General features: G+C 35.2%; 115 protein-coding genes, 8 tRNA genes, 1 other RNA gene, 1 pseudogene and 1 riboswitch (1 of these 126 running past the window's edge). Of the genes and pseudogenes, 66 read left to right on the top strand and 59 right to left on the bottom strand.

The window, feature by feature from the left end:
* From NBX25_RS12610 to NBX25_RS12565, 11 genes are all read left to right on the top strand, one after another.
* On the top strand, positions 1-321 hold the final stretch of the coding sequence (locus NBX25_RS12610) for a DUF2490 domain-containing protein (protein ID WP_250253863.1). It extends 372 nt beyond the left edge of the window; 321 of the gene's 693 nt are visible here — the last part of the coding sequence; the start codon falls outside the window, past its left edge; its stop codon occupies positions 319-321.
* 19 nt (positions 322-340) lie between these two features.
* A complete protein-coding gene (locus tag NBX25_RS12605) occupies positions 341-1,627 on the top strand; it encodes a CitMHS family transporter (RefSeq protein WP_123857718.1) in 1,287 nt (428 codons plus the stop codon).
* An 88-nt stretch (positions 1,628-1,715) separates the two neighbouring features.
* Positions 1,716-2,936: a dicarboxylate/amino acid:cation symporter gene (locus NBX25_RS12600; protein ID WP_250253862.1), complete on the top strand. Its 1,221-nt coding sequence runs from the start codon at positions 1,716-1,718 to the stop codon at positions 2,934-2,936.
* 81 nt (positions 2,937-3,017) lie between these two features.
* The gene (locus NBX25_RS12595) at positions 3,018-3,740 is read left to right on the top strand and encodes a DUF3108 domain-containing protein (protein WP_250253861.1); all 723 of its coding nucleotides are present in this window, start codon (positions 3,018-3,020) and stop codon (positions 3,738-3,740) included.
* A gap of 394 nt (positions 3,741-4,134) precedes the next feature.
* Positions 4,135-4,275 (top strand): hypothetical protein, encoded by a 141-nt coding sequence (locus NBX25_RS12590; RefSeq protein WP_250253860.1) that lies wholly within the window; start codon positions 4,135-4,137, stop codon positions 4,273-4,275.
* Positions 4,276-4,564: 289 nt separating this feature from the next.
* The gene (locus NBX25_RS24710) at positions 4,565-4,699 is read left to right on the top strand and encodes a hypothetical protein (protein ID WP_262484685.1); all 135 of its coding nucleotides are present in this window, start codon (positions 4,565-4,567) and stop codon (positions 4,697-4,699) included.
* Positions 4,700-4,880: 181 nt separating this feature from the next.
* Positions 4,881-5,159, top strand: a complete 279-nt coding sequence (locus NBX25_RS12585; RefSeq protein WP_045500963.1) for a co-chaperone GroES — start codon at positions 4,881-4,883, stop codon at positions 5,157-5,159.
* A gap of 99 nt (positions 5,160-5,258) precedes the next feature.
* Complete coding sequence (gene groL / locus NBX25_RS12580) at positions 5,259-6,884, top strand: chaperonin GroEL (RefSeq protein WP_250253859.1); 1,626 nt, start codon at positions 5,259-5,261, stop codon at positions 6,882-6,884.
* Positions 6,885-7,307: 423 nt separating this feature from the next.
* On the top strand, positions 7,308-7,562 hold the full coding sequence (locus NBX25_RS12575; protein ID WP_250253858.1) for a hypothetical protein: 255 nt from the start codon (positions 7,308-7,310) through the stop codon (positions 7,560-7,562).
* 638 nt (positions 7,563-8,200) lie between these two features.
* Complete coding sequence (locus tag NBX25_RS12570) at positions 8,201-9,565, top strand: hypothetical protein (protein WP_250253857.1); 1,365 nt, start codon at positions 8,201-8,203, stop codon at positions 9,563-9,565.
* 202 nt (positions 9,566-9,767) lie between these two features.
* The gene (locus tag NBX25_RS12565) at positions 9,768-10,709 is read left to right on the top strand and encodes an FRG domain-containing protein (RefSeq protein WP_250253856.1); all 942 of its coding nucleotides are present in this window, start codon (positions 9,768-9,770) and stop codon (positions 10,707-10,709) included.
* A 163-nt stretch (positions 10,710-10,872) separates the two neighbouring features.
* Here NBX25_RS12565 and NBX25_RS12560 read toward each other — a convergent pair whose 3' ends face one another.
* Positions 10,873-11,097, bottom strand: a complete 225-nt coding sequence (locus NBX25_RS12560; RefSeq protein WP_068944690.1) for a helix-turn-helix domain-containing protein — start codon at positions 11,095-11,097, stop codon at positions 10,873-10,875.
* Positions 11,098-11,619: 522 nt separating this feature from the next.
* Between NBX25_RS12560 and NBX25_RS12555 the strand changes: the two genes are divergently transcribed.
* A complete protein-coding gene (locus NBX25_RS12555; protein ID WP_250253855.1) occupies positions 11,620-12,174 on the top strand; it encodes a hypothetical protein in 555 nt (184 codons plus the stop codon).
* Between the two features lie 25 nt (positions 12,175-12,199).
* On the opposite strand, the gene NBX25_RS12550 is transcribed toward NBX25_RS12555, so the two are convergent.
* Positions 12,200-12,547 (bottom strand): winged helix-turn-helix transcriptional regulator, encoded by a 348-nt coding sequence (locus tag NBX25_RS12550; protein WP_250253854.1) that lies wholly within the window; start codon positions 12,545-12,547, stop codon positions 12,200-12,202.
* An 82-nt stretch (positions 12,548-12,629) separates the two neighbouring features.
* Between NBX25_RS12550 and NBX25_RS12545 the strand changes: the two genes are divergently transcribed.
* From NBX25_RS12545 to NBX25_RS12380, 34 genes and pseudogenes are all read left to right on the top strand, one after another.
* Entirely contained in the window at positions 12,630-13,139 is a 510-nt protein-coding gene (locus tag NBX25_RS12545; RefSeq protein WP_250253853.1) for a dihydrofolate reductase family protein, read from the top strand.
* A gap of 214 nt (positions 13,140-13,353) precedes the next feature.
* Positions 13,354-14,325, top strand: coding sequence for a Kelch repeat-containing protein (locus tag NBX25_RS12540; RefSeq protein WP_250253852.1), 972 nt, complete (start codon positions 13,354-13,356; stop codon positions 14,323-14,325).
* A 100-nt stretch (positions 14,326-14,425) separates the two neighbouring features.
* On the top strand, positions 14,426-14,992 hold the full coding sequence (locus NBX25_RS12535) for a hypothetical protein (RefSeq protein ID WP_250253851.1): 567 nt from the start codon (positions 14,426-14,428) through the stop codon (positions 14,990-14,992).
* A gap of 71 nt (positions 14,993-15,063) precedes the next feature.
* Positions 15,064-15,573, top strand: a complete 510-nt coding sequence (locus NBX25_RS12530) for a DUF2314 domain-containing protein (protein ID WP_250253850.1) — start codon at positions 15,064-15,066, stop codon at positions 15,571-15,573.
* 94 nt (positions 15,574-15,667) lie between these two features.
* Positions 15,668-16,381 carry a hypothetical protein gene (locus NBX25_RS12525; protein ID WP_250253849.1) on the top strand — a complete coding sequence of 238 codons (714 nt, stop codon included), beginning with the start codon at positions 15,668-15,670 and terminating at the stop codon, positions 16,379-16,381.
* Positions 16,382-16,627: 246 nt separating this feature from the next.
* Positions 16,628-17,188, top strand: a complete 561-nt coding sequence (locus NBX25_RS12520; protein WP_164464441.1) for an SHOCT domain-containing protein — start codon at positions 16,628-16,630, stop codon at positions 17,186-17,188.
* A gap of 157 nt (positions 17,189-17,345) precedes the next feature.
* Complete coding sequence (locus NBX25_RS12515; RefSeq protein ID WP_250253848.1) at positions 17,346-17,921, top strand: hypothetical protein; 576 nt, start codon at positions 17,346-17,348, stop codon at positions 17,919-17,921.
* A 1,024-nt stretch (positions 17,922-18,945) separates the two neighbouring features.
* A complete protein-coding gene (locus tag NBX25_RS12510; protein WP_250253847.1) occupies positions 18,946-20,118 on the top strand; it encodes a T9SS C-terminal target domain-containing protein in 1,173 nt (390 codons plus the stop codon).
* A 96-nt stretch (positions 20,119-20,214) separates the two neighbouring features.
* Complete coding sequence (locus tag NBX25_RS12505) at positions 20,215-20,874, top strand: DUF2461 domain-containing protein (protein WP_250253846.1); 660 nt, start codon at positions 20,215-20,217, stop codon at positions 20,872-20,874.
* Positions 20,875-20,997: 123 nt separating this feature from the next.
* Positions 20,998-21,909 (top strand): serine hydrolase domain-containing protein, encoded by a 912-nt coding sequence (locus NBX25_RS12500; RefSeq protein WP_250253845.1) that lies wholly within the window; start codon positions 20,998-21,000, stop codon positions 21,907-21,909.
* Between the two features lie 26 nt (positions 21,910-21,935).
* Positions 21,936-22,340: pseudogene (locus NBX25_RS12495) on the top strand (NUDIX hydrolase).
* A gap of 56 nt (positions 22,341-22,396) precedes the next feature.
* A complete protein-coding gene (locus NBX25_RS12490) occupies positions 22,397-23,767 on the top strand; it encodes a hypothetical protein (RefSeq protein WP_250253844.1) in 1,371 nt (456 codons plus the stop codon).
* 8 nt (positions 23,768-23,775) lie between these two features.
* Positions 23,776-24,201 carry a DUF1801 domain-containing protein gene (locus NBX25_RS12485; RefSeq protein WP_250253843.1) on the top strand — a complete coding sequence of 142 codons (426 nt, stop codon included), beginning with the start codon at positions 23,776-23,778 and terminating at the stop codon, positions 24,199-24,201.
* A gap of 19 nt (positions 24,202-24,220) precedes the next feature.
* Entirely contained in the window at positions 24,221-24,988 is a 768-nt protein-coding gene (locus NBX25_RS12480) for a hypothetical protein (protein ID WP_123857739.1), read from the top strand.
* Positions 24,969-25,733: a phosphodiester glycosidase family protein gene (locus NBX25_RS12475; protein WP_250253842.1), complete on the top strand. Its 765-nt coding sequence runs from the start codon at positions 24,969-24,971 to the stop codon at positions 25,731-25,733. The genes NBX25_RS12480 and NBX25_RS12475 overlap by 20 nt, the downstream gene beginning before the upstream one ends.
* A gap of 94 nt (positions 25,734-25,827) precedes the next feature.
* Positions 25,828-26,367 carry a dihydrofolate reductase family protein gene (locus tag NBX25_RS12470; protein WP_250253841.1) on the top strand — a complete coding sequence of 180 codons (540 nt, stop codon included), beginning with the start codon at positions 25,828-25,830 and terminating at the stop codon, positions 26,365-26,367.
* A 13-nt stretch (positions 26,368-26,380) separates the two neighbouring features.
* Positions 26,381-26,830: a nuclear transport factor 2 family protein gene (locus tag NBX25_RS12465; protein WP_250253840.1), complete on the top strand. Its 450-nt coding sequence runs from the start codon at positions 26,381-26,383 to the stop codon at positions 26,828-26,830.
* Between the two features lie 45 nt (positions 26,831-26,875).
* Positions 26,876-27,250, top strand: coding sequence for a VOC family protein (locus NBX25_RS12460; protein WP_250253839.1), 375 nt, complete (start codon positions 26,876-26,878; stop codon positions 27,248-27,250).
* Between the two features lie 155 nt (positions 27,251-27,405).
* Positions 27,406-28,122, top strand: a complete 717-nt coding sequence (locus tag NBX25_RS12455) for a helix-turn-helix domain-containing protein (protein WP_250253838.1) — start codon at positions 27,406-27,408, stop codon at positions 28,120-28,122.
* Between the two features lie 41 nt (positions 28,123-28,163).
* Positions 28,164-28,682 carry a hypothetical protein gene (locus NBX25_RS12450; protein WP_123910016.1) on the top strand — a complete coding sequence of 173 codons (519 nt, stop codon included), beginning with the start codon at positions 28,164-28,166 and terminating at the stop codon, positions 28,680-28,682.
* A 97-nt stretch (positions 28,683-28,779) separates the two neighbouring features.
* Positions 28,780-29,163: a hypothetical protein gene (locus NBX25_RS12445; RefSeq protein ID WP_250253837.1), complete on the top strand. Its 384-nt coding sequence runs from the start codon at positions 28,780-28,782 to the stop codon at positions 29,161-29,163.
* A 130-nt stretch (positions 29,164-29,293) separates the two neighbouring features.
* Entirely contained in the window at positions 29,294-30,904 is a 1,611-nt protein-coding gene (locus NBX25_RS12440) for a serine hydrolase (RefSeq protein ID WP_250253836.1), read from the top strand.
* A gap of 110 nt (positions 30,905-31,014) precedes the next feature.
* On the top strand, positions 31,015-31,398 hold the full coding sequence (locus NBX25_RS12435) for a 5-carboxymethyl-2-hydroxymuconate Delta-isomerase (RefSeq protein ID WP_250253835.1): 384 nt from the start codon (positions 31,015-31,017) through the stop codon (positions 31,396-31,398).
* 32 nt (positions 31,399-31,430) lie between these two features.
* Positions 31,431-31,934, top strand: a complete 504-nt coding sequence (locus NBX25_RS12430; protein WP_250254008.1) for a DinB family protein — start codon at positions 31,431-31,433, stop codon at positions 31,932-31,934.
* Between the two features lie 179 nt (positions 31,935-32,113).
* Positions 32,114-33,172: an alkaline phosphatase family protein gene (locus NBX25_RS12425; RefSeq protein WP_250253834.1), complete on the top strand. Its 1,059-nt coding sequence runs from the start codon at positions 32,114-32,116 to the stop codon at positions 33,170-33,172.
* A gap of 15 nt (positions 33,173-33,187) precedes the next feature.
* Positions 33,188-34,204, top strand: a complete 1,017-nt coding sequence (locus NBX25_RS12420) for a gliding motility protein GldB-related protein (RefSeq protein ID WP_250253833.1) — start codon at positions 33,188-33,190, stop codon at positions 34,202-34,204.
* 428 nt (positions 34,205-34,632) lie between these two features.
* Entirely contained in the window at positions 34,633-35,388 is a 756-nt protein-coding gene (gene blaCHM / locus NBX25_RS12415; RefSeq protein WP_250253832.1) for a CHM family subclass B1 metallo-beta-lactamase, read from the top strand.
* A 108-nt stretch (positions 35,389-35,496) separates the two neighbouring features.
* The gene (locus tag NBX25_RS12410; protein ID WP_250253831.1) at positions 35,497-36,273 is read left to right on the top strand and encodes an alpha/beta fold hydrolase; all 777 of its coding nucleotides are present in this window, start codon (positions 35,497-35,499) and stop codon (positions 36,271-36,273) included.
* An 18-nt stretch (positions 36,274-36,291) separates the two neighbouring features.
* The gene (locus NBX25_RS12405) at positions 36,292-36,642 is read left to right on the top strand and encodes a DUF2200 domain-containing protein (RefSeq protein WP_250253830.1); all 351 of its coding nucleotides are present in this window, start codon (positions 36,292-36,294) and stop codon (positions 36,640-36,642) included.
* Positions 36,643-36,771: 129 nt separating this feature from the next.
* Complete coding sequence (locus NBX25_RS12400) at positions 36,772-37,725, top strand: DUF2157 domain-containing protein (RefSeq protein ID WP_250253829.1); 954 nt, start codon at positions 36,772-36,774, stop codon at positions 37,723-37,725.
* Positions 37,715-38,785 (top strand): DUF4401 domain-containing protein, encoded by a 1,071-nt coding sequence (locus NBX25_RS12395; RefSeq protein WP_250253828.1) that lies wholly within the window; start codon positions 37,715-37,717, stop codon positions 38,783-38,785. The genes NBX25_RS12400 and NBX25_RS12395 overlap by 11 nt, the downstream gene beginning before the upstream one ends.
* Positions 38,772-39,260: a GDYXXLXY domain-containing protein gene (locus tag NBX25_RS12390; protein ID WP_123857755.1), complete on the top strand. Its 489-nt coding sequence runs from the start codon at positions 38,772-38,774 to the stop codon at positions 39,258-39,260. The genes NBX25_RS12395 and NBX25_RS12390 overlap by 14 nt, the downstream gene beginning before the upstream one ends.
* Positions 39,261-39,467: 207 nt before the next feature.
* Positions 39,468-39,593, top strand: a riboswitch (FMN riboswitch).
* Between the two features lie 92 nt (positions 39,594-39,685).
* Complete coding sequence (gene ribB, locus NBX25_RS12385) at positions 39,686-40,333, top strand: 3,4-dihydroxy-2-butanone-4-phosphate synthase (RefSeq protein ID WP_123857756.1); 648 nt, start codon at positions 39,686-39,688, stop codon at positions 40,331-40,333.
* Between the two features lie 134 nt (positions 40,334-40,467).
* Entirely contained in the window at positions 40,468-41,466 is a 999-nt protein-coding gene (locus NBX25_RS12380; protein ID WP_250253827.1) for a T9SS type A sorting domain-containing protein, read from the top strand.
* Positions 41,467-41,588: 122 nt separating this feature from the next.
* Here the strand turns inward: NBX25_RS12380 and NBX25_RS12375 are convergent, their stop codons facing one another.
* Positions 41,589-43,673: a TonB-dependent receptor plug domain-containing protein gene (locus NBX25_RS12375; RefSeq protein WP_250253826.1), complete on the bottom strand. Its 2,085-nt coding sequence runs from the start codon at positions 43,671-43,673 to the stop codon at positions 41,589-41,591.
* A 183-nt stretch (positions 43,674-43,856) separates the two neighbouring features.
* Between NBX25_RS12375 and NBX25_RS12370 the strand changes: the two genes are divergently transcribed.
* The 5 genes from NBX25_RS12370 to NBX25_RS12350 all read left to right on the top strand — a co-directional run bounded on the left by NBX25_RS12370 (position 43,857) and on the right by NBX25_RS12350 (position 49,482).
* Positions 43,857-44,609, top strand: a complete 753-nt coding sequence (locus NBX25_RS12370) for a DUF3575 domain-containing protein (protein WP_228412741.1) — start codon at positions 43,857-43,859, stop codon at positions 44,607-44,609.
* A gap of 100 nt (positions 44,610-44,709) precedes the next feature.
* A complete protein-coding gene (locus NBX25_RS12365) occupies positions 44,710-45,387 on the top strand; it encodes a response regulator transcription factor (RefSeq protein WP_250253825.1) in 678 nt (225 codons plus the stop codon).
* Positions 45,384-46,664: a sensor histidine kinase gene (locus NBX25_RS12360; RefSeq protein ID WP_250253824.1), complete on the top strand. Its 1,281-nt coding sequence runs from the start codon at positions 45,384-45,386 to the stop codon at positions 46,662-46,664. Before NBX25_RS12365 ends, NBX25_RS12360 begins: the two co-directional genes overlap by 4 nt.
* 91 nt (positions 46,665-46,755) lie before the next feature.
* On the top strand, positions 46,756-48,168 hold the full coding sequence (locus NBX25_RS12355) for a porin (RefSeq protein WP_250253823.1): 1,413 nt from the start codon (positions 46,756-46,758) through the stop codon (positions 48,166-48,168).
* Positions 48,169-48,189: 21 nt separating this feature from the next.
* Positions 48,190-49,482, top strand: a complete 1,293-nt coding sequence (locus tag NBX25_RS12350; protein ID WP_123909999.1) for an MFS transporter — start codon at positions 48,190-48,192, stop codon at positions 49,480-49,482.
* Positions 49,483-49,592: 110 nt separating this feature from the next.
* Here the strand turns inward: NBX25_RS12350 and NBX25_RS12345 are convergent, their stop codons facing one another.
* Positions 49,593-49,808 (bottom strand): hypothetical protein, encoded by a 216-nt coding sequence (locus NBX25_RS12345; protein ID WP_123909998.1) that lies wholly within the window; start codon positions 49,806-49,808, stop codon positions 49,593-49,595.
* A 434-nt stretch (positions 49,809-50,242) separates the two neighbouring features.
* Between NBX25_RS12345 and NBX25_RS12340 the strand changes: the two genes are divergently transcribed.
* The 5 genes from NBX25_RS12340 to NBX25_RS12320 are packed head-to-tail and all read left to right on the top strand — an operon-like array spanning position 50,243 to position 54,601.
* Complete coding sequence (locus tag NBX25_RS12340) at positions 50,243-51,094, top strand: alpha/beta fold hydrolase (RefSeq protein ID WP_250253822.1); 852 nt, start codon at positions 50,243-50,245, stop codon at positions 51,092-51,094.
* Positions 51,094-51,564, top strand: a complete 471-nt coding sequence (locus NBX25_RS12335) for an RNA polymerase sigma factor (protein WP_250253821.1) — start codon at positions 51,094-51,096, stop codon at positions 51,562-51,564. Before NBX25_RS12340 ends, NBX25_RS12335 begins: the two co-directional genes overlap by 1 nt.
* On the top strand, positions 51,554-52,147 hold the full coding sequence (locus tag NBX25_RS12330) for a hypothetical protein (RefSeq protein WP_250253820.1): 594 nt from the start codon (positions 51,554-51,556) through the stop codon (positions 52,145-52,147). The genes NBX25_RS12335 and NBX25_RS12330 overlap by 11 nt, the downstream gene beginning before the upstream one ends.
* Complete coding sequence (locus tag NBX25_RS12325; RefSeq protein ID WP_250253819.1) at positions 52,144-52,758, top strand: class I SAM-dependent methyltransferase; 615 nt, start codon at positions 52,144-52,146, stop codon at positions 52,756-52,758. The genes NBX25_RS12330 and NBX25_RS12325 overlap by 4 nt, the downstream gene beginning before the upstream one ends.
* Before the next feature lie 58 nt (positions 52,759-52,816).
* A complete protein-coding gene (locus tag NBX25_RS12320; RefSeq protein ID WP_250253818.1) occupies positions 52,817-54,601 on the top strand; it encodes a M43 family zinc metalloprotease in 1,785 nt (594 codons plus the stop codon).
* A gap of 63 nt (positions 54,602-54,664) precedes the next feature.
* On the opposite strand, the gene NBX25_RS12315 is transcribed toward NBX25_RS12320, so the two are convergent.
* The 3 genes from NBX25_RS12315 to truA all read right to left on the bottom strand — a co-directional run bounded on the left by NBX25_RS12315 (position 54,665) and on the right by truA (position 57,728).
* On the bottom strand, positions 54,665-56,425 hold the full coding sequence (locus NBX25_RS12315) for an ABC transporter ATP-binding protein (protein WP_250253817.1): 1,761 nt from the start codon (positions 56,423-56,425) through the stop codon (positions 54,665-54,667).
* 173 nt (positions 56,426-56,598) lie between these two features.
* Positions 56,599-56,952 carry a hypothetical protein gene (locus NBX25_RS12310; protein WP_123909991.1) on the bottom strand — a complete coding sequence of 118 codons (354 nt, stop codon included), beginning with the start codon at positions 56,950-56,952 and terminating at the stop codon, positions 56,599-56,601.
* Positions 56,953-56,975: 23 nt separating this feature from the next.
* Positions 56,976-57,728, bottom strand: a complete 753-nt coding sequence (truA, locus tag NBX25_RS12305) for a tRNA pseudouridine(38-40) synthase TruA (RefSeq protein WP_250253816.1) — start codon at positions 57,726-57,728, stop codon at positions 56,976-56,978.
* 87 nt (positions 57,729-57,815) lie between these two features.
* On the opposite strand from truA, the gene lpxK reads away from it, so the two are divergent.
* The 6 genes from lpxK (at position 57,816) to NBX25_RS12275 (ending at position 63,704) form a co-directional block, all read left to right on the top strand.
* Positions 57,816-58,841 carry a tetraacyldisaccharide 4'-kinase gene (gene lpxK / locus NBX25_RS12300; RefSeq protein ID WP_123909990.1) on the top strand — a complete coding sequence of 342 codons (1,026 nt, stop codon included), beginning with the start codon at positions 57,816-57,818 and terminating at the stop codon, positions 58,839-58,841.
* Complete coding sequence (locus tag NBX25_RS12295) at positions 58,825-59,637, top strand: purine-nucleoside phosphorylase (RefSeq protein ID WP_250253815.1); 813 nt, start codon at positions 58,825-58,827, stop codon at positions 59,635-59,637. The genes lpxK and NBX25_RS12295 overlap by 17 nt, the downstream gene beginning before the upstream one ends.
* Positions 59,638-59,888: 251 nt before the next feature.
* Positions 59,889-60,404: a TlpA family protein disulfide reductase gene (locus tag NBX25_RS12290; protein WP_250253814.1), complete on the top strand. Its 516-nt coding sequence runs from the start codon at positions 59,889-59,891 to the stop codon at positions 60,402-60,404.
* Between the two features lie 77 nt (positions 60,405-60,481).
* Entirely contained in the window at positions 60,482-60,937 is a 456-nt protein-coding gene (locus NBX25_RS12285) for a GNAT family N-acetyltransferase (RefSeq protein ID WP_123909987.1), read from the top strand.
* A gap of 151 nt (positions 60,938-61,088) precedes the next feature.
* Positions 61,089-62,183 carry a DNA polymerase IV gene (gene dinB, locus NBX25_RS12280; RefSeq protein ID WP_123909986.1) on the top strand — a complete coding sequence of 365 codons (1,095 nt, stop codon included), beginning with the start codon at positions 61,089-61,091 and terminating at the stop codon, positions 62,181-62,183.
* 48 nt (positions 62,184-62,231) lie between these two features.
* Positions 62,232-63,704, top strand: a complete 1,473-nt coding sequence (locus tag NBX25_RS12275) for an alpha-amylase (RefSeq protein ID WP_250253813.1) — start codon at positions 62,232-62,234, stop codon at positions 63,702-63,704.
* A 51-nt stretch (positions 63,705-63,755) separates the two neighbouring features.
* Here NBX25_RS12275 and NBX25_RS12270 read toward each other — a convergent pair whose 3' ends face one another.
* The 3 genes from NBX25_RS12270 to NBX25_RS12260 all read right to left on the bottom strand — a co-directional run bounded on the left by NBX25_RS12270 (position 63,756) and on the right by NBX25_RS12260 (position 66,488).
* Positions 63,756-63,923, bottom strand: a complete 168-nt coding sequence (locus tag NBX25_RS12270) for a hypothetical protein (protein WP_250253812.1) — start codon at positions 63,921-63,923, stop codon at positions 63,756-63,758.
* 135 nt (positions 63,924-64,058) lie between these two features.
* Positions 64,059-65,420: a carboxylesterase family protein gene (locus NBX25_RS12265; RefSeq protein ID WP_250253811.1), complete on the bottom strand. Its 1,362-nt coding sequence runs from the start codon at positions 65,418-65,420 to the stop codon at positions 64,059-64,061.
* A 165-nt stretch (positions 65,421-65,585) separates the two neighbouring features.
* A complete protein-coding gene (locus tag NBX25_RS12260; protein WP_123909983.1) occupies positions 65,586-66,488 on the bottom strand; it encodes a helix-turn-helix domain-containing protein in 903 nt (300 codons plus the stop codon).
* 128 nt (positions 66,489-66,616) lie between these two features.
* On the opposite strand from NBX25_RS12260, the gene NBX25_RS12255 reads away from it, so the two are divergent.
* Entirely contained in the window at positions 66,617-67,021 is a 405-nt protein-coding gene (locus tag NBX25_RS12255; protein WP_250253810.1) for a cupin domain-containing protein, read from the top strand.
* 36 nt (positions 67,022-67,057) lie between these two features.
* Positions 67,058-68,110: an NAD(P)-dependent alcohol dehydrogenase gene (locus tag NBX25_RS12250; RefSeq protein WP_123909981.1), complete on the top strand. Its 1,053-nt coding sequence runs from the start codon at positions 67,058-67,060 to the stop codon at positions 68,108-68,110.
* Positions 68,111-68,159: 49 nt separating this feature from the next.
* Here NBX25_RS12250 and NBX25_RS12245 read toward each other — a convergent pair whose 3' ends face one another.
* Positions 68,160-68,588, bottom strand: coding sequence for a winged helix-turn-helix transcriptional regulator (locus NBX25_RS12245; protein ID WP_123909980.1), 429 nt, complete (start codon positions 68,586-68,588; stop codon positions 68,160-68,162).
* Between the two features lie 168 nt (positions 68,589-68,756).
* Here NBX25_RS12245 and NBX25_RS12240 point away from each other — a divergent pair, with 168 nt between their 5' ends.
* Positions 68,757-69,635 (top strand): NAD(P)H-binding protein, encoded by an 879-nt coding sequence (locus tag NBX25_RS12240; protein ID WP_250253809.1) that lies wholly within the window; start codon positions 68,757-68,759, stop codon positions 69,633-69,635.
* A 144-nt stretch (positions 69,636-69,779) separates the two neighbouring features.
* Here NBX25_RS12240 and NBX25_RS12235 read toward each other — a convergent pair whose 3' ends face one another.
* From NBX25_RS12235 to rpsU, 47 genes are all read right to left on the bottom strand, one after another.
* Positions 69,780-71,063 (bottom strand): alkaline phosphatase family protein, encoded by a 1,284-nt coding sequence (locus tag NBX25_RS12235; protein ID WP_250253808.1) that lies wholly within the window; start codon positions 71,061-71,063, stop codon positions 69,780-69,782.
* Positions 71,064-71,170: 107 nt separating this feature from the next.
* Positions 71,171-72,007 carry a GNAT family N-acetyltransferase gene (locus tag NBX25_RS12230; protein ID WP_250253807.1) on the bottom strand — a complete coding sequence of 279 codons (837 nt, stop codon included), beginning with the start codon at positions 72,005-72,007 and terminating at the stop codon, positions 71,171-71,173.
* A gap of 30 nt (positions 72,008-72,037) precedes the next feature.
* A complete protein-coding gene (locus NBX25_RS12225; protein ID WP_250253806.1) occupies positions 72,038-72,433 on the bottom strand; it encodes a cytidine deaminase family protein in 396 nt (131 codons plus the stop codon).
* A gap of 11 nt (positions 72,434-72,444) precedes the next feature.
* Positions 72,445-73,047, bottom strand: a complete 603-nt coding sequence (locus NBX25_RS12220; RefSeq protein ID WP_250253805.1) for a GrpB family protein — start codon at positions 73,045-73,047, stop codon at positions 72,445-72,447.
* A gap of 138 nt (positions 73,048-73,185) precedes the next feature.
* A complete protein-coding gene (locus NBX25_RS12215; protein WP_250253804.1) occupies positions 73,186-73,932 on the bottom strand; it encodes a T9SS type A sorting domain-containing protein in 747 nt (248 codons plus the stop codon).
* A gap of 3 nt (positions 73,933-73,935) precedes the next feature.
* A complete protein-coding gene (locus NBX25_RS12210) occupies positions 73,936-74,460 on the bottom strand; it encodes an ankyrin repeat domain-containing protein (RefSeq protein WP_250253803.1) in 525 nt (174 codons plus the stop codon).
* Positions 74,457-74,999: a YceI family protein gene (locus NBX25_RS12205; protein WP_250253802.1), complete on the bottom strand. Its 543-nt coding sequence runs from the start codon at positions 74,997-74,999 to the stop codon at positions 74,457-74,459. Before NBX25_RS12205 ends, NBX25_RS12210 begins: the two co-directional genes overlap by 4 nt.
* 11 nt (positions 75,000-75,010) lie before the next feature.
* Positions 75,011-75,358: a hypothetical protein gene (locus tag NBX25_RS12200; protein WP_250253801.1), complete on the bottom strand. Its 348-nt coding sequence runs from the start codon at positions 75,356-75,358 to the stop codon at positions 75,011-75,013.
* 1 nt (position 75,359) lies between these two features.
* Positions 75,360-76,202 carry a DUF5777 family beta-barrel protein gene (locus tag NBX25_RS12195; protein ID WP_250253800.1) on the bottom strand — a complete coding sequence of 281 codons (843 nt, stop codon included), beginning with the start codon at positions 76,200-76,202 and terminating at the stop codon, positions 75,360-75,362.
* Positions 76,203-76,328: 126 nt separating this feature from the next.
* Positions 76,329-76,976, bottom strand: a complete 648-nt coding sequence (locus NBX25_RS12190) for a Crp/Fnr family transcriptional regulator (protein ID WP_123909970.1) — start codon at positions 76,974-76,976, stop codon at positions 76,329-76,331.
* 215 nt (positions 76,977-77,191) lie between these two features.
* On the bottom strand, positions 77,192-77,497 hold the full coding sequence (locus NBX25_RS12185) for a DUF3467 domain-containing protein (protein WP_027375539.1): 306 nt from the start codon (positions 77,495-77,497) through the stop codon (positions 77,192-77,194).
* 87 nt (positions 77,498-77,584) lie between these two features.
* Positions 77,585-81,850 (bottom strand): DNA-directed RNA polymerase subunit beta', encoded by a 4,266-nt coding sequence (rpoC, locus tag NBX25_RS12180; RefSeq protein ID WP_123909969.1) that lies wholly within the window; start codon positions 81,848-81,850, stop codon positions 77,585-77,587.
* A 122-nt stretch (positions 81,851-81,972) separates the two neighbouring features.
* On the bottom strand, positions 81,973-85,794 hold the full coding sequence (rpoB, locus tag NBX25_RS12175) for a DNA-directed RNA polymerase subunit beta (protein ID WP_123909968.1): 3,822 nt from the start codon (positions 85,792-85,794) through the stop codon (positions 81,973-81,975).
* 426 nt (positions 85,795-86,220) lie between these two features.
* Positions 86,221-86,754: a phage tail-like protein gene (locus NBX25_RS12170; RefSeq protein WP_250253799.1), complete on the bottom strand. Its 534-nt coding sequence runs from the start codon at positions 86,752-86,754 to the stop codon at positions 86,221-86,223.
* A 13-nt stretch (positions 86,755-86,767) separates the two neighbouring features.
* Positions 86,768-88,006 (bottom strand): phage tail-like protein, encoded by a 1,239-nt coding sequence (locus NBX25_RS12165; protein ID WP_250253798.1) that lies wholly within the window; start codon positions 88,004-88,006, stop codon positions 86,768-86,770.
* 190 nt (positions 88,007-88,196) lie between these two features.
* Positions 88,197-90,797 carry a T9SS type A sorting domain-containing protein gene (locus NBX25_RS12160; protein ID WP_250253797.1) on the bottom strand — a complete coding sequence of 867 codons (2,601 nt, stop codon included), beginning with the start codon at positions 90,795-90,797 and terminating at the stop codon, positions 88,197-88,199.
* A gap of 35 nt (positions 90,798-90,832) precedes the next feature.
* Positions 90,833-91,987, bottom strand: a complete 1,155-nt coding sequence (locus NBX25_RS12155) for a phage tail-like protein (RefSeq protein WP_250253796.1) — start codon at positions 91,985-91,987, stop codon at positions 90,833-90,835.
* Positions 91,988-92,117: 130 nt separating this feature from the next.
* A complete protein-coding gene (locus NBX25_RS12150) occupies positions 92,118-92,606 on the bottom strand; it encodes a hypothetical protein (protein WP_250253795.1) in 489 nt (162 codons plus the stop codon).
* A 271-nt stretch (positions 92,607-92,877) separates the two neighbouring features.
* Positions 92,878-93,246, bottom strand: coding sequence for a 50S ribosomal protein L7/L12 (rplL, locus tag NBX25_RS12145; RefSeq protein WP_123909962.1), 369 nt, complete (start codon positions 93,244-93,246; stop codon positions 92,878-92,880).
* 46 nt (positions 93,247-93,292) lie between these two features.
* Positions 93,293-93,880, bottom strand: a complete 588-nt coding sequence (gene rplJ, locus NBX25_RS12140) for a 50S ribosomal protein L10 (RefSeq protein ID WP_250253794.1) — start codon at positions 93,878-93,880, stop codon at positions 93,293-93,295.
* Between the two features lie 17 nt (positions 93,881-93,897).
* The gene (gene rplA / locus NBX25_RS12135; protein WP_045501112.1) at positions 93,898-94,590 is read right to left on the bottom strand and encodes a 50S ribosomal protein L1; all 693 of its coding nucleotides are present in this window, start codon (positions 94,588-94,590) and stop codon (positions 93,898-93,900) included.
* Between the two features lie 11 nt (positions 94,591-94,601).
* Positions 94,602-95,048: a 50S ribosomal protein L11 gene (gene rplK / locus NBX25_RS12130; protein ID WP_027375531.1), complete on the bottom strand. Its 447-nt coding sequence runs from the start codon at positions 95,046-95,048 to the stop codon at positions 94,602-94,604.
* Positions 95,049-95,340: 292 nt separating this feature from the next.
* Positions 95,341-96,144, bottom strand: a complete 804-nt coding sequence (locus tag NBX25_RS12125; protein ID WP_250253793.1) for a T9SS type A sorting domain-containing protein — start codon at positions 96,142-96,144, stop codon at positions 95,341-95,343.
* A 21-nt stretch (positions 96,145-96,165) separates the two neighbouring features.
* The gene (locus tag NBX25_RS12120; protein WP_250253792.1) at positions 96,166-96,963 is read right to left on the bottom strand and encodes a hypothetical protein; all 798 of its coding nucleotides are present in this window, start codon (positions 96,961-96,963) and stop codon (positions 96,166-96,168) included.
* Between the two features lie 143 nt (positions 96,964-97,106).
* Positions 97,107-98,663, bottom strand: a complete 1,557-nt coding sequence (locus NBX25_RS12115; RefSeq protein WP_250253791.1) for a tetratricopeptide repeat protein — start codon at positions 98,661-98,663, stop codon at positions 97,107-97,109.
* 169 nt (positions 98,664-98,832) lie between these two features.
* Positions 98,833-99,501, bottom strand: a complete 669-nt coding sequence (locus NBX25_RS12110) for a hypothetical protein (RefSeq protein WP_123909959.1) — start codon at positions 99,499-99,501, stop codon at positions 98,833-98,835.
* 10 nt (positions 99,502-99,511) lie between these two features.
* Positions 99,512-100,159 carry a hypothetical protein gene (locus tag NBX25_RS12105; protein ID WP_123909958.1) on the bottom strand — a complete coding sequence of 216 codons (648 nt, stop codon included), beginning with the start codon at positions 100,157-100,159 and terminating at the stop codon, positions 99,512-99,514.
* A gap of 15 nt (positions 100,160-100,174) precedes the next feature.
* Entirely contained in the window at positions 100,175-100,786 is a 612-nt protein-coding gene (locus NBX25_RS12100) for a hypothetical protein (protein ID WP_228412738.1), read from the bottom strand.
* A gap of 679 nt (positions 100,787-101,465) precedes the next feature.
* Complete coding sequence (gene nusG, locus NBX25_RS12095; protein ID WP_065395256.1) at positions 101,466-102,008, bottom strand: transcription termination/antitermination protein NusG; 543 nt, start codon at positions 102,006-102,008, stop codon at positions 101,466-101,468.
* Positions 102,009-102,026: 18 nt separating this feature from the next.
* Positions 102,027-102,233 (bottom strand): preprotein translocase subunit SecE, encoded by a 207-nt coding sequence (gene secE / locus NBX25_RS12090; RefSeq protein ID WP_002976410.1) that lies wholly within the window; start codon positions 102,231-102,233, stop codon positions 102,027-102,029.
* Positions 102,234-102,245: 12 nt separating this feature from the next.
* Positions 102,246-102,316, bottom strand: a tRNA-Trp gene (locus NBX25_RS12085).
* A gap of 54 nt (positions 102,317-102,370) precedes the next feature.
* Complete coding sequence (gene tuf / locus NBX25_RS12080; RefSeq protein WP_045501120.1) at positions 102,371-103,576, bottom strand: elongation factor Tu; 1,206 nt, start codon at positions 103,574-103,576, stop codon at positions 102,371-102,373.
* 266 nt (positions 103,577-103,842) lie between these two features.
* Complete coding sequence (locus NBX25_RS12075) at positions 103,843-106,941, bottom strand: efflux RND transporter permease subunit (protein ID WP_123909956.1); 3,099 nt, start codon at positions 106,939-106,941, stop codon at positions 103,843-103,845.
* A 62-nt stretch (positions 106,942-107,003) separates the two neighbouring features.
* On the bottom strand, positions 107,004-108,089 hold the full coding sequence (locus NBX25_RS12070; protein WP_123909955.1) for an efflux RND transporter periplasmic adaptor subunit: 1,086 nt from the start codon (positions 108,087-108,089) through the stop codon (positions 107,004-107,006).
* Between the two features lie 2 nt (positions 108,090-108,091).
* Positions 108,092-109,333: a TolC family protein gene (locus NBX25_RS12065; RefSeq protein ID WP_123909954.1), complete on the bottom strand. Its 1,242-nt coding sequence runs from the start codon at positions 109,331-109,333 to the stop codon at positions 108,092-108,094.
* Between the two features lie 220 nt (positions 109,334-109,553).
* Entirely contained in the window at positions 109,554-110,918 is a 1,365-nt protein-coding gene (locus NBX25_RS12060) for a sensor histidine kinase (protein ID WP_123909953.1), read from the bottom strand.
* Positions 110,919-111,599, bottom strand: coding sequence for a response regulator transcription factor (locus NBX25_RS12055; protein ID WP_123909952.1), 681 nt, complete (start codon positions 111,597-111,599; stop codon positions 110,919-110,921).
* Positions 111,600-111,873: 274 nt separating this feature from the next.
* A tRNA-Thr gene (locus tag NBX25_RS12050) sits at positions 111,874-111,945 on the bottom strand.
* Positions 111,946-111,986: 41 nt separating this feature from the next.
* Positions 111,987-112,059 (bottom strand) — tRNA-Gly (locus NBX25_RS12045).
* 89 nt (positions 112,060-112,148) lie between these two features.
* Positions 112,149-112,229 (bottom strand) — tRNA-Tyr (locus NBX25_RS12040).
* Between the two features lie 20 nt (positions 112,230-112,249).
* Positions 112,250-112,323 (bottom strand) — tRNA-Thr (locus tag NBX25_RS12035).
* Positions 112,324-112,413: 90 nt separating this feature from the next.
* Positions 112,414-112,486: transfer RNA gene (locus NBX25_RS12030), tRNA-Gly, on the bottom strand.
* 88 nt (positions 112,487-112,574) lie between these two features.
* Positions 112,575-112,655, bottom strand: a tRNA-Tyr gene (locus NBX25_RS12025).
* 19 nt (positions 112,656-112,674) lie between these two features.
* Positions 112,675-112,748 (bottom strand) — tRNA-Thr (locus tag NBX25_RS12020).
* Between the two features lie 109 nt (positions 112,749-112,857).
* Positions 112,858-113,148, bottom strand: coding sequence for an HPF/RaiA family ribosome-associated protein (locus NBX25_RS12015; RefSeq protein ID WP_034693158.1), 291 nt, complete (start codon positions 113,146-113,148; stop codon positions 112,858-112,860).
* On the bottom strand, positions 113,145-114,032 hold the full coding sequence (locus NBX25_RS12010) for a tyrosine-type recombinase/integrase (protein ID WP_123911821.1): 888 nt from the start codon (positions 114,030-114,032) through the stop codon (positions 113,145-113,147). Before NBX25_RS12010 ends, NBX25_RS12015 begins: the two co-directional genes overlap by 4 nt.
* A gap of 78 nt (positions 114,033-114,110) precedes the next feature.
* Positions 114,111-114,308 carry a 30S ribosomal protein S21 gene (rpsU, locus tag NBX25_RS12005; RefSeq protein WP_045501128.1) on the bottom strand — a complete coding sequence of 66 codons (198 nt, stop codon included), beginning with the start codon at positions 114,306-114,308 and terminating at the stop codon, positions 114,111-114,113.
* 316 nt (positions 114,309-114,624) lie between these two features.
* Here rpsU and ssrA point away from each other — a divergent pair.
* Positions 114,625-115,026, top strand: a transfer-messenger RNA (tmRNA) gene (gene ssrA / locus NBX25_RS12000).
* Between the two features lie 128 nt (positions 115,027-115,154).
* Here the strand turns inward: ssrA and NBX25_RS11995 are convergent.
* Positions 115,155-115,343 (bottom strand): hypothetical protein (locus NBX25_RS11995; RefSeq protein WP_250253785.1); only part of this gene is annotated, 189 nt, incomplete at its 5' end.

Raw genomic sequence — 115,343 nt, 5'->3', positions numbered from 1 at the left:
CGTGTGGAAGAACGGTTCATAAGCAATCCGGATGAATTCATTGTAAGGCTTCGCTATCTTATTTCATTAAGAATCCCATTCAATAAAACCGGGGAGCAAGAAAGATTTTATGGGATCCTGAAAAATGAAATCCGAATGAATGCCAGCAAAGAAGAAACATTCGACAGCAACCGTTTAACCGCCGGGATAGGAATAAAAACAGGAAAAAACTCAGCCATAGAAGTTGCTTTTATCAACCAGCTGGAAACCGGATCTACCAGTAACTATGCCTATATCGGCTATCGAAACAATTTTGACTGGAGAAAAAATAAAAATAAATAACCTCAAATACAAACCATCTATGCTTACATTCCTTGGATTTTTGATGATCATCATTTTTATGGTGCTTATCATGAATAAAAAGATGACTCCTCTTACTGCCTTAGTCATTATTCCTGTAGCCATCGCATTTTTAGCAGGTTTTGGACCTCAGTTGGGAGAAATGATGAAAAATGGAGTCAAGGAAATAGCCCTTACAGGGGTTATGCTCATCTTTGCCATCCTTTATTTCAGTTTAATGATAGACACCGGGCTTTTTGAGCCATTAGTCAATCTTATTTTAAAAGCAGTTGGAGACAACCCTGTCAAAACAACGATTGGAACCGCTATCCTTACCACATTGGTTTCTCTGGATGGTGATGGTTCTTCCACTTATATTATTGTCGTAGCAGCCATGCTTCCTTTATATAAAAAACAAGGAATGAATCCATTAACGCTGACCTGCATCATCATGCTGGCTGGTGGAATTATGAATATTTTACCTTGGGGAGGTCCTACGGCAAGAGTGATGAGCTCCCTGAAACTGGGACACACCGAAATTTTTGTGCCTATGATCCCTATCATGGCTTTAGGTATTATCTGGGTAATTTTTGTGGCCTACATTCTGGGAAAAAAAGAAAAGAAACGCATTGCAAAATATGGGAAGTATACGAAATACAGTACAGGAGACATTGCGGGAGAATCTGATCCTCAGCTTCTTCGTCCAAAACTGATCTGGGTGAATTTAATATTGACTCTCGTTCTATTAACGGTAATGATATTAGACATTGTTCCTTTAGGGATTGCTTTTATGATTGCCTTTTGTATTGCCTCTGTCATCAATTATCCCAAGTTGAAAGACCAGCAGAAAATTATTTCAAAACATGCCGGAAATGCTTTGTCTGTAGCAGGAATGATCTTTGGAGCAGGAATCTTTACGGGGATTCTTAATGGAACCGGCATCATGCAGGCTATGGGAAATAGTATGATAGATATTGTGCCCAAAAGCTGGGGCAGTTATCTGAATATTATTACAGCAATTTTCAGTGTTCCACTTACTTTCTTTCTTACGAATGATGCGTATTATTTTGGGATATTACCTATTATTGAGGCTACAGGACGTCAGCTAGATATTGCCCCTGAAATATTAGGAAGAGCAAGTCTTGTCGGTCAGGCTTCCCACTTATTAAGTCCGTTGGTTCCCTCCACTTATCTGTTGGTATCCTTAGCCGGTGTAGAATATTCTGACCACCTGAAGTATACTTTAAAATGGGCAATTGGATCATCAATTATTATGCTTTTAGGAGCATTAGTTCTTGGAACCATATGATAAAAATGTAATGAATAATGAGTATCTTCAATCTCAGAAATAATAATACAGCTTAAAAATTGTTTTGTAAAAACAGCTTATTTTTCAGATGAAATCCTTACAATCTCAAAAAACATTTACCGGAAAATATCTTAAAAATCTTACATTGTATGTGTTTACAGCAATGATAGGAGGCGTATTGGCTGGTCATTATGTTCCTGAGGAAAGTATAAGGCTGGGAGTGGTGAGCCGGTATTTTTTCATGATCCTGGAAACACTGATCCTTCCTGTTATATTTATGGCAGTGGTATATGGAATCAGCCAGCTGTCTGATCTCAAAAATGCCCGAAATATTGTATGGCAGACGATTTTATATTTTTTGGTAATCACTTCCATCGCTATTATCGTAGGTTTCGTTTTTGGGTTAATGATGCAGCCCGGTTCTGATACAGGAATAGATGTCACCAAAATCAATACGGCGTTACCCAAAACATTTGAAATTAAAGATGATAGTGTACCCAACCTTATCTATCTCAACAGGCATGGTATTTTTCTATTCCTCTCTATTGTGATCGGAATTGCTATGAATTTTTCTTCAAAAAAAGAAAAATTTCTGAATATATTGGATCAGGGCGTGAATATTTTTTATACGGTCATTAAGTACCTTTACATCATTCTACCCCTCATTATTTTCTGTAATATCGCCTATGGTGTTTCTGTATATGGTCTCAATACCCTTCTTCCCCTGAGTAAAGTAGTTGCCACTGTATATATAGCGGATATTGTATTTATTTTTGGAATTCTGGGGGCTGTTTCCTTTGTTTTCAAGTTCAATCTTTGGAAATTTTTACTGAACATCAAAGAAGAAATTATCCTGGTAGTCAGTACCTCATCTTCTAAAGCAGCCTTCCCTCTCATTTTTGAAAAAATGGAATCTGAAGGATACAGCAGGAAAATTTTAAGGTTTATTATTCCTTTAGGATATAATTTTAATCTTGCCGGAGCCTGTATCTATCTCGCCGTGACTTGTTGTTTTCTGGTTCAATTTTATGCGATTTCGTTAAGTCTCAATGATTATCTGTGGCTTTTTATCATCGTTTCTATTACCTCAAAAACAGCCTCCGGTGTGCCTGGTTCAGGATTTTTGGCTCTTATTTTCACCTTGAACAGATTCGGGAAAATTCCGTTGACAGATATTGCCCTTCTTTACAGTGTGGATCGTTTTATGAATGAGGCCAGATCGGTAACCAACTTTATAGGAATTGCCGTTTCCGGAGCTATTATTTCAAAGATCAATCAACAACAGAAAAGTAAAAAGATTTCTGTTTAATATTATTTGAAAAATTGTTATTAAAATACATTCAATCCTGTAACTTTTTGAATTTCAATACAACTAACTAATAAAAAGACCATGAGAACATTCTTATTCCTTTTATTAGTGAGCAGCTTGAATCTTTTTTCGCAACAGCTTCTCAGCCCTGAAAATATACAGATCAATTCTAAATTAATCAAAGATGAAACATCAGAATCTGTATGGTATGCTGAAAATGCCGGTACAAAAATAGAAATCGGAAGTATTATTACAGAAATCAAAAAGCTGAACGAAACAGATCTTCTTATCAAAACAACAGTGAAAATGAAACAAGCTCCTGATGCTCAATGGACAGATTCTACTATTGTAAAAACCTCAAATTTCACCCCGGAATATCATTCTTCTTACAACTCCATGCGAGACATGGTTCTGAAGTCCGATAAAGATAAAGTGACCGGATATTATCTGGATAAAAAGACGCAGAAAAAAGATAATATTGATATTCCGGCAACTCAATATTTTGACAGCAGCAGTTATGCAATGCTGATAAGATTTCTTCCATGGAAAGAACACTATTCTGCCGAAATTTCTATTTTCGACTACAACCCAAAATCTGAGAAAAAAGGAATGATGAAAGCTTATATTCTGGATACCCAAAAGTCAGAATATAAAGGAAAAACGGTCTGGGTTGTGAAAACAAATGACGATATCAGTAACAAAACCACTACCACCACCTACTATATTGATCCTGTAACAAGAAAAATTGTGAAACAGGAAATGGATATGAATGGAAGAAAAATGTTTCTGGAGATGACCTCATAAGAAGACAGATATTAAAATATCAATAACAGCCCTCTGTCTACAAACGATTTAACAAACTGTATTAAAAACATTTACCTTTGAATCAACAATAAAAACACAAGCTGTCAAAAAAACTGATTGACACTAAATGTTCAGGATTTAAAAAACAAAGGTATTATCTATGAAAAATGCAAAGCTACTAAACAGAGACACACAGAAATCCATTTTTGGAGGGTTATCTACTGCAAAACTTGTTTGTTGTGATTATGATGACCGTATGAAATGTATCCGCTGGATCGGACCAGGGCAATTTTGTCCATAGAATAAAGGGTAAGAATAAAAAATGATTTCAAAAGTATTATCCTGAACCAAATAACAATACTTGAAGAATCATACAAATTCAACATCATTATCTATGAAAAATGCAAAACTATTAAACAGAGACGCTCAAAAAGTGATTTGCGGAGGAATTGTTACAGCCAGAATCAAATGCTGCGAAAAAGACAGAAATGGGAACTGTACTTTATGGATCGGACCGGGGCAATATTGTCCATAAATCCTAATAAAAAAGATGATATAGAAGCTGGAAATTTTTCCGGCTTCTTTTTTTATATTCTCCTTTGTTGTAACGATCTTATCTCAATAAGTTTTATCATTCATTTTTTTAACCATATAAAAAGAACAGCTAACAACTGATAACCAATTAATTAATTTTAAAAAAACAATTAAAATATATCACAAATAATGGAAAAAAACTTATCTTTGATTGATTTTATAACACCAAATGTCAAAATCCTGATTGACTTTAAACGCTCAGGAAGTATACAAATTAAATATTATTAACTATGAAAAATGCCAAATTACTAAGCAGAGATGCTCAGAAATCAATCAACGGCGGTGCGGCAGGACGCTTTTGCTGTGAGTACAATTACAAAGGACAATGTATCTTATGGATCGGACCGGGACAATATTGTCCATAAAAACAGGTTCCATAAAAATTAAACACCTAAAATAAAAGCCGGAATTTTCCGGCTTTCTGTTTTTTATTTTTCTGCCAAATTTTCACATTCCGTCATAAAAGTCTGCCATTTCAGCCGTCACCGTCTCATGGCATACATTTAGAGAATTACAACACAGAAATAATTAAAAAATAAATATATTATGTCAGTAAACTTTAAACCATTGGCAGACAGAGTTCTGGTAGAGCCAATCGCAGCAGAAACTAAAACAGCTTCAGGTATTATTATCCCGGATACTGCAAAGGAAAAGCCGCAAGAAGGTACTGTAGTGGCAGTAGGACCTGGTAAAAAAGATGAACCTACAACGGTTCAGGTAGGTGACAAAGTTCTTTATGGAAAATATTCAGGTTCTGAATTGAAGTTAGAAGGTAAAGATTACTTAATTGTAAAAGAAGCTGACTTATTAGGGATCATCGGTTAATTTGTAAAAAGTAAAAAGTAAAATGTATTCATGTAAAATGATATTTTCAGGATACATCATTCATACATTGTACAAAGTACATTAATACAATAAAAAATTATGGCAAAAGAAATAAAATTCGATATTGAATCAAGAGACGCTTTAAAAAGAGGTGTAGATGCATTGGCTAATGCAGTAAAAGTAACTTTAGGTCCTAAGGGAAGAAATGTGGTTATCGAAAAATCTTTCGGTGCTCCACACGTAACTAAGGACGGGGTGTCTGTTGCAAAAGAAATCGAACTTGAAGACAGAGTAGAAAATATGGGAGCGCAAATGGTAAAAGAAGTTGCGTCCAAAACTAATGATATTGCAGGAGACGGTACTACTACCGCTACTGTTTTAGCACAAGCTATCGTAAGAGAAGGTCTTAAGAATGTAGCTGCCGGTGCTAACCCAATGGATCTTAAAAGAGGAATCGACAAAGCAGTAAGCGCAGTTGTTGAAAACCTTAAATCTCAATCTAAAACAGTTGGAGATTCTACAGAAATGGTAAAACAAGTTGCTTCTGTATCTGCTAACAATGATGAAACGATCGGTGCTTTGATCGCTGAAGCTTTCGGAAAAGTAGGTAAAGAAGGAGTAATCACTGTAGAAGAAGCTAAAGGTATCGATACAACAGTTGACGTTGTAGAAGGTATGCAGTTTGACAGAGGATACCAGTCACCTTACTTTGTGACTAACCCTGAGAAAATGTTAGCTGAACTTGAAAACCCATATATCCTTTTAGTAGAGAAGAAAATCTCTTCAATGAAAGAATTATTACCAGTTCTTGAGCCAATTGCACAAGGTGGTAAGTCTCTATTAATTATCTCTGAAGAAGTGGAAGGGGAAGCTTTAGCTACTTTAGTAGTAAACAAACTAAGAGGTTCTCTTAAAATTGCGGCTGTAAAAGCTCCGGGATTCGGAGACAGAAGAAAAGCAATGTTAGAAGATATCGCAATCCTTACAGGTGGACAGGTAATTTCTGAAGAGCAAGGTTTCACTATGGAAAACATCTCTTTAGATATGCTTGGAACGGCTGAGAAAGTAACGATTGACAAAGACAACACAACGGTTGTAAACGGTGGTGGTGACGAAGCGAAAATCAAAGGAAGAGTAGCTCAGATCAAAGCTCAGATGGAAACGACAACTTCTGATTACGACAGAGAAAAACTTCAGGAAAGATTAGCTAAGTTAGCTGGTGGTGTTGCTGTCCTTTATGTAGGTGCTGCTTCTGAAGTAGAAATGAAAGAGAAAAAAGACAGAGTAGATGATGCCCTTCACGCTACAAGAGCTGCAGTGGAAGAAGGTATCGTTGCAGGAGGTGGTGTTGCTTTAGTAAGAGCAATCTCAGCTTTAGATAACCTTACCGGAATCAATTCTGACGAAACTACAGGGATCAAAATCGTTAAGAGAGCTATCGAAGAGCCATTAAGACAAATCGTTGCTAACGCAGGTGGTGAAGGTTCTGTAATCGTTGCTAAAGTAGCAGAAGGTTCAGGAGACTTCGGATACAATGCTAAAACTGACGAGTATGTTCACATGCTTGAAGCAGGAATCATTGACCCAACTAAAGTAACAAGAGTTGCCCTTGAAAATGCAGCTTCTGTATCTGGAATGCTTTTAACAACTGAGTGTGTCATCACTGAAATTAAGAGTGCTGAACCAGCTATGCCAATGGGTGGTGGAATGCCAGGAATGATGTAATAGCAAGTCGCTAAGACAAATTTAATATATAAACCGTTCTGCTTTTGTAGGGCGGTTTTTTGTTTTTATGGTTTCCCGTAAGGAATTCTTTTTATAAAATTATAATTTTGTAAAAAGAACCATAGAGAAAGCATTAAAGATGTCCATTTTAGCAACTGTTAACCAATAAATTATCTTTAAAGAACTGCCAATAAGTCTCCCTCCAAAAAAATAATTAATGAAAATTTGTCACATTATAGGTAAATAAAAAGACCATTTTAGAAATAATCAATAATGGAATAAAAATTGAAAATACTAAAATGGTAATGAATTGAATACCTTTAAATTTCTGATATCCGAATTGAGACCTCAAATATAGGAAAATTTATAAAACTTCAATCACCGAGAAATCTCACTCGGATTGTTGAGTGTAAGATATAGCTTATGAAAGATACATTGTATTATTTAAGTTATGATTTGATCAAAAATAAAGATTATCAAACTTTATATGCTGAACTACAAAAGTATGGAGCAAAAAGAGTTTTAGAATCTGTTTGGTGTTTTAAGTATACTAATAATAACACCGAAGCTTTGAGAGATCATTTTATGAAGTTTATTGATAGTGATGACAAACTATTAGTTATCAAATCAGCACATTGGGCAGGTTGTAGACTAATGTCTGACCCAAATAAACTTTAATTTTTAAAGAGTTGGAAGTCTTCTTCCAGCTCTTTTTCTTTTAAATCCTCACATTAACTGTAATAGAAAAATTATAACTGCAGCTAACATTGTGTTGCCTCGCTGCGCAAAGTCTCACGACTTTGAGCAAATAATAGTAGGTATCATTCCCCTCCAACTAAAGTAACAAGAGTTGCTCTTGAAAACGCAGCTTCTGTATCTGGAATGCTTTTTAACAACTGAATGGGTTATCACTGAAGTAAAGAGCGCTGAACCAGCTATGCCAATGGGTGGTGGAATGCCAGAAATGATGTAATAGCAAGTCGCTAAGACAAATTTAATATATAAACCGTTCTGCTTTTGTAGAACGGTTTTTTGTTTTATGGTTTCCCGTAAGGAAAGCCCTTTTTAATATTTTAGTTTAGCAGGAAATTTATATCTAAAATAACAATCTGCAAAAAATATAACATTAATTATATAAAATATTAATATAATATGTAGATTCGGATTTTATTTAAAACACTAATAACTAAAGAAATTCATGAAACCAAGAGTATTTGTAAGTTCTACTTACTATGATTTGAAACATGCAAAAGAGAAAATTGGGAAATTTATTGATAATTATTATTTAAAACTATCAAAAAACCAATCATACTTCCATGGATATAAGTTCTAAAGATTTCAAACAAATTTTAAATGGTACATCTATACAAGATAAACTATTCTCATATATTGTACAATATGAGAGTGATAAAATAATATTAAATGGAGATTTCAAATTAAGTGATGATATTATTTTTGAAGAAAATGAAATTTATGACAAAGAAATTATTTTTGATGGGGGCACATATAAAAACATAATTTTCCTTGGAGCAAAGTTCAATAAGGTTTTATTTCGTAGAGGTGATTTTAATGGTTTTGTAAGTATTAGGGGTGGAACTATCAAAAACTTAATTTTACTAGGCGGCAATTTCAAACATTGGCTTGGCACGCTTGATGGAATTCTTAATAATGAAAATGAAGTTTTGAAAACCAACCAAAGCCTTAAAATAAATAGATTTGAAATTGAAGGTGGAAGTTATACTAACAATATTTGGATTTCAGGCGGTGATATTAGTAGTTTAGAAATCAAATGCGTTACCCCTGTTAAAATTCACTGCTTACCCAATGATGATAAAATTTTTGATATCAAAACAAATACTTATACTAAAAAGTATTCTTCAAAACCAAGAATAAAGAATTTTCTAATTTCTCGCTATTCAAATAGAGATACCTTCTATCATTTAAGCGAATTAGATTTAGACACTTTAAAATTTGAGAACTTTACAAATATTGGAAATATAACAATTTCGAAAATCTCAATTTCGGAATCGTTATCCTTTGAAAATTCAGATTTGGGTAAAACAACATTTATTGACTGTAATTTTTTTGACCAAAAAATGATATTCGATTCATCAAAAATCACAGAAATAGCTCTTGCAGGCACATCTTTACCAAATCCTATAAATATTGATAGCACAAATATTGATAAAACATCTCAAAGAAAACTTGCTCTTAGCCAAATAAAGAAAGTTTATCAGAATATGGGAGATAATCTAACCGCGAGCCAATACCATACTGAAGAACTAGATACCTATTTAAGTACATTAAGCTGTGGGACCGAAAAAATTAATTTAAGTCTCAATAAATTTACAAATAATCATGGTCAAAGCTGGGGAAGGGCATTAGTGCTTTTATGTGTATCAACAATTCTATTATATTCATTATATTGTAATAGCTTAGGTTTTAAAATTAATTGTAAAAGTAATGGTGATAATTATTTTTGGAAAAATGCAGTTTATTTATTAGAGTTTCTAAACCCAATTAGAAAAAGTGACTTTTTACCAAAAATTTTATTAGATAAACCTGAATCAGAAATTTCTGCTGCAAGTATTCTTATTGATAATGTATCAAAAATAATAAACTCCTATTTAATATATCAATTTGTCGCTGCATTTAGAAAATTTGGGAAAAAGAGCGAATAATAATTAATAGTATTGTAAAAATTCAATGGAATAATCCATACTATCTCTATACATTACAAAATATAGTTGTATGATTTTAAACCAATTACCAATGGGTCATATTCTATAGTGTTAACTTTTTTAGATTATATTATTAGAATGTTTAATTTATAATACTAAAACAACACAAAAAGATTCAGATTCAGATCAAAAGTAAAATAATATGAAATTAGAAGAATATAAAACATTTGAAGATAAAAAATATTTTTTCAAGGATGGTGATTTGAAACTGGATAAGGATGTTCAGAAAATATTTGATGCAATTAAAGCTTTTCAAGAGATAGGAGATGGATTTATATACAGAGGCTGTGGAGAAGCCAAATATAAATTGTATAATTCTGCTCAACGAATGTATATAAATCAAGAACTTCACAAACAGGTACAAGATGATATGATTAGTGAACATTACAAAGATTTTATATCAAACTTAATTACCGCAACAAAGAAATGGAACAATGAGGTAGTTAAAAAACTTTTGATAAATTCTGGAATTGATGAGAACAATGATTTGGCATATCTAAGCTACATGCAACATTTTGGCGTTCCAACACCATTTTTAGATTATACTAGTAACCCATATGTTGCTTTATTTTTTGCTATAGATGGCATAAATTTCACTCCTAGTGATAACGAAATTGATAATTATTTTTCCCTGTATTATACTTATAAAATGAATACAGCGTTTATAACATGGCAAATGGTTTTTGATAAAAATATCAAAGAAAAGGATATTTCATATGAATCAATTGATTTAAATTGTATGAGTATAATATTACCTGAAACCGAATTTTATAAAATTTTTAATAGTGCAAATATCATTAATCAAGAGGGATTATTTTTATTTAATAATCATCCTTGGTATCCTTTAGAAAGAACTTATAAAGAAGATGTAGAACATACTAAAAGTTCTCTTGGGGAAGATAAATTTAAAGAATTAATGATTCTAGATACTGTGTCAGGCTGTATCAATATACATAAATCATTAATTCCTGCAATAAGACTTAAATTAAATGAGATGGGAATTACAGCGAATTACATATATCCAGATATGGTTAATTTTAAACATACAATTATCAACGATGGAATATTGAAAAGTTTAAACTAACAATTTATATTAAATTATAGTTAGTAAATATTAAGTAATATTAGAAAAATATCTGTTTATTTTATTTACCTGCTGCGCAAAGTCTCCTGACTTTGAACCAATAAAATAAAACAATCAATTTAAAAATAATCTCCGAAGTTTTCAGACTTCGGAGATTGGCTTATTATTCTATTTTAAAATCAAATAATTCTTGAGGATGAACTTCTAAACCTTTAGCTAGTTCCTGTATTGTTGAAATCCTTAAATCAACTTCCCCTTTTTCAATTTTACTGATATTGCTATGGTCTACATCACATTTCTGAGCTAACTCACGATAGCTTAATCCCATCTTCTTTCTAAATTTTTCAACTCTTTTACCAAAAGCGATTCGAAATTCAATTCTATCCATTGCAATACCATTATCAGAGCAATTTGGAAAGTTTACAAGAAAAAAATGTAGTTGAATTAACCTACAATTCAAAAATTATATTATATTTGTACAATAAGCTACAATAAATGTAGCTTTGCGATACTTCAAAGAAATATAGAAGCTATTGCTTAGAATCTCGCCATTGGAAACTGGTAATTTTTAGGAACGAGACGATAAGCTAGAAGCTCACGACCTAGGCGTGGGCTCTCTTATCTGTTCCCAGGTATACCAGTACCTCAATGGCAGATATTGTAGAGTCTCATGCCGTTTTTATTTTCATGCTGTTCTACTTTTCTACAATTATCTTTTTCTAAGCCTGCTTTACCACATAAAGTATCATGATACGGTACAATGGGGTGTACAATCCATTGCGGCTTTCGGGCTTTTAGAAAAACACAAATTCTATCATATTCATTCGGCTTGTATAGACAGGAAGTTCAGGCATTACAGGACTTACTTCTTTACTGCCGGGTAAAATCGTACAACAAAAAATACACACTCATGAAAAAAAACAGAACAGACTTTCAATCCCGGCTTGGAAAAGGTCGGAAGAAATATTATGGCTTACAGCAGATAGAAACATTTTTTCAACTCAATGATCTGACAGCCACCAAAGAGCTGTTAAACAACATTATGAGTTATGCTATCAAAAGAAATAGCTGGATAAAGGAAGAACCTTCCGTCATTTATCATTTTCACCAGGCAATGCGGTCATTTGTCCGTGCAGGCTACTTTTTAATGTTGAAGGAAAAGAAATTATTTGTCAATACTCAGTTGGAAGATGTTTCACCGTTGGCTCTTGGTTTACTATCGGAGAAAGAATACCAAAATCCTCTGCTGGTCTTTAAAAAAGCATTTAAAGAATACAGCGTTAAGGAATTTGATTATTTTATTTCCGGGATGGTCTATTTCTCAATGGGGATCTATGACAAGCTACCGGAAAGGAATATGATAAACCCGTATATTCATATGATCAAAATGCTGGATGCAGCTTACCTTATTATTGAAAGAAGAGAAAATAAAGCTTTCAAAATCAAGAAAGGTGATTTGATGTAAACTCAACTTCTTAATGATATAAAAATCACTTCTCCTTTATTTTCTTTCTATGCTTCAACCCAAAATTAATTAAAGCATTGACAACCTCTTCAGTTTCTGCAGCGTGTGTGGTAAGTGCATACGAAACGGTAACAGGTTTAGTGTTATTAACCGTTCGGGTGATCAGTAAGTTATCTTCCAGCTCCTGCAGCACTTTGGATAAAACTTTTGGACTTATTCCCTGAGCTATTTCCTGCAAATCTTTGAACCGCATTGTTTCGTGATGATACAAATTATGCAGAATACAGAATTTCCATTTGCCGCCCAATAATTCAATGGCATCTTTAAGGGCCAATATTTGTTCTTTACTGATGTCATTTTTTTTAGTACTCATACAATAGTTACTTTCCAAAAGGTAACGGATAGTAAAGGTAAAGTTTCTTTCAGATAATTTTACACGGTAAAAAAAATTAAAAATGAAAGTAACAGTAATTGCCAACATTTCAGCTAATGGTAAAGTATTATTATCCGATCATCCACATCATCAATTGCCACCAGAAGCTATGGAGTTTTATTTAACATTCGCAAAAAAAGTGGGGAACCTTGTTATAGGCTTTAAAACGTTTGAAAATTTTTTAACCTTCCCACAGGAAGTCAAAGACCATTTCAGCGGAATAGAAATCGTAATACTCTCGGAAAAGCCTTACCCATCAAAAGACTACAAGACGGTTAAAAGTCCTGAAGAAGCTATTGAATATATGTCAGAAAAAGGTTGGCATGAAATGGCTGTTGGTGGCGGAACAGGTGCTTTTAATGCTTTTATAGACAAAGATTTGGTAACGGACATTTATTTTAATCTTCATCCACTCATCACAGGAGTTGGCGGTGTTTTAGGAAACAGCAGTGAACTGAACTCAAAATTTAAACATAAAGAATATAACCTTAAAAACGGTTTTATTCAACTGCATCTAAGCAAAGAAGACTGAATAACACCGAGCCAAAAAGGTGAATACAGTCTTGGATATATTCTGGATGAAAAAAATATTCTTCTGTCAATCTTACTAAAGAGGAAAAGAAAGAAGCTCATCAACTTTTCCTTATCTTTGAAATACGATTATTCTCTTAAGGAATCCTGTATAAAAAATAAACCTGAATCATTGAAAGAAAATCAAATAGAACCAAACACTAAAACGCCTTCCATTGAAAACAAAATTAGTATTCCTGTCTTTTTTAGGTACACTGCTCACCCAAGCGCAAACCCTTGATTTTAAAAATCTTGCCAATATGTCTGTAGGCAGAGGTGCTACAGCCAGTGTAATTGTGGATGATAATATCTATATAAGCAATGGATATCAGGAAAAGGGAGGTAATGCCAATTATATTGAGAAATATAATATTACAGATAATAAATGGAATGTTCTCGATGCTACTCTACTTCCCAAAAAATTGGCTAACTCAGAGACTTACCATAATAAAATTTATATTTTTAACGGTTGGGGGAATAGCCATCTTGAAATTGTAGACCTTGCAACCAATACCATAACGAAGGGAGCTGTTAATCGTTCCTATACAGGAAATGCAGGTTCTACCATCCATAATGGAAAAATATATGTGTTTGGCGGAAGCGGACTCAATGGAGCGGCAACCACTGTATTTTCTAATAGATTCCAATATTATGATATTGCTACCAATACATGGCATTCATTACCCGATATGCCCACAGCCAGAGAAACTAAGGGCAAAATTGTGAATGACAAACTGTATGTCATTGGTGGTTTTAATGGTACTCCCTCCCGTCTGATCAATGTTTATGACCTCAAAACTAATCTTTGGACCAATCAATACACGATGCCTGCTGGTATATACGGACACTCATTAGCCGTATCCGGTAATAAGATTTTTATTGCAGGGGGTGTTAATAATCAAGCTTTTATAGCCTATTTTGATACGACAACCAATAAGTTACACCAATTATCATCCAATATGATTCCCAGAAGGCATGCCACAGCGGAAATATATAACAATAAACTATACATCATCGGCGGAAGTACAACGTCTGTTACCAGTTCAGCTATTAAAAGCATACAAGTGGCAGATATCAGCGAAAGTATACTCGCTGCACAAAGTCACCCGACTTTGAACAAAAATTCCAAAGCATACACCCAACACTAGAAAGCTTCAGATAGCAAAAAATAATATAATGGTAATGTAGTGGTGCATACATAATAGTAAAACAATGGATAAATTTGAATAGTAATAACCATACAATACCATGCAAACAGATTTTTTCGGAACAGTGGAGGATAAAAAATTAATATTGGATTTTATATTTTCAGAAACTAATTATCTCGTTTTTGATCATTATTCTGAATTTGGAGAAGAATTAAAACAGTATTTTTCAACCAACGAAATTCTGGAAAAATTTGATTTAGAAAACGGCAAACAAAATGCCGTTACATTTGGGCTTTGGAATCCGCTAGATAAAACCAAAAATATCGTTCGAAAAGTGACGTTAGATCCTAAATATTGTAACGGACATACGTTTCGATACACAAGTGAAGGCTGGGGAATCCAAAGATTATATTTTGGCGGAATCCAAAATGGTTTTCTCAATGCATCCCAGTTTATGGGATTTAACGAAAAAGGAGCCATAGCAAAAGATTCTATACATCCGGATCATGAACAAGAAGCTCATCAATTAGACTGGAAACTTATTCGCTCCGATCAAAGAAAACTTAAAAATTATATTGAGAAAAAACTTGGAGCTGAAAAGCATACTCGCGGAATCATTTTAAAGAATGCCAACCAACTCATTACCCATTACGAATTAAAAATATAATACTAAAGAGCACAGAATAAGAACAATGGATAGCCATTTAGAAAATCAAATTAATATTATTAGATTAAATCATGCATTTTAAGTTTCCAATCTATCTACTTTCATGTCTTGCCCTACAAAACTGTCAGAAAAAAGATAAAATTGTAAAAGTAGATAATGAGCCCGGTATTCACATTTTACAAGGAGAAGACAGCGAAATGAATACCGCAATAGAAAACGCACAAAACTCGTTATATCAATTTAAACAAGCAATAGAAAGTCACAATCCGGATTATTATAATTTCGCATTGAAAGAGAGATTTGCCGCAGCAGATTCCAGTTATGAACATATCTGGATAAGCGAAGTTCAATATTCTGACTATAAATTCTATGGAATTGTAGATGGAGAACCCATTTCAACAATGGAGGTAAAACTAGGAGATACTATTGAAATTAATCCTCAGAATATCACGGATTGGATGTATATTGATAAAAACATGGTAAAAGGAGCGTATACCACCAGAGTGTTAAGGAAAAGAATATCAAAAGAAGAGCGGGAGCAGATGGACAAGGAAAGTGGTTTTGTTTTTGAGAATGAGTAAACAAAACAATGACGTATTTGAGAAATGTAAAATTACTCTTAAAACGGCATTTTATTTGATGAAAGGGTTTGTTATATTTTGAAAAAACTAATCTATGAAAAGGCTTATTCTAATTACTTTATTTTCAATCCCTTCAATTTTTCATTCACAAAATAAAGATATTGCAGGAATCTATGGAGAAGGTTTAATTGGGAAATTTAACCCTCAAGCCAACTATATTGAACTTAAATCTGATTCTACATTTGTTCTTACTAATTTTGGAAAAAAATATCAGGGAGACTGGTCTCTTTCTGGCAACAAAATATTATTAAATCCAAAAACCAAAAGGGAGTTTGCCAAAGTAAACATGAAAGAATCTAAGATCACATCTGATTCTGTTACCATTAAAATCAATTACATCCCTGAGTCCAATCCATCGGAAAATCAAGAATTTAGAATAGCGACTATTTATTTTGATAAAAAAAGAAATTATGTTAACCTTCTTAAATCGCCTTACATTAAGCAATGTTTTTGGGCTCCATCTATCAAAAATCAACACATTCTTAAAGCCGATAATTCAATTGTAATTTCTCAAAAAGAATTTTCACAAATTGGATTTATGACTTACAATTTAGAGGATTATATTGTTTTTCAAAAAAAGAATAAAGATTCTAATTTTTTCGAGTTTGAAATTGAAGATGTTCTTACAAACGAAAATATTCTCAAAGAAAAATATTTTATTCTTGACGGAAAGTTTTTACACTATCCGAATAAAAAGGGTAAACCAGATATCATGCGGGTCCCCTTAATTAAAAAGAAAATGGAATAGAAATAATGATATCTCTGCTCTGCAAAATCTCCCAACTTTGTACAAAAAATTTCAATTTTTTAGAATACATTCCCAAATCTGAAGATATTCTTATAGTTCATCTTTTTCTGAAGCTATAATTCTTATTCATGCGAATGCAGATATTTTGTATTGAGGTAAATCGCTTATAGATAAGGATTCCCGTAAGGTAAGCTCTGCCCCATGTTTTATTTTTGGCTTTCAATTTTGATTATTAAAAATAAAACAATGAAAAGACTAGTCTTATTATTTACCATGCTGATTTTTGGAAGTTCTTACGCGCAAAACACTCCAACATTTGAAAATGATACCCTTACTACCTCAACAGGTTTTAAGGTGTATGAAGGTTTAGACCTGAAAATCGGGACAGGCTCTATGAATGATGGCGATTTTAAATTTATCAGAACCAATGCCTCTTCCCTATTCAATTATTCTTCAACTACAGGATATCAGGGACTGGCCAATCAGGCAAATTCTTTTAAAAGAAGCAACTCCGGGCTGTCATTCAAGGTTAAAAAAATAATGTCGAGAGGGAACAAAAAAAATGGTTTTGTGTATTATGCTAAAATCGGGAGCGGTCTCATGAATTATGAAATAGATCTTGAAAACGCCATCAGATCAGGTGAGCTGATTGTTCCGGATGAATTTTTACCTAAAGAAAAATCTCAGCGTCTGAATTCGGAAACGAAATATGACAGACTGAAGAAAATTAAAGAATTGAAAGAGTCCGGCGTCCTGTCTGAAGAAGAATTCCAAAAGGAAAAAGATAAAATAATGGCTGAAAAATAGCTTTCATGCATAACCGTTCTGTTCTCAGAGCGGTTTTTATTTTTTAGACTTAATATCTCCCCTTCATTATTCATAGATTTATTGGTAGATTTATGACATCAATTATGATCCATAATCATAAATTAGAAGGAGTCAAATAAATAAAAGCAAAAACCATATGAAACCTCTCTTTTTATTATCTTTTTGGATATTAATGTCAGCATGTCACTCGTCAAATAAAATTGAAGTCATCAATCCCAAGCATACATTTGAAATCATTAAAGCAACAGATTCAACTTCTTTTTTACGTTGGAGTAATGGAGAAAAAACTATCTACTCTTCAAAACCTATTGATAACCATTACCTAGATCATAAAACAATCTTGAAATGGAGTAATGATCAAAACATGTGTCTTAGACATTCCAATGGAAGTGATACATGGACTGACTTAATTTTATCATTTAAGAGCAATGAAGTTAAATTTTATGAAAATGTTCTGGCCTATGACAAAATAAATGGCATTGTTATATATGAAACAGATTCTCTCCCTTATAAATTAGTTGCTGAAAGCATGGTTGGAAAAAGAAAACAATTTATCGGGAAAAACTGGAAAAACTGCTCAAGCATGTTTCCTCATTATTGTATAGACAGCATACATATTGAAAACAAAGAGCTGCATGTAAATTGGGTTTTACCAAACAAAATAGATAAACCCAATACAACAGAAGTACAAAAAATTAAGCTGACACTTTAAAACTCTCCTCTGCACAAATTCTACCAGCTTTGATCTAATAAAAATTACTCTTCAAACATCTCACTAATACTTTTTCACACTTTTTAATTCGGAGTTTAGCCCATTGCACGTAGTCTCCCGACTTTACGCAAATAAAACAAGTAATCTTTAGCTAGAAGGCTTCGGATATCTAAGAACCGATTTTTTTCATTTTGAAAAAACAGAATCAAATTAAAAAAAGATGATACCTTTAATGGCTGCTATGCATTAAGACTAAAGCAGGTTGGAATAAAAAATTCAGATGACAGGCTGATCAAAAAATCTAAAAAACATTACGAAAAAGTACAAAATAAAGCAGGGTTACCTGAAGCAATAAAAAATGCCTTTAAAGAAATTTAACCAAGGTTTTTCAAAACATTATATTCTAAAATGTAGGATTAAAATCCTGTATACATTCTATAAAGCAGCTCCAAAAAACAGAGCGGTTTTTATTTTTTAGGTATTTATGTGTAGCTTTGATGGATTAATCATCATTCATGAACGCTCAATAACTTGAATCCATACTGACCGAAAAGGTTAAAACGTTTGATCTGGAAAAGAAAGCATTTGAAACTCTTCACCAAATACTCTCAGAGGATCCTGAGGAGCTTATAGGAGGTTTTGTACGTCATGAAATCACTCTTCTATTTGACGGATATCAATTTCTAATTCAAAAACAATACAGCGATCCTATTATTAGAACAAGAATAGGACCGTATGTAGAAAACAAAATGTTTCTTGATAACGTAGAACCCATTGGCTATTATGATCTTGAAACAGATCTGAATGGTGAAATACTTAACGATTGGTTGGTGATTGACTAATAACAAATCATCTGAAGACAGAAACAGCTTTTTTACAAAATATTTAAAAAGCAAACAAAAAAAATTCTTAAACTTTTCCCTATCTTTGAAAAACGATGTTTTATTACGATTCGGCACTAAAAAACAATCCCCGAATCGCTTCTATAACATCTATCAAAACCAAACACTAAATCTTAACACCATTGAAAACAAAATTATTTTTCCTTTCTCTTTTGGGTTCATTCTTAGCCCATGCCCAAAACCTTCACTTTCAAAAGCTGGCAGATATGTCTGCAGGCAGAGGCGCCACAACAAGTGTAATAGTAAATGACAACATGTATGTGACCAACGGCTATACCATCGAAGGAAATACTAATTATATTGAAAAATATAATATTACAGATAATAAATGGAGTATTCTCAATGCTGCTCTGGTTCCCAAAAGATTTGCCAATTCAGAAACGTACAACAATAAAATTTATATTTTTAACGGCGTAGGAAATAATCAACTTGAAATTTTAGATCTTAGCACCAATACTACAACACATGGAGCAGTTAATCCTTTTTATGCAGGAAATTCTGGTTCTGCAATATACAATGGTAAAATCTATGTGTTTGGAGGCAGTGGATTAAACGGAGCTGCAAACACTGTATTTTCTAATCATTTTCAGTATTATGATATTGCTTCAAATACATGGAATTCATTACCGGACATGCCTACAGCTAAAGAAACAAAAGGCAAAATTGTTAATGATAAACTCTATGTTATTGGCGGTTTTAATGGAACCTCCTCTAACCTGATCAATGTTTACGACCTTAAAACTAATCTTTGGACCGATCAATATACTATGCCAGCCGGTGTATCCGGGCATTCATTAGCCGTATCCGATAATAAGATTTTTGTGGTAGGTGGTTATGATAATCAAACTTTTTTAGCCTATTTTGATACTACGACCAATGAACTACATGAGTTATCTTCCAATATGATTCCCCGAAGGCACTCAGCGGTGGAGGTATATAATAATAAATTATACATCATGGGCGGAAGCACCACTTCTGTTGCCAATTCATCTATTAAAAGCACCCAGGTTGCAGATATTAATGAAAGTGCACTCTCTTCAAACGTAATCACTGAAGATTATGAAACTAAAACAAGGGTGTTTACCAATGTTCATAGAGACGGCTTTGTCATCAGTAATAAAAACAATAGCAATCAATTTGAATATACCATTTTTACAATGAACGGAAAGCAAATCGGGAAAGGGTTTGCCTATTATAATAGAAATATAGATTTAACAAAAGTACAACGGGGAACTTACATTTTTACTTATAAAAATGAGAAGGGGGTTTTGCAGAAGATTAGAGTGATGATATAATCACAAGCGTTCAAATATTAATCCCGAGTCAGAACAAACATTACATTTTATATTGATTTACATTTATCGTACAGATCAATAAATTCAAACACCTATATGAAAAAAGCATTTGAATTTCTTAAACAATTAGAAAAAAACAACAACCGGGAATGGTTTGCACAGCACAAATCTGAATATGATTTGATCGTAAAAGAAAACAAAGTTTTTTTCAACCAGATATATACTGAACTTCAGGAATATGATAATTTAAAAGGCATTCATATTTTCAGGATTTACAGAGATGTTCGATTTTCCAAGGATCAGACTCCTTATAAAAACAATTTTGGAGTTGCATTTTCCCGTTCAAAGCCCATGCTAAGAGGCGGATATTATATTCAGTTGGAACCTGGTAACAGTTTTGTAGGCGGTGGTTTTTGGGGACCTGATGCCAAGGATTTACTTCGTATCCGCAAAGAATTTGAAATCAGTACTAGGGAAATCGAAAAGATTACCGCTGATGAAACGTTTGTAAAATATTTTGGAGAACTCAAAGGGGATGCTGTAAAAACAGCTCCACGAGGCTTTGATAAAAATCATCCGGCTATAGACCTTATCAGAAAAAAACAATACATCGTTATGCGAAAATTTACCGATAAAGAAGTTTTATCTGATAATTTTCAAAAAGAAGTAGTGTTGACCCTCCTGGCTATGCGTCCCTTTTTTGATTATATGAGTGAAGTGCTGACAACGGATCTTAACGGAGAACCTTTATTTTAATTTCTCTGACATACAATAACCATGCATTACCATAAACAATTCTTTTTATTTTTCACCACACTCCTGCTCCTAAGCTGCTCTGCATTTGCCCAGACAAAAAAGGCAGCTCAAATTGATTCTTTAATGAAGCAGTTCAGTAAAAATGGGACTTTTAACGGAAATGTTTTGGTTTCAAAAAATAATAAGATCATTTACAACGCTTCCTTTGGCTTTACAGATGCTGCAAAAACAAAGAAACTAACCACTGATTACAGGTTTAATATTGGTTCTATTACCAAAGAATTCAGCGGTGTTGCATTATTACAGTTACAGGAAAAGGGCAAATTGAAAATAGAAGATCATATCTCCCAACACATTCCGGAATTACCCAAATGGGCCAATGAAGTCACTATAAAGGATTTATTACAATACACAAGCGGACTGCCCAATGTAAATTGGAAAAAAATTAAAAGTAATAAGGATATTTTCGATGATTTAAAATTAATCGACAAACTTGATTTTGTGCCGGGAACTCAATACGATTACAACATGAACAATGTTTTTCTAAGACAGTTTATAGTTGAAAAAATTACCGGAATGCCTTACAAAAAGTATGTAAGTAAAAATATTTTCCAGCCATGTAAAATGAATTCGTCTGAAATTACGCCTATTGTTGATGAAAAATTGATTGCAAAAGGATTTAATAACAAATTAATAGAAGATAAACCTGATTTTTTGGTGGGTGGAACTTTCTTACCTACAACTGATTTGCTAAAATGGTCAGATTGCCTCTATTCCAATAAAGTCATTAATGAAAATTCATTGTTTGAATTGGGACAGCAGTTTGATTTACCGGATACTCAGTCCTCTTTGGGCGAAGCCAAATTTAAAAACAAAAAATTAGTTACTCACTCTCATGATGGAAGAGCCGGAAACTATGAAGCCCTTTTGGTTTCTGATCTGAATGAAAAACTAACCATTATCTTACTGGGCAATAATTACAACGGAAAACTATTTGAAATTTCTGATGCAATTACAGTAATTTTAAAAAAATAAAAAATATAATACTCTAAAAAATAACAATGGAACACAAAATCATTGACAAACTAGCCTGGATCGAATTAAAAAACAAATCCATTTTGTCCACAAAAAGCTACGGAAAAGACAAATATTATATTCCTGGTGGAAAAAGAGAATCCGGAGAAACAGATGAACAGGCTCTGATTCGTGAAATAAGTGAAGAATTAAGCGTTACCATTGATCCTAAAACACTTCACTATATCGGAACTTTTGAGGCTTAGGCCCATGGACATGCTGAAGGTATCCTTGTAAAAATGACCTGTTATTCCGGAGAATATTCCGGGGAGCTAAAAACCAACTCTGAAATTGAAGAAATGAAATGGCTTCATTATTCAGACAAAGATAAAATATCAGAAGTAGATCAAATAATTTTTGACAGCTTACACGAAAATAATTTATTGGATTAGCAGCTGTTATTTTTTACCCTTAAAATAGAAGCTGAAACATAAACGATAACAACACTATGAAACAAAGTTTTTTCGCATTATTTTTTTTGTTGTCCTTTTGGACATTCGGGCAGAAAATCAGCTTCAATATTAAGTATTCTGAGCAGTTGGCTGTCTTTGTTTTTATACAGAACCTTTCTGATCATTATCCGGAAAATGTATTTAAGACTGCATTCACTCAATCAAAGTATAATACTCAAAAGTACAAGGATCTTATTGTAAAGTTCGAGCGACTGCCAATCGATTACAGTTATTCATTTGATGAATATCCTTATGGTTCAAAAATACCCATGCAGTCCAGAGACATTCTGAAAAAGAATCTGATTGAAACAAATAATTTAAATGATTTTAAGCTTCGTTCCATCGGAATCCTGCCTAATGTAACTTTGCAGAGTATCTCTGAAATTATTTCAGCATTTACCCCGATTTACAATGAGCTTATTTATATTCCTAATAAACATCAGTTTGAACCACAACTAAAGAAAATAAGCATGTACTCCAGGGAGAAAAACATGGAATATTATTTTCAGACAGGTTTATTGTTCTATAACTCAACCTGGGATTTTTCCATCCCTTTTGAAATCGCAATGTATCCTTTGCCTAATTCAATGGGGTTTACAGCCCAGGCTTTTTACAATAACTTTATAAGTGCCGTTCAAACCAATTTAAAAGATTACACAGGCTTTTTCAGTGTTATGCTGCATGAAACCTACCACATCCTTAATGATGAACAATCTCTTGCTGTGAAAAAAGAGATTGCAAAAAACTTTAAGGACAATCCATCGAAATACAGCAACTATGCCTATCAATTAATGAATGAAGCACTGGCAACCGCTATGGGAAATGGATACGTCTATGAAAGTCTTAATGGGAAAACAGACACCAATGACTGGTATTACAGCCAATACGTTAATCTGATGGCAAAGAAAATATATCCGACAGTAAAGGAATATATCGCTCAGAAAAAACCTATTGATAAAAATTTTATTAATACTTATATCAGGATTTATGAGGAAAACTTTCCTGGATGGATCAACGAACTTGACCATATTATGACATACAGATATATCCTGTCTGAGAATAAAAAAGATTTTAATAGGATAGGTCAAATGTATCCTATGCGTTCAAGTGAGGAATCTGAAACACAAATTACCATGCTCAGTCTTGAAAAAATGAAGAAGACTCCCCTAACGAAAATCATTATTATCTCCCAAAACCATAACGAAAAACTTAACCTCGTTAAAAGCCAATTCAAAGAATTGAACCAGTGGAGCTTTAATCCTGATAAAGAATTTCAGTACAAGATTCTTTTGGATGACAAAAGCCAGCTTTTGATCATTAACCAACAGCAATCACCTATTGAAACTTTTTTTGCCAATTCCAAATAAAATAAGACATGAACATCCAGGAACAGATCAAAGAATATATTGCAGCACAATCTGAACCCAAGCATTCCGAGATGTGGGAACTTCACCACATCATGCTCGAACTTATGCCGAATCGTAAATTATGGTTTCTGGACGGTAAAAACGATGAAGGTAAAACAGTTTCTAACCCCAATATAGGCTACGGGTCTCAGATCATGCAATATGCTGATGGAAAAAGCAAAGAATTCTACCAGATCGGAATGAGCGCCAATACCACAGGAATATCTGTTTATATTATGGGAATAGATGATAAAACTTATTTAGCCAGAACCTTTGGAAAAGGAATAGGGAAAGCCAGCATAACCGGATATTGTATTAAGTTTAAAACATTGAAAAATATCAACATTGAGGCTCTTAAAGCTGCCATACAATATGGCTACACTCAAAAATCCTAATTCCATTCAATAATCTAAAATGAAGTTCAAATTATTTATCTTATTTTTTACTTTTTCAGTCATAAAAATTCTAGCTACAGGTCAGGAACCGGACAGGATCATCATCAACAATAAAGAATATAAATTACTCAATAACCCACTAGAGAAATATTTTACTGACCATCCTGAGCACCATCCTATTTATGGATCTAAAAACACCATTAAAAAAGAGGGTAAAGAAGAAACGATTTTTATTGGTTCAACATCCAACCATCGTGGTTACATTGCGACATTTAAAATTGAAAACAATCTTTTAAGTCTTGTTGATATTAAGATTCAAAATCCGACCTCTGATGAATATGAATATATTTCTGTTTTTAAAAAAACATTTGGTGATAGGAAAATAGTCCTTAATTATACCGGAATATTAATCATTCCAATAGGCAAAATGCTTGAGGCTGCTAATTTTGGATATGCTTCACTATATGATAAATATCACCTTATAACGATTCAGAATGATAATATTATAAAAGAAAAAGAGTTGGATAAAGATGGTTTTATGGACTTTAAAGTCAGACAATTTATGGATTTCAAAAAAACTGAAGAATATAAAACTGAAGTAAAAAACTATTATGAAGACTGGAATACAAGTAAAGAATGGGATCTATCAAGAAAAAATACCCGTGGAATGTCAAAAAAGGAGATTGCTCAGCTGAAAAAGAAATATGAGCTTCCACCCAATGAAGACTATATTGACAACTATCTTTTTGTAGTTTCGAACCCTGATTTTGTCATTACAAACTATTAGAAAACTGTTGTATCTTCATTATCCGATGCCAAAACAATATAATTATCTGCTCACCCTCCTACTCTTTCTCATCATCTCCTGTAGCGAAAAGATACAGGATAAAAACAACTTTATCATGTATCAGGTGAATCCTAAAAAGCAAACGGTAAAATTGTATTGGAAAAACAATAAAAATGAAATACTGAAAAGCATCGGCAATCTCAAAAATGAAGCGGAATCTAACAATGAAAAATTAATTTTCGCCATGAATGGCGGAATGTTTGAACCTGATAATTCACCAAAAGGACTTTATATAGAGAATTTCAAAATTCTAAAACCTATTGACCCATTGCAAGGCTCCGGAAACTTTTATCTTCAGCCTAATGGAATATTTTATATAACTCAAAACAATGAGCCGGGAATTGTTGATACTAAAAAATATAAACAAAATCCCACCATTAAATATGCCACTCAATCCGGACCGATATTGTTGATTGATGGAAAAATAAATCCCATCTTTCAAAAAGATTCTAAGAATCTTAACATCAGAAACGGCGTTGGAATGCTGGAAAACGGAGAAATTATTTTTACCATGTCTAAAAAAGAAATTAATTTCTATACCCTTGCCCAATTTTTTAAGGAAATTGGCTGCAAAAAGGCATTATATCTCGACGGTTATGTTTCCAGAACGTATCTTCCTGAGAAAAACTGGCTGCAAGTTGATGGAGACTTTGGAGTAATGATAGGAATTACAGAACCCCAATAAAAATACCTATCAATCAGTTTCTCTAAAAAGTAAAAATATACTATCTTTCGTTGGTATCAGAAAAATCACCCAACACTTCTTACTGACGATTATTATGAAAAAAGTTATTCTGGATTTAGCAACAACCTTAGACGGATTTATTGAAGGCCCCAACGGAGAAATCGACTGGTGCATTATGGATGATGATATGAATTTTGATAGCTTTATATCAGGAATTGACACCATTTTCTATGGAAGAGTAAGCTATGTTGCATGGGGAAATTACCGACCTGATGAAAATGCAGCTCCGGAAGAACTGGAATTCTGGAAAACCATTCATGCAAAGAAGAAGTTTGTATTTTCAAGTCAAAACCGTGAAGATGAAAAGGCAACATTTATTCACTCCGATCTTGTGGAAAAAGTTTCAGAGATAAAAAAGCAGGGCGGAAAAGATATCTGGCTGTATGGCGGAGCAAGCCTTATCAAAACTTTCATTCAAAATAATCTCATTGATGTTTACCGAATTTCTGTACATCCGGTTGCTTTAGGAAGTGGAAAACCTCTTTTTGAAGATTTAAAAGAAAGATTAAATTTAAAACTTGTTGAAACCAATGTTTTCAAGTCAGGTGTGGTACAGCTTATTTATCATCCATAATAAATCATAGCATATGAAATATTATATTTCTTTTCTTCTGCTCTTTTTAACCATCCAATGGATGTCAGCACAAACGAAACAAGACACGCTGAGCATCCGACAGGCAGCTCTTGATTATATAGAATCCCAGCACTCACCGGCTCCCAACAGAATGGAACGGGCCCTACATCCCCGCATGGTAAAACGTACCTTTTGGAAAGATAAAGCTACAGGTAAAGATTACCTACGTGAGACCAACACAGAATCTATGGTTTTACTGGCTGAAAGCTATAATAAAAACGGTGATAAATTTCCTGCCTCTCCCAAAAAAGAAATAAAACTGCTGGATGTTTCTGACAATACAGCCTCGGTAAAATTAATGGCAGATGAATGGATAGATTATATGCATCTTGCTAAGCTAAACGGCACATGGAAAATAGTAAATGTTCTTTGGCAATACAATGACAGTAAACGTCATAACTAATCATTGAATTGCCTGTAATCTTTAATAAAAACATATTTCCCAACCATGAAGATAAAATTAGACTCCATCATCCTGTATGTACAAAATATCAGTTTACTCAAAAAATTTTATGTTGAAAACTTTAACTTAAAAGTGGTTGAAGAAGATTCCATCTGGGTTTTGATGAATGCCGGAACTGCCAATATCGGACTTCACAAAATTGGAAATCAATATTTGGAGAAAATAGAAACCGGTTACCAATTTGATAACAATACCAAACTTGTTTTTGAAGTGGAGACAGATATTGAATCGGCAAGAAATGAACTGCTGTCAAAAAAAGTTGAGATGAGAGCCATCAAAACTTTTGAAAACTATGATTTCTGGTTGTGTGACGGCATAGATCCTGAAGGAAATGTATTTCAGCTGAAATGCAAAAAATAATAAATAGGATTAAAATTTTTCAACTTCATTTTTTAGCATTTAAGTTGATGGAAAATCAAACTACTTCTTAACAAACTAAATTTAATTCCATGAAAATAAAGAAAATATTTGGGGGTTTGTTGTGTATCACTACTCATTTCTTGTTCGGCCAAAATATGTCCGTTATTGAAAAACAACTGAATGAATCCTTCCAAAAAATTAATTATTGGTCTTCCGAAGGCAGAGATCATAAAGATTCTTATGATTCTTTAGCTGTTGCCAATACAAAATTTGAAAAATTATTAGTACGATATACCTCTTCTCAACCTCAGACGATCAGTCATGATTTTAAATCTCTGGAGAAAAACGGGCTCATTGTGAAGACCTCAGAAGATGGTAAATTCCGGATATATTCATGGGATACATGGACAGGAGGAACGATGCATTTCTTTAAGAATGTCTTTCAATACGAAACCATTGATAAAAAAATATATTCTAAAGCTGTAGAAAGTCAGGGAGAAGGTGATCCGGGATGTTATTATTATCAGATCAATGATATTATTTCAGAGAACAAAAGATATTATCTTACTCAAAGTAAAGCAATACTAAGCTCCGGAATGAGCTACCATGTTATCAAAGTCTTTTCTATTGATAAACAGCAGTTGAATGATAAAGCTCAGCTCATCAAGACTCAAAGCGGAATAAAAAATCAACTAAGCTATGAAGTAGATCTTACAGCTTCAGCCAACAGAAACTATCAAGGCAGAGATTATGAGATTGAATATGATTCTAAAAATAAAATTATCACTATTCCTTTAATACAGGCAGATTCTAAAGTCACCAATAAAAAGATCAGGTATCAGTTTAAGGGAAAATATTTTGAGAAAATGTAAATTTACGTTTGTATTAATGATGACCACAAATCCAACTCTTGATGAAAAAAATAATTACTGTTGACCTTCTTATTATAGCCTTAGTTTATTTTTATTATCCGGTTTTTGATAGTGAGAAAATATCTTATTTTATTATTTTTTCATGTTTTACTATTCTTTGCTTTTCGATAGCAAAAATGTATGCTCCAAGTGATAAAGAAAATTATGAATCTGTCGAAAAAAAAATGGATAAACTCCATACCTACAATGGACTTTTTCAATATAGTATTGATGGTTTTTATGTGAAACAGAAAAAAACATCAGAGTGGATTCAATGGAATCAAATTATTTCTGTACACTCATTCAGTATTCCGATATTAAACACTGCAAAACAAACTGGACTAGAAATAATTACTAGTGGAAACAGATATGAATTCACCTATGAAAATACTCCAGGAATTGAAAAACTCATAGACCAACTTGCTAAACATCTTCCGAATTGGAAAACTGATTCTCCAATTATTAGAAATAACTCTGGAGCTGAAAAAAGAATATTGTATCAACGAAAAGATATTCAATAGACTAAGTAACTTCAATTAAAAGGTAAAGGAAAAAATTATGGTAAAAACTGATAAATTTAAGCACAGCCGTTGCATTGCAAAAATAAAAAAGAGTGCCATGAAACCTTATGATGTGTATCAATGGTCAAGATTTTATGAAAACAATGAATATTTCTTTGGCTTATATCCTGAAATCTCAATAAAGCTTACCGACTCTGAATTATTAATATGCTCCATCATTATAGACACCAATAATTATAGTATCCTAACCACACAAAAATTAATAACATCAGAAAACGGTATTGTAAATTTTGGGGAAATAAAAGAAGCTGAGATTAAAAATTATGGAGACTTTAAAGATTATAAAACCGAAAATTTCACTTTTGGAAAAATTAGTTTGAAACAGGAAAAAGAATTAAAATACTTTATTGAAATAGGAAAAGCCTCAATGGTAATGATTCAAGGAGTAAAAACATTAATACAGATTAAAGATACTTATTAGTTTTTGAACATAATTCATTTTAAAGCATTGATGAACGCCACTATCTGAGATCAATAGAAAATTGGTTAAATAAATTGTAAAGTAAGATGTAATAACTCTTCTGTAACAATTGTCTTATAATAAAAATTACATGAGAACTATTTTAACCTGCCTTATGGTACTATTGGCAGTGAATCCTCTTTTTTCACAAAAAACGAAACAGCTGGAACAATTATTAGCGGCTTACGATCAGGCTGGTCAATTCAGTGGTACTGTATTGGTTGCTGAAAAAGGAAAAATTATTTTTGAAAAAAGTTATGGTTATAGAAATGCTCCAAAAAAAGAGAAAACTACTAATAACAGTCTCTATCGGATTTTCTCTACCACAAAAATGTTTACTGCAACAGTTATTCTGAAACTGGAAGAAGAAGGAAAACTATCTCTCAATGATAAGCTTTCAAAATATTACCCAAAATTTCCGAAAGGAGATAGCATTACGATAGCCAATCTTCTTTCCCATACTTCCGGAATTCCCAATGATACGGCATCAGAAAATACAGTGGATGAAGAAACATTCATGAAATTCATTTCTACAAAACCATTAGACTTTTCACCAGGAAAAAAATGGGATTATTCAAACTCTGGCTATTATATCCTAGGATATATCATCAAGAAAGTGACCGGAATAGATTATGATAAAGCTATCGAAAGTTACATCCTTAAGCCTCTGCAAATGAATCACACGGGTTTTCATTTTAACAATGTCACTGATGAAAACAAAGCTTTCGGATATGAGTTTTTATCAGATAATACTTCCAACGAAGCATTACGTTTTAAAACCGATCATCCTTTTGCTGCCGGCGCCATGTACTCTACCGTTGAGGATCTATTCAAATTCAATGAGTCTTTTAAAAGCAACACTATCCTTAAAAAAGAAACTATTGCAAAAATGTTTACCACGTATCTTAATGATCATTATGGATTGGGCAGTACTGTCTTAACCGTTGACGGAAAAAAAAGAATTGGACATGATGGTGGCGGACCAGGCTACAGAAGCAGATATTACAGAGTTCTGGAAGATGACATTTGTATTATTGTGTTCTCAAATTCTGATTTATCACATACAGATGATATTGTTCCAAAGATTGAAAACATATTATACAATAAACCTTATAAGATCCCTACAGTCGCAAAAACTAATCCAAAGCAACTCAAAAAACTGGAAGGAATCTATTCTACAGGGGCTACTGATTTTTATGTAAAAGTTGTGGACGGACAAGTTCTTTTCAGGGAAAAGGGATATCCAACCTGTTCATTATTCCCTATCAGCAATACATCATTTCAATTGGATGAAAATTTCACTTTTACCTTTAAACCGGACCAAACAGGAAAAATGAATGTTCTTGTGGTTAAGTTTCGTGATGGAAGTATAAAAACAGGAACAAAAAAGAACGCCAATTATTTATGGGGAATCATCGGAAATGCAACTCCAGGCGGATGGGATGGAAAAGACACCCCATTACAGGTAGATTCCCATCATCCGAATCTTTATTTCCTTAAAAACTTTCATCTGAAAAAAGGGAATTTAAAATTCAGAGTAGATAACGACTGGGGATATAATCTTGGCCTTAACAACGATGGCAAAACCATAGCCCTTAATGCCTATGATTTCCCGATAGCAGAAGACGGCCAGTATGATATTGTATTGGATATGTCTGATCCTATAAAACCGCAATACAGTATTAAAAAATCTGCTTTGTAAAAATTAATAGTATAAAAAAACCGTTCTATTTTGAGCGGTTTTTTATTTGAAATTCAATTCAAATTTTTCTTATTTTTACATGACAAAAATCATATCACAACATATTCCGTATGCCTCATTTCATTATAGAATGCTCGCAGGATATTCTCCAACAAAAAGCGCCGGATGAGATCATGGATGCTGTATACAGCGTGGCTGAATCAGCGGGTTTATTTGCAATGAATGACATTAAAGTAAGGCTTCAGCCTTATCAATACTATCGGCTGGGAGAGCATAAAAATAACTTTCTGCATGTCTTCGGATACATTATGCAGGGGCGCAGTACTGAGCAAAAAACTAATCTCTCAAAGCAAATAAGTACCCAGCTTACGGAATTACTTCCTGACATTTCATTTCTGTCTGTGAGTATCTGTGAATTTGAAGCAGCAACTTACAGCAATAAAGCCCTGATTAATCCTGAAAACAAGAATCATGATCGACATTTTGGGCTTTGATTCTCATTTGTAAACCACCAAATATTAATATGATGAGCTTAAAAACTTTAATCAACAAAACCGTACAGTACAACAATTGGGTAGTCAATAAATACATTGACTGGTTATCCACAAAATCTGATGAACAACTCAATCAAGAAGTAATTTCCAGCTTTCCAACGATTCTAAAAACCCTGCATCATATCTGGCAGACTCAGGAATACTGGTGGAGTCATATTTCTGAAAGCAACGATTTCGATTTTGCCAAAACAGCCGCTGAGACCAGTAAAGAAGAAGTTTTCAACAACATAAAAAATAACTCTCAAAAGCTGGTAGATTATGTGGAAAGCTTATCCGAAGAGGATTTATCTAAAAATGTAAAGATAGAGTCTCAATGGTTTCAATGTGACTTTTCAAAATATGAATATATCCAACATGTAGTTCTTCACGGAACTTACCACAGAGGACAAATCGTGACAATGGGCCGTAATGTAGGAATTACAGATGCTCCTATGACAGACTTTAACTTCTGGAATATTTATAAAGATAAAGTATGAATCTTTTGACCTTTAAAAAAGAGAAAATTTAAGAACATTGCTAATTCACAATCTGATATTGTGGATAATTTTTTCAAAGCTTTTTTCACGATGACCATTCAGAAATAAAATTCAACCATTCGGTCTATAAAATATCTTTCCATTCTCTTTTTTATAATATATTCGTCTAAAAATAACCCATGAAAAAAGTTTTCAAATTCTTCAAATACTTTTTACTCTCTGTATTTGCCATCATTTTAATTTCTATTTTGTACGTATTTATCAGTAACAAAATCTTTATCGGCGGAAAAGATTCTGAATTGACAGACTATCTGAAAAATAACCATACTTTGCTCCATGATAAAATAGACGGTAAATTATTTGATGCTCCTTTTTATAATTCACAGGTTATCCTTTTGGGTGAAATTCATGGATATGCAGACAATCAAAAACTGGATCTGGATTTTTTTAAATTTTTAAACCAAAAAACAGGTGTTAAATATTATATTGCTGAAATGGATAGCACTTATTCACATAAGCTGAATCTGTTCCTTCATGGAAGTTCAAAAGACCAAAATTTGCTTAAGGAAGTGGTACTAGCCGTTAAAAAGAGAATTCCACAGCAATCCAGTAAAGAATTGATGGAAAAATGGAATGCCATCTATGATTATAACCAAACCCTAAAAGATTCTTTAAAGATATCCGTCATTGGAATTGATACGGATTTCAATGACAATTCCCGCAAAATCTCCAGGGATTCTGCCATGATTATAAATTTTAAAAACGCTGTAAAAAAACTGAACATTGAGCATGAGAAATTCTATGGACTTTTCGGATTTTATCATGTTTTACAGCATGGAGTAAAAAAGAATGAGAAACCTTTCGCAGAAAGACTTAAAAACTCAGGTTTTAAAACCTCAAGCATTGTAAGCTTTCCTTTGGACAGTGAGATGTATCTTCCAAAAAATCCACAATTCCCTACTCCAGAAGATGAGAAAATAGACTGGATCAATGCAGACGGCCCATTCATGCTGGTAAAAGGAATTAATGATTTTAAAGACTTCTCTCCATCTAATTCTGTAACACTATTCAAGCTCAATGCTAAGAATTCTCCTTACCAACAGGCCGATCAATTAATCTCTATAAAATCCAGAATGTTTGGAGAAAGCTTCACTCCACAACAAAATACTCATACACTTGATTATTTCCAATACGTTGTGATAACAAGAAATTCCAAAGCTTTAACGCCTATACAATAATCAGAGACCTTTTCTATGAAAAAAAATATTCTATTTTTATCAATGTTTGTCATAATTTCTTGTTCTACAAGAAATTCATCCTCTATTGTTAATAAAAAATTTGATTATAGCAGATTAGAAAAAGTTTCCGATAGTGTGAAAGTTGAAAATATTGTCATTAAAAACTTATTTAAGCATCAGCTTCTTGCCCATAAAAACCAACAATACGATTCTGCAAGGATTGTAAAAAATGTTTATTTACCTCATAAAAAATTATGGGACAGCTGCTATGGTGTTATTTTCGGAGATGAAAATGCCCAGCTTTTCAACAACCCTAAAGGCATGATTGCCTGGAACAAAACTTTATATGAAAAAAATAAGCAGGAGTTCGAAGAAAAAGCCAATATTATTTTGAATATTGATCTCCAAAAACATTTTCAGGAAACCCTTATCAGATTCAACAAACTGGTTCCTTATCAGCCTAAAGCTACAATCAGTTTAATTTTCACACCCATCACAGGAATTTCATTTGGGGGATGCAATGCAGAACAATTTGCATTAGAACTTAATGATAAAAATGTAGATATACCCTACACGCTTGAAAAAGGGCTTCCCCATGAATTAAATCATCTCGTTTATGAACATTTCAGAAACGCTGACAACAATGGAGGATCTGCGTTGAGCCAGACCATAGATGAGGGCTTTGCCTGCTACTTCACCTACGTTTTCTTTGCCCATAAAATAAAAAAATATGAAGCAGTGGAAAACATGACAAAGGAGAACTGGAACTGGTACCTCAACAACGAAAAAAAAATATTTACAAAATTAAAGCCTTATTTCTCTGATACTTCAGGAAATAATCCATTATTAAGAAATGATAAGCTTAAACTATTTCCGGATGCTCCAAAATCTATGAACTATTGGCTGGGATTCCGGATCATCGAAAAATATGTTGACAAAAACGGTCCGGATTCTTGGAAGGATGTCTATCATTTAAGTGCTAAAGATCTTTTGGAAAAAAGCGGTTACGAAAAATATATAGAAGGATTATAATAAACAGAATTCTCCAATCGTGTCGTTATTCCTTTCATTATAAGAATACAAAAATCTATGGTTTGTCAGGCTAAGAGTAAAACATGTGGATAACTTTATCTCAATTAATAAATGTTCATTAAAAAATGTGGATAACTTTTCGACACCTCTTTTAAACATTAAATAAATATTTAAAAATCAATAATTTAAAACAAATAAATATCCACATAAAGTTTTCCACAACCAACAATAAATGTGAATAAATTTATGTGGATAACTTTTTTATAGATCTATTATTGCCCCTTTATCTTGTGTAAAAACTGCTTATTTTCAAACATAAAAACATGATGAATTGGATTGAAAAAAATCCTGACTTATTTTCATCAGCTAAAATTTTGTAATTTAAACTACAGAATATCAATCAAAAAGACCCTGTAAAAAATAAAACAATGAGAATCATTAAAAGTTTATTCATCATCTTATTTTCTTTTATCATCTTAAGTTGTGGTTCTCAACACTCCAACAACTTTACAGCAAAAGAAATTTATAAATCTGAAAACCTCATCATTACGCAGATTTCAGAAAATGCTTTTATACATACCTCTTTTAAACAGACTAATGACTTCGGGAACGTTCCCTGCAATGGGCTTATTGTAAAAAACGGTACGGAGACCATTATTTTTGATACTCCTACGAACGACAAAAGTTCCGAAGAACTGATCCAATGGATTAACAAAACACTTCATGCTAAAATCAATGCTGTTATTCCCACCCATTTTCACGATGACAGTTTAGGTGGCTTACAGGCATTTCACAATCATCATATTCCTTCGTATTCGTATTCTAAAACCGTTGAATTAGCCCAACAAAATAATTTTGTGATTCCTCAAAACAGTTTTAGTGATTCCTTGATATTAAAAGTTGGGAATGAAAAAACGATTACTAAATTCTTCGGAGAAGGACACACAAAAGATAATACCGTAGCTTATTTTCCCAGTGAAAATATTCTTTTTGGCGGCTGTCTGCTAAAAGAACTGGAAGCCAGCAAAGGATATTTGGGTGATGCCAATGTTTCTACATGGTCTGCCACTGTTGAAAAAGTAAAAAAGGAATACCCCAATGTAAAAATTGTTGTTCCGGGCCATGGTGAATATGGGAATCAGAAATTACTTGACTATACCATCACCTTATTCAAAATTCAATAAAAGAAAAAATATAAACAGGTTCTACAAAAAGAAATAACCTTCCTTTTTGCAGGCTTTTTGTACCTTAGTTTTCTAATTATTCACCCACCAACATAAAATAAAATTTCAATGGAAAAATATGCAGTTTCTTCAGATAACCAAAAAATTCATTACAAGGAATCCGGAAACGGGAATACAGCCATAATTCTAATTCATGGCTGGCTTGGAAATACTGAATGGTGGGATGAGCAACAGAAATTTTTAGCTCCCAATTATCATATTATACAAATGGATCTTGCCGGACACGGAAAATCTGATTCTGCCAGCGAAAACTGGAACAGTTCCCGATATGCTGATGATATAAAAGCAGTAGCTGATGCTGTAGAAGCTCGGGAAATTATCCTTGTTGGGCATTCCATGAGTGGTGCTTATGTGCTTGAAGCTTCTTTAAAGACTCCAAAAGTTAAAGCTTTGGTTTTGATAGATACTTTAAAAGATCTGGATGAATCTTTTACCGAAGAACAGGTAGAAGAAATACTATCCATGTATCGTTCCGATTTTAAATATGCTGTAGAAAACATTCTTCCTCAATATCTTTTTGCAGAACAAACACCTCCTGCTGTAAAGGAAAGATTACAGCAAGAGTTTCTTCAAAATGAACCGGAAAAAGCAATCAATGTACTGAAACCTTTATACACAACTGATTTCAGAAATATTGCAAAGCAGGTTCAGGTTCCTGTAATAGCTATTAATTCTGATGCATCTCCTACTCACCTTGAAAACAACCGTAAGTATTTAAAAAATTATAACTATGTAACGATTACAGGAGTGGGCCACTATCCTATGCTCGAAAAACCAGGAGAATTCAATATGATTCTTGATGAAGTAATAAAAAAGTTAATCTAAACATCCGATACAAAAGCCATGCAGAATACAAGAATCTTCACCACAGCTTTTGCCAGTGTTTATCCACATTATATTCAAAAAGCAGAAAAAAAGGGACGGACAAAATCTGAAGTTCATGAAATTATTCACTGGCTGACAGGCTATAATGAACAAGGACTTCAGGAACAATTGGATAATAAAAATGATTTTAGGACTTTTTTTGAACAAGCTCCTCAGATGAATCCTAATGCATCATTAATCAAAGGAGTTATTTGCGGATATCGTATAGAGGAAATAGAAGATGATCTGATGAGGAATATCCGCTATCTGGATAAGTTGATTGATGAACTGGCCAAAGGAAAAAAGATGGAAAAAATATTAAGGGAATAATTTTAGCTAACCTGTAATAATCACAACTAAAAACAAAAGACAGAAATAATTGCATACCTGATAGCAACATATAAAAATCAAAATAAGCAGATTGCAATTTATTAAGAAAAAAAACACTTAAACACCTCAATGAAAAACATACAGAGAGAAGATCTTCAAATCCTCAGCCGGCACAGCAACCTGAGTGAAGAAGATCTCAAAACATTACTTGAAGACAATATCTACAGCAGCGAAGAAGCATGGCAAAAATTTCTTAAATTATTTCTTATCAGCCTGGGAATCGGGTTTACCGTATCCGGGATTATTTTCTTCTTTGCTTATAATTGGGCAGAGTTGCCAAAATTTGCTAAAATCGGACTTACGGAAGTACTGGTTATTGCAGCTACTGTCTTCGCATTATTGCCTAAAATTAACAACAATACCAGAAATATTATTCTCACTGGTGCCTCAGCCCTTGTAGGAGTTTTATTTGCTGTATTCGGTCAGATTTATCAAACCGGTGCAGATGCTTATGACTTCTTTCTGGCATGGACTATTTTTATAACACTTTGGGTCATTATATCAGATTTTGCTCCTTTATGGCTACTGTATGTGGTTTTAATCAATACCACTCTTATTTTATATTCAAATCAAGTGGCCAAAGACTGGGATGACAGTATTATTATTCTTTTACTTTTTGTTCTTAATGCAGCTATTTTGATAGGCTCGATCCTCCTTTCTCATTATAAAAAACTCAGCATCCCCAATTGGTTTACCAACATTCTATCTCTGGCCGTTGTGAGTGTATCCACCTTTGGACTTTGTCTTGATTTTGTTGATAGCCACAGAACATTATTATCCTTTTTAATTCCACTTAGCATTGTTACCTACACTTTAGGAATCTGGTACGGTTTCAAAACAAAAAACAGTTTTTATTTTGCCATTATTCCGTTGAGTATTGTCATTATTATCTGCTCTTTGCTATTCAAAATAGGAGATAATGAAGCCATATTCTTATTGGTTTTCTTCTTTGTCATCGTGAGTATCACTTTCATTATTAAAAATCTAATGAATCTTCAAAAAAAATGGAAAAATGAGAAATAAAGAAAATATCATAGAACTCATGAATCATCTTCGTACAGTAAGCAACAAAGAGATTCATTTTGATGAAGAATCAATTATGGCTGATTATCAGGAAAAAGATACTAATCATCAATCATTATCTATTAAAATATTATCCATTTTTGGAGGAATAATGGCCTGTCTTGCTTTTTTAGGTTTTGTTTTCATGATGCAGATTTTCGATTCACAAATAGGAGCAGGAATATTGGGAGTTATCTGTATTGCCGGATCTTCTTTGATCAGTAGAATATCCGGAAAAACCATCATAGATACCCTGAGCGTCTCTTTTTTCATTACCGGATTTTCACTGCTGGGTCTTGCCCTCTCTACGGAAGGGGATACTATTTATCCTGTATTCATAGCCTTTGCATTATGCACTTTATTTTTGGTACAAAGCTATATTCTTTCCTTCATTTCTATATTAATTATCAACGGAAGCATATTTGCATTGGCTCAGGTCAACCATATATATCATTTAACCTCTGCAATTATTATACTTCAGACGATCTTCACTACTTATCTGTTTCTTCAGGAAGCAAAAATAATAACCAAGAGCAAAGTTCTATCTAAATTGTATGATCCGATTCGTACAGGAATGATTTTTTCATTTATACTGACCCTTGCATTTTTGGGATTTGGATCTTTTTTCCGTGTTACAGAATATTATTATGACTGGATACCGTCTGTTATGATTGTCATAACAATACTTTACGTGATATCTCTCCTGTTCAAAACATTACAGGTGACTAATACACTCTATAAAATCGCTATTTATGCATTAACGGTTCTGGTTTTATCACCCACCTTATTAACACCAACCATTGCGGGAGCTATTCTCATAATGCTGTTAAGTTTTTATACCCATTACAAAACCGGATTTGTTTTATCCATCATTGCCTTGATCTGCTTTATCGGAAGATTTTATTATGACCTTCAATTTACATTGTTGACCAAATCCATACTTCTGTTTGGATCCGGGATTTTCTTTTTGGCAATGTATTTCTTCGCTCACAAAAAACTGACAGCTCATGAAAAAATATAAATGGCTTATCATCATTTTCAACCTTGTTCTTTTATTAGTCTATTTCAATTATTCAGTGATGGAAAAAGAGACTTTATTAAAGAACGGACAGCCTATCTTATTAAAATTAGCACCTGTAGATCCCCGTTCACTGATGCAGGGCGATTATATGACCTTACGATATGATATTTCCAATACTGTTAATGCTGAAAAGATTCCAAAACGCGGTTACTGTGTTGTAAAACTTGATCCGCAAGGCGTTGCTCAACGGGTTCGTTTTCAAAAAGATGCCACTCCATTGAAAGCAGGCGAATACCTCATCAAGTATTCTTCACCCGACGATTGGAGAATTAATATCGGAGCAGAATCTTTCTTTTTCCAGGAAGGACAGGCAGAAAAATATAATAAAGCCGCCTATGGAGGAATAAAAACAGACAAAGACGGAAATAGTCTGCTCATAGGATTATACGATGAACAACTAAAACAGATCAAGTAAAATCTATTCATATTAGAAAAAAACACATACAAAATCCGCTCCTATTATGGGAGTGGATTTTTATTTAAAAAACCAATCAGCCATTGAAAATTCCTATCGAAAAACCCTTTCTCATTTCAGAAAACTTTCCGAAATTAGCGGCCTGTGTATTAAATATTTTTAATGAAATAAAAATTTAAATCAAAACATACAGTAAAACTTAGTATAAGTTTTCTTCGGGGCAGGGTGCAATTCCCTACCGGCGGTTACAGTCCGCGACTCCTTTCATTTGAAGGGACTGATTTGGTGAAATTCCAAAACCGACAGTTAAAGTCTGGATGGGAGAAGAAAATGAGACATACGGTAAGATCCTTCATGGGCTCTTGCGGTATTGTATTTCATTTCCATGTACCGAAGACTATTTTAACTTTTAAAAGTAAAATAACATGGAAAAATTATTAGAACAATTCGGAGCAACCTCCAAAGAACGTGTAGAAAAAGCACTTTCAACATTACAACAGGGAAAAGGTATTCTTTTAGTAGACGATGAAAACCGTGAAAACGAAGGTGACATCATCTTTCCCGCTTCCACTATTACAGAGCAGGATATGGCACTTCTGATCCGCGAATGCAGCGGGATCGTTTGCCTATGCATTTCCGAGGAAAAAAGCAAGCACCTGAATCTTCGTCCGATGGTGGAAAACAACAATTCAAAAAATCAAACAGCATTTACCATTTCTATTGAAGCCAGAGAGGGCGTAGAATCCGGAGTTTCAGCAAAAGACCGTGTAACAACCATCAGAACAGCTGTTGCAACAGATGCTATCGCTGAGCATATTGCAAGTCCGGGACACGTATTTCCTCTGATCGCTAAAAAAGATGGAGTATTTGAAAGACGTGGACATACAGAAGGAAGTGTAGATCTTGTAAAGATGGCTAATCTTGGTGATGATGCCGTACTTTGTGAACTGACCAATGAAGACGGTTCCATGGCAAGACTTCCGGAAATCGTAGACTTTGCAATCAAAAAAGGGATGAGTGTGGTAACCATTGAAGACATCCACGCCTACCGTACAATGATTATGAGTAACTAGGCTCAGCCTTATTTAATACACAGAAAAACCGCCCAACAGTGTTGGGCGGTTTTTTATTTAATTATTTCATTATAAACAACTTAATATAAAAATTATTTCATCTTTTTAACTAACTTTAATAAAAAAAATTGACCATGAAAAAATCTATCCTTTTTCTGTTGGGAACTTCTGCAATGTTTTCAGCGCAGATCACGCTTACAAAAGCATCCCATGATCCTATTCTCAATGATATTGTCGATAATAAACTTGTTACCGGAACTGTGGATAACTCTGCAATCGGGGCCAACGTCGTCTTTTCAAACGGCAGTCTTACCTTGGGAACAGCTTTACCTATGAATTATACAGCACCAACCGGTACTGAGATTAGCACTTTTCCTGGGTCTACTATTAAAATGTCTGACGGAACCAATACTATATTTTATAAAGCTTCTCCTACAAAGCTAGAAATTACAGGAGTTATAAATCCACAAGTCACTTTAAATTTAAGTATGGATAACGGAACTTATATCAATTATCCCACCACCTTCGGGCCCGCACAGAATGATACTGCCAAAGGAACTTTCACCGCTTCTTTAGCCAGCGGAATATGCGTAGGTACCTTATCTACACAGGCTGATGCTTATGGCACATTGATTTTGAATGGCCAGACTTATAACAATGTCCTTAGGGTAAAATTTGTACAAAATTTTAATTTACACTTACCTATCGACATAACATTTACTAATCCTTTAGGCTCTGTTACCAATACCGCCTATTCGTATTATGATGCCACCCACAGATACCCGTTGCTTAGCGCTACTACCGTCAATTTATCAGTACCTGGATTAGGGATCAATCAGACGACTTCAAGTGCGGCAGCATTGAATATTACTACACTAGGAGTAAATAATATAATTAAAAAAGAAAACTTTAGCATATACCCTAATCCTGCACAGGATTTTATCAGGGTTAAAGGAAATACAGATCAGTATTCAAAAGCGAATATTTACAGCTTAGATGGAAAACTTATCAAAACAACTGATCTCAATTCCGGAAACATACAGATCTCAGAACTTCCACCAGCGTCCTATTTTATTGAAGTAAGTGGAAAAAATCATGAAACGAAAAAGAATATAAAATTTATCAAAAAATAACACTAAAAAACTCGTTCAAAGCTGATGAACGAGTTTTTTTAATCCTTTTGGTTGTAAAAAAAGTTCCTAAAGAATAGCGATATCTCTTTTTATACCTTTAAATAGCTTAGCTTCCTGCCTTTCTAAAAAGTAGCAGCCGGAGCTGTATCATTATTCAGTTTCTTCTGAATTTCTGTTTTCTTTCCTTTAGAAAAATCATAACTTAATCCCAGTACAAACATTGATTTATTGTTCATAATCTGGGTATGAATCTTATAATCCACCAGACTCTCAGATAAACTTTTTGTTTTATACTCCGAAGGCATGCCTATCCAGTACATCCCGGTAGAAAACGTCAGATTTTTATGTTTATAGCTGATAAAAATATTATTCTTGTTTTCATTCGTATTCAGAAAAGCTCCGCTAAGGCTATACGTCGGGATATTGAACTGATACTGAATAGAAAAATTTTTATACTCTGAAGCCAGCACAAAATTATTGCCGAGATAATCGTTTTTAATCACCGCTCCAGAACTTGTTTTCACCATTTCTGAAGTAGGAGTTAACACTACTTTCAGCACCAAAAAATTATTCCCAAAAGGTTTATAAGAACCTGTAAGCTGAACTCCATACTGCTGCGCATATTTTCCATTTTCATAAGTAAGCGCATATCCTCCAAATACATCATCCAATACATAATACTGATTAATAACCCGGTCGGTATAAGAATAGAATATATTGGCATTAAAATCAAAATACTTATTATTCAATGAATAGGTCAGGCTATTGGTCCATTTCTGCTGGGATGTAAGAAAAGGGTTCCCTTTTTGCACAATATTGGGGGCCAGCTGTACCACATTACTGCTGAGCGCATTACTCCATGGGCTTATGGGCTTATAGCTACTCGTAAAACGAAGGCTCTGATTGTTTTTAAGCTGATAAGCCAATACTACTTTGGGAGTAAAAGACCATTCATCAAAGGTATTTTCTGCACTTTTATTATGAATATTAGTCAGCCCTGCTCCGATACGATAGCTGAACTTATCTATTTTTCCTGCAAATTCAGTGTAAAAATATTGTTCCAGATAAGTGACCTTATATTGAGAATAGCCGGAAAGATTATTCAGATCATTGGCAATTGAAGATCTGGAGATACGATATCCTGACGAAAGTTTTCCTGCTGCAAAATCATGAACGTGTGCCAGTTCACCTACAAAACTTGTCTGCTTTGCCTTCAAAATCATATCATTCTCATACACAGAAAGACCGGTTCCTGTCACCCATTCTTTAGCGGTTTCCGAAGTATTGGTTGTATAGTCTGAGCCTACAACATTAATACTCAGCTCATCTTTTACTCCTAGTTTTTTAGAATAATAAAGATCCAGCTTAGGAATTACATAATCAGAACCATTATTTTTAAACATACTATGCTCTTCACCAGTATTATCGACCGTAAAAACACTTTGTCCTGTTCCTTTTGAAAACCGGCTGAAAATATCCATATTCAGCTTTGCCTGAAAAGCATAATCATCAGCAACCAAACGGGTATATCGTAATGCTACACTCTGAAAAGTATATCCAAAGTGATCTTTTCTGTCTTCATTAGAACGGTAATGCCGGCCATCCAATTGATAATCGTAGATACTGTTCACCCTTCTTTCTGTGTAATCCCTTAAGTTAATGGAATACTCAAAACCTATATCATTTTTACCCTTTGTATAATTAGCATAGGCAGATGCGTTAACAAAACCTGTATTCAATGCTGAAGATTCCTCTGCTCCAAAAACATAACCGGTTTCAGTAGATCTGGTCAGAATATTAACAACAGTATCTGATCTTGTTGCCCATCGTGCTGGTGGAATATCATAATACTCCACTTTTACCACTTCACCAGGAGCAATACTTCTGATCTGAAGGTCTGTAGCTTCAACTCCATTGATTAGAAATAAGGTAGTTCCCACTTTTGTACTCATGATCGTATTGGAAACCGGATCCAGCTGCAGTTCCGGAAGTGTACCCAGCAAATCCTTTGCATACCGTGCTTTTTCCAATGCTTCTTTATCAAAAGTATATACCGCTTTATCAGCAAACTGTTTCTTACGTTGTGCCTTTACAATGATTTCCTGCAGTTCTTTTGTCCCGGAAGAACTTAAGGTATCATTTTTTACTTCCTGTGAAAAAGCCAGAACTCCGGAAAGAAAGCAAATGGTATATATCGTTTTTTTCATGTCAGAATGGTTATACTTTTAGAACAATCTATTGGTACAATCCATTACATTCATTTTAATTTCAAAATAAAAAAACACCATTATCATTAAGAATTTTAATATTTTCTTCTACAAATCCAAATTATTATGTTAAATTCAGCCCGTTTTTTGCTGTTCTTTTTCTACACCTCAAAATATAAGATTATGAAAAAAGTAATCCTATTCATCCCATTCCTTCTGTTCGCTGTATTTCAGGCACAGGAGAACCAGAACGTTTCGAATGAAAAGATGAATATCATCAAGACGAATGTTACTGCTTATGCATTCAGGAATATCAACCTGTCTTACGAACGAGCTTTTAATCAATGGTTTTCCCTAAATATTGGCTTCGGAACCATGCCGGAAGGAAAAGTACCTTTTATTAACGCTTTCCTGAAAGATAATGATGAAAAAAGATTTGAAAATCTAAAGGTAAAAGCTACCAATTTCACCATTGAACCAAGATTTTATATTGGAAAAGGGTTCGGTAAAGGATTCTATTTTGCTCCGTATTACCGGTATTCTGATGTTTCTTCCAATACCTTTGATTTCTACTATGATTATAATGGTCCGAATGGTATCACCTATCAGATTCCATTGAAAGGCCAAGGAAATACTAAAGGAAATAGTGGAGGACTTATGGTAGGAGTACAGTTTTTCCTTACCCGAAGCCAGAATCTGGTACTGGATTTCTGGATTGCCGGAGCCCATTACGGAAGTGGAAAAGGTGATTTTACAATGACCTCCGATTATGTTCTTACTCCGGATATGCAGGCACAACTAAAAAAAGAAATAGAAAATCTGGATATTCCATTTGTGAAATACACAGTAGAAACCAATGCTAACGGAGCCAAAATAAAAGTAGATGGACCATGGGCCGGTTTCAGAAGCGGACTTTCTCTGGGATATAGATTTTAAGAATCGTAATAAAAATTCAAAATCATCACAAATTATTCTTTTGTGAACGGTTTTTTCTATCTTTAAACCAAATAATTGCTTATTTTGGATTAATACCGGTATGAAAATCCTTATCATAGAAGACCATAAAGAACTTGCAGCGAATACTATAGATTATCTCAAGAAAGAAGATTATGTCTGTGAAGTAGCCTCTACCGCAAAAGAGGCTTTAGAAAAAATTGAACTTTTTGAATATGATTGTATTCTTCTGGATCTTATGCTGCCTGATGGCAATGGACTGGAAATTTTAAGACAGATCAAAAATGATCTTCCACAGGCAAGTGTGATTATAGTTTCAGCAAAAAATTCGTTGGATACAAAATTGACCGGATTAGACGACGGGGCTGATGATTATATAACCAAACCTTTTTCTCTTCCTGAGCTTCATTCGAGAATCAAGGCTGTTTTGAGAAGAAAAACTCCTGAAACCAATCGCCTTCTCATTTTTAATGAAATTACAGTAGATCTGGAATCCAAAGAATGTAAAATTAATGGACAGCTAGTTAATTTTACTAAAAAAGAATTACACCTTCTGATCTATTTTATCAACAATCAAAACAGGATGCTTTCCAAGCAGGCGATTGCAAGCCATCTATGGGGAGATTACACCTACAGTGTTGATAATATAGACTTTGTTTACCAGCATTTAAAAAACCTACGCAAAAAAATTCTTGATGTGGGAGGACGGGATTATCTTCATACGGTGTACGGATTAGGCTATAAATGGATTGATCAATGAATTTAAGTTTCCGTTTTGCCAGAGCATTTACCACCTTGGTATTTTTTGTCCTTATTACCGGCTTTGCTATTCTTTATTTCGCTTTTGAAAGAGCAACTATGCAATCTGCCATTCTTAAGCTTGAAGATTTGAATGCATATGTAACTAACAAGCTAGAACAAGACCCAAACTACGATTATCTTACAGCACATCATCGGCAAACCCGTGTAAAAATTCTTCCCTCTACTTCCCAGAATACAAAGGAAAAAATTATTGAAGAAAAATATATCTGGAATAAAAGCATCCAGTCTTATATCAACAGGATTACGGTAATTACATATCCCGTAATTCACCAAAAAAAATACGCCATAACAAGTGTGCGGTACATTACGATTATTGAAAACAATTTCTTGATCAGTATCATTATGGTTGTCGCATGGATTATGGTCTTTCTTATTATCCTCACTATTATTGTGAGTGTTTTGGTTTCCAAAAAAATTCTTGAACCTTTTTATCACGCAATGGACGAAATCAAAAAATTCAGTTTGAAAGACAGCCGGTCCATGAATCTAATGAAAACCCAGACAGAGGAATTCAAATCATTGAATACCTTTCTCATAAAAATGTCCGAAAGCTCTAAAAAAGATTATCACCTGTTAGAAGAACTATCAGAAAATACTTCCCACGAACTGCAGACTCCTTTAGCTTCTATCAAAGGAAAAATAGAACTATTAATGGACAGTGAACTTTCGGAAAACCAGCTTATCACACTTTCTTCAATGAATGATGAACTGGACAGGCTCTCATCTATCAACCAGTCTCTTATCCTTTTGGCCAAACTGGACCACTTTGAAAAAAAAGATGTACACCTGATCAATTTTTCAGAATTACTGAGGGAAAGACTACATTACTTTGAAGACCTGTTTGAAATTCAAAACCTTACACTGACAAAAGAAATTCAGGAAGAGGTATTTATTGATTTTGATAAAAACCTGGCGACCATTGTTATCAATAATCTCATCAATAATTCTAAAAGACACAATATACATCATGGTAAAATTTCTGTAGTCCTCACAAAGACTTATTTACAGATTTCAAATACCGGAAATCCACCTACTGTTTCTACGGATGAATTATTTAAAAGATTCAGGCGTGGAAACCCCAATCAAAACTCTATTGGGATCGGATTGGCACTTGTAAGAAAGATTTTGGAGATTTATAATGATGAAATCTCTTATCATTTTGAGAACAACTTGCATACCATAAAAATCATTTTCTCAAAACAAACCCCTGATTAACAAGCAAAACGATAACGAAAGTTTAAATTTTATACAAACTTCAGAATTTCTTCAGAATTTATATCTTGTTTAGGAGCAAACAAAAGCACCTATGAAAAAATTGCTCATTATTTTCAGTGTAATGGTCATACAAAACATTTATAGCCAGGATACGGTTAATATCAAAAAGAATCCTATGGAAAATACTTCAGAGAAAAGCCCTCTGGAGGTTGGAGAGCTTAAAATAAAGCTCAATTCCAAAGGTGACCAATGGCTTAAATTTGGTATTTCCAGCCAGATCTGGCTTCGAAGTATCGAAAATAATCCAGGCACAAGCGTCAATGGAGTGCCGCAGGAACAAACTTATGATGCAGGAATCCGGAGAATGAGATTAACGATTCAGAGTCAACTGACTCCTTTTTATTCTGTTTTCTTACAAATGGGGATTAATAATCAGAATTTCATTTCAGGTGGAGGGACCGGAACCGGTAATAATGGCGCCGGAAAAAAAGCATCCTTTTTTTTCCATGATGCCTATAATGAATTGGCTATTATTCCAAGAAATAATTTTCAGACTGGAAAACCTAATAAAAATAATCTCTATCTGGGAGCGGGTCTGCATTCCTGGAATGGGGTGAGCCGTCTTACCAGTGCCAGCACAACCAAAATGCTTGCAGGAGATATTCCTATTTTCAATTTCCCATCCATTGAAATTGCAGATCAGTTTTCAAGGCAATTGGGAGTCTTCATCCATGGAGAGTTTGACAGACTTAACTATAGATTCAGCATCAATAAACCTTTTGCTACGAACTTAAAGCCAGTGGTTGGAGGGCCTGCAGTAGACAATAATCAAAGTGGAAAATTGTCTTATTCAGGATATGCCTTTTATCAGTTCTTTAATAAAGAAACTACCGTCACCTCTTTTTTACCAGGAAATAACCTTGCAGTGAAAAAAGTCCTGAATATAGGCGCTGGTTTCTATACAAGTAAAGATGCTACACAAAGCCAACCTTCAGAAAATACTTTTGAATCTCATCCCGCCAATATTTTTGGAGCTGACATTTATTCGGAAATACCTTTAGGTAATAAAAATAAAGAAATGGGACTCACGCTCTATTCGGTATACTACAATTATAATTATGGACCCAATTACCTAAGGATGAGCGGACTCCTTAATCCCGGAACTCCGGATCAGACATTTACCGGTCAGAGGGCATTAGAAGGAGCAGGAAATAACAGGGTTTTAATGGGAACAGGAAATATCTGGTTTTCACAGGCGGGCTTCGTTATTCCAAAATTCAGTAAGGTTTTAAAAATTCAGCCCTTCTTCAACTATGCCCTGAAAAATATGGAAGCCCTTAACCAAAGCGGAAGTTATTATGATATAGGTGCCAATTTCTATTTATATGGTCAAAATGCAAGAATTGTTGCTCAGTATAGCAGCCGACCCTTATATGATATCACATCTAAAACTATTTTTGACAGAAAAGGTGAATTTCTTCTGTCTCTGCAAATCGTACTTTAAAAAATTTAATATCTTACTCTTATGAATACTACCTCAATTACTACTGCCCAAAGAATCAAAGCCATTGTAGGCGGATCTATAGGAAATCTTGTTGAATGGTATGACTGGTATGCTTATGCTGCCTTTGCTATTTATTTCTCCAATTCCTTTTTCCCGGATTCTGATCTCAATGCTCAATTAATGAATACTGCAGGGATTTTCGCTGTCGGTTTTCTTATGCGTCCTATCGGAGGATGGCTATTTGGAAGTATAGCCGACAAAATCGGAAGAAAAAAAGCAATGACTCTTTCCGTACTGCTGATGTCGTTTGGTTCCCTTCTTATTGCCCTTACCCCAACTTATAAAACCATAGGTATCCTGGCTCCTATTCTACTTTTAATTGCAAGATTATTACAAGGCCTAAGTGTGGGTGGAGAGTATGGTGTTTCGGCTACTTATCTCAGTGAGATGGCAACGGAAGACAGAAGAGGTTTCTATTCAAGTTTTCAGTATGTTACTCTGATTGGCGGGCAGCTTATTGCATTAGGAATTCAACTGATTCTGCAAAAATTAATATTAACGGAAACCCAACTGGAAGAATGGGGCTGGAGAATTCCTTTCGTCATCGGAGCTATGCTTTCCATTATAGCGTTATATCTACGAGCTAATCTTCACGAAACGGAAGCTTTTGAAAATAAAAAAGATTTCAATGAAAAGAAAAAAGGAACCATTAAAGAGCTTCTTAAACATCCTAAAGCTTTGCTTACTGTGGTAGGTCTTACATTGGGAGGAACATTGGCATTTTATACCTATACCACCTATATGCAGAAATTTCTGGTAAATACAGTACATCTTAGCAAAGAACAGTCTACCTTAATTTCTTTTATCTCTTTATTTATATTTGCGTGTCTTCAGCCTGTTTTCGGAGGATTATCTGATAAAATAGGAAGACGTCCACTGCTTCTGGGATTTGGAGTTCTGGGAACTTTATGTACGGTTCCGCTTCTAACAGCACTCAGTACCACAACTTCAATGTGGGGTGCCTTTTTCCTTATTATGGCAGCACTCATCATTGTAAGTGGTTATACCTCCATTAATGCAGTGGTAAAGGCTGAACTTTTTCCGTCTGAGATCAGGGCGTTGGGGGTAGGTCTTCCTTACGCCATTACAGTAGCTATTTTCGGAGGAACTGCAGAATATATTGCTCTTTGGTTTAAAAAGATCGGTTCCGAAGAATATTTCTACTGGTATATTACTGGTTGTATCTTATTTTCTCTCATAGTGTATATCGGAATGAAGGACACTAAAAAGACGTCAACACTAGACAAAGATTAAAGGAGAGCTATGCTCAGGAACATTTTTCCGCTAATATTCTAACGTCTTCTATTCACGTTTGAACCTATAAAAAATCAGCGCCGCATATTTTCTGCGGCGCTGGTTATATTTTAATGATAAGCTTGTTTGAATTTTTCTATCATACTGTCCAGATTATGACGCTGAACATACACAGTCTTCACCTCTTCATATCGCGGCGATTTGTAGAAAACTTCATGAAAATCCATACTTCCATTTCCTACTTTTACTACTTTCTGTACTTCGATATTAAGTTTTTTTAGTTCGTCCTTAAAAACTTTAAATTCATCTTGAATATTATTACTCATTTATATTTTTTAGTTTTTAGTTAAAAATTCCATTTTTGTCTGCCTACCCCATCACTTCCCGGGGCAGCGACTTAAACTTTCAATAAATTTAATAATTTTTACCAATATAAATACTATTAAGTCATTATTTTTTAATTCTAAACACCCAAAACGTAAAAATTTAATTTATTTCATAACCACATTAATCACATACCAGAGAGGAAATACAGATAAACAGACCTAAACATCGTATGAATCATGATTTTTATCATATCTGTCTCTAAAAATCTAACCGTAGAGAAAGAATAATTATAAAATTTCAAATGGTATTTTTCCCTTATCATAACGGATTGCACAGAAGAGATAATCTTTTTTCAAAAAAAGTAAAAAAATAGTGTAACATTTTAAAAAAGCAGGTCTCTAAAAGACAAATAAACCTTAAAACTTTAGAAATCATGAAAAAATTTACATTCCTTCTTATCATCATGTTATTTTTTGCAGCAGTATGTAATATATTTGGTCAGGAAAAAACATACCCGTTTGAGGTAAAGAAAACCGGAAAGGGAAAACAGTCTTTAATTCTTATTCCCGGATTTGCTTCTTCAGGAGAGGTATGGAATGAAACAACTGCAAAGTTTGAAAAAGATTTCACCTGCTACACGTTAACCATGGCGGGATTTGCAGGAGCAAAACCTGATGCTGATGCCAGCTTCAAAGATTGGGAAAAGGGAATTGCAGCTTATATAAAGGCTTATAAAATTGAAAAACCTGTTATCATTGGACACAGTATGGGAGGCGGTCTTGCACTGGCCATCGCAGCAGATTATCCTGAGCTGGTAGGCAAAATTGTTATTGTGGATACTTTACCCTGCCTGGCTGCAATCTCTAATCCTAATTTTACATCCAAAGAAAACAACGATTGCTCATCAACCATTACTAAATTTACAACAATGACCGATGAAGACTTCCGTAAAATACAGACTCAGTCTATCCCTCGCCTTCTGGCAAATACTTCTATGCAGAGTACCGTCATTGACTGGAGCATGAAATCTGACAGAAAAACATTTGCCAAAATGTACTGCGATTTCTCTAATACTGATCTAAGGGAAACCATCAAAAATATACAATGTCCTTCTCTTATTCTTCTGGAATCTTATTTTGTATTTATGAAACCATCAATTGAAGCACAGTATACAAATCTTAAAAACGCCAATTTTCAATATTCCACAAAAGGACTTCATTTCATTATGTATGATGACAAAGAATGGTATTTTAATCAGCTCAATAACTTTTTATCTTCGAAATAATGGTATTTGAGGACATTTACGAACTCTACTGGCAAAAGATATTCCGTTTGTGTATGGGATATGTCAATGATACCGATCTAGCTCAGGATCTAGCTCAGGAAACCTTCATCATCGTATGGCAGCAGCTCCCGAAATTTAGAAATGAATCCAGCATCGGAACATGGATCTTCAGAATAGCTTCCAATAATTGTCTCCGACAGATTGAAAAGGAAAAAAGATTTTCAAAAACAGATCTCCCCGTCAATCTGGAAGAAAAAAAACAGGAATCTATGGAACCGCAAATACAATTACTCTATCAGTTTATTTCAGAGCTTCCGGAAACGGACAGAATTATTATATCTCTGGAACTGGAAGAAGTAAAGCAAGCGGAAATCGCTCAGATTACAGGGCTCTCGGAATCCAATATCCGGGTAAAAATTCATAGGATCAAAGAAAAATTAACACAAAAATTTAAGCACAATGGATACTAATATCGATTTTAAAAATATATGGAAACAACAGACTTCTCCAAAACCTAATATAGAAGAGCTCCTTAATAGACTGAAAAAGTTTAAAAATGAAAACCTTCGCAAACTGATTCTTACCAACCTCCTATTGATTGCAACCAGTTTATGCATTGCTTTTATATGGTATCGTTATCAGCCCCAGTTTACCAGTACAAAAATCGGGATTGTGCTTGTCATTCTGGCTATGGTTATTTTTCTGCTGGCTTACAACAGAATGTTTATGATTTTTTATAAAATTGACAATACCCAATCTAACAGTGAATATCTCCAGAATCTATATCTGGTTAAGAATAAACAAAAATTCATGCAAACCACTATGCTTAATCTGTATTTCATTATGTTGTTCCTAGGAATATGCCTGTACATGTATGAATATGCCCTAAAAATGTCACCCGTTTCTGCTATTTTAGTATATGCCGCAACTTTGATATGGATAGGTTTCAATTGGTTTTATATCAGACCTAAAACTATAAAGAAACAACAAGGAAAAGTTGACGAATTAATTAATAAATTTGAACAAATAAACAATCAATTAAAGGACTCATGAATTCTTCCACCAATAAAAACCACTGGGAAAATGTGTATGAAACTAAAAATCCTGACCAGGTAAGCTGGACACAGGAAAAACCTCAAACGTCCCTTGATTTTATTCATTCTTTCGGATTGGGAAAAGAAGCTAAAATCATAGACATTGGTGGTGGAGATAGTACTCTGGTTGATTTTCTTCTTGAAGAAGGTTATGAAAATATTACTGTATTGGATATTTCTGCCAAGGCTTTGGAAAAAGCAAAAGAGAGGCTCGGAGACCAGGCAGAAAAGGTAAAATGGATTGCTACAGACATTACAGCATTTGAACCCACTGAAACTTATGATATCTGGCATGACAGAGCGGCCTTCCATTTCTTAACAACTCCGGAGCAGATTTCAGCATATATTGATATTGCAGAGAAAAATATAAATAAATTTTTAGTTCTAGGAACCTTTTCCAAAAATGGACCAACCAAATGCAGCGGACTGGATATTCAGCAATATGATGAGGCTTCTCTTTCTGAAAAATTTATGGAAAGTTTCGATAAGATCCAATGTATTACAGAAGATCACACGACTCCTTTCGAAACCACTCAAAACTTTGTTTTCTGCAGTTTTAAAAAGCACTGACCCTTATTGTTTTTTTATTTATTTTTGGTGGAGAAAAACAACACTTAAATAAATAACTTTGAAAAAACTATTATTTCTGCTTATTACAACAACTTTATCTTCAAATTTTTATTCACAGAATGTAGAATTTTTAGAATGTGGAACTGACGAATTAATGAGAAAACATTACGCCAAGTTCCCCAATGAAAAGGTTCAGGATGATACCTTCAATCTGGAATTATCAAAAATGGTCAAAAGCGGCAAATTAGCGGCGAAGAATGGTCAAAACCAGATCTATGAAATTCCAATTGTTATACATGTTGTAGGAGATGGAAGCCCAATAGGAAGTATTAATAACAAATCCGATGCTGATATCATTGCCTGGGTAAATTATACCAATGGTGTTTTTGCAGGAAATGCATCCAGTGGGATGGCCGCTACAAGTTCTCCTTTACCTGTAAAATTCGTTTTTGCGAAAGTAGATCCTAATTGTAATCCTACCAATGGTATTAATAGAATTGATGCTTCCAGCCTTCCAAAATACGTAAGTGGCGGAGTAAATGATGACAACACAACCAACGCAGTTCCAGCAACAGAGATTACCGCAATGGGACAATGGGACACCAGCAAATACTACAATATCTATGTTGTGAAAAAACTGACTTCAAACGCAGGGGCATTGAATGGATATGCTTATTATCCGGGTGGGAGCAACGATTATTCTTTTATGGCCACCAGTGCCTCAGCAGTCAATGCGCAGACTTTAGCTCACGAGTTTGGCCATGCTTTAGGCTTAAGACATACCCACGAAGGATATAATGCGACTACAGGAGATTGCCCTGTCAATACAGACTGTACCTTGAATGGTGATTTGGTATGTGATACTGAACCTATGAAAAGTCTTTATCATGCCTCTGTTCCCAGAAATTGTCAGACCGGACAAATCAACCCATGTACCAGTCAGCTATATGCTGGTGGAGAAAGAAATGTAATGGCTTACACCTTTTGCTTCAGAGATTTATTTACTCAGGGACAAACAGATCGTGCAACAGCACAACTTCTGAAGTACAGACAATCATTAATCAACTCTCCGGTTGCAGTAAGTACAACTCCTAATAACAGTGTATCTCTTACTAGCGCATGTACTCCAACAACAATAAATGCTCCTGGAAATTATAACATTGGAATTACTTCAGTAAAGTTTGGAAGCATCAATAACTCTTCCAACAGCTACAAACAGGCAATTAATAACTTCTATGAAAACTTTACCGGCAACTACTGTATGGGAATCAGCAAAACGACAATTCCCAGCAATACAGCCACTACTCTTCAGGTGGCTCCGGGGCTAAATAACAGCCACAGAATAAAAGCATATATTGATTACAACAATGATGGTCAGTTTAATGAAATTACAGAAGCTATTTTAAATCAAACGGGAGTAACCAGTGGTTCATTTGCGACTGCTTCTGTCACCCCTCCATCAGATGCTGTATTAAATACTCCTTTAAGAATGAGGGTTATCGGTGATTTGGCAGGTATTACCATTACGTCATGCTATACTCCAGAATATGGACAAGTGGAAGATTATTCCGTAACCATAGTACCGCAGACTTCATTATCTGTAAATGATATAACTTCAAAAAATAATTCATTCATCACCAAGGATGAAAATTCAGTATATGTAAAAGGGGAATCAAAAATTGCTTCATTACATATCTATGATGCATCAGGAAAGCTATTGGTAAACAGAACAGACATCAATGCTTCTGAATTTAGATTTCCTGTCAATCAAAGGAGCACAATCATCACAGTGAATGTTGTTCTAAAAGATGGAAAGGTACTGACTAAAAAATTAAAATTCTAGATACCTTCAATAACAAAAAAGAGAGCATTTTGCTCTCTTTTTTTTATAGTTTTAAATACGCTTTTATTTTGATTCCTTTTCTTCTTCCAATTCCACTTCATGTCGAAGTTGTGCCTTGTATAAAGTAGCGTAGTATCCGTTTTTATCCAAAAGTTCCAAATGTCTTCCTTCTTCTACAATTTTACCATGCTCCATCACAATAATTTTATCTGCTTTTTCAATAGTGGAAAGTCTATGAGCAATAATAATGGACGTTCTGTTTTTAGTAATTTTTTCCGTGGCTCTCTGAATCAGTTTTTCACTTTCATGGTCAATGGAAGATGTGGCTTCATCCAGGATCAGAATTTTGGGATCAGATAAATAAGCTCTCAGGAACGACAGTAATTGTCTTTGACCTAAGGAAATAGATGACCCTCTTTCACTTACCACGTAATCATAGCCGCCCGGAAGTTGTTCAATGAACTGATCTACTTCAATTTCTTTAGCTCCGGCCTTTATTTTTTCAAGGGTAATACTATCGTCTCCAAATGCAAGGTTTTCAAAAATACTTCCATGGAAAAGAAATACATCCTGCAATACTACTCCGATATGACTTCTCAGATTATAAAGCTCATAGTCTTTTAAATCTACATCATCGATAAGAATATTTCCTGAATTGATATCATAAAGTCTTGTAATCAAACTGATAATGGTAGATTTACCAGCTCCGGTTGCTCCTACAATAGCAACGGTTTCTCCAGGATTTACTTTAAAGTCAATACCCTTCAATACTTCCTGTTTTTCATCATAAGCAAAGCGTACTTTCTGGAATTCAATTTTACCGGCAAAGTGGTCTTTTTTCACAGTACCTGTATTGGTCATTGAATTTTCTTCATCCATTAATCCCAATACTCTTTCTGCCCCTACAATTCCTCGCTGGATATTATTGAATCGGTCTGCAATCTGTCTTAATGGACGGATCAACATGGAAATATACTGAATAAAGGCAATGACTACCCCAGCACTGATCGTAATATATCCACCATAAAACAGGATAAATCCTATAAATAATGAGGAAATAAGTTCTACTACCGGAAAGAAAAGTGAAAAAATGAAAACAGTTCTCAACAATGCTCCTTTCAAGGTAATATTGATATCATCAAATTTCTTAAATTCTGATTCCTGCCTGTTGAATACCTGGATGATAGACATTCCGGCCAATCTTTCCTGTACAAAAGAGTTTTGGGTAGCAGTCCAGTTTCTTTCGTCTCCAAAAGCTTTTTTAAGCCTTTTCTGAAAAAACCTTGTAATCACGACCATTAAAGGCAGAATAGCAAGCGTAATATAACTCAGGTGAACGTTCGTACTGAACATCATAACCAACACAAATACAATTCTCAGAATATCTCCGAAAACCATCAGGAATCCGTCTGTATACACTGTTGCAATGGTTTCAACATCTCCTACTGCACGGGTTACCAACTGACCGATCGGTGTTTTATCAAAGAATGATGTTTTGAAATAAATCAGTTTAGAATATAGACGCTCTCTGATATCCCTGATTACATTCTGTGAGATAAAATTTGAGAAATAAACCAGGAAAAAGTTTAAAATGGTTTCAGCAAAGACCAATCCCACAAGAATATAGATATGCTTCATCATCAAAGCCTTATCCTGCAGCTTTGTAATGTCATTATCCACCACTTCCATGGTAAGGTATGGTCTGTAAGTAGAAACTATAGAGAGTATTACGGAAATTATTAAAGTAAGGATGAACCAAGAACGAAATTTCATTCCAATAAAGAACAGCCTTTTTACAATTCCCCAGGTATCTTGTTTTTTCATTATACGAATCGAAGAAAAGAATTAAAATTCTATGCAAAAATAAGACTTTCTAAATTCTCAGCCTGTACAACTTTTGCAAATCCTCATAGAAAATATAAGATGCCTATCATTTACAGAATGAATATCTTTCGCAGCTAATCTCATTTTTATCAAACCTCTTGAACGCTTCATTTTCAATTCTGTGAATCATCCGAAACCTTACCGATCTGTTGAATTTCTATAGAAGGCTTTTGCAGATTTTCTTTTTTATATTTTTGTTCCAGAAGAAGATAAACTCCCCATACTGCAAGAAGAGAAAGTAACCAACCGACAAGGTTAGCGGCAGAAAAACCTGTATAATTTACATTATTCACGGCCTCTGGATCAGTGGAAGCTAAGTAAACTCCATAAGACATTCCTAAAATGATCTGAGTACCCAAATAAACCCCTACCGCCAAAAGTCCCAGCTGCCATTTCACTTTTCCGAATTTTTCTGCTAATCTTGCATAATATCGATAAGCTCCAATGAGAATAAGAATTGATAACATGATTATAGTTTTTTAGTTTTTATTTAAAATTCATAGCCTACATCTACAAGATATAATCCATGGGCAGGAGCAGAGGTTCCGGCAGCATTACGGTTTTTATCTTCAATGACTCTGCGAAGATCTTCCGGTTTTAATTTTCCAGTACCGATCTCTATCATTGTTCCTACAATCGCACGCACCATATTTCTCAGAAAACGGTTGGCAGAAACCGTGAACTTAAGTTCCGCTCCATTCTGTTCCCATTCTGCGATGTACATTTTGCAGATGTTCGTTTTATTGTCGGTTTTTAATTTAGCAAAACTTGTAAAATCTTCGTATTCGAAAAGAATTTTACAAGCTTCGTTCATTTTGTTGATATCCAAAGGTCTTTTCCAGTGCTGCCAGGCAGATTCCTGAGTAAACGGATTTTTTTCCAACGAAATATAATATTCATAGGTTCTGTAGGTCGCATCGAAACGGGCATGAAAATCATCCTTCACCCTAAAAATTCTTTCAATGGATATATCAGGAGGAAGAAAACTGTTTAGTCTTCGAGGAAGCTCATCATTCAGTTCCTGCTCCGTATCAAAATGAGCAAATATTTTTTTAGCATGAACACCAGTATCCGTTCTTCCGGCTCCTGTTGTTTTAATCTCTTCTCTTAAAATGGTGGAAAGTGCTTTTTCCAGTTCTTCCTGCACAGAAATAGCATCCGGCTGTATCTGGTAGCCGAAATAATTCTTTCCGTTGTAAGAAAATTCTATAAAGTATCTCAATGTATTGTAATAACTCCACAAAAATACTTTAATTTAACGAAATATTTGTTGAAAAGTCTTTGAGAATATTACTCTAATGCTTATGAAAATTCCTATTTTTGCAATCGTATGAAAAGATGGTACCTTTATCCTTTTTCCCTTGCTTATCATATGGTAACGGGTATCCGAAACACAATGTATGATTTGGGAATTTTTAAATCGACAAAATTCAAGACACCGATAATCAATGTCGGGAATCTCTCTGTGGGCGGAAGTGGAAAATCGCCGATGGTGATGTATCTTGCCCAGTATTTATCCAAACATTACAGAACCGGAGTCCTTTCACGAGGGTACGGAAGATTAACAAAAGGTTATGAAGTAACGAATTATGAAAGCAACTACAAGATTGTAGGGGATGAAGCGATGCAGCTTTTTGAGCGTTTCAAAAACCGTTTTGTAATTGCAGTTTCAGAAGAACGTGTTCCCGGCGCCAAAAAAGTGATTGAAGATATGGATCTTGGAGTACTGATTTTGGATGATGCCATGCAGCACCGTGCCATCAAAGCGGGATTCAATATTCTGATGACCGATTTTAATGATCCGTTTTTTAAAGACTATCTTCTTCCTGCCGGAGATCTTAGGGAATCCAGAGCCGGATCTAAAAGAGCAGATGTCATTATGGTCAGCAAATGCCCTGATGAGCTTACAGAGGAAACCAAAAGATATTATATTTCAAGGATCAGACCTTCTTATAACCAAAAAGTGTTCTTTTCATCCATCGGTTATGACGAAAATGTATACGGAAAAGATAAAATGCTTCCGGATAATAATCTAAACTACTATGATATTTTACTGATTACCGGAATTGCGAACCCTAAACCACTTCTGGAACATCTGGCTAAATTTTCAAAAAGGGTAACTCATCTGAAATTCAGAGATCATCATAATTTCACGGATGATGATATTAAAAAAATCCTTGCAGAGTATAAAAAATTAGGAGAATATAAGCTGATATTAACCACAGAGAAAGATTACGTTCGTCTGAAAACTTTTGACTATCTTAGAGAAATTGTTTACTACTGGCCTATCAATGTCATTATTGATAAAAAGGAAGAATTCAATCAAATCATCTTAGATTATGTTAGAAAAAATTAAAGAGACAGCTGATTTCATCAGAAATATCATTCAGGACACTCCTGATTTTGCGGTTGTTTTAGGATCCGGACTTGGGAAACTGCAGAATGAAGTAGAACCGATCCATATTTTAGAATACAAAGATATCCCTAATTTTCCACAAACTACAGTAGTAGGACATACAGGAAAGCTTATCTATGGAATACTGGAAGGAAAAAAAGTACTGATGATGAGTGGCCGTTTTCATTATTATGAAGGGCATTCTATGGAAACAGTAACCTTTCCTGTAAGGGTTTTTCATCTGTTGGGAATTAAAAATCTTATTCTTTCCAATGCATGTGGTGGTGTAAATCCATCCTACAGTATTGCAGATATCGTTATTTTAAAAGATCACATCAATATGATGCCTGAGCATCCGCTTCGAGGTAAAAATATTGACGAGCTTGGACCACGATTTGTGGATATGAGTGAACCTTACAGCAAAAAAATGATCGCTGTGGCGGAACAAGCTGCTGCAGACAACAATATTAAAATCCATCGAGGGATTTATGTAGCCTTACAAGGACCCACTTTTGAAACTCCTGCCGAATACGGAATGATTAAAGCTATTGGCGGTGATATGGTGGGAATGAGTACCGTTCCTGAAGTGATCGTTGCCAGACATATGGGAATGGATGTATTCTGTATGTCCGTTATTACAGATCTTGGAGGACCGGACATTGCCTTTGCTGTTTCTCACGAAGAAGTTTTAAATGCAGCAAATAAAGCCATGCCGAATGTAATCACCGTAGTGAAAGGCTTGATAAAAAATTACTAATAAGAATTCTCAAAAAAATATTTTAAAAACTTTATAAATAACCACGAATGCGCGAATAAAATGAAAAAATTCATGCATTCGTGGCAAAAAATATTCTCACTAAAAAATAGAGTTTTCTCTTTGAGGCAATCTTCATCTATACTATAACAATATTCATAGAAATTGTCAATAATATAAATTTTTCCCAATTCAGAAAAAATAAATACAGAATTGCAATGCATTGCTTAGTTTTGTGTAAATGAAATTGTAGAATGAGAAAGTTGTTATTAATTTTTATGGTAGGTCTGTTTAGCTTGAGCTATGCACAAAAAATTCCTACTGCTCTTAAAACAGGATTTTCTAAGGAAGCCTTAAAACAAAAACTGGAAGATGAGGATGGAAAAACAATTACCATCCAGGAAATTCTGGATCAGCATAAAGGAAAAGTTTTAGTGATCGATTTTTGGGCCGGATGGTGCAGAGACTGTCTTCAGGCACTTCCAAAAGCCGAAATATTAGAAAAAAACAATCCAAATATTGACTTTGTGTTCTTATCGCTGGAAAGATCTAAAGAAGGATTTGATAAGAGTCTTGTAAGATTCAATATGAAAGAAAAAGACAATTATTGGTTTGCTTCAGGCTGGAAAAATGATTTCAACAATTATGTGGATCTCAACTGGATTCCAAGATATATGATTATCGATCAAAAATCAGCGATTGCAAAGTATTATGCTATTTCTCCGGAAGATCCTGAGATTCAGCAGACCATAGACAAACTTTTAAAATAATTTTTAAAATATCAAAACCTTGAAGTTTAAACACTCCATCAAAGCGGAATGTTTAAACTTCATTTATTTTTTATACCATGATCACAAGAGAAGCCACAGAACAGGATTTAGAAATCCTTTTAACCTTTGAGCAGGGAATTGTTTCTGCAGAAAGACCTTTTAACAGTACATTGATTGATGGCGAAATCCATTATTATGATCTGAATGAATTCATACAATCACCGGAGGCAACTTTAGTTGTTGTAGAAGACAATAATGAAATTATCGCATCCGGTTATGCTCTTATCAAAAATTCTGAGAAAGATTATAATAAATTTAAGAGCTATGCTTATCTGGGTTTTATGTATGTAAAACCTGAACACAGGGGAAAAGGTGTCAATAAAATAATTACTGATGCGCTTATCGACTGGGCAAAATCCAGGGGAATTTCAGAAATAAGACTTGATGTTTATGCTGAAAATGATTCTGCTGTAAAAGCTTATGAAAAAGCAGGTTTCGAACCTCATCTTCTTACAATGCGACTAAAGTCGTGAAAAGGCTGGAGGCTGAGAGAGGGAAGCAGGAAATAATTTGAGACTTATGGTTATCAATTTCCTTACTGACCTCGTTAACTTCCTTCTTCAAGCTTCAAGCTTCCCGTTATAAAAAATTCACCATAAATACAGGAATCCATATCTTTGTGATATGGATTTTTCTTTGCCGCTTCGTAAAATTATTCACGTGGATATGGACGCATTTTATGCCTCTGTAGAACAGCATGATAATCCTGCACTGAAAGGAAAACCTATTGCAGTAGGTGGCCAACACAGAGGTGTAGTAGCTGCAGCAAGCTATGAAGCCCGAAAATATGGTGTCCGTTCTGCCATGCCCAGTAAAACAGCCAAAGAGAAATGCCCAGATCTCATCTTTGTTCCGCCCCGTTTTGCACGCTATAAAGAAATTTCAAAAATGATCCGTGAGATCTTCTATGAGTACACTGATCTTGTAGAACCGCTCTCATTGGATGAAGCCTATCTTGATGTTACCGAAAATAAAAAAGAAATAGAATCTGCCAACCAGATTGCAAGGGAGATTCGTCAGAAAATATTTGAACAAACGGGTTTAACTGCATCTGCAGGAATTTCTGTGAATAAATTTTTGGCTAAAGTAGCTTCTGATATCAATAAGCCCAATGGCCAGAAAACCATCCATCCCGATAAAGTGGAAAACTTCTTAGAAGAATTACCTGTGGAAAAATTTTATGGTGTAGGAAAGGTTACTGCTAACAAAATGTTTAGTTTAGGCATTTACAAAGGAAAAGATTTAAAGAAAAGATCGCTGGAAGAGTTGGTAAGAATCTTTGGAAAATCCGGAAAACATTACTACAATGTGGTTCGGGGTATACATACTTCTGAAGTTAAACCTCATCGGATCCAAAAAAGTGTAGCGGTAGAAAGAACTTTTTTTGAAGATCTTTTTGATGAACAGCAAATCAATGAAAAGCTGGAAAGCCTGGGGCAGGAACTTCATCAACGTCTACAGAAAAACAATATTCTCGGAAGGACTTTAACCTTAAAAATTAAGTATAAGGATTTCTCGCTTTTTACAAGAAGTGTAACCAGAGAGGAGTACTTTACGTCTCCGGAAGAATATTTCAATACAGGAAAAAAACTTTGGGAGCTACGCCCTTTTGATAAAGCTGTTCGCTTGCTTGGGCTATCACTTTCTCATTTGAACACGGAAGAAAAAAAGCTTGTCTCCGTTCAACTAAAAATCCCGTTTAAAGAATTTGAAAATTAACAGGTCATATTTTTTCGCTAACTTGTATTCCACAAATCAGCAAATTATATGAACCCAACAATGATTCAGTTTTTCCACTGGTATTCTGAAGGTGATGGAAAGCTATGGAAAGCAGCCGAAAAACAGTCCAAATACCTGGCGAAACTGGGAATAACTTCTGTATGGTTTCCTCCTGCTTATAAAGGAGCAAATGGTGGATACTCGGTAGGATACGATACCTACGATCTTTATGATCTCGGAGAATTTGACCAGAAAGGAACCCTGCCAACCAAATATGGTACTAAAAAAGAATATGCAAAAGCAATCAACGCTTTAAAAAAACAAAATATAGAGGTTATTGTAGATATTGTTTTGGGCCATAAAGCAGGGGGTGATGAACTGGAGAAGTTCAATGTGGTAAAAGTGGATGAAAACAACAGAGAAAAAGTGATTTCCGATGTTATGGAAATAGAATCCTATACCAAGTTTACTTTCCCGGGAAGAGAAAAAAAATATTCTGATTTTGAATGGAATTTTACTTGCTTCAGTGGTGTAGATTATGCGGAGGGCATGGAGTCTCATATTTATAAAATACAATCTGAATATGGCGACGACTGGGAAGAAATGATCCATGATGAAAAAGGAAATTATGATTATCTGATGTACAATGACATTGAACACAGAAATCCTTTTGTACGCGAAGAGCTCAACACGTGGGCGAAGTGGTATTTTGACGAAACAGATTTTGATGGTGTTCGCCTTGATGCTTTAAAGCATATTTCCTTCGACTTTTATAAGGAATGGCTCACGCTGCTCCGCTCCAATACCGGAAAAAACATTTTTGCTGTAGGAGAATACTGGGCTCCCGGATATCTTCATCTGCTTCAAAAGTATATTGAAGTAACCGAAGGCTGTATGAGTCTTTTTGACAGCTCACTGCAAAACAATTTTCATAATGCATCTAAAGAAGGTGCTTCCTATGATCTCAGAAGAATTTTTGATGAAACCCTCACCCAAGCTGATCCTTTACATTCGGTGAGTATAGTTGCTAATCATGATACACAGCCGTTGCAGGATTTGGAAGCTCCTGTTGAACCTTGGTTCAAACCTATTGCCTATGCTTTGATTCTATTGCGAAAGGATGGGTATCCATGTGTTTTTTATCCGGATTTGTATGGTGCCCATTATACTGACAAAGATAAAGAAGGAAATGATCAGGAAATATTTATGCCTAAAATAGATGGTATTGAGGAGCTTCTGAAAGCTAGAAAAGATCATGCTTATGGAGAACAGCGAGATTATTTCGAGGATGCCAACTGTATTGGATGGATACGCGAAGGTGATGAAACTCATACAGGCTGTGCTGTAGTTCTTAGCAATAAAGAGGCTTACAACAAGCCGATGGAAATAGGAAAGCGATATGCCGGAAAAAAGTGTAAGGACCTATTAAAAAGGTTTAAAAATAAGATCCCCATCGATGAAAATGGTTGGGGAAATTTTCCTGTACCTGCCGGAAATGTAAGTGTCTGGATTCCGGAATAAATAAAAAAGCGTACATGATGTACGCTTTATTTTTTTATCGTGTTGTAAATATTAGCATTTAATACCTCTACAACTCCATAGATCAGGAGCCCACTCACAACAGATATTGTCTTCGTTATAAAAGCAACAAGTTCTGTCTCTGATGATGATTCCACCATTTACATTTTTTAGTTCCTGACGGTCAATTTTTCTTGCATTGTAAGTTTTTCTGATTTTCATAATTATTATTTTTTTGAATTTGTAACTCAAATATAAACAATATATTATAATTATTATTAAATAAAACCTACCAACACCACGTTTTCATCTACCTAATTATTAAATAATAATGTACAATATAAAATTATTGAAATTTTATATTGTATTATTCTGCAGAACCTGAACTTTTCTGAGTTCTAAAATTTCAGGACGTTCTGATGCGTCTGATATTGTTCCGGTTCTTGCAAACTCAGCCCACAGCGCCCTTAATTTTCTTCCGTGCTTTTGAATACGTTCCCAGGGAATATCTTTCAGGAGTTCAGAAGATTTCCAGGCAGATTCATTCCCGAAAATCAGAGGAAGATCAATGCAATGAGGAGCTCCAATAGGATTCTCTTTTAGTTTGGAATGTATCTTAAACAAATAAATGTTCCCTCCTCCCCTTGCGTAATTTTCTGCAAATTGCCTGGCTGGAGTTCCATAGATAATGTCCGTAGTTTTTTCAACCGTTTTATCCATAATCTTTAACCCAAAGCCTTTTCCAAAATATTTATTTAAAGCTTCTGAAGTTTTTAGATAAAATGCAGTTTCATCTTTATTGAAACCAATCAGTACATCATATTTTTTAGCATTTTCACGCCATTTTTCAACAGATTCGTCTTCTCTACATAAAGGAGGAAATCCATATTGGATACCAAAAGGCATAGCAGCTTTTAAACCATATTTCATGACAGATGGCACTAATTTCCCATAATCATCCATCATTTTATAAATATCAACCTCATCTTTAATCTCTTCTGTTTTCTTTAAAAACTCAGCAGACATTTTCTGCCTTTTATGCCGCAATCCTAAAGGAGCACTTTGAATAATTACCCTATGAAATAAATTATCAACTCCCTTTGAGATCATCAAATGGGCAATAGCATCTCCTCCCGAAGACTGACCAAGCAGGGTAACATTTTCCGGATCTCCGCCAAAATCTGCAATATTAGCTTTGATCCATTTCAGGGCTTCCATTATATCCAACAGACCTAAATTAGGAGGTCTCTTTTCATCCCCTCCTAAAAAGCCAAAGAGCCCCAAACGATAAGATACTGTAACAACAATAATTTGTTGCTCTTTTACCCATTCTGCAGGATCAGCAGTGGGAAGGTCTCCACAACCAATCTCGTGGGAGCCACCATGAATCCAGACAATAACAGGAAGTTTTTCGTTTTCCAAGATATTTTCAGGACGCGTTATCGAAAGATATTGAGTAGATTCTTCAGGTTCAAATTCTTCAACCGGTGTTGCACCGATCATTTTTTCCACAAGCGGACTGAGTTTCTGTGGACAAACCGGAATTTTATCCTCAAACCTGTTGTCAAAGATAAAATGCTCAGCCGGAACAGGTTTTTGAAATCTTTCGGAATAGGCATAACGAATACTTTTAACTCTTATGATTCCTTCTTCCTTCAATCCAGTAATAGTGCCAAAGCGGATATTGAATACATGGGTTTCTTTATTCTGTGATTTCATTGTTGAGTGGTGAAAACTTCTACCTTTAAAGATAACTTTGTTTTCCGAGAATGGAAAATTTATATGAGTAATTAAACACTAATAGCGCTAATGAATGCAATAATTCCCACAAATAAATTCATTCGTGCTATTGTGAAAAAAGATTTGTGATAGTTGTGTTTAAACTCAATTCAGGATTTTGTATTCACTTGGGGATATCCCTACTTTTGTTTTGAATAATCTTGTAAAATGCTGTGGATATTTAAAACCCAGATCATAGGAAATTTCACTGATTGATTTTCCATGATCTAATATCTGTACTTTCGCAATATCAATCAACTTATTGTGGATAAATTCCTGCGGAGAGATTCCTAATTCTTTTTTGATAAGGTCTCCGAAATAATTCGCTGAAAGATTCAGTTTTTCGGCAAAATAATTCACCATGGGAAAGCCTATATTTTTAGGATTGTCAGATTTTAAATAATCATCAACAAGATTCTCAAATTTCCCAATAACTCCCTGATTAATATGATCTCTGGTAATAAACTGACGGTCATAGAAACGCATACAGTAATTTAAAAACAGCTCAATATTATTTACAATTAATGATTTACTGTGTTTATCAATGGATTGTTCAAGTTCATGTTTTATATTTTTAAAACAATCCAGGATAATCTCTCTTTCTTTTTCCGAAAGGTGTAAGGCTTCATGTACATCATAGGAAAAGAAATTATATTCTTTTATATTTTTCCCAAGATTGGTTCCTTTTAAAAGATCGGGATGGAAAATTAACGCAAAACCTGCCGGCTGAACAGATTTATCTTTATTATAAATTCCATACGTTTGCCCTGGTGCGATGAAAACCAATGTTCCTTCCTGATAATCGTAACTATGCTTTCCATACTGCATATCTCCACACATCACATCTTTCAGGAAAACGGTATAAAAACCAAACTTCCTTCTGTATTGACAAATGGGATCTGATTTGGAAAAATCAATCACGCTCACCAACGGGTGCAATGTTTCATGATGGGCCATTTTATTATATTCCGAAACCGTATTATAGATTTCAACCTCCTGATTTTCCATGAAGTATATTTTTACCATTCAAAATTACCAAATTCTGACATAACAGATATCGTGTCGGTAAAATTGGTAAGTAATTCGGTAATCCATATAAGTAAGGTTTCTCTGAAAGTTTCGAATTTTGTACCGTTATGGAAACTTTTAAGACAACTATTTTTCCGAAGGGCGAAAAGGCTTCTTCGGATTATTTTTCAGGAGGAACTGCTTGGGTTCAAATCCTGAAACCTAATGAAGATCAACTGAACTGCCAAATCGGGAATGTAATTTTTGAACCCGGATGCAGAAATAACTGGCACTCTCATGGAGGTGGGCAAATTTTAATTGTAACTTCAGGAACGGGCTTTTACCAAGAGAAAGGAAAACCTGCACAGGCATTACATCCCGGAGATATTGTAAATATTCTTCCAAATGTGATTCACTGGCATGGTGCAGCTCCTGACAGTGAGTTCACGCATATCGCCATCAATACCAACACACAGAACGGTATTGTGGAATGGCTGAATCCTGTAACGGATGAAGAATATAACAATTTATAGCAACAATATATTAAACCAAATAAAATAAATAATCAAATGAGCACATTTACAGTAAAAGCTTTTGGGGCAGAGTCTACCACAGCAGATCTGAAAGAAATGAATATTGAAAGAAGAGAAGTTACTTCCAAAGATGTAGAAATTGAAATTCTATACTGCGGGGTATGCCATTCTGACCTTCATACAGCAAGAAACGATTGGGGTGGCACCATCTATCCTGCTGTTCCCGGACATGAAATTATAGGAAGAATTACCAAAGTAGGAAATGAAGTATCCAAATTCAAAGTGGGTGATCTTGCAGGCGTAGGATGTATTGTAGATTCTTGCGGACATTGTAACAGTTGCCAGCATGATCTTGAACAATATTGTGAGAATGGATTCACCGGAACTTATAATGGAAAGGACAAACATTCTGGAGGTCATACTTTCGGTGGATATTCTCAAAAAGTAGTAGTAGATTCTCACCATGTACTAAAGGTACCTGAAAATCTTGATCCTGCTGCTGTAGCTCCTCTTCTTTGCGCAGGAATTACAACCTGGTCGCCTTTGAGACACTGGAATGTAGGTCCGGATTCTAAAGTAGCCGTTGTTGGTTTAGGTGGATTGGGACATATGGCAATTAAGCTTGCCAAAGGATTAGGTGCTGAAGTGACTTTATTCTCAAGAACACCCGGAAAAACTGAGGATGCTAAGCAGTTAGGGGCCGATCATGTTATTATTTCTACTGATGAAGAGCAAATGAAGTCAGTGAAAGGAAAGTTTGATGTGATTATTGATACCGTTCCTTATGTACATGATGTAAATCCTTATGTCACTACTTTAAATATCAGCGGAACTCATGTTCTTGTGGGATATTTAGGAGGTCTGGAACCTATTTTAAATACAGTTCCTATGATCCTGGGAAGAAAATCAGTAGCAGGATCTGTGATTGGAGGTATTGCAGAAACTCAGGAATTGCTGGATTTCTGTGGAGAACACAACATTGTTTCAGAAATTGAAATGATTAAGATGCAGGAGATTAATGAAGCGTATGAAAGAATGCTGAAAAGCGATGTGAGATACCGTTTCGTTATTGATATGCAGTCTCTATAATTTCTTCTACAGGATAAAAAGAGGTTCTTCGAATTGAAGAACCTCTTTTTTATTTTTTTAGGTTTTTACCAAAGCTATTCTGATTTTTATCAATCATGTATTGGTTTCCTTCAGCGCATTTGTAATCATTCCTTTCCATATCCTGAAAAGCCCATGCAGCCATTGCATCTATAACGGGAGCTAATTCATTGCCGGCATCACTCAACTTATAAGTCACATGAGGTGGTACTACAGGCTTAGCTGTTCTTATAATAAGCCCATCTGCTTCCAGTTGTTTCAGATGCTGAATTAACATTTTTTCTGTTACTGCAGGAATTGCTTTCTTCAGTTCACTGTATCTTTTTTCTCCTGTAGAAAGATTAAAAAGGATAATGGGTTTCCAGAATCCGCCAATTCTTTCCATAACGTACATTACAGGACAATCCTGCACTGTCTTTTTGTTCTCCTGAATCGTTGAACTTTCTTTGATGGCTGTCATAGTTACATACTTTAGGGTAAGTACTTGTATAAAAGTAAGTACAAATATAACTTTGTCTCAGGAAATAAAAAAATATTTGTTATGAAATCGCAATCATTTGCTCAATGGATAAAAATGAGTCAGTATTCAGTGATTTCATGACCATTAAAAACAATAAAATATTTACATATGAAAATTATTATCACAGGATCACTAGGAAACGTCGCCAAACCTTTAACAAAGCAATTGGTAGAACAAGGACATGACATCACTGTTATCAGCAGTAATGAAGAAAGAAAACAAGACATTGAATCTCTAGGAGCAAAACCTGCTATCGGATCTATTACAGATGTTGATTTCTTAACCCAGACTTTTACCGGAGCAGATGCTGTATTTGTGATGACACCACCTGCCATCAGTGCCGAAAATATCGTTCAGAATACAATCAATGCCGGAAAGAATTATGCGGAAGCATTAAAGAAAACCGGGGTAAGAAGAGCAGTTATGTTAAGCAGTGTGGGAGCAGGAACTCCAGTAGAAAATGGTCCTATCAAAGGACTTCACCATATCGAAAAACTTTATCGTGAAATTGAAAACACTTCATTTACCTTTTTAAGAGCAGGCTATTTTTATACTAATTTCTTCAATGATATCCCATTGATTAAAAATGCAGGAATTATTGGTGGTAATTATTCTGAAAATACAGAAATTCCTGTGGTACATCCAGCAGATATTGCCAAAGCAGCTGCAGAGGAATTGGTAAACAATGAGACAGGTAAAAATATCAAATACATTGTAAGTGACTCCCGAACAGCCTCTGATTTTGCCAAAGTATTAGGAGCTGCTATTGAAAAGCCAGCACTTCCTTGGGTAGAATTCACAGATGAAGATTCTTTAAACGGGATGCTACAGGCCGGTTTACCACAAGATATGGCCGAACTATATGTTGAAATGGGAAAGGGAATGAAAACCGGAACCGTCCAAAAAGATTTTATTGAACACCATTCTCCTGTTACCGGAAATATTAAATTGGAGGAGTTTGCTAAAGAGTTTGTTAGTAAATTCTAACAATAATTTTGTTTAAGCCTCTGCTTTTAAGGCTGAAATAAAATTAACGAGTATCGGCGCACCTTTGGTGCGCCGATACTGTTTTGAAAATTCATAAAAAAATTGCAATACATTTTTGTATTGCAATTCTATTAAACCTAAGATTTACTTTTTTTCTTTTAAAATTTTTCCTAAAACCTTCAGTTTTCCATCGATCGGCTGATCCACTTTCAATCCTAAAACTTCAGCAACCAAAGGATAAACATTGATATTAGCAAATTCATCAATCTCCAGATTATTTTTGAATTCCGGCCCCCATGCGTAGAAGGTTGCCTTCATTTCAGGAACTGTTCTTGGGTTGTACCCATGTTTCCCTACGGAAGTTTTCTTTCCTTTTTCCAGAAATATTTTTGGTGCTTTTGGAAGGAGAAGAATCTGTCCTATTCTGCTGTATTGATCATCTCTTGTCGCGAAATGCAGATATTTTGGTAGTTTTTTATCCAAATATACTTCGTAGTCATCTGTTTTTTGAGCTTTTAATTCTTTATAAACAGATTTCACCTCATCCGGATTTTTAACATATACTCTTAAAAGGGTCTGAGAATTGTAAAAATCAAATCTGTCTTTATCAAAAAGAAGAGCCGGAATTTCCAATGGAGCTCCACCATCAACCTTAATCATACCATGGTCGGAAACAAAAACAAAATTGACATTTTTCAACCCTAAATCACTGACTTTCTGAACAAGATCTCCAATTGCTTTATCAATCAAATGAACAGCAGTTTCTGTTTCTTTAGTATCCGGACCAAAATGATGCCCGCTTCCGTCTACTTCCGGGAAATATAATGAAATGAAATGGGGTCTTTTATCTTCCGGCAGCTTTAGCCAGTTCACCACTTTTTCTACTTTTTCTGATGGAGTAAATTTTTCATGATAAGGATAGTAGTATGTTGGTCTCAATCCTCCTGCATCACTCGCAGATCCTACCCACATTAAGGATGCTGATACCATTCCTTGTTTTTCGGCTAATCCCCAAAGCGGAGTTCCACCATACCAGCTTCCATCTTCTGCATTTTTTTTATTGCTCATCGCATAAGGTTCCTTTCTTTTGTAATCATAGAAAAAGTTATCAATCAAACCGTGATGAGAGGGATAGAGTCCGGTGATAAGGCTCCAATGATTGGGAAAAGTGATACTTGGGTAACTAGGAATCATAGCTTTTGCTTTCACTCCATTTTCAGAAAGTTTCAGGAGGTTTTCAGCATTGTATTTTTTCGCATAATCATATCGAAAACCATCTGTAGAAATCATGATAACATATGGTTTTGACTGGGCTTCAATACTATTCTGACGACCTGGTATCACTACCTGTGCTGTATCAATAGCTCCCTGTTGGGCAAAAACCGTTAAGGAAAGAAACAGCAGTAAAAAATGTATTCCTCGCTTCATTATTTTAAAATTTTCGGCAAAGTTACATTCTCTACTGCTCCCTGAAAAGTTTAAGAGGTTAAAAGTATATTAAAACCTTTTATTTTTAATATCAATGGAAACGTTGGTTAAATACTCCGTTTCATTTCAAATTGTGATAACCAGTTTTGAAGGCCTATTTTTTTATCAAGAAATGCACCTGCTTCTTTAGAAGTATCATCCACATTATTAATCGCAATTGGCTGTCCGTCAGCAATAGCTGTAAAAAGCCCGGAACCTATTCCTTGTTTTCTATAGTTTTTATGTACCGCAACCTGAAGCACTCTTCTCGTATCAGGATTGTAAACAATGTACCCAACCAACTTTTCATCTGAATAGGCTCCTAAAGTTTTATAAGTATCCGGCATAGGATTCAAGACATAAACCGATCCCTGCCATGAAGGTTCAATATCCCAGAAGGAACGGAGATTATCCCACTGAAATGTATGCATATCTTTTATTGTTATATGGGAATTTCCGATTCCAGAATTGATATTTCCTTTAAAACAAAGCAATTTTCTAACTACTGTAAAGCCCAAGTTTTCATAAGCCCTAATAGCTCCTGAGTTTCCTTCAATCACTTCAAGCAGTAATACATTTGCTTGTCTTTCTTTTAAAACAGGAATGATAAAATCATACATTTTTCTTACCAGCCCTTGACCTCTGTTTCCAGGTACAACTCCTGTCCCGCCGTTATATATAATCTTCTGTCCATTCTCTAATTTTTCGGACTGAAGAATGAAGCTTACTAATTTTCCATCTTCAAAGGCACCTACTGAAATAGTCAAATCTAATTTTTCAGCAGCTATTTTAGAGGTAAGCATTTCCTTTGTAAGGTGAAAAGGAACAACATAGTCTGAAAAAGACAGGTTGAATACTCCTAAAAGCTCTTCTACATCTATATTGGCTAAGGTTTTGAACTCCATGATCTTCATTTTTTATTATTTAATCTATAATTACCAGTCTCTGTCAAGATCTTCTTTCCAGTCATAAGGCATCAGTTCTTTCAAGGATACAAAAACTCCGTTTTTCACTTCCACCACAGCATTAAGGTTTTCTTTGGACAACTGGCTCATCAATTCTCTGCAGCGTCCACAAGGTGGAACTGCATTTCCATCATTCCCCACCGCCACTACTGCTTTGATATGATACTCCCCATTCTTTAACATTTCAGCTACAGCACTATGTTCAGCACAAAAACCCATAGAACATGCGGTATCAATACTGATTCCTGTATATACATTTCCATCTGCAGTTTCTATAGCGGCAGCAACGCCTCCATATTCTATAAAGTCATTCAGCATTTTTGATTTTGCAAACTGGCTGGCTATCTCCTTTAAGTCTTTTCTCATTGGGTAAAGTATTAAAGTTTCTGATTATTTAAATACCATTGAACAGCATTTTTCTCTTCTCTTTTGATAAACGGATCTTTTCCTTTATTATAATCATTACCGTCAAACCAATCCATTGTGCTGAGTTCTTCTTTTAATTGCTGATATTCCTCTCTTACTTCGGGATGGGTACGAAGATAATCGCGGAATGCAATATGGCGAAGCCAATGTTCTGATGAAACAGGAATGGTATGAATATGAGCTAAACGAAGGTTGTGGTCGTGAAGTTTTTCTGGAATTTCATCTTCTGGATAAATAATTTCCGGAAATCCCAAGTTCTGAGGTTTATCCGTTAGCTTAATGAAAAAACGGCGATACGGCATATCTTCATTATACTTTTGGTAATAGATGTAATCTTTTCCCTGTAATAAAGGAGGAACTTTATCGAGTTCTGATTCATCTTTCACTCCAATCATAATGTCTATAATGGGTTTTGCTGATAAACCTTTTACAGAGGTGCTCCCGATATGTTCTATGCTGGGATTTAAGAAGCCTATACTTTCTTTCAGTTCGTTTTTAATGGATTCAAACTGATTTTTCCAGCATGGATTGTATTTTTCAAAACTAACTTTCATGGGCATCCGCTTACTATACAAATATATAAAAAAACAAGCAGGAAACCCTTGAATAAAGCCAACAAGCCCGCTCCAATCATAAAAAACAATACCTCCGAAAAATCAGAGGTATTATTAAAAATATTTGGATGTGTTTTTTTATTCTTTGATTAACTTTTCGTAGGACAGGGTTCCCTCTTTCAGTTTGATTTCAAAATAATAAATTCCCGGTTTAAGATCTTCAACACTTATATTTTCTCCATCCGGTTTTACAGATTTCATTTTTCTCCCTGTTGCATCATAAATCTCAAGAGAGCTTATCTTGTCAACATTTTTGAAATTCACAGTTGTCTTTGCCGGATTAGGATAAAGGGAAACTTTATTTTTTTCAGCAGCAGCAATTTCATTTGTTGATAAAGTGCTGGAAGCCATTGTTAAAGTGGCATAGTCTCTTCCTACATCATGATACCCTAAAGTATTACCGGTTTTACGTGCATAAAAGATATTGATTGTTCCTGCCGCATTCGCAATGGCAAAATCACCGGCTCCTCCGGAAAGACTTCTTGTTGCCACAATAGTTCTTGTACTTCCGGATACTGTATTAGAGGTTTCCGTCCAATCCTGACTAGGATCTGCATTTGGTGTTGTCTTCCCTATAAATGTATAATCTCTGTTAGCAGAAGCATTATAGATAAATCCATCAGCCCCTGAGGCCATTCCTACAGTTCCAAACCCGATTCCAAGCATGGAATTACTATCCCCGGTTAACGTAAGGGTTACCCCCGTGGGGGTTGTATCTAATTTTATCGTCATACCCGTAACCGGCAGGGTTACCGTTCCTGACGAAAACTGCGCCCATGTAAAATTCGCGATGAGCAATCCTAGTGTAAGTAAAGTTTTTTTCATGCGTCATTTTTTTAAGATGTTAATAATTTCTTCTTTATGCGTTTGTAAGGCATATTCAAAAGGGGTCATTCCCATTGAATCTTTTATTGATTTATCGGCTTTATATTGAAGCAAGAGTTCAATGAGTTCTTTATTTCCGAATTTTACAGCCCAAAATAATGGTGTAGACCCCGTATCATCAGCAATATTAGGATCTGCATTTTTCTTCAGTAAATCTTCAGCCAGCTTTCTGTTGTATTTTACAGAAAGACCTGCCAGGGCTGTTCCTTCTTTGCTTTTATAGTTTACATCCTTTACATGGTGTATTAAAAATTCAGCCACTTCTACATTTCCTCTGTAGCAAGCCAGAATAAGAGGGGAAAAACCATTTTCATTGGTTTGATTGATGACATCAGGATTCTGTTTCATTAGGTCTTTTACCTCCGCTACGGTTCCGCTTCTGGCAATATCAAATATTGATTTTGCTTTTTCCTGGGCCAACAATAAAGATCCCAGAAATAGACTTATTGTTATAATCAGGCTTCTCATTTTATCAGTGTATAGGTATATTCAACATTTACATTTTCAGCAATTTTTTTAGTAACCATCTTAGGTATGGTTACTTTATAATCTGCTGGTTTTGCCATAAAGCTTCCTTGCATGTAAATTTTACCATCCTTTGTATACATTGAAGCGGCAGAGGTTATGGCTTTATCTACTCCATGGAAATTTAAGGTTCCCTGAACGGTATATTTCTGTGGGCTGGTTGTTAACTTTGACTTGTCAAAGCCTACAATTTTTCCTTTAAATGTTGTTTTAGGATATTTGGCAGATTCAGCATAACTTTCATTGAAATGTTCTTCCATTAATTTGGTTTTAAAATGAAAGTTTTTAACAACAGAAACAGATGCCATTTCCCCGGTATCGGCATTAAGAATAACCAGATTATTGTCATCCTGGGCATAGATATCATCAAAAAGGGGTACTGATGCTTCAAATGTTAGTTTACCGGTTTTGGAACTGTATTTCTGGGCAGAAATATAACCTGCAAACAATAGAAATACGCTTAATAGTGTTAATTTTTTCATATCAAATCTTTTTAGTTTTCAGTTAACCCATCAGATTTCCATTTGATGAACATATTAATTTGAGTTGCAGATAGTGAACCTCCTTTAGGCATTTTCAGCGGATCACCATTTGCCCTTTGAATGCGGTCTAAAATCCCGTCTATATTATTTTTCACCTGGTCATAAGTGACTAAAGGTTTAAAACTTCCTGCAGAATGACAGCCAATGCAGTTGTTATCCATAATCGGCTTTATATCTGTTGTATATTTCACTGGCAATATGATGGGTGTATTTTCTGAAATTTCTTCATAGGTTCTGCTTTCACAGGCAATAGTGATTGCTGCAAATGATAGAGCGAGCAGGTATATTACTTTTTTCATATTAAAAAACTCTATAAAGGTTAAACCCAAAGAAAATGTGTCCTTTTCCCCAATTTCCGGATGCATTGGTAAGATATCCGATATCTGAATTGATCTGGGAATTTGTAAATAAAAGCTGGAAAATATGTCCCCCGGTTTCTATATCCAGCCCTAAAGACAGTGGATTCTTATAGAAACTGTGATTGTCGAAATTCACAAAATATTCTGCATTTACAGAAACTCTTTTTGAAATTTTATAACGTCCACCCAAACCTGCTAAAAATTGGTTTTTATCTTCAATAGTTGGCTCATAAAGATTTTTATGTACATATGAAGGTGTAAATTGTAATGAAAGTTTATCACTAAACCTTCTGGAAATCAAAGCTTGTGTAAGGTAAGATAATCTATCACTAAATCGAAGATATGGATAAGTGTCTTTATCAAGGGCTGTATTGGCGCCCATTACGTGGTAGCCTACAATATCTACCGGAAAGTTCTCATTTTGTCTTACCAATCTATACTTTATGGCTCCTTCAAAGGTTTTCATATTGGTTTCACGGGACAAGCTTAAGGAGATGCCATCTGTAAGCCCATAAATAACGCCCAATTTAGTAGAGGCATTATCCAGCCCGAAAAAATCTTTAAATCCGGCACTTACATCCCCGAACCGGTGTGCGACCACCATATACCATTCTTTTTTGGCAGCAAGTTTAGTAGATTGCCCGGTCACAATCTGCAAGGCTTTAAAAGCAGGTTGTGAGGTATCCGTATTGGTTTTGATAGTATCGATATCTTTTAGCAGATCTTCCTGTGCAAAAGCAAAGACTGATGAAAGCATCGACAAAAATAAGAGAGCTTTTGTCATACTACAATTTGTATTAAATTATGATATAACAAATCTATCGTGTTATCAATTCAAATATATGTGATAAAAGTCACCAAGGGCATAGTTTTTATCAATCAAAGCTAAAAACATTTATAACAATATAAATTAGAACAATCTAACATTTTCATTTACAGCGACTTTTATTCCTTCTCTTGTTTGTAAAATATCTCCATCACTTTCAATTTTTTTCAAAACCCTGCTTACAACTTCCCTGGAAGTTCCAAGATTATTAGCAATCTCTCTGTGTGTAATTTTTATAGGATTGTTTCCTGTAATGGAAATTTGTTGCTTGATATAATTAAGAACTCTTTTATCCAGGCGGTGAAAAACGGCATCATTGACCATATTCATGACTTCGGAAAATCGTCTGTCATATTCATGATAAAACAATTTGTTAATCTCTGGAAATTTCAGCAGCCAACTATGCATGATGGAAACTGGAATTAATAATGCTTCAGAATCCTCTTCCGCTACAGCGTATACCCTACTTATGTAGTCTGTAAAAATAGATGAGAAAGTCATCAGACAGCTATCACTTTCTTTAATATAATAATAGATCAGCTCCCTTCCGTCATTGAGTGTAAAAACTTTGATAGACCCTTTTACTAAAAAGGGTACATATTTATTTTTTTGTCCCTCTCTTACTATTTCGGTTTTAGACTTTATTTCTGTTACAATAGCATGCCTCTGAAGCTCATCCACAAAGTCATTTCCCAAAAAACCGAATTTTTGAATAATAAATTGATTGCTCATATCCTTTTCTGTCAATATTTTATAACAAATATAAAAAATAGGGCAATTAATCCATCATTAAAATAAAATTTTACGATTATCAATAAACAAACAACACGAAAAAGGCTAATAACATAAATATTTTACTATGAAATAATTCACAGTATTAATAATATGTAACAAAAAAAATACCCTGGCAAAAACCAGGGTATTCTTATTTTATTGTAAGAAAAATCTTAAGCTTGTACGTTGTTTCCTCCTAATACGAAAGGCTCAACTTCTTTGATTTCTCCAAACTGCTGCTCGTAGTTAGCAATGTTCTGTTGAAGAGCGCTTAATACTCTTTTAGCGTGAAGTGGAGCAAGAATTACTCTTGATCTTACTTTAGCTTGCTGAACACCTGGCATCAACTGAATAAAGTCTACTACAAATTCAGATGGAGAGTGGTTTACTAAAGCTAAGTTAGCATAGATACCAGCAGCTACCATTTCGTTTAATTCGATGTTGATGTTTCCGTCTTGTGGATTTTGATTGTTGTCCATTGTTATAAATTATGTTTTTAAAATTCGAAATTTGAGATTGTGAAAATATAAAAATAATTTCAAATCCCAAATTTCAAATCATTAATTTTAGTTAAGGTCTTCGAATTCTTTCTTAGAACCTACAATAACATTCTGATACTCTTTAAGACCTGTACCTGCAGGAATTCTGTGTCCTACAATTACATTTTCTTTAAGACCGTTAAGATCATCTATCTTACCAGCAACTGCCGCTTCGTTAAGTACTTTAGTTGTTTCCTGGAACGATGCTGCAGACATGAACGATTTCGTTTGAAGTGCTGCTCTTGTAATACCTTGTAGTACAGGAGTTGCCGTAGCAGGAAGAGCTTCTCTTACTTCTACTAAACTTTGATCTTCACGTCTCAACTTAGAGTTCTCATCTCTCAATTCTCTTGCAGTAATCATCTGACCTGGTTGGAATTCTTTAGAATCACCAGCATCAACTACTACTTTAAGACCGAATACTCTGTTGTTTTCTTCCAAGAAGTCATACTTGTGCTCAAGAGCTCCTTCCAGGAATTGAGTATCACCTCCATCTACGATAGATACTTTTGTCATCATCTGTCTTACGATGATTTCGAAGTGCTTGTCGTCGATTTTTACCCCCTGTAGACGGTAAACTTCCTGAATCTCATTTACTAAGTATTCCTGAACAGCTGTTGGACCTTTAATTCTTAAGATATCGTCTGGAGTGATTGAACCGTCAGAAAGTGGCGAACCAGCTCTCACGAAGTCATTCTCCTGTACTAAGATCTGGTTAGATAATTTAACTAAGTAAATTTTTCTTTCTCCAGTTTTAGCTTCAACGATCAATTCTCGGTTACCTCTCTTAATTTTTCCGTAAGAAACTACCCCGTCGATTTCAGTAACAACCGCTGGGTTTGAAGGGTTTCTTGCTTCGAATAATTCGGTAACTCTCGGAAGACCTCCGGTGATATCCCCTGCTTTTGCAGATTTTCTTGGGATCTTGATTAAGACTTTACCAGCCTTAATTTTTTCACCATCGTTTACCATTAAGTGGGCTCCTACCGGTAAGTTGTAAGCTTTTTGCTCAACACCTTTAGAGTCTACCACCTTCAGGGTAGGTACGGCTTTCTTATTTCTAGATTCAGAGATTACTTTCTCTTCGAATCCTGTCTGTTCGTCAATTTCAAGTTGGAATGAAATACCCTGGATGATATCCTCGTATTCTACCTTACCTGAAGTTTCAGCAATGATAACCGCGTTATACGGATCCCATCTACAGATCATATCACCTTTCTTCACTTTATCACCTGGTTTAACAGATAATATAGATCCGTAAGGTACGTTAGCTACCATTAATGGAGTTCTAGACTCATTATCAGCAACTAATCTGAATTCTGTTGAACGAGAAACTACAACCTCAGCTGTATTACCGTTTTCATCTTCAGAAGTAATTGTTCTTACTTCGTCCATTTCTACGATACCATCTCTTCTTGCAACAATAGATGGGTTTTCTGATACGTTACCTGCAGTACCCCCTTGGTGGAAGGTTCTCAACGTAAGCTGAGTACCTGGTTCCCCAATTGACTGTGCTGCAATTACACCTACCGCTTCACCCATGTGAATTACTTTACCTGTTGCTAAGTTTCTACCGTAACATTTCGCACAGATACCTTTTTTAGCTTCACAAGTAAGTGGAGAACGTACTTCAACAGCTTCTAAACCTGCTTCTTCAATTCTCTTAGCTAATTCTTCAATGATTACCTGATCTGCACTAGCAATTAGCTCATCAGACTCAGGGTCATAAATATTATGAAGAGATACTCTACCTAAGATTCTTTCAGAGATTCTTTCAACGATCTCATCATTTTTCTTCAATGCAGTAACTTCTGTACCTCTTAAAGTTCCACAGTCGTCTTCTGTAACGATAACGTCCTGTGCAACGTCTACTAGTCTTCTCGTTAAGTAACCCGCATCGGCAGTCTTAAGTGCGGTATCCGCAAGACCCTTACGAGCACCGTGGGTAGAGATAAAGTATTCCAAGATGGAAAGACCTTCCTTAAAGTTAGCAAGGATCGGGTTTTCGATGATCTCCGCACCGGTAGAACCAGCTTTTTGCGGTTTCGCCATCAAACCTCTCATCCCTGATAACTGACGGATCTGTTCCTTAGAACCCCTCGCCCCAGAGTCAAGCATCATATATACAGAGTTGAAACCACCTTGGTCAGTTTTCATTCTGCTCATGATCATTTCAGTTAATCCAGCGTTGGTATTAGTCCAAACGTCGATTACCTGGTTATAACGTTCTGTATCAGTAATTAGACCCATGTTATAGTTAGCTCTAATTTCGTCTACAGTTTCAATTGAAGTAGCAATCATCTGCTTTTTCTCCACAGGTACTACGATATCTCCTAGAGAGAACGACAGACCTCCTTTGAATGCATTTGAATATCCTAGATCTTTCATTGCATCCAAGAACTTCACTGTAGTAGGGAAATCTGTATCAGCAAGGATCTTACCGATAACGTTTCTCAATGATTTCTTAGTCAAAAGTTCATTGATATATCCTACCTGCTTAGGTACAATTTGGTTGAATAAGATTCTACCTACAGAAGTTTCGATCAATCTTGTTACGATTACACCATCTTCTTTAACTGGTAGTCTACATCTTACCTTAGCATTTAATGAAACTCTACCTTCTGCATAAGCGATTTCCGCTTCTTCAGGAGAATAGAAAGCAAGACCTTCTCCTTTTACTTTCATATCTTCTGTAGAGCTTAATTCTTTAGTCATGAAATAAAGACCAAGAACCATGTCCTGAGAAGGTACTGTAATTGGAGAACCGTTTGCAGGGTTCAAGATGTTCTGAGAACCTAACATCAATAACTGAGCTTCAAGGATCGCTTCTGGTCCTAACGGTAAGTGTACCGCCATCTGGTCACCATCGAAATCGGCATTGAAGGCCGTAGTTACTAACGGGTGTAGTTGGATAGCTTTACCTTCGATCATCTTAGGTTGGAAAGCCTGAATACCCAATCTGTGAAGCGTAGGTGCCCTGTTCAATAGTACCGGGTGACCTTTCATCACGTTTTCAAGGATATCATAAACTACTGGTTCTTTTCTATCGATAATTCTCTTCGCAGATTTTACTGTTTTTACAATTCCTCTCTCGATTAGTTTTCTAATGATGAATGGTTTGTAAAGTTCAGCTGCCATATCTTTAGGAATACCACATTCGTGAAGCTGTAAGTTTGGACCTACAACAATTACCGAACGCGCAGAGTAGTCTACCCTTTTCCCTAGTAAGTTCTGACGGAAACGACCTTGCTTACCTTTCAATGAATCAGAAAGTGATTTCAATGGTCTGTTTGATTCAGATTTTACAGCTGACGATTTTCTTGTGTTATCGAATAATGAATCTACTGATTCCTGAAGCATACGCTTCTCGTTTCTCAAGATTACTTCAGGAGCTTTGATCTCCAATAATCTCTTCAAACGGTTATTTCTGATGATAACTCTTCTATAAAGGTCATTTAAGTCAGAAGTTGCGAAACGTCCTCCATCCAATGGAACCAATGGTCTTAGTTCTGGTGGGATAACAGGAAGCACACGCATAATCATCCACTCTGGTCTGTTGATCATTCTTGTATTAGCACCTCTTAATGCTTCTACAACGTTCAATCTCTTAAGAGCTTCAGTTCTTCTTTGCTTAGATCCTTCATTGTGAGCTTTATGTCTCAAGTCGAAAGACAATGCATCAAGATCAATTCTTTTTAATAATTCCTCAACAGCTTCAGCACCCATTTTAGCGATGAATTTGTTTGGATCAGAATCGTCAAGATATTGGTTTTCTACAGGAAGAGTTTCCATGATATCAAGATACTCTTCTTCTGTAAGGAATTCCATGTTCTCAAAATCAGAACCGTCTAATTTCTTAGCAATACCTTGCTGAATCACTACATATCTTTCGTAGTAGATGATCATATCTAATTTCTTAGAAGGAATTCCAAGAAGGTATCCGATTTTGTTTGGTAATGAACGGAAATACCAAATGTGTGCAATTGGAACTACAAGGTTGATGTGCCCGATTCTCTCTCTTCTTACTTTTTTCTCAGTAACTTCTACTCCACAACGGTCACAAACGATCCCTTTGTAACGAATTCTCTTGTATTTACCACAAGCACATTCGTAATCCTTTACAGGACCAAAGATTTTCTCACAGAATAGCCCGTCTCTTTCAGGCTTGTGAGTTCTGTAGTTAATAGTTTCCGGCTTTAAAACCTCCCCTCTTGAGTCTTGTAAAATAGACTCCGGTGAAGCTAAACCGATGGTTATTTTATTAAATCTACTTGATTTATTTTTATTTGACATAATTTTTTTTAGATTTTAGATTTCAGATTTCAGATTTCAGAGGAAATCATCATTCCAAATTCAAGGATTATAAAATTCTTAGAGTGTCATAGTCTGACATCTTGTGTCTGACATCTGATATCTTACTCCTCCAATCTTACGTCTAATCCAAGACCTTGTAACTCGTGAAGTAATACGTTGAATGATTCTGGAATACCTGGTTCAGGCATAGATTCACCTTTTGCAATTGCTTCATAAGTTTTTGCTCTACCAATCACGTCATCCGACTTCACTGTCAAGATCTCTCTCAAGATGTTAGATGCACCGAATGCTTCAAGTGCCCAAACCTCCATCTCTCCGAATCTCTGACCACCGAACTGAGCTTTACCTCCTAACGGCTGCTGAGTAATCAATGAGTAAGGACCAATAGAACGTGCGTGCATCTTATCATCAACCATGTGTCCTAGTTTCAGCATGTAGATAACACCCACGGTAGCTGCCTGTGTAAATCTTTCTCCGGTACCACCATCATAAAGGTGAGTGTGACCGAATTTAGGAAGACCTGCTTTCTCAGTATACTCAGTAATCTGATCAAGACTAGCTCCATCAAAGATTGGCGTAGCGAACTTCATACCTAACTTCTGACCAGCCCATCCAAGAACTGTTTCATAAATCTGTCCGATGTTCATACGAGAAGGTACCCCTAGTGGATTCAATACGATATCTACTGGTGTTCCGTCTTCCAGGAATGGCATATCTTCTTCACGAACGATTCTTGATACGATACCTTTGTTACCGTGACGTCCTGCCATCTTATCCCCTACATTCAGTTTACGTTTCTTAGCGATGTAAACTTTAGCTAACTTCATGATCCCTGCTGGAAGCTCATCTCCGATTGAAATTGCAAATTTCTCACGGTTTTTAACCCCTTGGATGTCGTTATATTTGATTTTGTAATTGTGAATCAATTGTTTGATCAATTCATTCTTGTCTGCGTCTACTGTCCAGTCTGAACCGCTAACATTTACATAATCTTCAACTGAAGTTAATAACTTGTGAGTAAACTTCACCCCTTTACCGATAATCTCTTCATCAAGGTCATTTTGTACCCCTTGAGAGGTTTTACCGCTTACCAGTGTATTTAATTTTTCAATTAAAGTGTTTCTCAACTCGTCAAACTTAGCCTTGTAAGTGTTTTCAATCTCTTCAAGTTTAAGTTTTTCTTCAGTTCTTTTCTTTTTGTCTTTAATGTTTCTAGAGAACAATTTCTTGTTGATAACAACTCCTCTTAATGAAGAGTCAGCTTTTAATGATGCATCTTTTACATCACCAGCTTTATCACCGAAGATTGCTCTAAGAAGTTTTTCTTCAGGAGTCGGGTCAGATTCACCTTTTGGAGTAATTTTACCAATCATGATATCTCCAGGCTTCACTTCAGCACCGATTCTGATCATACCGTTCTCATCAAGGTCTTTAGTAGCTTCTTCAGATACGTTTGGAATATCAGCCGTAAGTTCTTCCATACCTAATTTAGTATCACGAACTTCCAGTGAATATTCATCTACGTGGATTGAAGTAAACCAGTCTTCACGTACAACTTTCTCGTTGATTACGATCGCATCCTCGAAGTTATACCCTTTCCAAGGCATGAACGCTACCACTAAGTTTCTACCAAGAGCTAATTCTCCTTTTTCAGTAGCATAACCGTCGCAAAGTACTTGTCCTTTTTCCACTACATCACCTACTCTTACGTTTGGTCTTAGGGTAATCGTTGTACTCTGGTTAGTTTTTCTAAACTTAGTAAGTTTATATGTTTTAGTAGCAGACTCGAATTGTACTAAATCTTCGTCTTCGCTTCTTTCATATTTAATAACGATTCTGTCAGCATCTACGTACTCTACAGTACCTGTACCTTCAGCGTTAATTAAGATTCTAGAGTCTCTTGCAACTTGTTGCTCAAGCCCTGTACCTACAACTGGAGCCTGTGGCTTCAATAGAGGAACGGCCTGACGCATCATGTTAGATCCCATCAATGCACGGTTCGCATCATCATGCTCCAAGAATGGAATTAATGAAGCGGAAATACCAGAAATCTGGTTAGGTGCAACGTCGATAAGGTTAACCTGAGCTGGTTCAACTACCGGGTAGTCACCATCTAATCTTGCAATAATTCTGTCTGTTAAGAAATCACCATTATCACTTAATTCAACGTTTGCCTGAGCAATTACTTTGTCTTCTTCGTCTTCTGCATTTAGGTAAATAGGATCTGCGTTAAGATTAATCTTACCATCTTCTACTTTTCTATATGGAGTTTCGATGAAACCAAGGTTGTTGATTTTTGCATAAATACCTAAAGATGAAATCAAACCGATGTTTGGTCCTTCCGGAGTTTCAATCGGACAAATTCTTCCGTAGTGAGTATGGTGAACGTCACGAACCTCGAAACCTGCTCTTTCTCTTGATAAACCACCAGGCCCTAGTGCAGATAATCTTCTCTTGTGAGTGATCTCTGATAGAGGGTTGGTTTGGTCCATGAACTGAGATAGCTGGTTGGTACCGAAGAATGAGTTAATTACAGAGGTTAAAGTCTTAGCATTAACAAGGTCAAGTGGAGTAAAGATTTCGTTATCTCTAACGTTCATTCTCTCCTTGATTGTTCTTGCAATTCTTGAAAGACCTACTCCGAACTGTCCTGCTAATTGCTCACCAACAGTTTTAATCCTTCTGTTTGATAAGTGGTCGATATCATCAACCTCAGCTTTAGAGTTCACAAGCTCGATCAAGTGTCTTACGATTGCAATGATATCTTCTTTTGTAAGAACCTCAGTTGTAGTTGGGATATTAAGACCTAATTTTTTGTTTAGTCTGTAACGTCCTACTTCACCTAATGAATATCTCTGCTCAGAGAAGAATAATTTTTCAATGATTCCTCTTGCAGTTTCCTCATCTGGTGGATCTGCGTTTCTTAACTGACGATAGATGTACTCTACTGCTTCTTTCTCAGAGTTCGTAGGGTCTTTTTGTAATGTATTCTGGATGATAGAGAATTCATTGCTGTTTTCTTTGTGAATCAGGATAGATTTCACCCCAGCATCCAAGATAAGATCTAAGTGTTCTTTTTCAAGGATAGTCTCTCTATCTAAGATGATTTCGTTTCTTTCGATAGAAACTACTTCACCTGTATCTTCGTCTACGAAATCTTCGAACCATGTGTTCAATACTCTCGCAGCCAATGTTCTCCCTTCTACTTTTTTAAGGGCAGCTTTAGAAACTTTCACCTCTTCAGCAAGGTCGAAGATCTGAAGGATATCCTTATCAGATTCGTAACCGATAGCTCTTAATAAAGTTGTTAATGGTAACTTTTTCTTACGGTCGATATATGCGTACATTACGCTGTTGATATCTGTTGTAAATTCCATCCAAGATCCTTTGAAAGGAATAATTCTTGAATAGTAAAGTTTGGTTCCGTTAGCGTGGTAAGTTTGTCCGAAGAATACACCCGGAGATCTGTGTAACTGAGTTACGATTACACGCTCTGCTCCATTGATAATGAATGAACCAGAAGGAGTCATGTAAGGAACCGGACCTAAATATACATCCTGAACCACTGTTTGGAAATCTTCGTGTTCCGGGTCAGTACAGTACAGTTTAAGTCTTGCTTTTAGAGGAACTGAATAAGTAAGTCCTCTTTCCACACACTCATCGATTGAATAACGTGGAGAATCTACCAGATAGTCTAGGAATTCTAATACGAATTGGTTTCTTGAATCCGTAATTGGGAAATTCTCTTGGAAAGTCTTGTAAAGAGCTTCTGTCTTTCTGGCTTCAGGAAGTGTATCAAGCTGGAAAAATTCTCTGAAAGACTCGATTTGGATATCCAAGAAGTCTGGAGTTACAATTTTTCCTTTCGCTGATGAGAAATTAATTCTCGGATTTCCTTGAGTTGTTGATTTTGTTTTACTCATAAAACTTTTAAGAAAGGGTTAAAAAATATTTTGATTCATTTAAAAATATCAGGACAGAAAAAGGGTAAAAGGCAATAAAAAAAAGAAAAAGTAAAGAAAATTTTGGCGCAATTATCGGCCTTTATTCTTCATTCTATGCTCTTTAAGTCTTTGATCTGATCCTAACTGCAACACTGGTATATCTTTTCACAGCGTAATGCAAAATATTTTTCTTACTTTTGAGACGGTATTACCGCAATATTTATAAACACGAAATCCCTTTCATGTTCTACACAATGAAAGAGTTGATTTTCAGTATTTTATAAATTTACAAACAATTTTTCGCGCCAAAAGAGGGGCAAAGATACAAAAAATCATTCATAATAACAAATAAAAACCACTTCATTTTGAAGTGGTTAAATATTTATATAATCTTTTTAGGATGTGTTATTGTTTCCAGAAAGTCCAGACATTTCCATTGAAGACTGCCAAGAGCTTAGTTACCGTATCGTAAACCATCATACCTGGTGCAGGATTGACAATGGTAAGCTGGGGATTGGCAACTTTAGGGAGAACCATAGCCTTGTTGGTGTCTTCTAAAACCAATACTCCAACAGTCGATGTCAATGTTCCAATAGCAACTTTGGCAGTAGAACTTTCGGTTGCAGAATTCTGAATAACAGCCCCGTCAATGCTTGTAAGGGGATCAACAGTAGTTCCTGATGTATTTACGGAAAGATCTTTCCATCCTGATGCATATTTCACCTTTACTTTTTTATCTGCGAGATCATATGTCATTGTTCCGTTAACAGCTCCCGTGACAGAGGCTACATTTGTAACCCAAGGTAAAATAACCCCTCTGTTACCTGCTCCAAAATCAAGAGATACAGATGGAGAAGCTACAGAGGTTTTACCAATAGCTACCTGCGCACTTGTGGATAAAGAAAATAAAAGGAACCCAATTAATATTATATTTTTCATTATTTTAAATTTATTAGTTAACATCTACACATGTTTGTGTATTAAAACATTTCCATCCTGCGGGGGTACCATCAATATTTATTTGAAGACAATCTGAAGTAACATTGTATACCATCATCCCCTCCACAAGATTGGCAGCAGGAATTGCTGAAATTTGCGCTGTAGTAAGTCTGTTCGGTACAAAACCTTTTGTTTTAGCTTCAAGTGCTATCCATCCTCCTTTTCTCACCATTGGCCAGTTACCACCATTTGTACCAGCTCTATTCAAAGCGGTAATTCCCTGATTTGTATTCAGAGCAGTCCCGGATGTTACTGATGGTTTATAACAAAGACAAGCATTCACCGCTGCATCTTGAGAAGAACCTATTCCTTGTCCCTGATCACCACCTATATCAGCTGCCCCGCCTGCATTGACAAGCTGTGGTACTCCCTGAGCATCTACTGCCCCTAGTATAACTCCCGATGAATTAATTTGAGAAAGTTTTACGTTTTCGTCTCCCTCAATAGAATCAAAACAGCCATCATTGTCTGAGTCCAGGTCTTGATAATTAGGAATTCCATCACCGTCTGTATCTAAGATATAAGCAGGAATAGATACATCATCAAGCTGCCAGTCATCTAAAGCCAACGTAGCCCTGAAAATCAGATCAGCTGTTCCCGGAGAACTGTACGGAATATTAATCGTAAAAGTACGCGTGGTATACCCGGTATTATTAGCTGTTGTAAAAGCCACAAAATTAGATGTTGCACCATTTGCCAATGTTATTGTAACATTATTAGTAGTGGTATTTCTTGTGGTACCGTTATTTATTGTTGCATACAGAGTGTTATTCAGAAGAATCTGCAGAGTTCCTGTGGAGCCTGCTGCATTACTACCGTCCTGTGCCCCTAATGTCATGGTCAGCGCAACAATTCCATCTGTCCGGTTAAGATTATTGATAGTCTGCTTCAAATCTATATTAGAAACATTATTATCAGTAATACTCACATTTCCCCCAGCACTGTTATATACCCAGCTTGATGCCAGCACCCACGGAGCAGAAACACTGGTAAAAGAGCCGTTAACAACAGTATTAGACGGGGGACTTTCAAGAAGATCAGGAATACCATCATTATCGTCATCCAAATCAACAGAGTTAATAATCCCATCACCATCTAAGTCCTGATTAGGATTATACTGAGCCCTGACTGTACAGTAGCCAGATACCATAAAGAACAAAATAATTGTTTTTACTAATTGTGTGTTTTTCATAATAATTTATTAACAACGGCAACATTACAAAAAAAGCAATAATTAAAATAATTTTAAGTGTTAATATTCATTATAAGATGATATATTCTACATCAAAAAAAGAGTCTGAATTTTATTCAGACTCTTCTGTTTCTCTATTACTCAATCTTTATATTCAGTTGTAAGAGAGTACTTTACATCTTTCTTATGATTATTTCACGATTACCTTATAAGATTTTATCGTTGATTTGGTTTCTATGTTAATGATATAAATTCCCGTAGGCAATGAACCAGTATCAACACCTGTACGTGCTGAGAATTTACCAGACTTCACAGCCTTTCCTTCTGCAGAGAATAATGTATAAGTTCCTTCCTCAGCTGCTGTAATCATAAGATTTTCTCCAGCTTTGATAGGATTAGGATAGATTTTCACATCATTTGCTGCCTCTCTTATTTCTGAAGTTCCCCCCATTTTTGCAGAATTATTCAATCCATTTTTAAGCAATGAAGCATACGGTGAAAGTGGAGAATTCGGAGCTCCTCTTTTCACAAGATCAGTATCTACTACTGCCTGAATACCATCTTTATCACTATCATTGATTGTAGAAATAAATCCTCCACCTAATGTATCAAGATTTCCCTTGCCTATTTGATACAGATCAAAGTCTGAACCGTTAGAAGTGATATCAAGGAAGTCAGGAAGATTATCCCCATCGGTATTTCTAATCGGATATTTTAAAGTACCGGAATCAGGATACGTTTCCAAGATATCTGCTAACCCGTTTTTACCTACTTGAACACCACTATCAATAATACCATTATGGTCTGCATCGATCTGGTTAATCACTGAAACCGGAATACCTGATTCAAAAAGATCTAAAATTCCATCGTTATCAGAGTCCAAATCACGGTAATTTGGAATAGAATCGCCCAATATAGGAGTAATTAAGAGATCTCCTTCCAAGTCATCGTCTTCAAATTTTCCATTTTTATCAAAGTCTTCCATAGAATCTGGAATACCATCATTATCAGAATCAAAATCACACGCATCTACAATTCCGTCTCCATCCGTATCCAATGTAGGCGATTTATCATTCACCACTGTACATCCTTCTGCACAATCCGGAATACCATTACCGTTATTATCAATACTGTCATCTCCTCCAGGGCAACGATCGAAACAGTTTGGAACCCCATCATTATCATCATCTTTGCTGGCAAATGCGTTATAGATGTAATAGTTTTGAGGAATACGAACAGCAGTACCACTATTGAAGGTAATTTTCATTCTGTTAAAAGGTTTCGTAGCCTTTCCTCCTACATAAAATTTATTGGAGTTTGTTGTAAAGAAATTTCCGCTGATAAGACTTCCTGAGCTGGTAAAAGTATCTGTTACAGAGTTTCCATTATACAATGTTACACTAATATTTTCAAGAACGCTTACCCCAAGAAGATTTCCTGCTTTTTCCACAGTAAACCCCGCCATCGTATTAGCAGGAAGCATACTATTACTGCTTACGGTAGCAAATGCGGAGAAAATACTGAAGATAGAGGCAGCCGGAACAGTTGCCGTTGCGTAATTGGATGGATTATTATCTACAATGGCTTCCGGATTTGTCATTTTAGCTAAAATAAGACCAAGAAATCCAGGTCCTGATGTCCAGCTTGATCCTGTTACTAAATTTCCAGGTACCGCTGAACCGCTGGTCTGAATTTTATCATCACATTCACAAGAGACCGGCTCTTCAAAAGCATAATACACTTTAAGTGCTCCCAGGTTAAATCCTACCGTCTGGGTAATCTTCAATCTTACTTCATTGAAAGGCTTAGTGGTTGTTAAAGTTATTTTTTGTTTCCCTGAACCATATCCAAAAACTTTAATATTAATCAATCCTCCACCGTCTGAAAGTTGTTTAGAATCTTGCAGCTGTCCAAATAAGTAAGTTTCAATCGTAATATTCTTTAAAAACTCAGCACTTAACAATTTCCCCTGATCGTCAGGCTCAATTACAAACCCAGTTCTGTTCCCTGCAGGATATACTTGATTTTTATCTAATACTCCTACCGAATAAGATCCTAATAATCCTATAGGAAGAACTATTTTCCCGAAGGAGTTTTTATTTCCATCACCGATATTCTCTTTATTCTGAACGTAAGAAAGCGGAGCAAGAAAACTGCTGCTTCCGGACACATTACCATCCACACCACTTCCTGCAATGATATCATCACAAATCCCATTGTTATCTACCGGTACTCTGGCAGGATCGAATGCAAATGCATAATACACGTTCATTGCACTGAATACGGAAAGAACATTGGTTTGATACAATCTCACTTCATCAAATTCCTTAGAAGTCTTAAAATGCAAGAATATTCTGTTTTTGCTTCCACCAAATGCAGGCACTGATAAAAGCGTACTGCTTGTTGTGGTTTCCTGAAGAACTCCATTTTTATATGTACTAATTCTTAATGAACTTAAAAGATCAATTGTAATAAAGCTTGTTCCAAGATCCACATTAAATCCGGTAATATATCCTGCCGGATAAGTGGTATTCTTATTTTTTACAGAGATTCCGTTTCCACTTATTAAAGAAGCGAAGTTCCCCATACTCACACTATTGTCCAGGCTGGCATCCACCACCGGATTCATGCTTCCGTTGTAACATGCCAAACAAATCCCGGAATTGTTTACCGGTTTTGCTTCCACTCCCATTCCACGGATCGGTTCATACCCTTGCTGTGCAAATACTACCGCAGACATCATCAATGTCATAAGCATTGCAGCTAGTTTCTCGAATAATTTTTTGGTCATTTTGTATTGTTTTATAAAGTTTGTGTTTTTCTCTATTAAAGGGTCTGCCATGTAAAAACACTGGCACCGGTCTGCTTACATCCAACAAAGCTCCCTACTGATAATGATACTTCGTATATAATAGTTCCAGCATTGGAGGCATCACAGGTGGGTCTCGTATTTGCTTTAATTTGTATTGCTTTACTCACTTCCAGATCTGCAAAGTTTACCGAACTGGGAATCATGTTGATTCCTACATCAGTAGTTGCTGCGTTGTTCTCATTAAAAAAGACCTGCGTTCCGTTTGTATATACTGTTTGTCCTGAATTAGCAGTTCCGGAAAACCCTACTACAAATGCTTTGCCTCCTACGGCCGAACTTGCTGAGCCCACAGCAAAGCTATTGGGATCTACTGTATTTCCGCTACCTATAGCAATTCCACCTTTGTTGTTATGTAGATTCCCTAGCGTAAGTCCTGTTGCTCCACTCACTGTGTTCGAATTTCCAAATACAAAATGATTGGCCCCAGTTGCCGTATTGGAATTCCCAATAATTTTTGCACCACTGGTAGCCGAGTTATTGGCCCCGATAGCTACTGCTGGAAAATTAGCATTGATTGCAGTAGCTGTATTATTTCTTCCGATAGCAACATTGGAAGATGTTGAATTGGTTGTATTATTTGATCCCCAGGAAAAAGCGGCATAGGAGCCTGTTGCATCATTAGAGTTGCCTCCTTGCAATGTTCCGTTTATATCAAGTATTGCTTTGACATTTTTTTGAGTGGCCAATACAAGATTCTGTCCATCACTTGTTCCCAAATAATTTCCGGTAGAAATATCTGTTCCTAACGTTGAGGAAGTTGCTACTGTACCACCGTTACCTACAGTACGCCAGTCTCCATTTAAATTTCCCCATTTTGTTCCGTCAAAACAATAGTAACCTGGAGCTATGACATTTACAGTTTGCCCGGTAGGAGCTGTTTCGGCAGAAGTTACATATACTATTGCTCCGGTTTGAGCAGCCGTATAATTTTTAGCTTTCAGCTGTACTCCTGTAAGTCTTGGAGCAATAACTCCATCAAGTTTATTAGTATTTGATGGAAAGCCCACCACATCAAGACTAGCCTGAGGCTGGTCGATGTTAATCCCAACCTGTGCAGATATGGAAAATCCGACAGATAAAAGTGCTAGAGTGAATAATTTGTTTTTCATTCTTAGTTTATATTTGTTGTTTTTTGTGCTTATTTTATAGAAAGGCCAATCCAATAACCGGTTTCAATTAAATATGTAAATGAAACGAGTGAAAAGACCATCAGGAATCTGAAAAAGTGAGAAATATTATTTAAAGGTCGGTATTCAGTTTATCCGGGATTTTAATGATAAACTTAAAACCATCAATCAGTTTGACAGAGTTAATATAAAAGTTCTTTATGTGTTCTACTATACTTAATCCTTCTGTGTGAACAGCAGCATTAAATATTCTCCATTTATACTCAACAGAAATGGACTTTAAATTCTTTATAGGTAAAAGAAAAAAATTCCGGTCATTGACCATTGGAAGATTACTTTGTAAAGAGTGTTCTAAAAATATAGGTTGAGAATCAGCATTGATCTTTACATGAAGAGGTCTGCATTTCACAGAACTCAAAGGCTCCTGTGAAAAAGCATCATATAAGTGTGGATAAAGTTCAGTATCTTTTTTATCTGTACAGTGCAGCAACTCAGACATACCCATTGTAGCAGATATGATTCTTGCGTTTAATTTTCCTATAGTCAACAGGAGCAGAAGAAATGCTATTTGACCATAGGAAAGAATATAATTTCTATCCAAGTTGTTGTGTTTTTTATTAGTACAAATATAATACTTTTTCAAATAAAATAACATTTTAACGATAAAAATACACTAAAAAGAACAATACATAAAATTAAGACAAAATATTATGTTAATTATTAGTAAATCATCAACTATAATAAAATATAATAAAATACCCTGTAAAAATATTCAAATACACTTAGGAATAAAATGTAGAATTTATGGAGCATATTACAACAAAAGCCTGAGCAAATTGCTCAGGCTTCTTATATTTATAATAAAATTGAAATTATTTCAATTCTACTTCAGCACCAGCTTCTTCTAATTGCTTCTTAAGAGCTTCAGCTTCGTCTTTAGAAACACCTTCTTTGATTGCAGAAGGAGCACCGTCTACGATATCTTTAGCTTCTTTAAGACCAGCACCAGTTAAATCTTTTACTAATTTAACGATAGCTAATTTAGATGCACCTGCAGACTTAAGAATTACGTCGAATTCAGTCTTTTCTTCAGCAGCATCACCTGCTCCACCTGCAGCAACTACTACAGCAGCAGCAGCTGGCTCAATTCCGTACTCATCCTTAAGGATAGTAGCTAATTCGTTTACGTCTTTTACAGTTAGGTTTACTAGCGTTTCAGCTAAATTTTTTAAATCTGACATTGTTGTAATGTTTTTGTTGATTATTTATTTAATTTTTTGAGTATAATTATTCAGCACTTGTTTCTTCAGTGCTTTCTGCAGCAGCTTCTGGAGCTTCAGCAGTAGGAGTTTCTTCAACTACAGGAGCAGCTTCTTCAGCTTTAGCTTCTACAGTTTCAGGTTTGTTTTGAAGAGCAGAAACAACTCTCTGGATTGGAGACTGAAGTAATCCGATGATTTCACCGATCATTTCTTCTCTAGACTTGATGTTAGCCAACATGTCTAGGTTGTTGTCACCTAAGTAGAAAGTTTCTTGAACAAAAGCAGACTTTAAAGCTGGCTTCTCTTCTTTCTTTCTGAATCCTTGGATTAACTTAGCAGGAGCGTTTGCTGTATCAGCAATCATCAACGCTGAGTTACCTTTGAAAGTAGGGAACATTTCAGAGTAATCTACTCCTTCGATTTGTTCCATTGCTTTCTGTAAAAGTGTATTTTTTACAACTTTTACTTTGATATTTTGCTTGAAAGCTTGTCTTCTGAAGTCAGAAGATTTACCAGCGTTCAAACCGTCTAAATCTGCTACGTATACTACTTTTGCATCCTGAAGCAAATCTTTGATCTCTTGTATTGCTACAACTTTTTGGTCTTTTGTCATTGTCTTAAGGATTATTATTAGTTAACAGATTTAGTATCAATTGCAATACCAGGGCTCATTGTAGAAGACAAATAGATTGACTTCACATAAGTTCCTTTAGCAGCAGTTGGCTTCATTTTGATCAATGTAGAGATCAATTCCTGCGCATTTTCTTTGATCTTAGCAGCATCGAAAGATACTTTACCAATACCAGCGTGGATGATACCATACTTGTCTACTTTGAAATCAATTTTACCTGCTTTCACTTCAGTTACTGCTTTACCAATTTCCATTGTTACAGTTCCTGATTTAGGGTTTGGCATTAAACCTCTTGGACCTAATACTCTACCTAATGGACCTAATTTACCCATAACAGCTGGCATAGTAACGATAACGTCAACGTCTGTCCAACCATCTTTAATTTTTTGTAAATATTCGTCAAGACCTACATAATCAGCACCAGCAGCTTTAGCTTCTGCTTCTTTATCTGGAGTTACTAAAGCCAAAACTTTAACATCTTTACCAGTACCGTGAGGAAGAGATACAACACCTCTTACCATTTGGTTTGCTTTTCTTGGGTCTACACCTAATCTTACAGCGATATCTACAGAAGCATCAAACTTTGCAGTGTTCACTTCTTTTACAAGAGCTGAACCTTCTTCAAGGTTATAGATTCTTCCTTTTTCTACTTTGCTTAAAGCTTCCTTTTGCTTTTTAGTCAATTTTGCCATTTCTAATAGTTTTAAGCGTTAAAAGTTGGTTTAGTTCCTGTTACTCTTAATCCCATAGATCTAGCAGTACCTGCAACCATAGAAACTGCAGAATCCATTGTAAAACAGTTAAGATCCGCCATTTTATCTTCAGCGATTTTCTTTACCTGATCCCAAGATACTGAACCTACTTTGTTTCTGTTTGGTTCACCAGAACCTCCCTTGATTTTAGCTGCATCCATTAGCTGGATTGCTGCAGGTGGAGTTTTAATAACGAATTCAAAAGATTTGTCTTCGTATACTGTAATTACTACAGGTAAAACTTGCCCTGGCTTATCTTGGGTTCTTCCGTTAAATTGCTTACAAAACTCCATGATGTTCACACCTGCAGAACCCAATGCTGGACCTACTGGTGGAGAAGGGTTAGCTGCGCCACCTTTCACCTGAAGCTTTACCATTTTAAAGACTTTCTTAGCCATTGTTTGTTTTTTAAATTTGAATAATTAATGAGTTTGGAAGCATTTATTATTCAGCAGGTTATCGCACTCACTTATGATAAGCCTACTTTTTGGACTGCAAAAGTATAAAATATTTTTGAAACTACAAACGGATATTGCTGATTTTTAAAAAGTTTTAAAAAAATAATTGATATTCAGAAGTTCCCATTTCAGATTTTCATATGCGTAAACGTATTTCGCTTTCTGACAAAAGAAAAGGAGAGCAAATATCCGCTCCCCTTCTCCCTAATTAAACTATTACTAATATGGAAAACTATTTTTTGATAAACTTCATATTTTCTTCTTTCACCTTTATAATATAAGCCCCTCTTATCAAATCACTAATATCAACCATTCCTTGCTTCATTAATCCCGTTTTTATCAATTGACCAACCGTATTATAAATTTTGAAATCCTGATCTTTTAATCCATCAATATGAATAATATCTGTTGCCGGATTCGGGTAAAGTTTACTGTTGATTTTTTTTCCTGAAATATCATTCGTTCCCATTGTACCATTAGGCAAGATCAGATTCTGCGCATAGATTCCCGTGGGAGCCTCTTCTGTATTTTTAGTTTCCTGAAATACAATTACTCCTTGTCCATTGATGGGTTTCAAAACAGTTGTATACCCTTTAGAGGCAGGAAAGGTTGCTATTGGAAGATAGTGCTGTGACCACTCAAAATCACCGCTATCCTTTAACAGAACAGCATTCAGAGATACATTAAGTGACGTACCTTCTTTTTTCTGTACCACAAAATATGGCTTATCATTTACAAGTTGCAGATTGCTATAATGGAACATTGATGTATTATCTACAGGAAATACCTGCTTGGCGTTATCCGTAAACAATCTGGCACCAGTATTTTTATCAAATTTTTGTACAAATTCTCCGTTTTCTCCCTGAGATGAAGAACTATAATTTGCAATAGACCAGATATAAGGAGATCCTGATTCAAAAGCGACTTTCATATCTTTTTCAAAATAGGTCTGATTGGTATCAAAATCTACCCCGGAAACGCCCCATGGCAGAGTACCATCGGCATTTACTCTTTGAAGATATCCATCAAACCTCATATTCTCGCCAGTGCTGTACCCTTAATACACTACATTCCCATCCACAGCTCCTGTATATTTTGCATTATAAGCAGTAGATTTAGCGGTAATCTGCTGGGGAGCATCCCAAAGTAAGGTCCCGCTTTTCAAATTGATCTTTTGGGCAAACAAGTAGCTTGTAGTACCAAAGGATACTTGCTTGTGGAAAATAATTTCACATTCATCCCCGTCCAATTTAAAGAGGTCGGCAGGAATTGTATTTTTGGCAACATCATTCGAAACGATCTGTGTGGGAACTGTCCATACTGGTAGCCCGGCCTGGTTAAACATTTGGACTTTAGTATATTTTTGACTTGGAGGGAAATATCCAACCACAATATTCCCATCAGATAAGGGAAGAATTGTAGGTAAATAAGCTTCACCCAAGCTAATTCCGGTTGGCCATTCTGAGATACCCTGAGGAGTAATTTTAAAAATATATCCCGGAGTTCCTGCACCCGTTCCTGTTACACCAATGTAAAGGTTATCTGATGTATCTACAGCTGTTTTTTCTACGACCGTGTAAGTTCCCATTGGTATCTGATCTGTAACTTTAATTCCATTGGGACCTAATTGTTTATTTCCGTTTTGATCCAAAATCTGAACCCAAAGTTCAAAATTCACTGGAGCGGATACACTTTTCCAGAATCCAATATAAGTTTTCCCATCACTCATTGTTTCAGCAAAAGAGCTTCCTTTTGCATTGGTTACCAAAAAGTTTTGGTCCAGGATCGGATTCCATTGTGCTTTTCCCATAAAACTTATGGAAAGGCCTATAAAAAGAGTAAGTAATTTTTTCATTGCGGTATTGTTTTAAATAGGAGACAAAGGAATACAATGTCATCCAACCTTGTTAAAAATACCGCACACAATTACCACATAACAGAAAAAAAACACCACATCATCTCCACACACCAAAACACAAATACTTAAATTACAAATAATTACAACTCATTCAAATATTGAGCAAGATCTTCTTTTGTATTGGTAAGATTCATCTTTTTCCTCAAGCGTGTTCTTGAATTTTCAATTGTTTTTGGAGTTACATTCAGTAGATTTGAAATTTCTTTTGTAGATAATTTAAGTTTCAGCATTGCTGCCAGCCGTTTATCATAATTCGTCAATCCGGGATGCTTGTCATCCAGATTTTCATAAAATGATTCATGGATATTCAGAAAATGATATTCAAAATCTCCCCATGAATCATTCTTAGTATTCAGTTTAATTTCATGGATAATTCTGGAAACTTCATTAATTTCGCTATCTTTAAGCTTAGACTTCAGAACATTCACCTGCTCCAGCAATGATTTAAAGATCTCCTCAATCTTAGATTGTTCCATGGATTTATAGACCAGCATTTTTTCTTTCATCTGATTATCTATTTCAAGCTGTTTTTCACGGTTCTCAATCAATTTTTTTTCAAGACGAAGCTTTTCTGCTTTGTTCCTAAAATTAATCAGCAATAAAATACTGATTACCACAACCAACAGGAGAATAATAACCAAAACTACATACAGCATATTCTTTTTATCCTGTTCTATTTTATCCAGCCTTTTTTGCAGTTCATAGTCATGTTGTACCTTCAATCGTTCTACATTCACTGCTTTTTCTTCTATATTCAGCAGATCCCGGATAGAATCATATTTTTTAAAGGTTTCTACAGAATGTTTGTAATCTTTATTGAGCTGATACGCTTTATACAGAGTTCTTAGATAATTGGTATTATCAAAATTTACTCCATTAGAAGTTATATACTTCCCTACATTTTGAGCATAGAATAAAGCTTTCTCCGGATTTTGGGTTTCGATATAAAAATTGGCAAGGTTGTAATTAACCTGATAGTTTGATTTATGATCTTCAATGACATTCTTTTTTAAAATAGTATTGGCTTCAAGCAGATAATTTTCTGCCTTGATCTGATTTCCTTCAAGAAAGTTAAGTTTACCAAAATTTGAAAACACAAATGCTTTTAACACCGGGTTATCATAGGTTTCAAAAGATTTCAGTCCTTCTTCAAAATAATATCTTGATGAATCCAGTTTAGACAAAACCAGGTAAGCATTTCCTAAATTATTAAATGCTTTAATGGTTTCTGTTTGCTTTTTTTGTTTCTGATAAAAGTTCAAAAGCTTTTTATAATAAGTAACCGCTTTTCTGGTGTCATTGAGCTGAGAATAAGTATAAGCGAAAATCCCATCTATCTTGGCTGTCTTTTCTTCGTCTTTACCCCAAAATATGTGATACGCCTTGTTAGAATAATCCAATGCCAAATCAAAATAGTTTACATCGCTGTAGATTTTTGCTGCTTCCAGATAAAAATCTCCCAAATTATTATCAGTAACACTTTTTCTGGCCTGCTGTATATTAGCTTCTGCTTTTTTCCAATCCTTGAATTTTAGCTCGTTGGCTTCATTCATATATTGCCCATACTCTCCATTCTGCCCAAAGCACAATACAAATAAAAACAACAGCAGCCATGTAAAAGATAGTCTTTTTCCCATTTTAAGTATAATTCCCTATAAAATTATAAAATCATTTGAAAAAACTACAGTCAATCTTATATATACCTTTAAAATTGACAAAACACCCCAAAACATTGAAGAGTTCATTAAAATGAAAACCAGTCTATTTTTCAATAGACTGGTTTTTTATCTTCAATTTGTTTTTACATTAAAAACCTGATGGTTTATTAATCGTTTGAGTAGAACCGTCAGTTCCTCCAAGATCAGCATTCACATCATTAATATTCTGTTTTGTGATCAATCTTTTATAGGCCATAAGGTACAGATCTACTGTAAAATTATTGTAGGTTCTGGCTGGATTGGCCGAACTCGCATTAATAATTCTGCTATCTGTAAATTTAGCTCTTATATGCCAGGTCCCGTTGCTTTTGAACGCTGCCACATCAGGAGATCCCTGCTTGTTATCATTAACCCCGTTATCTCCGTAATCAAGCATTACATTGGTAGAATTATCATTAAGCTTAAATGAATAGTTCTGAACAACTACAAGAAAGTTGTTAGCATCAATTTTAGTATCATAATCTGTAATTCCTGCACCAGAAACTCCGGTAAGCGAAAGTTTTAGATAATTGAACAAACCACTGCTTTCCAGATTAGGGTTATACAGTTGAAGACCGTTTTGAGAGGTTGCTAAAAAACTACCTCCAGTCATTGTAGGTTCTCCCGGATTTCTAAGATATAGAGCGTTTGTATATGACTTTCCGTTGACATCAAGTGTTTCAACAGGATTTTTTGTATTAATTCCTACTTTACCAAGTTGGGCATTTAAAAATAGTCCCAAAAAGGTAATCATAATGATATAAATTTTTCTTTCCATTGTTTTGTTTTTACTGAAGCCCTAAAGGCGTATTGGTTGAAACTCCTGAATAAACCGGTGAACCGGATGCAGATACAGATCCTGTAAAAGTACCCCAGTCTTTAACCAGCGATCTTTCAAAAACATTTAAAGTAAACGTCCATGTTCCATTCAGTGAACCAGTAGTTCCTGCCCCTTTAAATCCAAGATTAACAGCATGATAAGTTTTTCCTCCTCTGGTAACTTTGGTTACTTCCGCAGAATACGCCCCAAAAGATTTGGGAGTGGTCGTTGAAATAGTCGCTGATGTGGCTACACTAAAAGTCGCTCCGGTAATTGCAACCACATATTTGTCAGTCTCTAATCCTGTACTTAAATTAACCACTTCATCCTGATTAACATTTTTCAAAACAACATTATAAGTATTAACAGGAGCAACGTTACGAAGAGCAATATCTAATAACTTAACTTTCCCAACAGGAGAAGAATCCTTAGAACGGGTAATAAGTAAATAACTTCCATCAGCAAATGTATTCTCAGTATCTACCAAGTAAGATTCTACCAGTGTCTCTCCTTCCACATCTAAAGTTCCTTTGGGAGTTTTAGTATTGATTCCCACCTGTGCATTAACAGCAAAAAATGTGCATGCTGCAAAATATAGTGTGATAATTTTTTTCATTGCATTATTTGTTTTTTATTGTATTAAAGGAGCTGCGGCCGAGCCTGTTGTAGAGGTTGCAGTTGCTCCTAAACTTTGTGTAGAATTAAATTCTTTAGCATATGACCTATCAAACACCAGCAAATTAAGAGTCCATTCTCCGGTAGGAAAAGATGAATCCGGAGAGAATCCCTGATAATCGGCTTTCAATTTCCAGGTTCCTCCGGAAGAAAAAGCGAATATCTGTGGCATCGGAGTAAGCCAGTCTGCAGAATACGTTCTGATAGGCTGTGTAAAACCAAAAGAAGAAATTACAACCAGAAATTTCTGAGAGTTGATCTTGGTATCAAACTGATTTACCCAGTCCTTGTCTGATGGGTCACAAGTAATTTTATACTGGATAAGGTTAATAGGAGCCGGTGAATTCGGGACGAAAGTATCGTTATATGCCGTAATTTTATTTTCCGGTGCCGGGGACTTGATAATAAACGTATAGTTTTCATTGGCACCCAGCTTTTCCATAGGTTTTTTGAAAACAATGCCAGATGTCTTCATCGTTCCGTTCACGGTAAGTTCCTTTTCAGGTTTGACAGTATTGATTCCAACTTGTGCACTCACTGATACTGCTGAACCTATTAAGAGGATCATCGAAATAATTTTTGTCATTGTCGGTTATGTGTTTGTAAGATTTCTATTACCCACGCCTTATTGCTCACAATTCAAGTTTTAATTAAAAAACATTAAATGTGCTGTACATCTGGAAACAGTGTACTTAATAAAAAAACAATAAGTTTTGTGGGTTAATTACGGGATAAGTTACAAGAAGTATGCCATCAAAAATGAATTGATCTTCGGGAATGCTATCAAACAAAGAAAAACCTATAGTTTGTCCCACAGAAGTGATTATTACATTATAATAAACTGCCTTATAGAAGAAGCTAACACCAATTACTATTTTTACATTTTCAATAAAAAAATATATGAAAAATTATAAAAAATAAAATAAAAAAGTATAAAATAAGTTTTATTTTATCAATATCAAATTATTTGAAAAACATAGCCGAAAACTCTTGAAAGCTGATAGATTATATACAGTACCTACATCCATATTAGGTTTTAGCTAAGATCAATGATTGTTTAATCTAGGCGAGCCAGAAATACAAACCCCTGCTTATTAAGATTTCTTTGAAACAATATAAAGTATGAGAAGGATGATTTATTATATATAAATATTCATAGCTGGTACTTTATTTCCTTAAGCATTAATAGTAATAAAAACAAAAAAGACTGCTTAATAGCAGTCTTTTATATTTTATATAAGTAAATATTATACTTTTTCTACTTGCATGTAGCTTAGTTCCATTGGAGTTTTTCTACCGAAGATCAATACAGAAACTTCAATTTTCTTTTTGTCTTCAAGAATCTTCTCAACTGTACCATTGAATCCGTTGAAAGGACCATCAATCACTTTTACGTTTTCTCCTACTACATATGGAATCTCAACATCGCTTGCGAATTCTGAAAGTTCATCCATTCTTCCAAGCATTCTGTTTACCTCTGATTTTCTCATTGGAACAGGATCTCCACCTTTTGTTAAACTTAAGAAAGAAATAACTCCAGGGATGTTTTTGATAACGTGAGGAATCTCTCCCATCAGCTCAGCTTCAATCATTAAGTATCCAGGATAGTAAGGTCTTTCTTTAGGAACTTTCTTACCGTTTCTAATTTGAATAACCTTTTCCATAGGAATAACCACTTGAGTAACGTACTGCTCAAACCCTAAACGTTTGATTTCTGTCTCAATATAGTTTTTCACTTTATTTTCCTGTCCGCTGATTGCTTTCAGCACATACCATTTCAATTCGCTCATTATGGGAAAATACTTTAATTAGTTGAACAAGTTGATTAGCATTCCAATGATGTTGCTGATTGCTTTTGAAAACAATTCATCAACTCCAAAAGTAAATAAAGCCAAGATCACTGTCGCAATAGTCACTACAATTGTAGACGACTGAAGGTCAGCCCATTTTGGCCATTCAACTTTATGTCTGAATTCGTTATAAGAACCTTTTAAAAAATCAACAAATGAACTCATAATTTATATTTGCACGGGCACAAGGATTCGAACCCTGATCAACGGTTTTGGAGACCGGTATCCTACCATTGGACGATGCCCGTAGTTAAAAAGCTTCCGAGAGTTTCCTTTCGGAAGCTTAATTTATTTTAAGATGATTAGTCTAAGATTTCAGTAACCTGACCTGAACCAACTGTTCTACCACCTTCTCTGATCGCGAATCTAAGACCCTCGTTAAGAGCGATTGGTTGTAACAATTCTACAGTGATCTCTAAGTTATCACCAGGCATTACCATTTCTACACCTTCTGGTAAGAAGATCTCACCTGTAACGTCAGTAGTTCTTACGTAGAACTGAGGACGGTACTTGTTGTGGAATGGAGTGTGACGTCCACCTTCTTCTTTAGAAAGGATATAAACAGATGCTTTGAATTTTTTGTGTGGCTTCACAGAATCTTTCTTAGCGATTACCATACCTCTCTTGATGTCAGTTTTTTCAATACCTCTCAACAATAGACCTACGTTATCACCAGCTTCACCTCTGTCTAGGATTTTTCTGAACATCTCAACTCCTGTAATAGTAGAAGTTAATTTTTCTTCACCCATACCAACGATATCAACTGGATCTCCAGTGTTGATAACACCAGCCTCGATTCTACCAGTTGCTACAGTACCTCTACCTGTAATAGAGAATACGTCTTCGATTGGCATCAAGAATGGCTTATCAGTATCTCTTACTGGCTCGTCGATCCACTCATCAACTGCATCCATTAGAGCTTCAACAGTTTTGAACCACTTATCTTCTGAGTCACCGTTAGTAGCTGCAGTAAGTGCTCCAAGAGCTGAACCTTGGATTACTGGAGAGTTATCTCCATCAAAGTCATAAGTAGCTAATAGATCTCTAAGTTCCATTTCAACAAGCTCTAACAATTCTGGATCATCCACCATGTCAACTTTGTTCATGAAAACAACGATCTTAGGTACGTTTACCTGACGGCAAAGTAGGATATGTTCTCTAGTTTGAGGCATTGGACCATCAGTTGCAGCACATACTACGATAGCTCCATCCATCTGAGCAGCACCAGTTACCATGTTCTTAACATAGTCGGCGTGACCTGGACAGTCAACGTGAGCATAGTGTCTTTTTACAGTTTCATACTCGATGTGAGCAGTATTGATAGTGATCCCTCTTTCTTTTTCTTCTGGAGCAGAGTCAATTGAAGAGAAGTCTTTTTTCTCAGCAAGACCTTTGCTAGCTAATACAGCAGAAATAGCAGCTGTAAGAGTAGTTTTACCATGGTCAACGTGACCAATAGTACCAATGTTCAAGTGTGGTTTGTTACGATTAAACGTTTCCTTTGCCATGATTTAAAATTATTTATTTATTGTTTTTCAAATTTTCGGTGTGCAAATATAATGAATTTTTAAATACCAAAAACTTTTTATTCAAAAAACTTTCAATATTCTCATCCAATGAAGGACAAACCTTATATTTCGATGCATTGAGACTGCAAATTTACACATTTTTCCGGATTGAAAAAAACTTTCTGATACCTTTTACAGGCTCTTTCACGAAAGAGCCTGAAATACAGAATATTTCAGGCTCAATTAATATATAAAATGAAAGATAATCAGGCTTGGCTTACCCTTTTAGTCCTGTTAAAAATCCAGAAAATAATCGGAAAAATAAGCAAAGTAAGTATGGTGGCCGTTATAAGTCCTCCAATAATTACAATAGCTAAAGGCTTTTGAGACTCTGATCCGATTCCTGTAGATAATGCTGCCGGCATCAATCCTATAGAAGCCATAAGAGCGGTCATAATTACCGGTCTGGTTCTTGATTTCACTCCGGTTAATATTGCGTTATCTATATCCAACCCATTTTTAACGTTCTGGTGAAATTCTGTAATTAAAATAACTCCGTTTTGTATACATATTCCCAACAGGGCAATCATTCCTACTCCTGCGGAGATTCCGAAATTGATTCCGGTAACATGCAAGGCAATAATACCTCCAATCAGAGCAAATGGGACATTCGCTAAAACCAGAAGGGAATCTTTCATATTTCCAAACAGGATAAACAGAAGGAAAAAGATCATCAGAATACTTACGGGAACGACCTGGGCCAATCTGTGTGAAGCACGCTGCTGGTTTTCAAACTGCCCTGTCCAGCCTACTGAATATCCATCCGGCAGTTCAACAGTGGCTACTTTTTTCTGGGCATCTGCAATGGTACTTCCCAAATCACGATCCCGGATTGAGAACTTCACTCCAATATATCTTTTAATATTATCTCTGTAAATAAATGCAGCTCCATTATCTTTCACAATAGTACTGATCTCTTTTAAAGGGATTTTAGCACCATCCTGAGTAGGAACCATCAAAGCAGCAATGTCATTTTCATTGGTTCTATATTCCTGGGAATAACGAAGACGAATCGGAAATTTCCTTTCTCCATCAAACATTTCGGAAGCTGTTTTTCCTCCGAAAGCCATTTCCAGTACAGCCTGTGCGTCAGCGGGCATTACTCCATAAGCTGCCATCTTATCTCTGTCCAAGACTACACTTACTTCCGGCTGACCGATATTTTTAATAATACCAGGATCTTTTACTCCGTCAACATCTTTAATCTTACCTAGAATCTCATGCGCTAACTTGTCTAAGGTTTCTAAATTGTCTCCATAGATTTTGATACCATTCTCGGCTTTAAAACCTGCGACAGCTTCTGCCACGTTATCTGAAATCGGCTGCGAATAATTAAAGGTAATTCCCTGGTAACTTCTAAGCTTTTGGTCTATTTCATTAATGAGTTCATCATACGTGATTTTCCGTTTCCATTCATCTCTTGGTTTCAGGTTTACGGCAAACTGCACGAATCCGAATCCGTTCGGGTCTGTACCATCATTACTTCTTCCTGTTTGTGCCAGAACATCTGTTACTTCTGAGAAACTCATAATGTCTTTTTTCAAAAGATCTGCTGTTTTCAAAGATTCTTTTAAAGATGAACTCATTGGCATTTCTGCGGTGATCCAAAGTGAACCTTCATTAAGCTGCGGTAGGAATTCAGTTCCAAGGAATTTTCCGGAAAACAATGTTACTGCAAGGAATGAAATAGCAACAATCATACTTGTTCTTTTATGTTTAAAGGTTAGATTAAAACCTTTTAACACAATTCTATCCCAGAAATTAACAAACGGGTTATTTTTTTCCCTTACATTTTTATTTAAAAGGATATGAGAAAGAACAGGAACCAGTGTTAAAGTAAATATTAACGCTCCTATCAATGCAAATCCTAAAGTAAAGGCTAAAGGTGAAAACATTTTCCCTTCTACTTTCTGGAAAGAGAAAATTGGAATCAATGAAGTAATAATAATCAGCTTTGAGAAGAAAATTGCTTTTCCTAAACCAGTTCCGGTTTGTTTGATCCAGCCTCCTTTCGCTAATTTATTAAATTTCTCCATTCCGTACCGATGGGCTTTGTGGTCGAGCATTACAAAGAGTCCTTCCACCATGACGACGGCTCCGTCAATGATGATCCCAAAGTCTACGGCTCCAAGGGAAAGTAGGTTTGCGCTCATCCCAGCCAGTTTTAGACATAAAAAAGCAAACAATAAGGATAATGGAATGATGATAGAAACAATCAGCGTAGTTCTCCAGTCCGCCATGAAGATCAGAACGATTACAGTCACTAGTACAATCCCTTCAATCAAGTTATGCATCACAGTCTTAGTAGTAAAATCCATCAGGTTATCCCTATCGTAAAAGGTCACCATTTTTACATCTTTTGGAAGGATCTTTTCATTCAGCTCTTTAATTTTAGCTTTTACCCCTACCAAAACTTCTCTTGGGTTCTCCCCTTTTCTCATCACCACAATTCCCTCTACGGTATCGTCATGGTTATTTAGGGCTGCCTGTCCTACTCTAGGCATAGAGCTTTCATGAACTTCTGCCACATTTTTTACCAGAACAGGGTTTCCGCTATCATTCTGAATGGTGATATTTCCGATATCTGTAATAGATTTTACCAAACCTATTCCTCTTACCACATAAGCCTGTCCATTCTTTTCAATGACATCTCCTCCAACGTTAAGATTACTCTTGGTAACGGCATCATACACCTGGAGGGGGGTCAGATTGTATTTATCCAGTGCTCTGGGATCAATACTTAATTCAAATACTTTGTCCTGTCCACCAAAAACATTGATATCCGCTACCCCAGGCACTCCTCTTAAGGCACGGTCTATCACCCAGTTTTGCAGGGTCAGCAGTTTACGGGAATCTTTTGTTTTACTTTCCAGTGTATATCTGAAAATTTCTCCGGTTGGCCCGTAGGGTGGTTGTACTTCAGGGTCCACCTCGTCAGGCAGGCTAATGGTTCTTAATTGGTTATTGACCTGATTTCTGGCAAAAGTATCATCCACCCCATCGTCAAACAGAATTTTCACAATGGAGAGACCAAACATCGTGGTACTTCTCACACTGGTTTTCTTCTGAACCGGGCTCATCGCCAATTCTATGGGAGTAGTAACAAAACGTTCTACTTCTTCTGCACTACGCCCATTCCATTGGGTAATGATTACAATCTGGGTATTGGTAACGTCCGGAAAAGCTTCAATAGGCATATTTTTGAAACTTATAAATCCGGCAATCGCTAAAATAGCCACCCAGATAAAGGTAAATGCTTTATTCTTTAATGAAAAAGCGATTATATTTTTTATGAATTTATTCATGATAGATACATTGATGACCTAAAAAAGCCGTTGAAAGAATTTATTTTAAATCACTACAATTTTCAGCTGTTTAGAGAGCGGTATATCAGAAGCTGGTTGTTAGTAATCACTTCTTCTCCTTCTTTAAGGCCATCTGCTATATAAGTAACATCACCTACCTGTTTCTGTACTTTCACTTCTCTTATTTTCACATCAGTTCTGGATTTAAAAATTACCACAAAACTTTTGTTATCATCAAAAATTACTGCTTTGGAAGGAACAGTCAGCATTGTATTGTTTTCAAGGCTGGAAACTTTTATAGTAGCTTTACTATCCGGAATTAATAATCCATTAGCATTATCCAGAACAACCCTTGCCTGCATCGCATTGGTTTGCGGATCAATGATTTTAAAAATTTTATCAATTTTTCCATCAAAGACCTTATCCGGATAAGAAAGTGTAGACACCTGAGCTTTCATTCCAAGGCTTATCTTTTCAATATCCGATTCATTAACATTCATAATGGCCCAAACATTGGTGGTATTGGCAACATCAAAAATATTATCACTTCGGTCACTTCTCAGCTGCATATCTTTATTGATACTTTTCTGTACAATATATCCGTTAATAGGTGCTACCACACTGTATATATTTCCTGACTTCACATTATAAACAGTACTTACAGCCGCAGCTCTCTGTAATTGATCTTCTGCTTTCTGTAGCTGGCTTTTTGCCTCCAATACATCTCTTTCTGTATTTAGTTTTCCTTCGTAGAGTTCCTTAGCAACTCTAAGGTTATTTTTAGCCACTACAAGGTCTGTTTTAGCATCACTCACATCTTTTTGAATTTCGGCAAGCTCCGTACTCCTGATAGTCGCCAGTACCTGACCTTTTCTCACATAATCCCCAAGTTCTACATTTACACTCATGACATTTCCTCCAACCAATGGATAAACATCTATATAGCTGTTCTTATCTGCGGAGATTTTTCCATAAAAACTATATTCATCTTCTATATTTCTTTGTTCAACCTTCGCCAGGGAAATAGATTTCAGCATGGTATTGCTGAGTTCAAAGCCTTTTTTAGCCGGATTGTTTTTTTCTTCCTCCTTTTTTGAGCAGGCCATCAATGATAAGATCATTAATACTGGAATAATATAAGTTTTCATGTTTAATAGAAGATTTTCGTTTGTACTAATTGATTAAGTTGTTCTGCTGCCTGCATGATCTCGTTCTTCATATCATAAATCTGAAGAGCAGTTTCTCTGTAACTGTCCATGAAGTCTGTAAATTCAATAAGATTTACATTTCCTTTTCTGAAATTTGTCATCATACCGTTATAAACCAGATCCATGTTCTGAAGATCTGTTGTTTTGATATCTGCAAGCTGCTCGTATTGCGCTTTCCAGGTTTTATAAGCTGCCTGTACCTTTGTTTCAAGGGTCAGTTTCTGAAAGTCTGCGTTTTTCTGATTCTGCTGAATCGCATAATTAGCCTTTTCTACATTTCCCTGGTTCACTCTCCATAATGGTAAAGGAATTCCTAATGTCAGATTCGCTTCATTGTTAAAAGTTCCTCCAGCCTGATCCCATGCTGCACCCACATTAAGATCCGGTACATTCAATGATTTCTGCCATTGGGCATACAGCTTACTATTATCAATTAATTTTAAATTATATCGATAATCTGCATTATTTTCCAATGCCTTAGTTTTAAGTTCATCTTCATCTCCAAAAGGCTGAGTTGCCAGTGCTTCTTTGGCTTCAGATTCGGGCATCAAAGGTTCTATATCTTCTGAAATTCCGGTAAGAACTTTTAAATTCTGTTCAAAACCAAGTATATTTTTGTTGATTTCAAGCTTATCATGATTCAGCTGAATGACCAGACTTTGCAGTCTCACCGCATCTTTAAGGGAAACATTTCCTTTAGCTGACTGTACACGATAAGCGCTTAACAGGTCATTCATATACCCTAATTGCTTATCAGTGTTTTCAAGCTTTAATTTTTCGTAGTAAAGATTAAAATAAGTAGTACGGAGTTGGGCTCTCAGATCAACAAGAAGTTGAGAAAACTGAAGCTGGGCCAATTCTTTATTCGATTTTGCAAAAGCAATTTCATTTTTCTTTTTACCCCCCATATAAATTAGCTGGGTAATGCCTGCTCCTTTTGAATGACCAACATCAAAAAACTTTTTACCTTCAGGATTATAAGCATTGAACTGTCCACTCAATTGTGGCAATTCCCAGATTTTAGCCTGCAGGATATCAGCATCCGCCATGTTGATGTTGTATTGTTCCGCAAGCAGCTGAAGATTGTTCTTCTGGAAGGCTTCTTCGCAATCCAAAAGAGACATTTGCTGTTGTGCCGCCATGAATGAGGAAACGGCCAGGCACAGCACTGCAATTCTGTTCATTATTTTCTTTTTAAATTACAAAATTGCTTGGCTACAATTAAAAGAAACTTAAATGAGGATTAAAAAAATATTAAAATTACCTTAAATAGGAGCTTTAAGATAAGATCATGGAACTCTAAAACTTAAAATTTTTCTCCAACCTTTGATTTTTTTTAGAAAATTTAATCTGAAGTTTAACAAAAATGGTAACGGCTTTTGAGTAATAAGTAGTTCTGAAAATTTATTTTTTAAAAATTACGGTGAACATATTCATGTATTCATCGGGAGAAGAATAAATAATTTCAGCATCATGATATTCAAGAATTCTCTTAACAATTCTTAGCCCTAAGCCGGAACCGGAAATATTTTGGGCATTATTTCCTCTTGTAAAAGCTTCAAATAACTTAGTCTGTTCTTCTACCGAAATGGTAGCTCCATGGGAAATCACATCAACACTAAGATTATGATTCGTTTCGGTTATCAATACTCTCACTTCTGTATTGTCAGAATAAACCGCTGCGTTTTTGAATAAATTAATGAAGACAATCACCAATAATGATTGAATGCCGCTAATGGTAAGAAAAGCATTTTCCGAAGTTTCTTCAGCAATAAGAAAATCCAGTTTAAGATCAGGATAACTTTTTTCCACTCCTTCGAAGGCTTCAAAGATCACTTCGTCTATTCTTACATCCTCGTAAATGCTTTGAATATTTTCTTTATCAAACTTCGTTAATAGCAGTAGTGAATTCGTCAGATCTGACAACTGATAAACATCCCGTTGAATTTGCTGTAATGAAGACAGTGTCTTTGGAGAATGTTCTTCAAATTTAATCAGGTTTTCCAATTGAAATGCCATTCTTGTAATAGGGGTCCTGATTTCGTGAGAAGCACTTGCTGTAAAATCTTTCTGCGACTGAAATACATCGTTAAGCCGTACAATCATTGTATTAAAAGATTTTGCAAGAACATTTACTTCATCATTAGATTCCTGAACGGGAATCTGAGTGGTTAATTTATGTGCTGTTACCTCTGAAATTTCTTTATTCAGATCTTCTAAAGGACGAAGAAACTTTTCTACAAAGTAATAACTGAAAAAGCCGATAAGAAGGGTGCTCATCACATAAGCAGTAATCAAAAGATATTTTAGAAAACCCAACTTTGATTTCCCGTTGGTATCAAAGGCACTGGTAAGAATATAATAATTCTCTCCATTAATGTTTCTTAGTGCTGCATAAATCTCCGGAACTGTTTTCTCTGTGTAAATAATCTTCTTTTTATCCAGCTCCTTAAGCATGGCACTATCCCAGGTAACATTTCGGTCTTTAATCGTACTGTAGATCAGTTCTTTCTGTTCATTAAAAATTAAAATCTTTTCATTCAAAAGAATATTATCCGAATTTTCATTGAAAAAGATGGGTGCTTCTTCTTCAAAATCTTTAGACTTTGAAATAAAATGGGTCGTAAATTCCAGTCTTTGTCTGAATCTTTCCTTAAACTCATCCCTTCTGAAATCATTGAAAGATAAATAAATGACCGCCATCACCATTCCAAAAAGCAATGAAAAGGCGATACTAATTGTTAGAGCTATCTTTCTCTTTAAAGACATCTACAATGGACTTAAATAATATCCGAAACCGGAACGGGTATGGATTAGTTTTATTTTAAAATCTTTATCAATTTTTTTCCTTAAAAAATTAATGTATACTTCTACCGTATTGGTATTGGTATTAAAGTTGTGTTCCCAAACATGTTCAGTAATCTGCTGTTTAGAGACAGTCCTGCCCTGTGCTTCTGCCAGATAAACCAATAACTGAAACTCTTTTAAAGTAAGGGTTATTTCATTTCCGCCCCTATACACTTTTTGCTCCGTTTTGTTGATAATAAGGTCATCTATTCTGATAATATCCTGATCAGAGGTATCTGAAGGCATTTTTCTTCTCAACAGAGAATTGATCCTTAAAAGGAGTTCTTCAAACTGAAAAGGTTTTACCAGGTAATCATCAGCCAATCGGGTAAAGGCATCTTTTTTATCTGAAATATCTCCATAGGCAGAGATCATAATGATAGGCGTACTCTTATCAAAAGAACGAATCGTCTGACAAACATCCAGCCCGTTTATTTTAGGGACATTGATATCAAGCAAATACAGATCATAGGAATTATTTTTAATCTGACGAAGGAAAGTTTCTCCGTCATAGATTTTATCGCAGGTAAAATTATTGGATTCTAAAAATCGGCAAAGTTCCGCAGAAAGAATGAGATCATCTTCTAATAAAAGAATATTCATCAAAAATTATTTTACACGAATGTAACGAAAATTTTTATGATGATTACTGATTGGGGGTAAAAGTTGAGAAGAATAGAAGACTTTAAAGTTTTCGACACAAAAGATCACGAATCTGGTTTATCCATTGAAATTTCGAAAGAAGGATTCTTTTTGCTATTTTTTAAACAGTTGTATAACTATTTTACTTTATCAGCCTCGTGATTTTTTTCTTGGCCTAAGATTAATAACAAAATTTGGGCAAAAAAAATTCCCGAAGAAATTCGGGAGATTCGAGAGCCAACTACGGGACTTGAACCCGTGACCTCTTCCTTACCAAGGAAGCACTCTACCGCTGAGCTAAGTCGGCATTAACTAAAAAAATCACACTAAGGAGCGTGATTTTTATTGAGCGGAAGACGGGGGTCGAACCCGCGACATTCAGCTTGGAAGGCTGACGCTCTACCAACTGAGCTACTTCCGCAATTTTGTTTCCAAAATTATTGGTAAACGCTTTGCAAAACTAAGAATTAATTTTTAATTCTGCAAACTTTTTTCTAATATAAAATATAGTGGGGAGAGCAGGATTCGAACCTACGAAGCCGAAGCAACTGAGTTACAGTCAGTCCCATTTAGCCACTCTGGAATCTCCCCAGATATTTTATATTAAATTGAGCCTCCAGAGGGATTCGAACCCACGACCCCGAGATTACAAATCACGTGCTCTGGCCAACTGAGCTATGGAGGCAATTTAACAATTAGTCTGAAACTGATAGAGAAACTCTACTCTACACATTTCAGTGTTAAAAAAATCAACTTTAAATATCGATTTTTGTTGAGCGGAAGACGGGGGTCGAACCCGCGACATTCAGCTTGGAAGGCTGACGCTCTACCAACTGAGCTACTTCCGCGATTTTGTTTACAAAACCATTGGTAAACGCTGTGCAAAACTAAGAATTATTTTTTAATCTTGCAAACTTTTTTTTTAAAAAATATAAGTGGGGAGAGCAGGATTCGAACCTACGAAGCCGAAGCAACTGAGTTACAGTCAGTCCCATTTAGCCACTCTGGAATCTCCCCAAAGATTTATATTTTTATGAGCCTCCAGAGGGATTCGAACCCACGACCCCGAGATTACAAATCACGTGCTCTGGCCAACTGAGCTATGGAGGCAAATATAAAAAAGAATTCAAAAGATCGCTGTTCCTTTTTTGCGAGTGCAAATATAGAACGGATTTTTTGAATTCTCAAATATTTTATAAACTTTTTTTAACTTTTTTTTCTACGCCATTTCTTTTTTCTTGATTAGTAGCTTTTTAGCTGTATCAACACAAAGGTCCAAACTTTCTTCAAAACTTGCAGATGTCTTCTTTACTACAATATCATCTCCCGGAACCGCTAAAATAATCTCAGCTGTTTTATTAGCTTTATCAGCATTGTTTTCTACTTTTAGAAATACTTTACACTCTTGAATTTTATCATAGAATGTATCTAGCTTGCTTACTTTTTTGTCGATGTGTGATTCTAGTGGTTCGTGTGGAGTTAAACCAATTGATTGTACTGAAATCTTCATAATTCTTCTTTTTTTGACGCTCGAGGGTGAGCCTGATTAAACACTTTTTTCAATTGTTCAATATTAGCATTCGTATAGACTTGAGTACTGGCAAGACTGGAATGCCCTAATATTTTTTTCACTTTGGAGATCTCCGCCCCATTATCCAAAACGTGTGTAGCAAAGCTATGACGAAGGATGTGAGGACTTTTTTTTTCTTTCGTTGTTATAAGACTAAGGTACTTATTAACTACCACATAAACAAATTTTTCATTGAGTTTTTTCCCTTTCTTATTGACAAAAAAACAGAACTGATATTCTTCCTGCGGTTTTCTTATTTCCAAATAGTTCTTAAGAAGTGCAGACAAGTCTTCAGAAATAGGAATCACTCTTTGCTTGTTTCCCTTCCCTATTACTTTTAACTCATTTCCGTCTATATTAACATTTTCAAATATCAGGCCACAAAGCTCCGCTTTCCTCATTCCGGTCTGATAAAGGACTTCCATAATACATTTTTCCAGGATATCAGGGGTGTACTCCAGGATCTTATCATTAAGATCTTCCATTTCTTCTTTAGACATGGGAATTTGCTTCTCAGCATAAAATTTCAGGGAAGATATACCTTCAGTAGGAGAAACCTTAATTTCACCTATCTTTAAAAGGAAAAGATAAAAACTGCGGAGAGAGGATAATTTTCTATTGATACTTCTTTTGGAAATATTGTTTTCACTTAAATCAACAATAAAGTTTCTGATGATCTTTTTATCAGCTTTAGAAATATCGTCGGAAGATTCTGTTCGGAGATAGAAATGGGAAAAGTCGTCAAGGTCTTTTTTGTAGCTTGTAATCGTATGAGGAGAGTACCTTTTTTCGAATTGTAAGTATTCTAAAAACTTTTCCAGCATCATGGGATATAAAATAAAAATTCACTCCTCAAATATAAGAATTTAAGAAGTGAATTAATATGTGTTTAAGAAAAATTCTTAAGCCTGCTCTTCCTTGCTAAGTGCTCTTTGCTTGTAAGCAGCTTTCAACTTAGATTGTCTCAAAGTTACAGAAGGCTTGATAAACGCTTGTCTAGATCTTAATTGACGAACTGTACCTGTTTTATCAAATTTTCTTTTGTATTTTTTTAAAGCTCTGTCGATGGATTCACCATCTTTAACTGGAATTATTAACATATTTTACATCTCATTTTGGATTGCAAAACTAGACATTTTTTCTTGAATTACAAAATATATTACATGAAACTATCACTATTTTTATCTTTATCTCCTAAAAAACCTAGCATTAAAAGGCATTACAATTAAAAATAATTTTATCCACAATCATTACACTTTATCAAGAGAAGTATTCTTCCGTCCTGACTTTACCCTATTAGGAAGAAACACCATAGACCCTTATTATAGCTCTTAGAATACAGTAGTAATCATCAAAAATAATCTACATGAATGAAATATGAACAAAAAGCACTATCTTTGCATTCACTTTATTCATGGGGTTGACTGGTTTCGACAGCAAGACCAATGGGTAAGTAAGCATGCAGAGAACCGTAGCGCGATCTCTATAATCCCTTGCTACAAAATTTTAACTGGCAACGAAGAGTTCGCTCTTGCAGCTTAATATCGAAGTATAGTAGATCAAGCGTTTTCCCGAAGATTTCAGTAGGGAAGCAAGATATTCCACAAATGCTCTGTTCTGCGGCGTTTGATCCTGGGATATAGGAATGCGGAAATAAGGTTTCAGAAGCTTCGGCTGAAATTCGAAAAACTCAGAAGATAAGCTGGAAGTTGGGTGTCTATCCTCTGCCTTCAGTCGAAAATCAATGGTAGAATAAGCATGTAGAAAGCTTATGTATTGCTTGTTTGGACGAGGGTTCGAATCCCTCCAACTCCACTAAAACAAAACCTTAAATTATTAAAAGTCAATAATTTAAGGTTTTTTTATTTTATTAATTGTACGATTATTGTACGGTGAAATTTAAATTCAAAACCTTCATTAAAAAAATAGTACAAAGACTCTACCTGTCAAGATGGTCTTTGTACTGGTTGTAAATTCAGAAGGAGATCTTGGAGTGTTTTATTCCAATAGAAAAAAGCCTGGCTTTCATTAAAAAGAGGAAATGCACTTTCTTTCAGATCATTTCTTGCTCTATTATAAATATAATCACGGGACGTCATCACTATTTTGATTCCCTGTTTTAACTCTTGGACTGG

This window comes from Chryseobacterium sp. Marseille-Q3244 (assembly GCF_940807095.1).
In the GTDB taxonomy this organism is placed as follows: Bacteria; Bacteroidota; Bacteroidia; order Flavobacteriales; family Weeksellaceae; genus Chryseobacterium.
This window is presented reverse-complemented; position numbering and strand designations above follow the sequence as displayed.

Excerpts from the sequence above, each read along its gene's own strand:
- NBX25_RS12545 (WP_250253853.1), top strand. The coding sequence starts at position 12,630 with ATGAAAGTAACAGTAATTGCCAACATTTCAGCTAATGGTAAAGTATTA.
- NBX25_RS12120 (WP_250253792.1), bottom strand. The coding sequence starts at position 96,963 with ATGAAAAAATTACTTACTCTTTTTATAGGCCTTTCCATAAGTTTTATG.
- NBX25_RS12400 (WP_250253829.1), top strand. The coding sequence starts at position 36,772 with ATGAAAAACATACAGAGAGAAGATCTTCAAATCCTCAGCCGGCACAGC.
- NBX25_RS12380 (WP_250253827.1), top strand. The coding sequence starts at position 40,468 with ATGAAAAAATCTATCCTTTTTCTGTTGGGAACTTCTGCAATGTTTTCA.
- NBX25_RS12295 (WP_250253815.1), top strand. The coding sequence starts at position 58,825 with ATGTTAGAAAAAATTAAAGAGACAGCTGATTTCATCAGAAATATCATT.
- NBX25_RS12345 (WP_123909998.1), bottom strand. The coding sequence starts at position 49,808 with ATGAGTAATAATATTCAAGATGAATTTAAAGTTTTTAAGGACGAACTA.
- NBX25_RS12485 (WP_250253843.1), top strand. The coding sequence starts at position 23,776 with ATGAACATCCAGGAACAGATCAAAGAATATATTGCAGCACAATCTGAA.
- NBX25_RS12390 (WP_123857755.1), top strand. The coding sequence starts at position 38,772 with ATGAAAAAATATAAATGGCTTATCATCATTTTCAACCTTGTTCTTTTA.
- NBX25_RS12425 (WP_250253834.1), top strand. The coding sequence starts at position 32,114 with ATGAAAAAAGTTTTCAAATTCTTCAAATACTTTTTACTCTCTGTATTT.
- NBX25_RS12100 (WP_228412738.1), bottom strand. The coding sequence starts at position 100,786 with ATGATCCTCTTAATAGGTTCAGCAGTATCAGTGAGTGCACAAGTTGGA.
- NBX25_RS12205 (WP_250253802.1), bottom strand. The coding sequence starts at position 74,999 with ATGAAAAAATTAACACTATTAAGCGTATTTCTATTGTTTGCAGGTTAT.
- NBX25_RS12460 (WP_250253839.1), top strand. The coding sequence starts at position 26,876 with ATGAAGATAAAATTAGACTCCATCATCCTGTATGTACAAAATATCAGT.
- NBX25_RS12265 (WP_250253811.1), bottom strand. The coding sequence starts at position 65,420 with ATGAAATCACAGAATAAAGAAACCCATGTATTCAATATCCGCTTTGGC.
- NBX25_RS12250 (WP_123909981.1), top strand. The coding sequence starts at position 67,058 with ATGAGCACATTTACAGTAAAAGCTTTTGGGGCAGAGTCTACCACAGCA.
- NBX25_RS12170 (WP_250253799.1), bottom strand. The coding sequence starts at position 86,754 with ATGAAAAATATAATATTAATTGGGTTCCTTTTATTTTCTTTATCCACA.
- NBX25_RS12325 (WP_250253819.1), top strand. The coding sequence starts at position 52,144 with ATGAATTCTTCCACCAATAAAAACCACTGGGAAAATGTGTATGAAACT.
- NBX25_RS12500 (WP_250253845.1), top strand. The coding sequence starts at position 20,998 with ATGAAGCAGTTCAGTAAAAATGGGACTTTTAACGGAAATGTTTTGGTT.
- NBX25_RS12075 (WP_123909956.1), bottom strand. The coding sequence starts at position 106,941 with ATGAATAAATTCATAAAAAATATAATCGCTTTTTCATTAAAGAATAAA.
- NBX25_RS12125 (WP_250253793.1), bottom strand. The coding sequence starts at position 96,144 with ATGAGGTTTGATGGATATCTTCAAAGAGTAAATGCCGATGGTACTCTG.
- NBX25_RS12015 (WP_034693158.1), bottom strand. The coding sequence starts at position 113,148 with ATGAAGATTTCAGTACAATCAATTGGTTTAACTCCACACGAACCACTA.
- NBX25_RS12155 (WP_250253796.1), bottom strand. The coding sequence starts at position 91,987 with ATGAAAAACAAATTATTCACTCTAGCACTTTTATCTGTCGGATTTTCC.
- groL (WP_250253859.1), top strand. The coding sequence starts at position 5,259 with ATGGCAAAAGAAATAAAATTCGATATTGAATCAAGAGACGCTTTAAAA.
- NBX25_RS12520 (WP_164464441.1), top strand. The coding sequence starts at position 16,628 with ATGAAAAGACTAGTCTTATTATTTACCATGCTGATTTTTGGAAGTTCT.
- blaCHM (WP_250253832.1), top strand. The coding sequence starts at position 34,633 with ATGAGAATCATTAAAAGTTTATTCATCATCTTATTTTCTTTTATCATC.
- nusG (WP_065395256.1), bottom strand. The coding sequence starts at position 102,008 with ATGAGCGAATTGAAATGGTATGTGCTGAAAGCAATCAGCGGACAGGAA.
- NBX25_RS12480 (WP_123857739.1), top strand. The coding sequence starts at position 24,221 with ATGAAGTTCAAATTATTTATCTTATTTTTTACTTTTTCAGTCATAAAA.
- NBX25_RS12535 (WP_250253851.1), top strand. The coding sequence starts at position 14,426 with ATGCAAACAGATTTTTTCGGAACAGTGGAGGATAAAAAATTAATATTG.
- NBX25_RS12560 (WP_068944690.1), bottom strand. The coding sequence starts at position 11,097 with ATGGATAGAATTGAATTTCGAATCGCTTTTGGTAAAAGAGTTGAAAAA.
- NBX25_RS12235 (WP_250253808.1), bottom strand. The coding sequence starts at position 71,063 with ATGAAGCGAGGAATACATTTTTTACTGCTGTTTCTTTCCTTAACGGTT.
- NBX25_RS12465 (WP_250253840.1), top strand. The coding sequence starts at position 26,381 with ATGAAATATTATATTTCTTTTCTTCTGCTCTTTTTAACCATCCAATGG.
- NBX25_RS12160 (WP_250253797.1), bottom strand. The coding sequence starts at position 90,797 with ATGACCAAAAAATTATTCGAGAAACTAGCTGCAATGCTTATGACATTG.
- NBX25_RS12240 (WP_250253809.1), top strand. The coding sequence starts at position 68,757 with ATGAAAATTATTATCACAGGATCACTAGGAAACGTCGCCAAACCTTTA.
- NBX25_RS12525 (WP_250253849.1), top strand. The coding sequence starts at position 15,668 with ATGAAAAGGCTTATTCTAATTACTTTATTTTCAATCCCTTCAATTTTT.
- NBX25_RS12395 (WP_250253828.1), top strand. The coding sequence starts at position 37,715 with ATGAGAAATAAAGAAAATATCATAGAACTCATGAATCATCTTCGTACA.
- NBX25_RS12470 (WP_250253841.1), top strand. The coding sequence starts at position 25,828 with ATGAAAAAAGTTATTCTGGATTTAGCAACAACCTTAGACGGATTTATT.
- NBX25_RS12555 (WP_250253855.1), top strand. The coding sequence starts at position 11,620 with ATGAAAAAAAACAGAACAGACTTTCAATCCCGGCTTGGAAAAGGTCGG.
- NBX25_RS12375 (WP_250253826.1), bottom strand. The coding sequence starts at position 43,673 with ATGAAAAAAACGATATATACCATTTGCTTTCTTTCCGGAGTTCTGGCT.
- NBX25_RS12570 (WP_250253857.1), top strand. The coding sequence starts at position 8,201 with ATGGATATAAGTTCTAAAGATTTCAAACAAATTTTAAATGGTACATCT.
- rplL (WP_123909962.1), bottom strand. The coding sequence starts at position 93,246 with ATGTCAGATTTAAAAAATTTAGCTGAAACGCTAGTAAACCTAACTGTA.
- NBX25_RS12215 (WP_250253804.1), bottom strand. The coding sequence starts at position 73,932 with ATGAAAAAAACTTTACTTACACTAGGATTGCTCATCGCGAATTTTACA.
- NBX25_RS12110 (WP_123909959.1), bottom strand. The coding sequence starts at position 99,501 with ATGGAAAGAAAAATTTATATCATTATGATTACCTTTTTGGGACTATTT.
- NBX25_RS12430 (WP_250254008.1), top strand. The coding sequence starts at position 31,431 with ATGAGCTTAAAAACTTTAATCAACAAAACCGTACAGTACAACAATTGG.
- NBX25_RS12365 (WP_250253825.1), top strand. The coding sequence starts at position 44,710 with ATGAAAATCCTTATCATAGAAGACCATAAAGAACTTGCAGCGAATACT.
- NBX25_RS12350 (WP_123909999.1), top strand. The coding sequence starts at position 48,190 with ATGAATACTACCTCAATTACTACTGCCCAAAGAATCAAAGCCATTGTA.
- rplJ (WP_250253794.1), bottom strand. The coding sequence starts at position 93,880 with ATGACAAAAGACCAAAAAGTTGTAGCAATACAAGAGATCAAAGATTTG.
- dinB (WP_123909986.1), top strand. The coding sequence starts at position 61,089 with ATGGATTTTTCTTTGCCGCTTCGTAAAATTATTCACGTGGATATGGAC.
- NBX25_RS12310 (WP_123909991.1), bottom strand. The coding sequence starts at position 56,952 with ATGTTATCAATTCTTATTCTCATTGGAGCTTATCGATATTATGCAAGA.
- ribB (WP_123857756.1), top strand. The coding sequence starts at position 39,686 with ATGGAAAAATTATTAGAACAATTCGGAGCAACCTCCAAAGAACGTGTA.
- NBX25_RS24710 (WP_262484685.1), top strand. The coding sequence starts at position 4,565 with ATGAAAAATGCCAAATTACTAAGCAGAGATGCTCAGAAATCAATCAAC.
- NBX25_RS12340 (WP_250253822.1), top strand. The coding sequence starts at position 50,243 with ATGAAAAAATTTACATTCCTTCTTATCATCATGTTATTTTTTGCAGCA.
- NBX25_RS12225 (WP_250253806.1), bottom strand. The coding sequence starts at position 72,433 with ATGAGAAAAGACTTAAAGGAGATAGCCAGCCAGTTTGCAAAATCAAAA.
- NBX25_RS12230 (WP_250253807.1), bottom strand. The coding sequence starts at position 72,007 with ATGGAGTTCAAAACCTTAGCCAATATAGATGTAGAAGAGCTTTTAGGA.
- NBX25_RS12165 (WP_250253798.1), bottom strand. The coding sequence starts at position 88,006 with ATGAAAAACACACAATTAGTAAAAACAATTATTTTGTTCTTTATGGTA.
- rplA (WP_045501112.1), bottom strand. The coding sequence starts at position 94,590 with ATGGCAAAATTGACTAAAAAGCAAAAGGAAGCTTTAAGCAAAGTAGAA.
- NBX25_RS12450 (WP_123910016.1), top strand. The coding sequence starts at position 28,164 with ATGAAAAAAATAATTACTGTTGACCTTCTTATTATAGCCTTAGTTTAT.
- NBX25_RS12115 (WP_250253791.1), bottom strand. The coding sequence starts at position 98,663 with ATGGGAAAAAGACTATCTTTTACATGGCTGCTGTTGTTTTTATTTGTA.
- NBX25_RS12445 (WP_250253837.1), top strand. The coding sequence starts at position 28,780 with ATGAAACCTTATGATGTGTATCAATGGTCAAGATTTTATGAAAACAAT.
- NBX25_RS12435 (WP_250253835.1), top strand. The coding sequence starts at position 31,015 with ATGCCTCATTTCATTATAGAATGCTCGCAGGATATTCTCCAACAAAAA.
- NBX25_RS12595 (WP_250253861.1), top strand. The coding sequence starts at position 3,018 with ATGAGAACATTCTTATTCCTTTTATTAGTGAGCAGCTTGAATCTTTTT.
- rplK (WP_027375531.1), bottom strand. The coding sequence starts at position 95,048 with ATGGCTAAGAAAGTCTTTAAAATGGTAAAGCTTCAGGTGAAAGGTGGC.
- NBX25_RS12335 (WP_250253821.1), top strand. The coding sequence starts at position 51,094 with ATGGTATTTGAGGACATTTACGAACTCTACTGGCAAAAGATATTCCGT.
- NBX25_RS12530 (WP_250253850.1), top strand. The coding sequence starts at position 15,064 with ATGCATTTTAAGTTTCCAATCTATCTACTTTCATGTCTTGCCCTACAA.
- NBX25_RS12455 (WP_250253838.1), top strand. The coding sequence starts at position 27,406 with ATGTCCGTTATTGAAAAACAACTGAATGAATCCTTCCAAAAAATTAAT.
- NBX25_RS12220 (WP_250253805.1), bottom strand. The coding sequence starts at position 73,047 with ATGAAAGTTAGTTTTGAAAAATACAATCCATGCTGGAAAAATCAGTTT.
- NBX25_RS12440 (WP_250253836.1), top strand. The coding sequence starts at position 29,294 with ATGAGAACTATTTTAACCTGCCTTATGGTACTATTGGCAGTGAATCCT.
- NBX25_RS12315 (WP_250253817.1), bottom strand. The coding sequence starts at position 56,425 with ATGAAAAAACAAGATACCTGGGGAATTGTAAAAAGGCTGTTCTTTATT.
- NBX25_RS12360 (WP_250253824.1), top strand. The coding sequence starts at position 45,384 with ATGAATTTAAGTTTCCGTTTTGCCAGAGCATTTACCACCTTGGTATTT.
- NBX25_RS12600 (WP_250253862.1), top strand. The coding sequence starts at position 1,716 with ATGAAATCCTTACAATCTCAAAAAACATTTACCGGAAAATATCTTAAA.
- NBX25_RS12590 (WP_250253860.1), top strand. The coding sequence starts at position 4,135 with ATGAAAAATGCAAAACTATTAAACAGAGACGCTCAAAAAGTGATTTGC.
- NBX25_RS12270 (WP_250253812.1), bottom strand. The coding sequence starts at position 63,923 with ATGAAAATCAGAAAAACTTACAATGCAAGAAAAATTGACCGTCAGGAA.
- NBX25_RS12070 (WP_123909955.1), bottom strand. The coding sequence starts at position 108,089 with ATGAAAACTTATATTATTCCAGTATTAATGATCTTATCATTGATGGCC.
- NBX25_RS12490 (WP_250253844.1), top strand. The coding sequence starts at position 22,397 with ATGAAACAAAGTTTTTTCGCATTATTTTTTTTGTTGTCCTTTTGGACA.
- NBX25_RS12405 (WP_250253830.1), top strand. The coding sequence starts at position 36,292 with ATGCAGAATACAAGAATCTTCACCACAGCTTTTGCCAGTGTTTATCCA.
- NBX25_RS12515 (WP_250253848.1), top strand. The coding sequence starts at position 17,346 with ATGAAACCTCTCTTTTTATTATCTTTTTGGATATTAATGTCAGCATGT.
- NBX25_RS12285 (WP_123909987.1), top strand. The coding sequence starts at position 60,482 with ATGATCACAAGAGAAGCCACAGAACAGGATTTAGAAATCCTTTTAACC.
- NBX25_RS12505 (WP_250253846.1), top strand. The coding sequence starts at position 20,215 with ATGAAAAAAGCATTTGAATTTCTTAAACAATTAGAAAAAAACAACAAC.
- lpxK (WP_123909990.1), top strand. The coding sequence starts at position 57,816 with ATGAAAAGATGGTACCTTTATCCTTTTTCCCTTGCTTATCATATGGTA.
- NBX25_RS12565 (WP_250253856.1), top strand. The coding sequence starts at position 9,768 with ATGAAATTAGAAGAATATAAAACATTTGAAGATAAAAAATATTTTTTC.
- NBX25_RS12245 (WP_123909980.1), bottom strand. The coding sequence starts at position 68,588 with ATGACAGCCATCAAAGAAAGTTCAACGATTCAGGAGAACAAAAAGACA.
- NBX25_RS12410 (WP_250253831.1), top strand. The coding sequence starts at position 35,497 with ATGGAAAAATATGCAGTTTCTTCAGATAACCAAAAAATTCATTACAAG.
- NBX25_RS12355 (WP_250253823.1), top strand. The coding sequence starts at position 46,756 with ATGAAAAAATTGCTCATTATTTTCAGTGTAATGGTCATACAAAACATT.
- NBX25_RS12290 (WP_250253814.1), top strand. The coding sequence starts at position 59,889 with ATGAGAAAGTTGTTATTAATTTTTATGGTAGGTCTGTTTAGCTTGAGC.
- NBX25_RS12210 (WP_250253803.1), bottom strand. The coding sequence starts at position 74,460 with ATGAGAAGCCTGATTATAACAATAAGTCTATTTCTGGGATCTTTATTG.
- NBX25_RS12105 (WP_123909958.1), bottom strand. The coding sequence starts at position 100,159 with ATGAAAAAAATTATCACACTATATTTTGCAGCATGCACATTTTTTGCT.
- NBX25_RS12055 (WP_123909952.1), bottom strand. The coding sequence starts at position 111,599 with ATGAATATTCTTTTATTAGAAGATGATCTCATTCTTTCTGCGGAACTT.
- NBX25_RS12190 (WP_123909970.1), bottom strand. The coding sequence starts at position 76,976 with ATGAGCAATCAATTTATTATTCAAAAATTCGGTTTTTTGGGAAATGAC.
- tuf (WP_045501120.1), bottom strand. The coding sequence starts at position 103,576 with ATGGCAAAGGAAACGTTTAATCGTAACAAACCACACTTGAACATTGGT.
- NBX25_RS12605 (WP_123857718.1), top strand. The coding sequence starts at position 341 with ATGCTTACATTCCTTGGATTTTTGATGATCATCATTTTTATGGTGCTT.
- NBX25_RS12420 (WP_250253833.1), top strand. The coding sequence starts at position 33,188 with ATGAAAAAAAATATTCTATTTTTATCAATGTTTGTCATAATTTCTTGT.
- rpsU (WP_045501128.1), bottom strand. The coding sequence starts at position 114,308 with ATGTTAATAATTCCAGTTAAAGATGGTGAATCCATCGACAGAGCTTTA.
- rpoC (WP_123909969.1), bottom strand. The coding sequence starts at position 81,850 with ATGTCAAATAAAAATAAATCAAGTAGATTTAATAAAATAACCATCGGT.
- NBX25_RS12275 (WP_250253813.1), top strand. The coding sequence starts at position 62,232 with ATGAACCCAACAATGATTCAGTTTTTCCACTGGTATTCTGAAGGTGAT.
- NBX25_RS12575 (WP_250253858.1), top strand. The coding sequence starts at position 7,308 with ATGAAAGATACATTGTATTATTTAAGTTATGATTTGATCAAAAATAAA.
- NBX25_RS12585 (WP_045500963.1), top strand. The coding sequence starts at position 4,881 with ATGTCAGTAAACTTTAAACCATTGGCAGACAGAGTTCTGGTAGAGCCA.
- NBX25_RS12260 (WP_123909983.1), bottom strand. The coding sequence starts at position 66,488 with ATGGAAAATCAGGAGGTTGAAATCTATAATACGGTTTCGGAATATAAT.
- NBX25_RS12195 (WP_250253800.1), bottom strand. The coding sequence starts at position 76,202 with ATGACAAAAGCTCTCTTATTTTTGTCGATGCTTTCATCAGTCTTTGCT.
- NBX25_RS12065 (WP_123909954.1), bottom strand. The coding sequence starts at position 109,333 with ATGAACAGAATTGCAGTGCTGTGCCTGGCCGTTTCCTCATTCATGGCG.
- secE (WP_002976410.1), bottom strand. The coding sequence starts at position 102,233 with ATGAGTTCATTTGTTGATTTTTTAAAAGGTTCTTATAACGAATTCAGA.
- NBX25_RS12370 (WP_228412741.1), top strand. The coding sequence starts at position 43,857 with ATGAAAAAAGTAATCCTATTCATCCCATTCCTTCTGTTCGCTGTATTT.
- NBX25_RS12010 (WP_123911821.1), bottom strand. The coding sequence starts at position 114,032 with ATGCTGGAAAAGTTTTTAGAATACTTACAATTCGAAAAAAGGTACTCT.
- NBX25_RS12185 (WP_027375539.1), bottom strand. The coding sequence starts at position 77,497 with ATGGACAACAATCAAAATCCACAAGACGGAAACATCAACATCGAATTA.
- rpoB (WP_123909968.1), bottom strand. The coding sequence starts at position 85,794 with ATGAGTAAAACAAAATCAACAACTCAAGGAAATCCGAGAATTAATTTC.
- NBX25_RS12200 (WP_250253801.1), bottom strand. The coding sequence starts at position 75,358 with ATGAAAAAAGTAATATACCTGCTCGCTCTATCATTTGCAGCAATCACT.
- NBX25_RS12255 (WP_250253810.1), top strand. The coding sequence starts at position 66,617 with ATGGAAACTTTTAAGACAACTATTTTTCCGAAGGGCGAAAAGGCTTCT.
- NBX25_RS12330 (WP_250253820.1), top strand. The coding sequence starts at position 51,554 with ATGGATACTAATATCGATTTTAAAAATATATGGAAACAACAGACTTCT.
- NBX25_RS12550 (WP_250253854.1), bottom strand. The coding sequence starts at position 12,547 with ATGAGTACTAAAAAAAATGACATCAGTAAAGAACAAATATTGGCCCTT.
- NBX25_RS12060 (WP_123909953.1), bottom strand. The coding sequence starts at position 110,918 with ATGTCTTTAAAGAGAAAGATAGCTCTAACAATTAGTATCGCCTTTTCA.